This is a genomic window from Natronoarchaeum mannanilyticum, from assembly GCF_039522665.1.
GTDB classification, from domain to species: domain Archaea; phylum Halobacteriota; class Halobacteria; order Halobacteriales; family Natronoarchaeaceae; genus Natronoarchaeum; species Natronoarchaeum mannanilyticum.
On record NZ_BAAADV010000001.1, the window covers coordinates 272,502 to 381,967 of the forward strand.

At 68.9% G+C, this 109,466-nt stretch carries 115 protein-coding genes and 2 tRNA genes (1 of these 117 only partly in view); 59 read left to right on the forward strand and 58 right to left on the reverse strand.

Annotated features, from left to right (window positions below):
- The first annotated feature begins 351 nt into the window (after positions 1–351).
- From dapA to ABDZ81_RS01495, 9 genes are all read left to right on the forward strand, one after another.
- Positions 352–1,269, forward strand: a complete 918-nt coding sequence (gene dapA, locus ABDZ81_RS01455; protein ID WP_343772036.1) for a 4-hydroxy-tetrahydrodipicolinate synthase — start codon at positions 352–354, stop codon at positions 1,267–1,269.
- Positions 1,266–2,024 (forward strand): 4-hydroxy-tetrahydrodipicolinate reductase, encoded by a 759-nt coding sequence (gene dapB / locus ABDZ81_RS01460; protein WP_343772037.1) that lies wholly within the window; start codon positions 1,266–1,268, stop codon positions 2,022–2,024. Before dapA ends, dapB begins: the two co-directional genes overlap by 4 nt.
- Entirely contained in the window at positions 2,021–2,851 is an 831-nt protein-coding gene (locus ABDZ81_RS01465; RefSeq protein WP_343772039.1) for a 2,3,4,5-tetrahydropyridine-2,6-dicarboxylate N-succinyltransferase, read from the forward strand. The genes dapB and ABDZ81_RS01465 overlap by 4 nt, the downstream gene beginning before the upstream one ends.
- A gap of 10 nt (positions 2,852–2,861) precedes the next feature.
- Positions 2,862–4,148, forward strand: coding sequence for a diaminopimelate decarboxylase (gene lysA / locus ABDZ81_RS01470; protein WP_343772041.1), 1,287 nt, complete (start codon positions 2,862–2,864; stop codon positions 4,146–4,148).
- Between the two features lie 13 nt (positions 4,149–4,161).
- The gene (gene dapF / locus ABDZ81_RS01475) at positions 4,162–5,049 is read left to right on the forward strand and encodes a diaminopimelate epimerase (protein ID WP_343772042.1); all 888 of its coding nucleotides are present in this window, start codon (positions 4,162–4,164) and stop codon (positions 5,047–5,049) included.
- Positions 5,049–6,203, forward strand: coding sequence for a M20 family metallopeptidase (locus ABDZ81_RS01480; RefSeq protein ID WP_343772043.1), 1,155 nt, complete (start codon positions 5,049–5,051; stop codon positions 6,201–6,203). Before dapF ends, ABDZ81_RS01480 begins: the two co-directional genes overlap by 1 nt.
- Positions 6,204–6,292: 89 nt before the next feature.
- Positions 6,293–7,159, forward strand: coding sequence for a hypothetical protein (locus ABDZ81_RS01485; protein WP_343772044.1), 867 nt, complete (start codon positions 6,293–6,295; stop codon positions 7,157–7,159).
- A gap of 74 nt (positions 7,160–7,233) precedes the next feature.
- The gene (locus tag ABDZ81_RS01490) at positions 7,234–8,175 is read left to right on the forward strand and encodes an ABC transporter ATP-binding protein (protein ID WP_343772045.1); all 942 of its coding nucleotides are present in this window, start codon (positions 7,234–7,236) and stop codon (positions 8,173–8,175) included.
- Entirely contained in the window at positions 8,175–8,963 is a 789-nt protein-coding gene (locus tag ABDZ81_RS01495) for an ABC transporter permease subunit (protein ID WP_343772046.1), read from the forward strand. The genes ABDZ81_RS01490 and ABDZ81_RS01495 overlap by 1 nt, the downstream gene beginning before the upstream one ends.
- A gap of 33 nt (positions 8,964–8,996) precedes the next feature.
- On the opposite strand, the gene ABDZ81_RS01500 is transcribed toward ABDZ81_RS01495, so the two are convergent.
- The 3 genes from ABDZ81_RS01500 to purB all read right to left on the reverse strand — a co-directional run bounded on the left by ABDZ81_RS01500 (position 8,997) and on the right by purB (position 12,666).
- Positions 8,997–10,403 (reverse strand): DUF4397 domain-containing protein, encoded by a 1,407-nt coding sequence (locus ABDZ81_RS01500; protein ID WP_343772048.1) that lies wholly within the window; start codon positions 10,401–10,403, stop codon positions 8,997–8,999.
- A 220-nt stretch (positions 10,404–10,623) separates the two neighbouring features.
- Positions 10,624–11,178 carry a maltose acetyltransferase domain-containing protein gene (locus tag ABDZ81_RS01505; protein ID WP_343772049.1) on the reverse strand — a complete coding sequence of 185 codons (555 nt, stop codon included), beginning with the start codon at positions 11,176–11,178 and terminating at the stop codon, positions 10,624–10,626.
- Positions 11,179–11,283: 105 nt separating this feature from the next.
- The gene (gene purB, locus ABDZ81_RS01510) at positions 11,284–12,666 is read right to left on the reverse strand and encodes an adenylosuccinate lyase (RefSeq protein WP_343772051.1); all 1,383 of its coding nucleotides are present in this window, start codon (positions 12,664–12,666) and stop codon (positions 11,284–11,286) included.
- Positions 12,667–12,835: 169 nt separating this feature from the next.
- On the opposite strand from purB, the gene purH reads away from it, so the two are divergent.
- Positions 12,836–14,452, forward strand: a complete 1,617-nt coding sequence (gene purH / locus ABDZ81_RS01515; RefSeq protein WP_343772052.1) for a bifunctional phosphoribosylaminoimidazolecarboxamide formyltransferase/IMP cyclohydrolase — start codon at positions 12,836–12,838, stop codon at positions 14,450–14,452.
- A gap of 173 nt (positions 14,453–14,625) precedes the next feature.
- Here the strand turns inward: purH and ABDZ81_RS01520 are convergent, their stop codons facing one another.
- Entirely contained in the window at positions 14,626–15,111 is a 486-nt protein-coding gene (locus tag ABDZ81_RS01520; RefSeq protein WP_343772053.1) for a peroxiredoxin family protein, read from the reverse strand.
- Positions 15,112–15,234: 123 nt separating this feature from the next.
- On the opposite strand from ABDZ81_RS01520, the gene ABDZ81_RS01525 reads away from it, so the two are divergent.
- A complete protein-coding gene (locus ABDZ81_RS01525) occupies positions 15,235–16,107 on the forward strand; it encodes a hypothetical protein (protein WP_343772054.1) in 873 nt (290 codons plus the stop codon).
- A gap of 28 nt (positions 16,108–16,135) precedes the next feature.
- Here the strand turns inward: ABDZ81_RS01525 and ABDZ81_RS01530 are convergent, their stop codons facing one another.
- From ABDZ81_RS01530 to ABDZ81_RS01555, 6 genes are all read right to left on the reverse strand, one after another.
- Entirely contained in the window at positions 16,136–16,921 is a 786-nt protein-coding gene (locus ABDZ81_RS01530; protein ID WP_343772055.1) for a DUF7388 family protein, read from the reverse strand.
- A gap of 123 nt (positions 16,922–17,044) precedes the next feature.
- A complete protein-coding gene (locus ABDZ81_RS01535) occupies positions 17,045–17,629 on the reverse strand; it encodes an NUDIX hydrolase (protein ID WP_343772056.1) in 585 nt (194 codons plus the stop codon).
- 67 nt (positions 17,630–17,696) lie between these two features.
- Positions 17,697–18,170, reverse strand: coding sequence for a DUF7109 family protein (locus ABDZ81_RS01540; protein WP_343772057.1), 474 nt, complete (start codon positions 18,168–18,170; stop codon positions 17,697–17,699).
- Positions 18,171–18,245: 75 nt separating this feature from the next.
- Positions 18,246–18,497 carry a type II toxin-antitoxin system HicA family toxin gene (locus ABDZ81_RS01545; RefSeq protein WP_343772058.1) on the reverse strand — a complete coding sequence of 84 codons (252 nt, stop codon included), beginning with the start codon at positions 18,495–18,497 and terminating at the stop codon, positions 18,246–18,248.
- Between the two features lie 2 nt (positions 18,498–18,499).
- Positions 18,500–18,769 (reverse strand): type II toxin-antitoxin system HicB family antitoxin, encoded by a 270-nt coding sequence (locus tag ABDZ81_RS01550; protein WP_343772059.1) that lies wholly within the window; start codon positions 18,767–18,769, stop codon positions 18,500–18,502.
- Between the two features lie 75 nt (positions 18,770–18,844).
- Positions 18,845–19,969, reverse strand: coding sequence for a glycosyltransferase family protein (locus ABDZ81_RS01555; protein WP_343772060.1), 1,125 nt, complete (start codon positions 19,967–19,969; stop codon positions 18,845–18,847).
- Positions 19,970–20,085: 116 nt separating this feature from the next.
- Here ABDZ81_RS01555 and ABDZ81_RS01560 point away from each other — a divergent pair, with 116 nt between their 5' ends.
- Complete coding sequence (locus ABDZ81_RS01560) at positions 20,086–20,256, forward strand: HVO_0758 family zinc finger protein (protein ID WP_256392579.1); 171 nt, start codon at positions 20,086–20,088, stop codon at positions 20,254–20,256.
- Between the two features lie 24 nt (positions 20,257–20,280).
- Here the strand turns inward: ABDZ81_RS01560 and ABDZ81_RS01565 are convergent, their stop codons facing one another.
- The 12 genes from ABDZ81_RS01565 to ABDZ81_RS01620 form a co-directional block, all read right to left on the reverse strand.
- A complete protein-coding gene (locus ABDZ81_RS01565) occupies positions 20,281–21,369 on the reverse strand; it encodes an aldo/keto reductase (RefSeq protein WP_343772061.1) in 1,089 nt (362 codons plus the stop codon).
- 99 nt (positions 21,370–21,468) lie between these two features.
- Entirely contained in the window at positions 21,469–22,632 is a 1,164-nt protein-coding gene (locus ABDZ81_RS01570; protein ID WP_343772062.1) for a DHH family phosphoesterase, read from the reverse strand.
- 156 nt (positions 22,633–22,788) lie between these two features.
- Entirely contained in the window at positions 22,789–23,685 is an 897-nt protein-coding gene (locus tag ABDZ81_RS01575; protein WP_343772063.1) for an SDR family oxidoreductase, read from the reverse strand.
- A 44-nt stretch (positions 23,686–23,729) separates the two neighbouring features.
- Positions 23,730–24,206 (reverse strand): DUF5791 family protein, encoded by a 477-nt coding sequence (locus ABDZ81_RS01580; RefSeq protein WP_343772064.1) that lies wholly within the window; start codon positions 24,204–24,206, stop codon positions 23,730–23,732.
- 35 nt (positions 24,207–24,241) lie between these two features.
- Complete coding sequence (locus ABDZ81_RS01585; protein WP_343772065.1) at positions 24,242–27,376, reverse strand: DUF7286 family protein; 3,135 nt, start codon at positions 27,374–27,376, stop codon at positions 24,242–24,244.
- 2 nt (positions 27,377–27,378) lie between these two features.
- The gene (locus tag ABDZ81_RS01590; RefSeq protein ID WP_343772066.1) at positions 27,379–28,263 is read right to left on the reverse strand and encodes a DUF7284 family protein; all 885 of its coding nucleotides are present in this window, start codon (positions 28,261–28,263) and stop codon (positions 27,379–27,381) included.
- The gene (locus ABDZ81_RS01595) at positions 28,260–28,655 is read right to left on the reverse strand and encodes a DUF7285 family protein (protein WP_343772067.1); all 396 of its coding nucleotides are present in this window, start codon (positions 28,653–28,655) and stop codon (positions 28,260–28,262) included. The genes ABDZ81_RS01590 and ABDZ81_RS01595 overlap by 4 nt, the downstream gene beginning before the upstream one ends.
- Positions 28,656–29,126 (reverse strand): DUF7283 family protein, encoded by a 471-nt coding sequence (locus ABDZ81_RS01600; RefSeq protein ID WP_343772068.1) that lies wholly within the window; start codon positions 29,124–29,126, stop codon positions 28,656–28,658.
- A 151-nt stretch (positions 29,127–29,277) separates the two neighbouring features.
- Complete coding sequence (locus ABDZ81_RS01605) at positions 29,278–29,838, reverse strand: DUF7122 family protein (protein ID WP_343772069.1); 561 nt, start codon at positions 29,836–29,838, stop codon at positions 29,278–29,280.
- Positions 29,835–30,782: an RsmB/NOP family class I SAM-dependent RNA methyltransferase gene (locus tag ABDZ81_RS01610; protein WP_343772070.1), complete on the reverse strand. Its 948-nt coding sequence runs from the start codon at positions 30,780–30,782 to the stop codon at positions 29,835–29,837. The genes ABDZ81_RS01605 and ABDZ81_RS01610 overlap by 4 nt, the downstream gene beginning before the upstream one ends.
- A gap of 90 nt (positions 30,783–30,872) precedes the next feature.
- Complete coding sequence (locus ABDZ81_RS01615) at positions 30,873–31,691, reverse strand: ABC transporter permease (RefSeq protein WP_343772071.1); 819 nt, start codon at positions 31,689–31,691, stop codon at positions 30,873–30,875.
- Positions 31,688–32,428, reverse strand: coding sequence for an ABC transporter ATP-binding protein (locus ABDZ81_RS01620; RefSeq protein ID WP_343772072.1), 741 nt, complete (start codon positions 32,426–32,428; stop codon positions 31,688–31,690). The genes ABDZ81_RS01615 and ABDZ81_RS01620 overlap by 4 nt, the downstream gene beginning before the upstream one ends.
- 165 nt (positions 32,429–32,593) lie before the next feature.
- Between ABDZ81_RS01620 and ABDZ81_RS01625 the strand changes: the two genes are divergently transcribed.
- Together ABDZ81_RS01625 and ABDZ81_RS01630 are read left to right on the forward strand one after the other, a co-directional pair.
- A complete protein-coding gene (locus tag ABDZ81_RS01625; RefSeq protein ID WP_343772073.1) occupies positions 32,594–34,558 on the forward strand; it encodes a right-handed parallel beta-helix repeat-containing protein in 1,965 nt (654 codons plus the stop codon).
- Positions 34,559–34,635: 77 nt separating this feature from the next.
- Positions 34,636–35,379, forward strand: a complete 744-nt coding sequence (locus ABDZ81_RS01630) for a proteasome assembly chaperone family protein (protein ID WP_343772074.1) — start codon at positions 34,636–34,638, stop codon at positions 35,377–35,379.
- Positions 35,380–35,429: 50 nt separating this feature from the next.
- Here the strand turns inward: ABDZ81_RS01630 and ABDZ81_RS01635 are convergent, their stop codons facing one another.
- Together ABDZ81_RS01635 and ABDZ81_RS01640 are read right to left on the reverse strand one after the other, a co-directional pair.
- The gene (locus tag ABDZ81_RS01635; protein WP_343772075.1) at positions 35,430–35,882 is read right to left on the reverse strand and encodes a universal stress protein; all 453 of its coding nucleotides are present in this window, start codon (positions 35,880–35,882) and stop codon (positions 35,430–35,432) included.
- Positions 35,883–36,000: 118 nt separating this feature from the next.
- The gene (locus tag ABDZ81_RS01640) at positions 36,001–36,324 is read right to left on the reverse strand and encodes a hypothetical protein (RefSeq protein WP_343773379.1); all 324 of its coding nucleotides are present in this window, start codon (positions 36,322–36,324) and stop codon (positions 36,001–36,003) included.
- 94 nt (positions 36,325–36,418) lie between these two features.
- On the opposite strand from ABDZ81_RS01640, the gene ABDZ81_RS01645 reads away from it, so the two are divergent.
- The gene (locus ABDZ81_RS01645) at positions 36,419–37,540 is read left to right on the forward strand and encodes a pyridoxal phosphate-dependent aminotransferase (protein ID WP_343772076.1); all 1,122 of its coding nucleotides are present in this window, start codon (positions 36,419–36,421) and stop codon (positions 37,538–37,540) included.
- Positions 37,541–37,547: 7 nt separating this feature from the next.
- On the opposite strand, the gene ABDZ81_RS01650 is transcribed toward ABDZ81_RS01645, so the two are convergent.
- Positions 37,548–38,006 (reverse strand): response regulator, encoded by a 459-nt coding sequence (locus ABDZ81_RS01650; protein ID WP_343772077.1) that lies wholly within the window; start codon positions 38,004–38,006, stop codon positions 37,548–37,550.
- A 123-nt stretch (positions 38,007–38,129) separates the two neighbouring features.
- Between ABDZ81_RS01650 and ABDZ81_RS01655 the strand changes: the two genes are divergently transcribed.
- The 4 genes from ABDZ81_RS01655 (at position 38,130) to ABDZ81_RS01670 (ending at position 41,795) form a co-directional block, all read left to right on the forward strand.
- Entirely contained in the window at positions 38,130–38,981 is an 852-nt protein-coding gene (locus ABDZ81_RS01655) for a UbiA family prenyltransferase (RefSeq protein ID WP_343772078.1), read from the forward strand.
- Between the two features lie 211 nt (positions 38,982–39,192).
- Positions 39,193–40,047 carry a phosphatase PAP2 family protein gene (locus ABDZ81_RS01660; protein WP_343772079.1) on the forward strand — a complete coding sequence of 285 codons (855 nt, stop codon included), beginning with the start codon at positions 39,193–39,195 and terminating at the stop codon, positions 40,045–40,047.
- Between the two features lie 189 nt (positions 40,048–40,236).
- A complete protein-coding gene (locus ABDZ81_RS01665) occupies positions 40,237–41,223 on the forward strand; it encodes a hypothetical protein (RefSeq protein ID WP_343772080.1) in 987 nt (328 codons plus the stop codon).
- 125 nt (positions 41,224–41,348) lie between these two features.
- On the forward strand, positions 41,349–41,795 hold the full coding sequence (locus tag ABDZ81_RS01670) for a DUF7979 domain-containing protein (protein WP_343772081.1): 447 nt from the start codon (positions 41,349–41,351) through the stop codon (positions 41,793–41,795).
- An 84-nt stretch (positions 41,796–41,879) separates the two neighbouring features.
- On the opposite strand, the gene ABDZ81_RS01675 is transcribed toward ABDZ81_RS01670, so the two are convergent.
- On the reverse strand, positions 41,880–43,058 hold the full coding sequence (locus tag ABDZ81_RS01675; protein WP_343772082.1) for a redox-regulated ATPase YchF: 1,179 nt from the start codon (positions 43,056–43,058) through the stop codon (positions 41,880–41,882).
- Between the two features lie 115 nt (positions 43,059–43,173).
- On the opposite strand from ABDZ81_RS01675, the gene ABDZ81_RS01680 reads away from it, so the two are divergent.
- Both ABDZ81_RS01680 and ABDZ81_RS01685 read left to right on the forward strand, forming a co-directional pair.
- Entirely contained in the window at positions 43,174–43,452 is a 279-nt protein-coding gene (locus ABDZ81_RS01680; protein ID WP_343772084.1) for a hypothetical protein, read from the forward strand.
- A gap of 4 nt (positions 43,453–43,456) precedes the next feature.
- On the forward strand, positions 43,457–45,160 hold the full coding sequence (locus ABDZ81_RS01685; RefSeq protein ID WP_343772085.1) for a CocE/NonD family hydrolase: 1,704 nt from the start codon (positions 43,457–43,459) through the stop codon (positions 45,158–45,160).
- Positions 45,161–45,200: 40 nt separating this feature from the next.
- On the opposite strand, the gene ABDZ81_RS01690 is transcribed toward ABDZ81_RS01685, so the two are convergent.
- The gene (locus ABDZ81_RS01690; RefSeq protein ID WP_343772087.1) at positions 45,201–45,938 is read right to left on the reverse strand and encodes a GNAT family N-acetyltransferase; all 738 of its coding nucleotides are present in this window, start codon (positions 45,936–45,938) and stop codon (positions 45,201–45,203) included.
- A gap of 180 nt (positions 45,939–46,118) precedes the next feature.
- Here ABDZ81_RS01690 and ABDZ81_RS01695 point away from each other — a divergent pair, with 180 nt between their 5' ends.
- Positions 46,119–46,526, forward strand: a complete 408-nt coding sequence (locus tag ABDZ81_RS01695; protein ID WP_343772088.1) for a DUF5788 family protein — start codon at positions 46,119–46,121, stop codon at positions 46,524–46,526.
- A 103-nt stretch (positions 46,527–46,629) separates the two neighbouring features.
- Here ABDZ81_RS01695 and ABDZ81_RS01700 read toward each other — a convergent pair whose 3' ends face one another.
- From ABDZ81_RS01700 to ABDZ81_RS01725, 6 genes are all read right to left on the reverse strand, one after another.
- Positions 46,630–47,367 (reverse strand): GNAT family N-acetyltransferase, encoded by a 738-nt coding sequence (locus ABDZ81_RS01700; protein WP_343772089.1) that lies wholly within the window; start codon positions 47,365–47,367, stop codon positions 46,630–46,632.
- A 101-nt stretch (positions 47,368–47,468) separates the two neighbouring features.
- On the reverse strand, positions 47,469–47,897 hold the full coding sequence (locus ABDZ81_RS01705; RefSeq protein WP_343772091.1) for a DUF8055 family protein: 429 nt from the start codon (positions 47,895–47,897) through the stop codon (positions 47,469–47,471).
- Between the two features lie 4 nt (positions 47,898–47,901).
- Entirely contained in the window at positions 47,902–49,620 is a 1,719-nt protein-coding gene (locus ABDZ81_RS01710; protein ID WP_343772092.1) for an FAD-dependent monooxygenase, read from the reverse strand.
- Entirely contained in the window at positions 49,613–51,322 is a 1,710-nt protein-coding gene (locus ABDZ81_RS01715; protein WP_343772093.1) for an electron transfer flavoprotein subunit alpha/FixB family protein, read from the reverse strand. The genes ABDZ81_RS01710 and ABDZ81_RS01715 overlap by 8 nt, the downstream gene beginning before the upstream one ends.
- Before the next feature lie 2 nt (positions 51,323–51,324).
- Positions 51,325–52,191 carry an electron transfer flavoprotein subunit beta/FixA family protein gene (locus ABDZ81_RS01720; protein ID WP_343772094.1) on the reverse strand — a complete coding sequence of 289 codons (867 nt, stop codon included), beginning with the start codon at positions 52,189–52,191 and terminating at the stop codon, positions 51,325–51,327.
- A gap of 124 nt (positions 52,192–52,315) precedes the next feature.
- Positions 52,316–52,645, reverse strand: a complete 330-nt coding sequence (locus ABDZ81_RS01725) for a 4Fe-4S dicluster domain-containing protein (RefSeq protein WP_343772096.1) — start codon at positions 52,643–52,645, stop codon at positions 52,316–52,318.
- Between the two features lie 148 nt (positions 52,646–52,793).
- Between ABDZ81_RS01725 and ABDZ81_RS01730 the strand changes: the two genes are divergently transcribed.
- Complete coding sequence (locus tag ABDZ81_RS01730; RefSeq protein WP_343772097.1) at positions 52,794–52,961, forward strand: DUF8014 family protein; 168 nt, start codon at positions 52,794–52,796, stop codon at positions 52,959–52,961.
- 134 nt (positions 52,962–53,095) lie between these two features.
- Here ABDZ81_RS01730 and ABDZ81_RS01735 read toward each other — a convergent pair whose 3' ends face one another.
- The gene (locus ABDZ81_RS01735; protein ID WP_343772099.1) at positions 53,096–53,335 is read right to left on the reverse strand and encodes a HalOD1 output domain-containing protein; all 240 of its coding nucleotides are present in this window, start codon (positions 53,333–53,335) and stop codon (positions 53,096–53,098) included.
- Between the two features lie 190 nt (positions 53,336–53,525).
- On the opposite strand from ABDZ81_RS01735, the gene ABDZ81_RS01740 reads away from it, so the two are divergent.
- Positions 53,526–54,017, forward strand: a complete 492-nt coding sequence (locus tag ABDZ81_RS01740; RefSeq protein ID WP_343772100.1) for a GNAT family N-acetyltransferase — start codon at positions 53,526–53,528, stop codon at positions 54,015–54,017.
- Between the two features lie 117 nt (positions 54,018–54,134).
- Positions 54,135–54,527, forward strand: a complete 393-nt coding sequence (locus tag ABDZ81_RS01745) for a DoxX family protein (RefSeq protein WP_343772101.1) — start codon at positions 54,135–54,137, stop codon at positions 54,525–54,527.
- Between the two features lie 410 nt (positions 54,528–54,937).
- On the opposite strand, the gene ABDZ81_RS01750 is transcribed toward ABDZ81_RS01745, so the two are convergent.
- Positions 54,938–55,795, reverse strand: coding sequence for a polymer-forming cytoskeletal protein (locus ABDZ81_RS01750; RefSeq protein ID WP_343772102.1), 858 nt, complete (start codon positions 55,793–55,795; stop codon positions 54,938–54,940).
- A 204-nt stretch (positions 55,796–55,999) separates the two neighbouring features.
- Here ABDZ81_RS01750 and ABDZ81_RS01755 point away from each other — a divergent pair, with 204 nt between their 5' ends.
- The 7 genes from ABDZ81_RS01755 (at position 56,000) to ABDZ81_RS01785 (ending at position 63,259) form a co-directional block, all read left to right on the forward strand.
- Complete coding sequence (locus ABDZ81_RS01755; RefSeq protein ID WP_343772104.1) at positions 56,000–56,200, forward strand: DUF5800 family protein; 201 nt, start codon at positions 56,000–56,002, stop codon at positions 56,198–56,200.
- Between the two features lie 294 nt (positions 56,201–56,494).
- On the forward strand, positions 56,495–61,408 hold the full coding sequence (locus tag ABDZ81_RS01760; RefSeq protein ID WP_343772105.1) for a PAS domain S-box protein: 4,914 nt from the start codon (positions 56,495–56,497) through the stop codon (positions 61,406–61,408).
- A gap of 193 nt (positions 61,409–61,601) precedes the next feature.
- A complete protein-coding gene (locus ABDZ81_RS01765) occupies positions 61,602–61,892 on the forward strand; it encodes a HalOD1 output domain-containing protein (protein WP_343772106.1) in 291 nt (96 codons plus the stop codon).
- A gap of 15 nt (positions 61,893–61,907) precedes the next feature.
- The gene (locus ABDZ81_RS01770; protein ID WP_343772107.1) at positions 61,908–62,093 is read left to right on the forward strand and encodes a DUF7576 family protein; all 186 of its coding nucleotides are present in this window, start codon (positions 61,908–61,910) and stop codon (positions 62,091–62,093) included.
- A 123-nt stretch (positions 62,094–62,216) separates the two neighbouring features.
- Positions 62,217–62,507: a DdfA family disk-determining factor gene (gene ddfA / locus ABDZ81_RS01775; RefSeq protein ID WP_343772108.1), complete on the forward strand. Its 291-nt coding sequence runs from the start codon at positions 62,217–62,219 to the stop codon at positions 62,505–62,507.
- Between the two features lie 16 nt (positions 62,508–62,523).
- Entirely contained in the window at positions 62,524–62,715 is a 192-nt protein-coding gene (locus ABDZ81_RS01780) for a DUF7576 family protein (protein WP_343772109.1), read from the forward strand.
- Positions 62,716–62,800: 85 nt separating this feature from the next.
- The gene (locus tag ABDZ81_RS01785) at positions 62,801–63,259 is read left to right on the forward strand and encodes a HalOD1 output domain-containing protein (RefSeq protein WP_343772110.1); all 459 of its coding nucleotides are present in this window, start codon (positions 62,801–62,803) and stop codon (positions 63,257–63,259) included.
- Positions 63,260–63,281: 22 nt separating this feature from the next.
- Here the strand turns inward: ABDZ81_RS01785 and ABDZ81_RS01790 are convergent, their stop codons facing one another.
- Positions 63,282–63,812 carry a DUF7097 family protein gene (locus tag ABDZ81_RS01790; RefSeq protein ID WP_343772111.1) on the reverse strand — a complete coding sequence of 177 codons (531 nt, stop codon included), beginning with the start codon at positions 63,810–63,812 and terminating at the stop codon, positions 63,282–63,284.
- Between the two features lie 103 nt (positions 63,813–63,915).
- Between ABDZ81_RS01790 and ABDZ81_RS01795 the strand changes: the two genes are divergently transcribed.
- Entirely contained in the window at positions 63,916–64,587 is a 672-nt protein-coding gene (locus ABDZ81_RS01795) for a DNA methyltransferase (protein WP_343772112.1), read from the forward strand.
- 37 nt (positions 64,588–64,624) lie between these two features.
- On the opposite strand, the gene ABDZ81_RS01800 is transcribed toward ABDZ81_RS01795, so the two are convergent.
- Positions 64,625–66,676: an alpha-amylase family glycosyl hydrolase gene (locus tag ABDZ81_RS01800; protein ID WP_343772113.1), complete on the reverse strand. Its 2,052-nt coding sequence runs from the start codon at positions 66,674–66,676 to the stop codon at positions 64,625–64,627.
- Between the two features lie 322 nt (positions 66,677–66,998).
- On the opposite strand from ABDZ81_RS01800, the gene ABDZ81_RS01805 reads away from it, so the two are divergent.
- Positions 66,999–68,270, forward strand: a complete 1,272-nt coding sequence (locus ABDZ81_RS01805; RefSeq protein WP_343772114.1) for a DUF6498-containing protein — start codon at positions 66,999–67,001, stop codon at positions 68,268–68,270.
- Positions 68,271–68,318: 48 nt separating this feature from the next.
- The gene (locus ABDZ81_RS01810) at positions 68,319–69,203 is read left to right on the forward strand and encodes a DUF7351 domain-containing protein (RefSeq protein ID WP_343772115.1); all 885 of its coding nucleotides are present in this window, start codon (positions 68,319–68,321) and stop codon (positions 69,201–69,203) included.
- Between the two features lie 166 nt (positions 69,204–69,369).
- Here ABDZ81_RS01810 and ABDZ81_RS01815 read toward each other — a convergent pair whose 3' ends face one another.
- Together ABDZ81_RS01815 and ABDZ81_RS01820 are read right to left on the reverse strand one after the other, a co-directional pair.
- Complete coding sequence (locus tag ABDZ81_RS01815; RefSeq protein WP_343772116.1) at positions 69,370–69,687, reverse strand: RPA12/RPB9/RPC11 RNA polymerase family protein; 318 nt, start codon at positions 69,685–69,687, stop codon at positions 69,370–69,372.
- A gap of 166 nt (positions 69,688–69,853) precedes the next feature.
- Positions 69,854–70,831, reverse strand: a complete 978-nt coding sequence (locus ABDZ81_RS01820) for a phosphoadenosine phosphosulfate reductase family protein (protein WP_343772117.1) — start codon at positions 70,829–70,831, stop codon at positions 69,854–69,856.
- Positions 70,832–70,974: 143 nt separating this feature from the next.
- Here ABDZ81_RS01820 and ABDZ81_RS01825 point away from each other — a divergent pair, with 143 nt between their 5' ends.
- The 3 genes from ABDZ81_RS01825 to ABDZ81_RS01835 all read left to right on the forward strand — a co-directional run bounded on the left by ABDZ81_RS01825 (position 70,975) and on the right by ABDZ81_RS01835 (position 76,410).
- Positions 70,975–73,332, forward strand: a complete 2,358-nt coding sequence (locus tag ABDZ81_RS01825; RefSeq protein WP_343772118.1) for a fused MFS/spermidine synthase — start codon at positions 70,975–70,977, stop codon at positions 73,330–73,332.
- Positions 73,333–73,427: 95 nt separating this feature from the next.
- Complete coding sequence (locus tag ABDZ81_RS01830; protein ID WP_343772119.1) at positions 73,428–73,997, forward strand: hypothetical protein; 570 nt, start codon at positions 73,428–73,430, stop codon at positions 73,995–73,997.
- Positions 73,998–74,082: 85 nt separating this feature from the next.
- Complete coding sequence (locus ABDZ81_RS01835) at positions 74,083–76,410, forward strand: alpha-amylase family glycosyl hydrolase (protein WP_343772120.1); 2,328 nt, start codon at positions 74,083–74,085, stop codon at positions 76,408–76,410.
- Between the two features lie 61 nt (positions 76,411–76,471).
- Here ABDZ81_RS01835 and ABDZ81_RS01840 read toward each other — a convergent pair whose 3' ends face one another.
- Both ABDZ81_RS01840 and ABDZ81_RS01845 read right to left on the reverse strand, forming a co-directional pair.
- Positions 76,472–76,735, reverse strand: coding sequence for a HalOD1 output domain-containing protein (locus ABDZ81_RS01840; RefSeq protein WP_343772121.1), 264 nt, complete (start codon positions 76,733–76,735; stop codon positions 76,472–76,474).
- 112 nt (positions 76,736–76,847) lie between these two features.
- Entirely contained in the window at positions 76,848–77,435 is a 588-nt protein-coding gene (locus tag ABDZ81_RS01845) for a DUF7110 family protein (protein ID WP_343772122.1), read from the reverse strand.
- Positions 77,436–77,654: 219 nt separating this feature from the next.
- On the opposite strand from ABDZ81_RS01845, the gene ABDZ81_RS01850 reads away from it, so the two are divergent.
- The gene (locus tag ABDZ81_RS01850; protein WP_343772123.1) at positions 77,655–78,314 is read left to right on the forward strand and encodes a bifunctional 4-hydroxy-2-oxoglutarate aldolase/2-dehydro-3-deoxy-phosphogluconate aldolase; all 660 of its coding nucleotides are present in this window, start codon (positions 77,655–77,657) and stop codon (positions 78,312–78,314) included.
- Positions 78,315–78,422: 108 nt separating this feature from the next.
- On the opposite strand, the gene gfcR is transcribed toward ABDZ81_RS01850, so the two are convergent.
- On the reverse strand, positions 78,423–79,067 hold the full coding sequence (gene gfcR, locus ABDZ81_RS01855; RefSeq protein WP_343772124.1) for a transcriptional regulator GfcR: 645 nt from the start codon (positions 79,065–79,067) through the stop codon (positions 78,423–78,425).
- A 221-nt stretch (positions 79,068–79,288) separates the two neighbouring features.
- On the reverse strand, positions 79,289–80,356 hold the full coding sequence (locus ABDZ81_RS01860; RefSeq protein WP_343772125.1) for a glucose 1-dehydrogenase: 1,068 nt from the start codon (positions 80,354–80,356) through the stop codon (positions 79,289–79,291).
- A gap of 315 nt (positions 80,357–80,671) precedes the next feature.
- On the opposite strand from ABDZ81_RS01860, the gene ABDZ81_RS01865 reads away from it, so the two are divergent.
- A complete protein-coding gene (locus ABDZ81_RS01865) occupies positions 80,672–82,042 on the forward strand; it encodes an HAD family hydrolase (RefSeq protein WP_343772126.1) in 1,371 nt (456 codons plus the stop codon).
- Between the two features lie 42 nt (positions 82,043–82,084).
- On the opposite strand, the gene ABDZ81_RS01870 is transcribed toward ABDZ81_RS01865, so the two are convergent.
- Entirely contained in the window at positions 82,085–82,651 is a 567-nt protein-coding gene (locus ABDZ81_RS01870) for a DUF5518 domain-containing protein (protein ID WP_343772128.1), read from the reverse strand.
- 133 nt (positions 82,652–82,784) lie between these two features.
- Here ABDZ81_RS01870 and ABDZ81_RS01875 point away from each other — a divergent pair, with 133 nt between their 5' ends.
- Positions 82,785–83,564, forward strand: coding sequence for a class I SAM-dependent methyltransferase (locus ABDZ81_RS01875; protein ID WP_343772129.1), 780 nt, complete (start codon positions 82,785–82,787; stop codon positions 83,562–83,564).
- Here the strand turns inward: ABDZ81_RS01875 and ABDZ81_RS01880 are convergent.
- Both ABDZ81_RS01880 and ABDZ81_RS01885 read right to left on the reverse strand, forming a co-directional pair.
- Positions 83,528–83,791: a hypothetical protein gene (locus ABDZ81_RS01880; RefSeq protein ID WP_343772130.1), complete on the reverse strand. Its 264-nt coding sequence runs from the start codon at positions 83,789–83,791 to the stop codon at positions 83,528–83,530. The genes ABDZ81_RS01875 and ABDZ81_RS01880 overlap by 37 nt on opposite strands.
- Before the next feature lie 144 nt (positions 83,792–83,935).
- Positions 83,936–84,009 (reverse strand) — tRNA-Tyr (locus ABDZ81_RS01885).
- Between the two features lie 150 nt (positions 84,010–84,159).
- Between ABDZ81_RS01885 and ABDZ81_RS01890 the strand changes: the two genes are divergently transcribed.
- The 5 genes from ABDZ81_RS01890 (at position 84,160) to ABDZ81_RS01910 (ending at position 87,894) form a co-directional block, all read left to right on the forward strand.
- Positions 84,160–84,798 carry a double zinc ribbon domain-containing protein gene (locus tag ABDZ81_RS01890; RefSeq protein ID WP_343772131.1) on the forward strand — a complete coding sequence of 213 codons (639 nt, stop codon included), beginning with the start codon at positions 84,160–84,162 and terminating at the stop codon, positions 84,796–84,798.
- Positions 84,799–85,017: 219 nt separating this feature from the next.
- Positions 85,018–85,194, forward strand: a complete 177-nt coding sequence (locus ABDZ81_RS01895) for a ribbon-helix-helix domain-containing protein (RefSeq protein ID WP_343772132.1) — start codon at positions 85,018–85,020, stop codon at positions 85,192–85,194.
- A 2-nt stretch (positions 85,195–85,196) separates the two neighbouring features.
- Positions 85,197–86,411 (forward strand): cell division protein FtsZ, encoded by a 1,215-nt coding sequence (ftsZ, locus tag ABDZ81_RS01900; RefSeq protein ID WP_343772133.1) that lies wholly within the window; start codon positions 85,197–85,199, stop codon positions 86,409–86,411.
- Positions 86,412–86,557: 146 nt separating this feature from the next.
- Positions 86,558–87,586 (forward strand): hypothetical protein, encoded by a 1,029-nt coding sequence (locus tag ABDZ81_RS01905; protein WP_343772134.1) that lies wholly within the window; start codon positions 86,558–86,560, stop codon positions 87,584–87,586.
- Entirely contained in the window at positions 87,583–87,894 is a 312-nt protein-coding gene (locus ABDZ81_RS01910) for a hypothetical protein (RefSeq protein WP_343772135.1), read from the forward strand. The genes ABDZ81_RS01905 and ABDZ81_RS01910 overlap by 4 nt, the downstream gene beginning before the upstream one ends.
- Positions 87,895–87,914: 20 nt before the next feature.
- On the opposite strand, the gene ABDZ81_RS01915 is transcribed toward ABDZ81_RS01910, so the two are convergent.
- The 4 genes from ABDZ81_RS01915 to ABDZ81_RS01930 all read right to left on the reverse strand — a co-directional run bounded on the left by ABDZ81_RS01915 (position 87,915) and on the right by ABDZ81_RS01930 (position 91,133).
- Positions 87,915–88,415 carry a hypothetical protein gene (locus ABDZ81_RS01915; RefSeq protein ID WP_343772136.1) on the reverse strand — a complete coding sequence of 167 codons (501 nt, stop codon included), beginning with the start codon at positions 88,413–88,415 and terminating at the stop codon, positions 87,915–87,917.
- A 122-nt stretch (positions 88,416–88,537) separates the two neighbouring features.
- Positions 88,538–89,506, reverse strand: coding sequence for a tRNA 2-thiolation protein NcsA (gene ncsA, locus ABDZ81_RS01920; protein WP_343772137.1), 969 nt, complete (start codon positions 89,504–89,506; stop codon positions 88,538–88,540).
- A gap of 163 nt (positions 89,507–89,669) precedes the next feature.
- Positions 89,670–90,374, reverse strand: a complete 705-nt coding sequence (locus ABDZ81_RS01925; protein WP_343772138.1) for an alpha/beta hydrolase — start codon at positions 90,372–90,374, stop codon at positions 89,670–89,672.
- A gap of 99 nt (positions 90,375–90,473) precedes the next feature.
- Positions 90,474–91,133, reverse strand: coding sequence for a DUF6517 family protein (locus ABDZ81_RS01930; RefSeq protein ID WP_343772139.1), 660 nt, complete (start codon positions 91,131–91,133; stop codon positions 90,474–90,476).
- A gap of 175 nt (positions 91,134–91,308) precedes the next feature.
- Between ABDZ81_RS01930 and ABDZ81_RS01935 the strand changes: the two genes are divergently transcribed.
- The 5 genes from ABDZ81_RS01935 (at position 91,309) to ABDZ81_RS01955 (ending at position 95,013) form a co-directional block, all read left to right on the forward strand.
- A complete protein-coding gene (locus ABDZ81_RS01935) occupies positions 91,309–92,685 on the forward strand; it encodes a geranylgeranyl reductase family protein (RefSeq protein WP_343772141.1) in 1,377 nt (458 codons plus the stop codon).
- Positions 92,686–92,787: 102 nt separating this feature from the next.
- Positions 92,788–93,621: an aldo/keto reductase gene (locus tag ABDZ81_RS01940; RefSeq protein WP_343772142.1), complete on the forward strand. Its 834-nt coding sequence runs from the start codon at positions 92,788–92,790 to the stop codon at positions 93,619–93,621.
- 84 nt (positions 93,622–93,705) lie between these two features.
- Entirely contained in the window at positions 93,706–93,933 is a 228-nt protein-coding gene (locus tag ABDZ81_RS01945; protein ID WP_343772143.1) for a hypothetical protein, read from the forward strand.
- An 81-nt stretch (positions 93,934–94,014) separates the two neighbouring features.
- Positions 94,015–94,755 (forward strand): hypothetical protein, encoded by a 741-nt coding sequence (locus ABDZ81_RS01950; protein WP_343772144.1) that lies wholly within the window; start codon positions 94,015–94,017, stop codon positions 94,753–94,755.
- Between the two features lie 63 nt (positions 94,756–94,818).
- A complete protein-coding gene (locus ABDZ81_RS01955; RefSeq protein ID WP_343772145.1) occupies positions 94,819–95,013 on the forward strand; it encodes a DUF7333 family protein in 195 nt (64 codons plus the stop codon).
- A 52-nt stretch (positions 95,014–95,065) separates the two neighbouring features.
- On the opposite strand, the gene ABDZ81_RS01960 is transcribed toward ABDZ81_RS01955, so the two are convergent.
- The 5 genes from ABDZ81_RS01960 to ABDZ81_RS01980 form a co-directional block, all read right to left on the reverse strand.
- Complete coding sequence (locus tag ABDZ81_RS01960) at positions 95,066–96,163, reverse strand: Mrp/NBP35 family ATP-binding protein (protein WP_343772147.1); 1,098 nt, start codon at positions 96,161–96,163, stop codon at positions 95,066–95,068.
- 125 nt (positions 96,164–96,288) lie between these two features.
- The gene (locus tag ABDZ81_RS01965) at positions 96,289–96,501 is read right to left on the reverse strand and encodes a hypothetical protein (protein ID WP_343772149.1); all 213 of its coding nucleotides are present in this window, start codon (positions 96,499–96,501) and stop codon (positions 96,289–96,291) included.
- Complete coding sequence (nrfD, locus tag ABDZ81_RS01970; RefSeq protein WP_343772151.1) at positions 96,498–97,823, reverse strand: NrfD/PsrC family molybdoenzyme membrane anchor subunit; 1,326 nt, start codon at positions 97,821–97,823, stop codon at positions 96,498–96,500. Before nrfD ends, ABDZ81_RS01965 begins: the two co-directional genes overlap by 4 nt.
- Complete coding sequence (locus tag ABDZ81_RS01975; protein ID WP_343772152.1) at positions 97,820–99,127, reverse strand: 4Fe-4S ferredoxin N-terminal domain-containing protein; 1,308 nt, start codon at positions 99,125–99,127, stop codon at positions 97,820–97,822. Before ABDZ81_RS01975 ends, nrfD begins: the two co-directional genes overlap by 4 nt.
- Positions 99,128–99,335: 208 nt before the next feature.
- Positions 99,336–100,202: a UbiA family prenyltransferase gene (locus ABDZ81_RS01980; protein ID WP_343772153.1), complete on the reverse strand. Its 867-nt coding sequence runs from the start codon at positions 100,200–100,202 to the stop codon at positions 99,336–99,338.
- A 144-nt stretch (positions 100,203–100,346) separates the two neighbouring features.
- Between ABDZ81_RS01980 and ABDZ81_RS01985 the strand changes: the two genes are divergently transcribed.
- The 6 genes from ABDZ81_RS01985 (at position 100,347) to ABDZ81_RS02010 (ending at position 105,274) form a co-directional block, all read left to right on the forward strand.
- Complete coding sequence (locus ABDZ81_RS01985; RefSeq protein WP_343772154.1) at positions 100,347–101,189, forward strand: ABC transporter permease; 843 nt, start codon at positions 100,347–100,349, stop codon at positions 101,187–101,189.
- 5 nt (positions 101,190–101,194) lie between these two features.
- Entirely contained in the window at positions 101,195–102,118 is a 924-nt protein-coding gene (locus ABDZ81_RS01990; protein ID WP_343772155.1) for an ABC transporter ATP-binding protein, read from the forward strand.
- A gap of 1 nt (position 102,119) precedes the next feature.
- On the forward strand, positions 102,120–102,809 hold the full coding sequence (locus tag ABDZ81_RS01995) for a hypothetical protein (RefSeq protein ID WP_343772156.1): 690 nt from the start codon (positions 102,120–102,122) through the stop codon (positions 102,807–102,809).
- A 3-nt stretch (positions 102,810–102,812) separates the two neighbouring features.
- Entirely contained in the window at positions 102,813–103,100 is a 288-nt protein-coding gene (locus tag ABDZ81_RS02000; RefSeq protein WP_343772157.1) for a winged helix-turn-helix domain-containing protein, read from the forward strand.
- 110 nt (positions 103,101–103,210) lie between these two features.
- The gene (locus ABDZ81_RS02005) at positions 103,211–103,561 is read left to right on the forward strand and encodes a DUF192 domain-containing protein (protein ID WP_343772158.1); all 351 of its coding nucleotides are present in this window, start codon (positions 103,211–103,213) and stop codon (positions 103,559–103,561) included.
- Positions 103,562–103,726: 165 nt separating this feature from the next.
- Positions 103,727–105,274 (forward strand): (R)-citramalate synthase, encoded by a 1,548-nt coding sequence (locus tag ABDZ81_RS02010; RefSeq protein WP_343772159.1) that lies wholly within the window; start codon positions 103,727–103,729, stop codon positions 105,272–105,274.
- A gap of 39 nt (positions 105,275–105,313) precedes the next feature.
- Here the strand turns inward: ABDZ81_RS02010 and ABDZ81_RS02015 are convergent, their stop codons facing one another.
- Both ABDZ81_RS02015 and ABDZ81_RS02020 read right to left on the reverse strand, forming a co-directional pair.
- Positions 105,314–106,399, reverse strand: coding sequence for a GNAT family N-acetyltransferase (locus tag ABDZ81_RS02015; RefSeq protein WP_343772160.1), 1,086 nt, complete (start codon positions 106,397–106,399; stop codon positions 105,314–105,316).
- A 68-nt stretch (positions 106,400–106,467) separates the two neighbouring features.
- Positions 106,468–107,565: a GNAT family N-acetyltransferase gene (locus tag ABDZ81_RS02020; protein ID WP_343772161.1), complete on the reverse strand. Its 1,098-nt coding sequence runs from the start codon at positions 107,563–107,565 to the stop codon at positions 106,468–106,470.
- Between the two features lie 225 nt (positions 107,566–107,790).
- Between ABDZ81_RS02020 and ABDZ81_RS02025 the strand changes: the two genes are divergently transcribed.
- The gene (locus ABDZ81_RS02025; RefSeq protein WP_343772162.1) at positions 107,791–108,768 is read left to right on the forward strand and encodes a polysaccharide deacetylase family protein; all 978 of its coding nucleotides are present in this window, start codon (positions 107,791–107,793) and stop codon (positions 108,766–108,768) included.
- A gap of 200 nt (positions 108,769–108,968) precedes the next feature.
- On the opposite strand, the gene ABDZ81_RS02030 is transcribed toward ABDZ81_RS02025, so the two are convergent.
- Positions 108,969–109,054, reverse strand: a tRNA-Ser gene (locus ABDZ81_RS02030).
- Positions 109,055–109,150: 96 nt separating this feature from the next.
- On the opposite strand from ABDZ81_RS02030, the gene ABDZ81_RS02035 reads away from it, so the two are divergent.
- A protein-coding gene (locus ABDZ81_RS02035; RefSeq protein ID WP_343772163.1) for an AAA family ATPase crosses the window boundary here: on the forward strand, positions 109,151–109,466 show its start. 635 nt of this gene lie beyond the right edge of the window; the window shows 316 of its 951 coding nt (coding positions 1–316); the start codon lies at positions 109,151–109,153; its stop codon lies beyond the right edge, outside the window.

Sequence of the window (109,466 nt, forward strand, 5' to 3'; positions counted from 1 at the left end):
CGCGACCGAGAGAGGGTCGTGCTGGCGGCCGACCGCCGCGGCGTCGGCGCCGAGCACCGTACTCGCGCTCGCAGTCAGTGGAGCGGCCGGGACGGTCACATCGTCGACCGGCACCAGAAACGATAAGTTGCAGCGACAAGACGGTACGATCGTGAGCAGTCCCGTTCGTCGCTCGGCCGGATGCCGCCGCGCCGCGAGCGGGAGCGCCGTCGCTATTCTGAAAAAACCGGCCCGGTAGAGCGCTCGCGGCGAGGCTGGCGACCTCGTCCCGGGCGCGCGCCGGCCGGTCGATCAATCGATTGAAACACCCACAGCGCGAGACACGATCCAAGAGCGAACCCCACACCACACATGACACAGAACCTGTTCAGCGGCGTGTACCCGGCGATGGCCACGCCCTTCGAGGACGACGAGAGCATCGATCACGAGCAACTGCGAGCCGACGCCCGGCGACTGGAGGCCGCGGGCGTCGACGGGCTGGTCCCCGTCGGCTCCACGGGCGAGAGCGCGACGCTGACCCACGACGAGCACGTCGAGGTCGTCGAGACGGTCGTCGACGCCGTCGAGGACGTCCCCGTGATCGCGGGCACCGGCTCGAACAACACCCGCGAGGCGCTGGAGCTGTCCGAGCGCGCCGCGGACGCCGGCGCCGACGCCCTGCTGTTGATTTCACCCTACTACAACAAGCCCGAGCAGCGCGGGCTGATCGAGCACTACCGCACGATCGCGGACGCCGTCGACCTGCCCCAGATCGTCTACAACGTCCCCTCGCGGACGGGGCGGAACATCGAACCGGACACCGCGGTCGAGCTCGCGCGCCACGAGAACATCGCGGGGTTCAAGGCCGCCAGCGGCGACCTGAACCAGATCTCCGAGATCGTCGAGCGCACGCGCGATCGGGACTTCGCCGTGCTCTCGGGCGACGACGGGCTGACGCTGCCGATGCTGTCGGTCGGCGCGACCGGCGGCATCAGCGTCGTCGCAAACGTCGAGCCAGAACGCGCCTGCGCGATGGTCGGCGCCGGGCTGTCGGGCGACTTCGAGCGCGCCCGCGCGATCCACCACGAACTCGCCCCGCTGACGCGGGCCCTCTTTACCGAGACCAACCCGATCCCCGTCAAGGAGGCGATGCACATCCGCGGGCACTGCCGGCCGACGCTGCGCTCGCCGCTCTCGCGGCTCGCCGAGGAGTACCGCGTCGAGCTCGCGAACCTGCTCGACGAGCTCGAGGAGAACCGCGGGGCCAGCCCCGCGGAGGTGGAGGGATGACCCGCGTCGCGGTCGTCGGCGCCACCGGGCGCACCGGCGGCGAGGTCGTCGACGCCGGCGTCGAGCGCGACGATGTCGAGGTGGCTGTCGGGGTCGCCAGCGAGGCCGGCGAGCGATCCGGCGTCCCCGTCCGCCCGGTTTCGGAGATCGCGGACGTCCTCGCCGACCGCGACGTCGACGTCGCGGTCGACTTCTCGACGCCGGAGGCGACGCTGTCGGTCGCCGACGCCTGCGCGGAAGCCGGCGTCGCGCTCGTCGTCGGCACCACAGGGTTCGACGAGGACGCCGAGGCGTCCCTGCGCGCAGTGAGCGAGGACGTTCCCGTACTCAAGGCGACGAACTTCTCGCGGGGGATCAACGTCCTCCAGCGCGTGGTCGGGGACGCCGTCGCGGCGCTCGACGACTACGACCTCGAACTGATGGAATCGCACCACAACGGGAAGGTCGACGCGCCCTCGGGGACCGCCAACTCCATCCTGGAGACCGTTCAGGAGGAGCGCGACGTCGAACCCGTCTACGGCCGCGAGGGCCACGCCCCGCGCGACGAGGACGAGATCGGCGTGTTCGCCCGGCGCGCGGGCGACATCCGCGGCGAGCACGAGCTGATCCTGGCGGGCAACGACGAGGTTCTGAGCCTCTCGCACCGAGCGGAGGACCGCGGCGTGTTCGCCGCCGGCGCGCTGGACGCCGCGGTCTGGCTCGCGGGACGAAACCCGGACTGGTATAACTTCGGCGCGGTAATCGACGACTCATGAGCCTCGAATCCGACATCGACGACCTGTGGCAGCGCAAGCAGAGCGGGCTGACGGCCGCCGACGCGACCGACGAGCAACTCGGCGTGCTCGACGAGTTCCTCGCGGCGCTCGAAGCCGGCGACGTGCGGGCCGCCGAGAAGAGTAGTGGAGAATGGGAGGCAAACGAGTGGGTCAAGCAGGGCATCCTGCTCAACTTCGGCCTGCGCGAGACGGTCGCCCGCGAGTACGGCGGCGTCGACTACCACGACGTCCTGCCGCTGCGCGAGACCGCCGACCTGAACGAGCGCGGCACGCGCAACACGCCCGACGGGACCGCGATCAGACGCGGCGCCTACCTCGGCGAGGACTGTATCATGATGTCCCCATCGTTCGTCAACATCGGCGCCCACGTCGGCGACGGCGCGCTGATCGATTCGTGCGACACGGTCGGCTCGTGCGCCCAGATCGGCGAGAACGTCAAGCTCGGCGCCAACACGCTGATCGGCGGCGTGCTCGAACCGGTCGAGGACGCCCCCGTGATCGTCGAGGACGGCGTCTCGCTGGGTGCGGGCTGCCGCGTCACGAGCGGCTTCGTCGTCGGCGAGAACAGCGTCGTCGGCGAGAACACGCTCCTGACGCCCCGGATCCCCGTCTACGACCTCGTCGAGGAGGAGGTCATATACGGCGAACTGCCGTCCGAGCGCCGGGCGTTCCAGCGCTTCGTCGAGTCCTCGGTCAGCGACCACGATATGATCGAGGGCGGCGCGTTCAAGCCCGCCGTGGTCGCGACCCACATCGAGGACGAGACGCTGGAGGCCACCGAGCGCGAGGACGCGCTCCGGGAGTGATCCTGACGGTATGAGTAACGACGACGGAATCGAAACCGACTGCACGATGCCCGAGAATCCCGAGATCCGACGCTTGGCCGACTGGGACGACGAGCGGCTGCGCCGGCTCGTCTCCGAGTACGCCAGCCCGCTGTACGTGCTCGATCTCCACCGCGTTCGGGAGAATTACCGCCGGCTCGCCGCCGCGTTCCCGGACGCCGACGTCCACTACGCCGCGAAGGCAAACACCGCCCGGCCCGTCCTCCGAACGGTCCACTCCGAGGGCGCGGGCATCGAGTGCGCGTCGGCCGGCGAAACCGTCCGCGCGCTCGACGCCGGAGTCCCGTCCGAGCGGGTTCAGTACACGGCGGTCAACCCGCCGACCGAGGACCTCGACATCGTGGTCGGGCGCTGGGCCGAGGGAGATTCCGATCTCACGATCACCATCGGCGCCATGGACACGCTCGACCGGCTGGAGGATCGGGGGTACGACGGACGCCTCTGCGTCCGCGTCAACCCCGGCGTCGGCGCCGGCCACCACGAGAAGGTCGCGACGGGCGCCGACGCCAAGTTCGGCGTCCCCTACGCCCGCGCCGGCGAAGCACTGGCCGAGGCCGACGACCGCGGGTTCGACGTGGTCGGCATCCACGCCCACGCCGGCAGCGGCATCTCCGGCGAGGACCTCGACTCCCACCGCGAGCTCGTCTCTCGGATGGGCGACCTCGCGCGGTCGGCGCCGGTCGACCTGGAGTTCGTCGACGTCGGCGGCGGCTTCGGCGTTCCCTACCGCGAGGACGAGGACCCGCTCGATCTCGACGCCGTCGCCGAGGCGACGCGCGAGGCGCTGGGCGAGGTCGACGCCACGCTCGTCGTCGAGCCCGGGCGCTATCTGGTCGCGGACGCCGGCGTGCTGCTGACCGACGTCAACACGGTCAAGGAGACGCCCGACGGCCGCGTGATCGGCGTCGACGCCGGCATGACGACGCTGCTGCGCCCGGCGATGTACGACGCGTACCACCCGATCCGGAACGTCGCGCCGGACGCCGGCGACCGGCCGGCCCTCGCACAGACCGTCACGGGGCCGATCTGCGAGAGCGCCGACGTGTTCTGCACCGACCGCTCGATCGCGGAGTGCCGCCGCGGCGACGCGCTCGCGATCGGCAACGCCGGCGCGTACGGCTACGAGATGGCCAGCCAGTACAACTCCCGGCCCCGTCCCGCGACGGTCGTGCTGTCGGGCGAGGAGGAAGCGGTCGCACGTCGCCGCGAGACGATCGCGGACGTGACGCGGCTCGAGCGGGAGGTCGAGTGGCTATGAGCGAGGTGAGTACATGATACCCTTCGAGAAGTACCACGGCACCGGCAACGACTTCGTCGTGATCGAAGCCGCCGAGGCCGCGGCGATCCCAAGTCTCTCGGAGTTCGCCGTCGAGCACTGCGACCGCTCGGACGGGCTCGGCGCCGACCGCGAGGACGCCCACACGGGCGCCGACGGCGTGCTCGTGCTCGATCTCGACGCCGACGCCGGTCCCACACGCGTCGAGATGACGCTGTACCAGCCCGACGGCGGCACCGCGGCGATGTGCGGCAACGGCGCCCGCGTCGTCGCCGCCTGGGCCCACGAGCGCACGGGCGAAACGGAGTTTGTCATCGAGACGGGCGCCGGCGACCGGCGCGCGACCGTCGAGGAAGCGGAGAACGGCCAATTCGAGGTCAGCGTCGAGATGGGCGAACCGGCGTTCGCGCCGGCGGACGTCCCGCTCGCCGAGTCGTACGACGAGCCGATGATCGAGGAAGCGGTCGGCGAACTGACCGTGACGGCGGTCAACACCGGCGTCCCGCACGCCGTCGCGTTCGTCGAGGACGTGGATGCGGTGGATCTGGAGGAGGTCGCGCCGACCGTCCGCCACGCCGACGCGTTCCCCGACGGAACGAACGTCAACGTCGCCGCCGCCGACGGAGCGGGGTTCCGCCAGCGCACGTTCGAGCGCGGCGTCGAGGGCGAGACCGACGCCTGCGGCACCGGCGCGGTCGCCATCGCCGCGGTCGCTCGACGCCTCGGCCACACCGACGAGGAGGCGGTCCCCGTCAGCCCGCCCGGCGGCGATCTGGACATTCGCGTCCCCGACGACGGGCCGGCCGTGCTGCGCGGCCCGGTCGCGTTCGAGTACGCCGATCGGGTCGATCCGCTGGGCGACGCGCTCGGAGGCGGGTTCTGATGGACGGCGAAAGCGATCTCGGCGTCGAATCCGGCTCGTTCGACCCCGTCGCCTTCCTCGACGAGGCCGTTCCGATCGACTCGACCGAGTCGATCGAGGAAATGCGATCCCTTCTCGTCGACACCCTCGCGGAGCACGGCGTCGACGCGACGGTCGACGACGCGGGGAACACGATCGCGACGCGGACGGGGGAGTCGGCGGACGGCGCTTCCGACACTCACGTCGTGCTCAACACGCACGTCGACACCGTCCCGCCCCACGTCCCCTACGACCGGGACGACGAGCGAATCTACGGTCGGGGTTCCTGCGACGCCAAGGGACCGCTCGCCGCGCTGCTCGCGGGCTTTCTGTCCGTGGACCCGGGCGCAGGCCGGTTCACGCTGGCAGTCTCGCCCGACGAGGAGACGCTGTCGACCGGCGCGGCGGCGCTCGACGTCGAGGAACTCGTCCCGGGCGCCGCGCCGCCGGACGCCGTGATCGTCGGCGAGCCGACAGGATTAGACGTCTGCAACGCCGCGAAGGGGCGGTTCCAGGGGACGATCTCGCTGGGCGGCGAGAGCGCCCACGCCGCCGAACCCGACGACGGCGTCAACGCCGTCGCGGCGGTGCGCGAGGTGATCGACGCCGTCGAGACGTTCGCCGAGCGCGACGACACGCCCGCCCCGCACGAGTCGCTCGGCGCGCCGACGCTGACGCCGACGACGATCGAGGGCGGCGCGGCGACCAATCAGGTCCCCGCCGGCTGCGAGGTCGTCGTCGACCGTCGCTCGGTGCCGCCCGAAACCAGCGAGGGGTTCCGGAGCGCGCTGGAGGCCCACGTCCTCGACCGGGTTCCGGACGACGTGAGCGTCGCGTTCGATCTCACCGACCGCGAGAGCCCCTTCCTGGAAGCGTTCGCGACCGACGCCGACGACCCGCTGGTCCGGACGCTCGCGGACGCCGCCGGCGGGGCGGTGCGGCCCTTCACCGCGGCGACCGAGGCGTCGTACTTCGCGGCCCACGCGCCGACGGTCGTGTTCGGCCCCGGCTACCTCGCCGACGACGAGAGCGCCGTGGCACACTCCGAGCGCGAGTACGTCCCGATCGAGGAGGTCGAGCGGGCGGCCGACGCCGTAACGCGGACGCTCGACGACCTCGTCGGGCGCGACGACTAAGTTCACCTCCCTCTTTCGACGTAGATTCACCGTTTCTCGACCTGCGACCGAGCACAAAGCATACACCGGTGGTGTCAAACCATCTAGTGATGAAGCGCAGACAGATCCTCGCCGGCGCGGCCGGCGCCCTCTCCGTCGCGCTGGCCGGCTGCGCCGACCCGCGGGCGGTGCTGACCATGACGGCGGTGTCCGACGAGGAGATCGCCGAGCGCGCGTCGGTGTCGCCGCCGGATCGCGAGTCGCGGCGGATCATCCGATCGGCCGCCGAAAACGGCTCCGCGACGGCATCCGGCACGCGGCCGCCGCTGGACGTCGACCGCCCGATCGCGTTCGACGGCGCGTACTACGACCTCTCGCGCTCGGAGTCGCGGATCGGCGACAGGCTGCGCGTCACGATCAGGGTCGACCCCGGCGAGAGCGCGCCCGACGCCGCGACGATCGCGTTCGACGAGCTGCCCGAAGTCGACCGGGAGCTGCTCGGCCGGATCGTCCCGCCGCCGGAGGGGCGCGAGGGCGCCGTCGGCGCATCGGCGATCTACGACGACGCCGACCGCGAGGCGTCGGTGCTGGTCCCCGAAGCGGCGTACGGCGCGGTCGAACGCGACGGCGAGCGGTTTCCCTTCGAAGTGCTGGGCAGCGACGAGGTCGCGGCCTACGAGTACCGCTACGAGGCGACGAAAGCTGCGGATGACGCCGCCACATTCGCCGAGCGAGTTCGTCAGGAACACCTGTTCGAACTCTCCGGACTGAGCGACGCCGAACGGGAGATCGTCGACGAGGCGATCGACGGCGGCTACTACGACGGATCGGTCAGCGACGCCTTCTCGTCGCTCGCAGAGCGGTTCCGCGCCCACGACGCCGTCGAGCCCTCCGACTGGGGCGGGGAGTTCCTCGTCCGATACGAGGGGACCGACTACTGGGCGGACCTCCACCACCCGCCGAGCGACGCCGACTGAGCCGCGGCGTCGACGCGACGGGTACGGCCGAGCGCGTCGCAACGACTTTCTTCCCGCCGCGTGACCTTAATCCGATGAGCGCTATCGAGGTCTCCGGGCTCACGAAGGATTACGGCGACGTGCTCGCCAACGACGACGTCGAGTTCGACGTCGAGGCGGGGGAGGTGTTCGGCTACCTCGGCCCCAACGGCGCCGGCAAGACGACGACGATCCGCACGCTGATGGGGTTTCAGTCACCGACGGACGGCACCGCGACCGTGCTGGGGGCGGACGTGCGCGAGGAGTCCGAACTCGTGGCTGCCAAGCGCCGGATCGGCTACCTGCCCGCGAATCCCGCGTTCGACGAAACTGCAACGGGCCGCGAGGTGCTCGACCTCCACGCGTCGATCAAGGGCGACGAGCGTCGCGAGGAACTGCTGGAGCTGTTCGAGCCGCCGCTCGACCGGCCGATCCGGGACTACTCGACGGGCAACGTCCAGAAGCTCGGGCTCGTCCAGGCGTTCATGCACGACCCCGATCTGGTCGTGATGGACGAGCCGACTTCGGGGCTCGACCCGCTGCTCCAGCGCCGGTTCAACGAGTTCGTCCGCGAGGAGCGCGATCGCGGGACGACGGTCTTTCTCTCCTCGCACGTGCTCAGCGAGGTGCGCCAGATCTGCGACCGCGTCGGGATCATCCGCGAGGGGCGCATGGTCGCCGTCGAAACGGTCGCGGACCTGCTCGGACGGTCGGGCAAGTCGGTCCACTTCCGAGTCGCCGGCGACATCGACCCCGAGGAGATCGACCTGGCGGGCGCGCACGACCCCGTGATCGAGCGGGTCGAGGCGCCCGACGACGAGGCTCGACGGGTGACGGAAGTGAGCTTCACGTACACCGGCGACGTGAACGAGCTCGCGGACTTTCTCGCGGGCTTCGATCTGCTTGAGTTCGACGTCGAGGAGGCGCCGCTCGAAGACGTGTTCATGCGATTTTACGGGGACGACGAGAGTGAGCAGTCGGACGGGGGCGATCGGTGATGCTCGAGATCGCCCGGTACGCCGGTCGCAAGCGCCTGAAAGGATCGCTCGCGATGACCGTCGGCATCGCCGCGCTGACGACGATGTACGTGCTGCTCTTCCCCTCGATCACCGGCGCGGCCGACCTCGACGAGATCATCCAGGCGTACCCGCCGTCGCTCGTCGAGGCCTTCGGCATCCGGACGCTCAACACGATCGAGGGGTTCCTCGCGACCGAGCTGTACGCGTTCGCGTGGGTGATCCTGCTCGGGCTGTACTTCGCGTACGCCGGCGCGGGGCTGATCGCCGCCGACGTCGAGCGCGGCCGGATGGACGTGACTCTCTCCCTGCCGATCACGCGGAGCCGCCTGCTCCTCGAAAAGTTCGCCTCGCTGTTCGTGCCGCTCGTCGTCACCAACGCGGTGATGCCGGTCGTCGTGTTCGTCGGCGTCCTCGCGATCGCCGAGGACGTGAACATGGCCCGCATCCTGATGGCCCACGTCCTCTCGATGCCGTACCTGCTGGCCTGCGGCGCGATCGGGCTGGTCGCGTCGGTCGCGGTCGACCGCGCGTCGCTCGCCCAGCGAGCGGCGGCGGGCGCCGTCTTCGCGCTGTTCCTGTTCGAGTCCGTCGTGGCCGGAACCGCGGTCGAACCGCTCGGCGCGCTCTCGCCGACGCGGTACTACGCGCCCAGCGACATCCTCGTCGACGGGACGTACGATTTCGCGGGCGCCGCGATTCTGCTCGCGGGCACGGCGGCGCTGGTGCTGGCGAGTCGGGAGTGGTTCCGGCAAAAAGACGTGGAGTGAGTGGCGTCGAACGCTCGGAGGGCCGACCGGGACTCAGTCGCCGCCGGCTTCGGCGTCGACCGCAATCTCCAGGTCGAACGGCTCGTCGGCCGGCGCGTCGCCGGGCATGAGGTAGCCCGTCGCGAACGCCGTGTAGACGCCGCCGCTCATCACTTCGACGTCGAACGTGGCGGCGACCTCGCCGTCGTTGTTCTCGGTCGCCGGCCGGACCTCCAGCGTGTAGCTCCCTGCCGGAACTTCGGCCGTCGCCGCCTCGGCGAACGCGACGTCCTCGTACAGCGCGTCGCCGCTTCCGTGGAGCGTGACGTCGACCGCCGGCGCGTCCGGCGACGTGTGGACGAGCCGGACGCGGGCCATCTCGCCCGGATCGCTCAGGTCGTCCTCGTAGAGCTCGACCGCGAACGACTGGTTCTCCTCGGCGAGTTCGCCCAGCGCGACCGCGGAGTAGGCGCCGTCCGAGAGCTCGATCGTCTCGTCGAAGACGACCGTATCCTGGTCGCCGGCGGCGGTGATCATCACGTCGTGACTCCCGGTCGCCAGTTCGAGGTAGTCGCTGACCGCGCGGTAGGGAACGTCCTCGAGAACGGCGTCGCCGTCGACGTACACGTCGACGTTCGGCGCGTCGGGCGACATGTGGGCGGCTCGAAGCTGGCCCATCTCCGGCCCGGCGTCGACGACCACTTCGAGGTCGAACGGCGCGTCGGCCGGCGCCTCGTCGGGCGTGAGGTAGCCGACCGCGAACGCCGAGTAGACGGTTCCGGCCATCAGCTCGACGTCGAACGTCGCGACGACGTCGCCGTCGTTGTTCTCGGTCGCGGGTCGAACCTCGAGCGTGTAGCTGCCTGCCGGGACCTCGACCGCGGCGGCGTCGCCGAACGCCGCGCCTTCGACGAGTGCGTCGCCGCTCTCGGCGACGGTGACGTCGACCGCGGGCGCGTCGGGCGAGGCGTGAACGAGCCTGACGCGGGCCATCTCGCCCGGGTCGCTCAGATCGTCTTCGAGCACCGCCGGGGCGAACGGCTGGTTCTCCTCGGCGAGTTCGCCCAGCGCGGCGACGGTGAAATCGCCTTCCGGAACCTCCAGCTCGTCGTCGAAGACGACCGTATCCTGATCGCCGGCGGCAGTGATCTGGACGTCGTACGTGCCCGTCTCGAGTTCCATGTACTCGCTGACCGCGCGGTAGGGCACGTCCTCGAGAACGGCGTCGCCGTCGACGTACACGTCGACGTTCGGCGCGTCGGGCGCCAGGTGTGCGACGCGCAGGTTCGCCATCGTCGCTTCTTCCTCCTCCTCGTCCATCGAGTCGTCCGACTCGTTGCCGGTCGACTCGTTGTCGTTCCCCTCGTCGTCGGAATCGCCCCCGGTACAGCCCGCGAGCGTCCCCAGCACTACGGCTCCCCCCGTCGTCTTCAGAATCGTTCGGCGCGTTTGCTGTTGCATAGCGACGGTTCGAAGGTCGAAACGGTGAGATAAAACGTAATGCCGAAAAGAATTACCAAAACGACCTCATTTAGACCCAATTTCGAGTTAGTATGTGAGAGTATTTCGTTCGTAACTGCAAGTACCTGTGAGGAGTACGTCGCGGTCTGGCGTGCCGGGTCGAAGACCGTCTTCGAGGTCCGACTAGACGCCGACAGCGTGACTGGACCCGACGCGGTCCTCACACTTCCCGAATGATCTCCGCGGGATTCCCGCCGACCACGACGCCGTCGGGGACGTCCCGGGTCACGACCGCGCCGGACGCGACGACGGCGTCGTCGCCGACCGTGACGCCGGGATTCAGGACCGCGCGGCCGCCGATCCATGCCCGATCGCCGACGGTGACCGGTTTGCCGTGCTCCGTTCCGGACGTGCGCTCGACCGGATCGACGGAGTGGCTCGCGGCGTAGACGTGGACGCCGGGGCCGAGCATGCACTCGTCGCCGAACTCGATCGGGCAGACGTCGAGAAACACGCAATCGAAGTTGGCGAAGAAATCGTCGCCGACGCGGACGTTGTAGCCGTAGTCGCAGCGGAACGGGGGCTCGACGGTGACGTTCTCCCCCACCGAGCCGAACAGTTCACCCAGCAGCTCGCCCCGCGTTTCGGTGTCGTTCGCGTCGGCGTCGTTGAACCTGCGTGTGAGGCGTCGCGCTCGCTCGCGCTCGGCGACGAGGTCGGGATCCGACGGATCGTAGGGCTCGCCGGCGAGCATCTTCTCCTTCTCGGATGGCACGTCGGTTCTCTTTCCGGGCGGGCGAGAAAAGATTGCCCGTTCGCACGGTGCGGCGGACGGCTTCCGCCGTGTCACTGCAACGAATCTCGGCGTTCGAGAGCGGAGCTACTCCAGATCGCCGACGAGCTCGTCGGCCAGCCCGACGTACGTCTCGGGCGTCAGCGCGCGCAGTTCGGCGCGGGTCTCGTCGTCGACGTCGAGGTCGTCGAACAGCTCGCGGAAGTCCTCGATCGTGACGCGCTCGCCGCGCGTGAGCTCTTTGACCTGCTCGTAGGCGTCCTCGTGGCCCTCGCGGCGGAGGATCGTCTGGACGGCCTCGCCGATGACCTCGGGCGTACCCTGGAGGTCCTCGCGCATCACCTGCTCGTTGGGGACGACCTTGTCGAGGCCGTTCTGGAGCTTCGTGTAGCCGATCAGGCAGTGAGATAGCGCGGCGCCGATGTTACGCTTGACCGTCGAGTCCGAGAGGTCGCGCTGGAGGCGCGAGGTGGTGACGTAGTCGGCGAGGAAGTCGAGATCGGAGTTGGCCTTCGAGAGGTTGCCCTCGCTGTTCTCGAAGTCGATCGGGTTGACCTTGTGAGGCATCGTCGACGAGCCCGTCTCGCCCTCGGCGGCCTCCTGGCCCAGGTAGCGCTGGCTGACGTACAGCCAGACGTCGAGATCCAGGTCGAGGAGGACGTTGTTGATCCGGCCGAGCGCGTCGAACAGGTTCGCCAGATCGTCGCAGGGGTTGACCTGCGTCGTGAGCGGAGCGTACTCCAGGTCGAGCCCCTCGACGAACTCGCGGGCAAAGGTTCGCCACTCGACGTCGGGGTAGGCGGCGACGTGGGCCGCGAACGTGCCGCTGGCGCCGCCGAGTTTGCCGGCGAGGTCGCTCTTTGCCTGCTTGACCTGCCCGAGCGCCCGCCCGACGCGGGCCGCGTAGACGGCCATCTCCTTGCCGAACGTGGTTGGCGTGGCGGGCTGACCGTGGGTGCGAGCGAGCATCGGAACGTCCCTGTACTCGCGGGCGAGCTTCGTCAGCGCGCTCTGGACGCTCGTGAGTTCGGGAACGATCACGTCCTCCATGGCGTCGCGCACGAGCAGGCGGTGGGCGAGGTTGTTCACGTCCTCGCTGGTGAGCCCGAAGTGGATCCACGAGGAGACGTGCTCCATGTCGTCGGGGAGCCGGTGCCGGATGAAGTACTCGACGGCCTTCACGTCGTGGTTGGTCGCCGAGTAGCCCGCGTACCCCTCGGTTTCGAGCTGCTTGACGACGTTCGCGTCCTCCTCGGTGAAGTTCTTGTACAGCGCCCGCAGCGTCGCCCGGGCCTGGGTGTCCAGTCCGAGTTCGGTCTCGTCCAGATCGGCCAGCGCGATCAGGTACTCGACCTCGACGCGGATCCGGGCGCGCATCAGCCCGGCCTCGCTGGCGTACGGCGAGAGCGGCGCGGTCCGACCGGCGTAGCGCCCGTCGAGCGGCGAGACGGCGTACAGCGATTCTGTCATGGGCTAGGCTGCCCCGCCGGCGACAAAAAGCGTGTCGGAACGCTGGAACCACAGACGTGGATACATCACCGCCCCCTCTGCCCGACGCGGCGTGAATATAATCACGTGCGTGCATATTTCGGTGGTCGGTATCGCAACTACTTTTGCCTCCGCGCGCCCCTCTCCGCACATGACACGGATCGCTGGCCTGGCGAGCAATCGCGGACGAAACCTGATGCACGTCGCGGATCTCGCCCCCGGCGGGGCCGAGCTCGCGGTCGTGCTGACCAACGACGCCGACGCGCCGGTTCTCGAGAAGGCCGAGAAGCGAGGCATCCCCACCGAGGTCGTCGAACAGCCAGAGGGGCTCGGTCGGAAGGCCCACGAGGAACGGGTCAACGAGGCGCTCGACGGGTACGACTACGATCTCGTCTGCCTCGACGGCTACATGCGCATCCTCTCGGAGACGTTCCTCGACGCCCAGCCCGAGACGCTGAACGTCCACCCCTCGCTGCTGCCCGCGTTCCCCGGCATGGACGCCTGGGGCGACGCCCTCGATGCCGGCGTCGACGTCACCGGCTGTACCGTCCACGTCGTCACGGACGCCACCGACGACGACGGCCAGGTCGTCGAGTCCCGCGTCGACGCCGGGCCGATCGTCACCCAGGAGCCGATCCCGGTGTACGACGGCGACGACGAGGAGGATCTGGCCGATCGGGTGCTCTACGAGGGCGAGTTCAAGGCGTACCCCCGCGCCGTGAAGTGGTTCGCCGAGGACAGCGTCGAAGTCGACTACGCGAACGAGGTCGTCCGGACGCCCGAGAACTCGGACGAGCAGCTCCCCGCGCGCTTCCTCGCGTCGGGCGACCGCGTCGCCGACCTCCGGTACGGCGAGAACCCCCACCAGGACGCCGCGGCGTACGCCGACTACTCCTGCGAGGAGGCCTCCGTTCTGAACGCCGAGCAGCTCAACGAGGGCGCCAAGAGCCTCTCCTATAACAACTACAACGACGCCGACGCCGCGCTGAATCTCGTCAAGGAGTACGACGACCCCGCCGCCGCCGTCATCAAGCACACCAACCCCGCCGGCGCCGCAGTCGCGGACACCCTCGCCGACGCCTACCGCGACGCGCTCTCGACCGACGCCAAGAGCGCCTTCGGCGGCATCGTCGCGCTGAACCGCGAGTGCGACGCCGAGACCGCCGCCGAGATCACCGACTCGTTCAAGGAGGTCGTCGTCGCGCCGGGCTACACCGACGACGCCCTCGACGCGCTGTTCGAGAAGGACAACCTGCGCGTGCTCGACGTCGGGAGTCTGGACACGCCGGTCGAACACCACACCGAGAAGCGCCTCGCCGGCGGTCGCCTCGTCCAGGAGCGTGACCGCCAGTCGCTCACCGTCGACGACCTCGAAGTCGTCACCGAGCGCGAGCCAACCGACGAGCAGCTCGAATCGCTGCTCTTCGCCTGGCAGACGATCAAGCACGTCAAGTCCAACGCGATCCTGTTCGCCGACGGCACCGAGACGGTCGGCGTCGGCGCCGGACAGGTCTCCCGCGTCGACGCGGTCGAGATCGCCAAGATGAAAGCCGACTCCGACGCCGAGGGTAAGGACGCCGAGGGCGCCGTGATGGCCTCGGACGCCTTCTTCCCGTTCCCGGACGCGCTGGAGCTCGCCGCCGACGCCGGCATCGAGGCCGTCATCCAGCCCGGCGGCTCGGTCAACGACGAGGACGTCATCGAAGCGGCCGACGAGCACGACGTCGCGATGGTGTTTACCGGCCAGCGCTGTTTCCGGCACGATTAGTGACGGAAACTCGTCAGGGCTTGCTCTGACGGTGCTTTAGACACGACTGATCGTAGGGAAAGAGTGTGTCTAACGCTCGAAAGACGACCGAAGGGGGTCTTTCGGTGCTTCCGGCATGACTGAGCGGTAGCGAAGGAGTGCCGGAAGTCCGCTATCGAGCGCGGCGAATCCCCTCAGTCGCCGCCGAACGGCGGCTCGTAGTCGTTCCGGATGTAGTACCGGACGTAGTTCCCGTAGACGCGATCGGCGGGGTTGTCCGCGACCTGCTCGTACCGAATAGTCCCCTTCTCGTCGATCACGTACACGCCGGAGATGCCGGTGAGTCCGTGGCTCGTCTGCTCGGTCCCGCTGTACTGCTCGGCGACCTCGCCGTCCGGATCGGCCTGCAGTTGGATTTCCAGGTCGTACCGGTCGCGCATCTCGGTCACGCGGGGGAGCGGGTCCACCACGATCGGCAGTACGTCGACTTTCTCGTGGAACCAGAGGTCGTAGGACACTTCGCTGAACGTCTGGAGCTGTTCCGCGCAAAAGGAACACCAGTGCCCGCGGTTGACGATGACGACGGCCGGTCCGGTTTCGAGCCGATCCGAGAGCGACACGTCCCCGCCGGCGGTGCTGGGGAGCGTGAAGTCGGGCGCCCGCTCGCCTTCCATTCCCATAGGTGGACGACCACGCTCCGGCTGTTATACGTCGGGGGCGCTCGTCGCGCGCGGCCGGACGGGGCGGCGACGCGGCCGCCCCGCGACCGAGGACTTTTGCCGGTTGCCGCTCACCTCGCGGATATGCCAGACCTGTCTGCGTGTTACTTCTGCGGCGCCGCCGCGGACGCCCAGGTGCGCGAGTACGACGTCGTCCCCGACGCCGCCGACGAGTCCCTCCGGTCGACCGCGACGCTGTGTCCCGGCTGCCGCGAGAAGCTCGAAACCGTGCTCTCGCCGGTCGTCCGCGGCGCCCGGCCGTCCGACGAGCCCGTCGACGTGCGACTCGAAGCGATCGAGGCGGGCGGCGCGGACGCCGCGGCGTCGACGCCGACGCTCGAAGTCGAGTCCGAGGACATCCTCGCGGCCGCCGACCGCAGCCGCGACGCGGCGGACGACGAGGCCGCGGCTGCCGACGCCGAGGATTCCGATGCGGCGAACGCGGACGCGGCATCCGGCGGTACGGGCCCGGCGTCCGGCGTCGAGAACGGGTCCGCGACCGACGCCGGAGCGGCGTCGAGCGGCGCCGACGAGGGAACAGCGTCAGACGACGAAACTGACGCCGACGACGCCGACCCGCTCGCCGGTCCCGACGCCGATTCGCCGACCGACGGCATCGCGTTCGGCGACGACGCGGACGCGTCGGCGTCGAGCAGTGCCGACGCCGAAACCGAATCGGAGTCGACAGGCGACGACGGCCCGACCGCCGGCGGCTCGGACGCCGCTACGGCGTCGAGCGGCGGCTCCGCCGACGACGTCGACCGCCCGGACGCCGACACGTACAACCGGGTGGTGCGCCTGCTCCAGAACCGCGAGTTCCCGGTCAATCGCTCGGAGTTCTCGGAGCTGGCGTCCTCGGCGTACGACATCCCCGCCGACGAGTGCGCCAACGTGATCGACTACGCGATCAAGCGCGGCGAGCTCGTCGAGGACAGCGGAATGCTGAAAAAGCCCTGAGAGCGCGCGGCGGATAGCCCGCGACCGCTCAGTCCCGCAGGAACGCGTCGACGCCGCGGGCGGGGTAGCCGACGACCGTCGTGGCGCCCGCCTCGCGCAGCGCGGCGACGCGCTCGCGCACCTGCTCGACGCCGCCGACGAGCGCGTAGTCGCTCGCCGCGGCGAGCAACACCTCGCGCGCTCGCCCCTCGGCGTCGGCGTCGGTCGGCGCGCCTTCGGGGAGCGCGCGTGCGACCGGCCCGCGCCGGGCGACGTAGTCGCCGACGGCGTCGAGAATCGCGTCCTCGTCGTCGGCGAGCACGGTCGGCGCGTAGACTGCGATATCGCCGCCGAACCCGGCGGCCCGGAGGCTCCGGAGGTCGCGGTCGGTCGTCCGCGAGAGCAGCTCGAACTGGGTCTGGCCGGTCGCCAGCGCGATCCGCTCGACGCTCTCGGTGCCGACCCACGGATCGACCGAGCGGTCGACGGCCTCGCCCAGCCGCGGCGCGACGGCGCGCCGGCGCTCCTCGTCGGTGAGGTAGGCGGGATGACCGGCGACGAGCACGTTTCCGACGGATTCGGGAAGGTCCGCCAGTAGCGCGTCGTCGCCCAGCGGGTCGAACCCGTCGGCGCGCACGGGGGTGGTGACGCGCACGTCGAGGTGCTCGGCGAGCCCCGCCAGCGACTCCGGGGTCGGCAGGTGCTCGCGGCCCTCGTAGTCGATCGTCACCGTCCCGACCGGCAGGTCGGCGGCGCGGGCGACGTCGCACTCAGTCGGTTTGAGCGCGGCGGCGTCGATACCGGTCTCTCCGACGGACTCGGCGTTACGTAGCATCTATTCCTCCTGAGAACTGCAGTTCAGAATCGCGCCGGAACGCGATCCATCGTCTGTGCGACCATGTGGAACGGACTCCGGGAAGCGGCGCAAAAAGCGTATCGTTCGGTCGACGGCACGTCGCTACGCCAGATCGCGGTCGATCCGCTCGGGGGCGCGCCAGTCGGTCGTCAGCTCCAGCAGATCGACGACGATTCTTCCTGTAGCGCCCCAGACGGTGTAGCCGTCGACGCGGAAGTAGTGGATCACGACGTCGCCGTAGTAGGGGTGGTCGCGGCGCTCGTACTCGTAGTTGTCCGGATCGAGGATGCCCGAGAGCGGCAGGACGGCGATCTCGGCGACCTCGCGCTCGTCGGGGACGTAGGTGCGGTCGGGCACCCGCGCGACGAACGGCGTCACGGCGTACTCGGTGATCGTCCGGATGTCGTCTAACTGGCCGATCACGTCCGCTTCGTGAGATTCGAGCGCGATCTCCTCGTTGGCCTCCCGGAGCGCGGTCTCGCGGATCGACGCGTCTTCGGGCTCGCGCCCGCCGCCGGGGAAGCTCATCTGGCCGGGGTGCTCGCCGAGGTGATCCGCCCGCTTCGTAAAGAGCAGGTAGTGCTCGCCCTCGCGCTCGATCACCGGGATGAGCACGGCCGCGTCGTAGGGCTCGTCGGGGATCTCGCGGGGCTCGTACTCGGCGGCCCGGTCCAGGTCCATTCGCATCGACTGCTGCCCGCTACGTGCTCCGGGGTGAAAGCGTTTCAGAATCCGTTCCGGTTTGCGGTCGCGATCAGGCGTCCGCGAGCGCGTCGTCCAGCCGTCCTCGGACGCCGTCGAGCTCGACCGGCGCCCACATCTCGGCGTCGTACGTGACGTCGATGAGCCGCTCGACTCGCTCGGCGTCGCCGGCGTCGATCGCCGCGTCGGCGTCCGCCGCGATCCGCTCGGCGACCTGCTCGCCGAGCCGTTCTCGATCGAGTGTGCGGTCGGGCACGTCCATGATGTGGGGCAGGTCCTCGCCGTGCTCGGGGACCGCGGGGAACGCCGCGGGGCCGGGGACCAGCAGATCGGCGGCGCCCTCGCGCTCGTAGCGCGCCAGGAAGTACCGATCCACGGCCGTCTCGATCGACTCGGCGACGGCGTCCTCGTCGGGGTCGTCGCCCCGACGGGCGCCGAGCTCGATCAGCGCCCGGGAGAGTTCCTCGCGGGTCAGTCCGTCGAAGAGGTCGACCACGCCGGCCAGCTCGTCCAGCGTCGCGCTCATGGCGGTGGGTCGTAGCGGAGGGGCAAAGCGTTTTCTCGTGATCGCTCGCGACCGGGACGGACATCGTCCGAACCACTACGCGTTTCGGTCGATCCAGTCGCAAAACGCCTCGAAGTCTCGCGCTCCGGCTCTGTCGGCAATCTCACGGAGCGTTTCCGTCCGGAGTTCGTCGTGAAGCGGCACCGTAACCTGCCGGCGGTCGTCCTCGTTGGTCGGGTGTTCGTAGTACAGTTGCGCGTGATCGCCGGTCGTCCTGCGCCACTCGAACCCGCCGGCGTTCACCAGCACTGTGACGACCTCTTTACCCGAAAACGTTCGTCGTCCCATCCCTACTCGAGCACGTCCGGCGGCTCATCGTCGCCAGTCGCGTTGTCCGACGGCTCGATTCCGAGTTCCCGGAGTTCCTCGTCGGTCGGTTCGCGCCCGGTTTCGCCGTCGTGGAGCGCGACGGCCTCGTCGAGGTTATCCAGTGCGGCCTTACGAGTGGACCCCTGCGTCGTGACGCCAGTCTCGACGTCCTTCGCGATCCACCCGTCGCCCTCGCGCCACAGACGGATCTCGTCCTCGTGAGGCTCCCCGTTCCGGGTCGAACTGGCCATTACGACTGTACTTGCGCCACGACCGGAATAAGCGTTCGGCTCACCGGAGTACGGAAAGTTCCGACTACTACCTCTTCAGTCGTCGAGCGCGACGCCGTCCGCCGCGTCGGGCGCCGATTCGAGCGCCCGCTCGGCCGCCGCGACCACCTCGTCCGCCGCGAGCGGAGCGTCCGTCCAGGCGGGAAGCCGCCGATCCGGGCCGGGCGTCGAGATCGCGTCGGCGTACGTTCGGACCTGCTCGCGCTCTGCGGCGCGGTCGAACGCGAGGTCGTTGAACCCGGCGTCGGCGGCGTACTGGTCGACCATCGCGGCGCCGACCTCGCGGTAGCGCTCGCGGACGGCGTCGTAGTCGACGGCGACGCCCTGATCCTCCAGCACTCGGAACAGCGCGGCGCCGACGTGCTCGGCCATCCCGGAGAGCCCGTCGGACCCCGAGACCGCGCGGTGGTCGTGCTCGTGGACGTCGAGGTCGACCTGCGCGGAGCCCTCGAAGCCGACCCGGTCGAACGTCTCGCCGAGCGTGCCGATCTCCAGGCCCCAGCTCGGCTGCGCCCGGACCGAGCGTGCGAGGTCGGCCGTCATCGCGAACTCGCCGGCCAGCGGGTAGCGGAACGCGTCGAGGTAGTCGAGGACGGGGTCGTCGTGGGCGTCGTCGAGCGAGCGGAGCAGCGGCGCGACGAACAGCCGGTAGAGCCGGCCGTACAGCCGGTCGTTCTCGACGCGGGCGTAGTACCCCTTCGAGAACGAGTAGTCCGCGGCCAGGGGAGCGAGCAGGCGCGGGACGTGGGTCGGCGCGTAGCTCTTCGCGTCGGCGTCGTGAACGGCGACGAACTCGCTGCCGGCGGCGGCGACGCCGAGCGCGAGCCAGACGTCACGGCCCTTCCCGTGGTCGCCCTCGAGGCCGCGGTCGGCCAGCAGCGACTCGACGGCGGGGCCGTTGCACCACAGCAGGTCGGCGTCGAAGTCGAACCCGTCGAGCCACTCCCGGAACGGGCGGACGCGCTCGGGCGGCGCGCGCAGCGCGACGACGACCCGCTCGGGATCGACGTCCGCGAGCGTCGAGAGCACCCGCTCGGCGGCGCGACCGGCGTACTCCCGGTCGGTCATCGGGACGACCACGGCGCTGCGACCCGTCGGCGCGTCCGGCGCCGCCCCCGTCAGGTCGTGCAGCGTCGCGATCCGCTCCTGGACGTACTCCATCGTAGTTGGCTTGGTCCGGACGCTCAAAACGTCGGCGCTTCCGGCCGCGTTCGCGATTCGGACCGGCGGGCGAACGACCCGTGCCTTTTTGCCGGTTGGTTGCATCTAACACGATCATGAAATCCGTCAGGAAGGCGCTGCGCGACGGCGACCTGTTCAAGGACACCTACGAGCGCGTCAACTGCGCGGACTGCGAGAAGACGCTCAAGACGAAAAACGACCCGGGCGAGATCGGCACCGTCCGGGCGTGTCCGGAGTGTGGCGGCGAGTGGAAGGAGCTCCGGTAACCCGGCGAGCGATCCATCGGGACGCTACTCGAAGACGGCGTCGAACGCGTCGGCGCCGAGCGGGTCGAACGTTCCCGCGGCGACGTTCTCCTCGACGTGTGTAACCGACTTCGCGCCGACGAGCGAACAGGTCACGCCGGGCGCGCTCCGGGCGAAGTTGATCGCGCGCTGGGCCGTCGTGTCGCCCTGCAGGCGCGCCGCGACCTCCTCGGGCAGGCTCTCGGCGAGTTCGCCCTGCGCGATGCTCGCGCTCGTGAACACGTCGAGTTCGGCGTCGTTGGCGAACTGGAGCGCGCTCTTGTCTCCCTCGGGCGTCTCGTGGGCTTCGACGGTGAACGCGTCGGCCATGACCACGTTGAACGGTAGCTGGATCGCCCGGAAGTGCGTCGCCGCGTTCCCCGCGGCGTCGGCGGCGTCCCGCGCCCGGGAGACGACCTCGGGCAGCGAGAGGTAGCTGTCCGCGCCCCTCGGAACTCGGAAGCAGTTCCACGTCGCGACGCCGTAGCGCTCGATGTCGCCCTCTGCGGCCCGCTCCTCCAGACGCTCGAAGGCGGCTTCGAGCTGGTCGTAGACGGCCTCGCGCGAGCGCTCCGCGAGCTGGGCTTCCGGGTTGTGGACGTAGTAGAGGTCGATCGTATCGAGCCCGAGATTCTCCAGCGAGCGGTCGAGCTGGTCGTCGAGGAAGCCGGGATGGATGCAGTGGTTTCCCCGAACCAGCGCGTCGCGGGGCGCAATGTCGGACTCGACGAACTCCTCGCGGACGTACCGGCCGGGGTCGTCGGGGCGCTCGCCGTCGAAGGGAATGAAGCCGCCTTTGGTCGCGACCACGACTTCCTCGCGGTCGACGTCGGCGTCGTCGAGCGCGCGCCCGACGACGCGCTCGCTGCGCTGGCACCGGTAGTTGATCGCGGTGTCGACAACGTTGATGCCGTGTTCGAGCCCTCGGACGATCGACTCGTGGTACTGCTCGTCGACGTCGTCGGTCGGATCGCCCAGATACGTCCCGATACCGATGCTCGACGCCAGCCCGTCGCCGAACCGCCGGAAGTAGGTGCGCCCGAACGACTCGTGGAACCGGTCGCGGTACGCCCAGGTGCCCGCGTTCGTCGCCATGAACCGAAGTACGGGTCGGTCGCGGAAAAGTGCGGCTGGTTCGGCTCGCGGACGCCGCGGGGGTTGCGGCGTCGCACGGCGAACGGCCTCGCTCGACGGTCAGATGTCGCCCGAAAGCGCGCCGAACAGCCGCTCGGTGAACTCGTGTTCGGTCATCCCATCGGAGGGGCCGATCCCCTGCATGTGCGCGATCGAGATCTGGCCGCCGCCCATGCGGGCGTGGCCGCCGGCCGACGCCATCGGGATGTCGTCGACGACCGCCGAGAGGATGTCGCCCATGTGAACCCGATCGTCGCGAGAGCGCCCCGAGAGGTGGAGGCTGTCGTCGTACTTCCCGTAGACGACGACCGCGGTGATCCCTTCCAGGTAGAGCAGCTCGTCGGCCGCCTGCGGGATGGCGTCGACGTTCGAGACCTCGCCGACCGCCGCGACCGCGAACGAGCCGCGGGTCTCGCGCTGGCGGATCGCGCGGGCCTTGATCTCCAGGGTCTCGGCGCTGACCTGCGGGTTCGCGATCCGGTCGAGCGCCCCCTCGTCGATGCCGGGGAACAGGTACGCCGCGGCGGAGAACTCGGCGCCGGTACAGCCCTTCGTCAGGTGGTTGGTGTCGGACTGGATGCCGTACAGCAGCCCGGTCGCGACCTCCCACGGCAGCGGCTGGGCGGCGTCGTCGGCGTCCTCGTCGTCGACCGGCCGGACGCCGACCGCTTCGAGGTACTCCGCGAGGATGGTCGCGCAGGCGCCGTAGTTCGTTCGCACGTCGGTGAAGCTGCTGCCCTCGCCGTCGCCGGGATGATGGTCGACGACGGCGATCGGATCGACCCCAGCCGCACCGGGGAACCCCCTCGCCGTGTTGTGGTCGACCAGGACGACCGGGTCGTCTTCCAGCTCATCCGCGGTGTCGATCTGCTCGGCTTCCAGTTCCAGAACGGTTCTGAATGCCCGGTTCTCCTGATGACGGATCTGGCCGGGATAACACAGCCGCGCCTCGGTGTCGACGGTGTCGGCGATGGCGGCGACCGCCAGGGCGCACGACATCGCGTCCGGGTCCGGGTTCGGATGCATGAGCACCGCGACGCGATCGTGATCGCGGAGCAGCCGCTGAAAGCGGACGCCGGCCGGCCGCCGCAGCCACTGGACGGCGAGCCACAGCACCGCCAGCAGCACGACGGCGGCGACGCCGCCGGCCAGCAGCGTGAGATCGGGCCCGACCGCCCGCAGCGCGTCGTCGACGACGCCCCGCTGGGCGACTGGAGACCGCATATGCGTTGTGAGACACCCATCGGCTAAGAATGTTCGCCCGAGCGAGGGGTGGAAGTTAAGATCTTTGCGGCTGCGGCCGGCGTTCGCCGAAAAATCTCCCGTTCGGTCGACCGATCGGGTCGGCCCGGGAGGCCCGCGGCACAGTTCGCGTGCGGGTCAGGCGGACTCGCCGCGGTAGGCCTCGATCGCCGCCCGGTAGCCCTCCCGATACGTCGGATACGCGAACTCGTATCCCAGCTCCCGGAGTCGATCGTTCGAGCAGCGCTTGCTGGTGCGGATGCGGCGTCGCCCCGCCTCCGAGAGGTCCGGATCGTCCAGCCGCTCTTCCTTCGTCCGCTTTGGCGGCGCGGGCTCGCCGCACTGTTCGGCCAGCCAGTCAGCGAACTCCCACTTCGGCGCCGGCTCGTCGTCGGTCACCAGCACGACGTCGTCGCGAGCCAGATCCTCTTCGAGCAGGTATCGGACGGCGCCGGCGGCGTCCACGCGGTGGATCATGTTCAGGTATCCCTCTGTCACCGGTCCCTCTAGATACCGGTCTAGCCGATATCGTTCGGGCCCGTACAGCCCGGAAAACCTCGCGACGGTGCCGTCGATTCCTCGCTCGGCCGCTCGCTCGCGAGCCAATCGTTCGGCTTCGGCCAGCACCTCGGTCTTCTCGGTCGTCGGTTCGATCGGCGTCGACTCGTCGACGAACGCGCCGTCGTGATCGCCGTAGACGCCGGTGCTCGACGTGTAGACGAGCCGGCCTGGGGGATCCTCGCGATCGCCGAAGTGATCGATCGCCGTCCGGAGCCCGTCGACGTACACCTCGCGGGCCGCCGCGGCGCCGCGCCCGCCCGAACTCGCCGCGAACACGACCGCGTCGGCGTCGGGAACCGTTGCCAGCGACTCGTCGTCGGTGACGTCGGCCCGCACCGCCTCGAACCCCGCGGCCTCGATCGTCGCGACGCCGTCGTCCGATCGCCTGACGCCGATCGCCTCGTGGCCGGCCGCCGTCAGCTGCCGTCCGAGTTCGACGCCGACGTAGCCACAGCCCAGAATTGCGACGCGCATGCTATCGGATCGCGCCTCGTCCTAACTCCCTCTTTCGGTCGGCGCTAGTACTGCCTGTCGACGATCGGGTGCTCGATCGCGACGAACTCGTCGAGCGTCGCCGAGGCGCGGCGCTCTAACTTCTGCTGGATCTCCTTCGCCGAAAGCTCGGCGTCGACCTCGCTCGCCAGCGTCTCGACGTCGAGCACGGCCGAGGACATCCCCAGCAGCAGGTGCTCCCAGGCCATCTCGACGATCGTGTCCGCGTCGGGCGCGTCGTCGTCGAGCGCCTGGATCGCCGCGGCGTCGGCCATCGAAATCTCGGGTGACTCGCCGTCGGCCAGCGCGGCGACGACCTCGCGGTCGACGCCCGACTCCTCGGCGACGGCGTCGACGTCCTGCCGAGCCTGCGAGGCAGGGCTCGAAGCGTTTTGCGCTTCGGCGCCGCGATCGTCGATCACCGCTCGCAGATCGGCGTCGTACTCCTCGCGCAGCCCGGCGGGCGATAGTCCGTCGAGATCGGTTCGCTGCTCGTGGATCATGTCGAAGGGGAGTGCGTGCCGGCCAATATGGGTTATCAATCGCCGCTCGCGGCGCCGGGATCGGGCCAGCCGTCCGACTGTTCGGTTCGCTCGCCGTCGACGTCGCCGACGCCGTTCTTTCCGGGCGGGACGACGACCAGCACGGTCGTCTCGGCGCTGAACGACACGCGCGTCGCCCGACCGAGCCGTTCCGGGGCGCTGTCGCCGTCGAGATCCATCGAGACGTTCCCGCCGTCGCGGACGTACGACGTCGTCCCGTCGACGGCGCCCCGTCCCACGGGCGTCCCCCGCCGGGCGTCGATCCGGAAGCTCGCGTACTCGCCGGCGACGTCGACCTGCCAGACGTTCGCGGTGGCGTACCAGTACCCCGGTACCGGCGTGACCGGAACTCCGGCCGGGGCGTCCGTGGCGTTCACCGCGATCCGCTCCCGGATCCATTTTTCGGCCCGCTCCGTGACATTTCGTTGCGCTCGCAGGATCGCGTCCTCGGTCATCGACTTGGCCGTGCGCTGGGTTTCTTCGACCGTGGAGCCGACGACGCCGCCGGGGAGCCGAACCGACTCGGATTCGGCGGTATCGGAGAGTTCGACCAGCAGCCGCGACCGGAGCTGGTCCCGGAATTTGTCGGTGTCCGGGGTGTCGTCGCGCTCCGCGGCTTCCCGCGCGATCGCTTCGGCCGCGGGACCCTCGACCAGCGCGAGGGCGCGATCGCCCGTCGATCCCCAGCGCCCGAGCGCCCGATCGACCACCACGACGCGCTCCCTGTGATCGAGCGCGGTCGCCTGCCGAAGCTCTTCGAGGGCCGTCCCGCGGAGCACCCGGTTCGAGCTGGCGACCGCCTCGCGAAGCGCTCGCCGCTCTTCGGCGAGCTCACCGCCCTCGATCGCCTCGGCCGCCATCCCGTCGACGTCCTCGGCCGCCGCGAGCGCTCGGGCCCCCTGTCGCAGTCCGACCGTCCCCGTCTCGCCGAACACGCGGTCGGTGACGCCGCCAGGGTTCGAGTCGTATGGCATCGCGAACACGTTGGTGTTCTCCGCGACGAGCGGGTGGTACGTCGTCCCCTCGGGGAGCTCGGCCACCTGCGACCGGTCGACCGACGCCAGCGTCAGGTACGGCGGCGCTCCGTCGACGCTCAGGCGAAGCGAGCCGGCCGGTGCCGCGGCGTCGGTCGAACGTGGCTCGGCCGGCTCGACCTCGTTCCGTAGATCGACCAGCTCCCCAAGCTGGTCGGCCGTCGCGGCGCCCGCGTCGTCGACCGTCTGCTCGAAGCCGTTGCTCGTCTCCTCGACGTGCGTCGCGGTCTCGTTCAGCGTCGCGGCGAGCCGTTCGAGATACGCGATCCGCGCGGCGACGCGAGCCTTGTCGGCGACGCTGTCGTAGCTTCGGCGCCGCTCGGCCTCGGCGTCGATCCGATCCCGGATCTTCGATTCCAGCTCTGCGGCCGGGTTCGCGTCGGTCGCGATGCGACCCCGGTCGACGCTGACGGTCACGTCGCGCGTCGACTCTCGAAGTTCGACGAGATCGCGGTAGAGCCACGCCGAGACGTCCTCCGGCGGCGACCGGTCGACGGTGATCGTCTCGTCGCCGAGGCCGTCCTCGACGGCCGCTTTCGCGACGGCGTCCGGCCCGCCCGCTTCCGTCACCAGTCGCCTGACGGCTTCCTCCGGAACGCCGTCGAGGTTCGGCCCGCCGGCCGGGCCGCCGGGCCGGTAGAGCCGATGAACGTTCCCGCTCGGCGCGAATGCGCTGTCGGCGGGGTCGCCGCCGACCGAGACGCCGACGCGGTAGCGCTCGGTCCAAGTCTCGGTCGTGGTCCGGAGCGACCCGTTCAGGTGGAGCCACGTGGCACTGGCCGTCACCGTTCGGTCGATCTCGCGAGCGTGCGCGGCGTACTCGTCCCAGCCCGAGGGAAGGTCCGGCGTCGGCCCGCCCGACTGTGAGACGGTCACCGACGCGACCTCCGCCGAGCTGTCGAGCTTCGTCCAGTACGGCCCCGTGCCGGGCGGGTCGACCCGTCCGCCGTCGTCGATCAGTTCCGTCTCGACGATCCGCTTCGCGTCGGTCTCGTACACCTCGTCGACGACGGCGTCGAGCGAGTCGCCGTTCCGGCCGGACGACAGCCGGTACAGCGCGGTGTCGGCCGACCGGTTGACGCCGACGGTCGTTTCCTCGCCGCGGTCGGCCGCCCGGTGCTCGGCGGCTGCCTCGGCGATCGGCCCCCCGCCGTCGACCGGCGCGGGGTGTTCGCCGAGCAGCCCGTCGACCCACCGCTCGCCGTCGTACCCCGCGCCGTCGAGCAGTTCCCGCGCGCCGAGTCGCGCCGTGGCCCGGCCCGCGGCCTCCCGGCCGGCAGGGTCGCTGACGCCGATCGTCGCGCGCTGGGTCTGGAGCAGCGCCGAGTTGGCGCTCAGCTCGACGTAGCGGTTCGCGACGACGTTCTCGATCGGCGCGCCGGCGTACTGGGCGTATCCCCGCGTCCAGGCGACGGCGTACAGGCGCGCGGCGATGCGCCGACCGAAGCCCGGCCCGTCCAGCGCGCCCTCGTCGAGTTGCCCCTGGAATCGCTCGGCGCGCTCGTGGAGCGACAGCGCCGGCGTCGCGACGGTGACGGTCACCGTCCGTTCCGATCGATCGATCCGTCGCCCGTTCGCGCTCGCGGTCAGCGTGACGTTCTCGAACGCGACGCGGACGACGCCGTCGCCCGGTTCGGAGACGCGAACGCGCTCGATCGCGTCCCGCATCGAGGCGGCGTCCTCGATCGGCGGCAGTTCGGCGGCGACGCTGACGTCGCCGACCGAGGCGTCGACGCCCCAGAGAGCGACGGCGGCCTGCCGGTACGCTCGTACCCTGAAGGCGTCGCGGTACGGCGCGTCCGCGGACAGCGCCCGCCCGAACGGCGTCCCGGATCGCTCGACGACCGGTTCGCGGGCGGCGTTCGCGCCGGCACGCGCGACGGCCTGCCGGAGCTCGGTGTGGACGACACTCTCGCCGCGGTCCAGCGCGGCATCGGCGTCCGTGTCGATCTGGGGCGGACCGCGCTGGGCCAGCGCGACGGTCCAGGTGACGCTGCCGACGAGCAGCAAGACGCCCAGCAGTGCGAAGGGAACGCGGCCGCGGTCGTCGTCGGCCAGCCGGATCTTCGGGCCGGCAGCGGTATCTCGCAGCCGCATCGTCACCACGTCCGGACGGTGATTTCGACCCGTCCGACCGAACTCGCCTCGGCGGCCCGCTCGGGATTGTCGTATCGGTCCCTGACGTCGGCGTCCAGCCGGTTCGTCAGGCGGTCGACCAGCTGCTCGTTGGCTCGATCGACGTCGCCGCGGGCGACCGCGCCGTCGAACGAGACGTCGAGCGCGCCGCCGGCGCGCCGGTAGCGGTGCTCGGCGATCGCGGGCGCCGGCGGTCGGCCGCTCAGCGCGGCCTGCGTCTCGGACGGCGGAAACCAGGTTTCGGCGACGCACTCGGCGAGCAGCCGCGCGAGTCCCCCGAACCCGTGCTGGCGAGCCCGGGTCTCGACGCGATCCTCGGGACACCGTTCTGCCACCGAGATCGAGGTCGTCGCGGCCTCGACGTCGACGTCTGGCGGCGGACGGCGGCCGACCGCCACGGTGCCGTCGATCGACGAGTCCGGGTACGGCGCCCAGCGCGCCACGACGCGAATCTGGTCGTCGATCGCGTCCAATCGCTCGGCCGTCGCGGCAGCGACCCGTTCCCGGAACTCGACGTGCGGAAACACCCGCTGACCGTCGACGCGCGTATCTGCGACCGCCGCGGCCGCCAGCAACTCGCCGAGCGTCCCGTGGGCGGATCGCCGGTAGGCCGCCGCCGAGGCGTCCGGGTACGCCGGCGCGCGCTCGCCCGTCGATTCTGGGCGAACGGAGTACTCGACCTGCGCCGTACTGGTCGTCAGGACGTCCGCGACCGCGGCGGCCTCGTTCTCCTCGGCGAGTGCCTGCTGGCTCGGCTGACCGGCGACGTGGACGCCGACGGCCGCGGTCACGAGCAGCAGGCAGGTCACGACGTCGAGCACCGTGCTGACGCCGCGATCGGAGGTCACGACCACAGGACCACCTCGAACTCGCCGGGCCGAAACTGCCCTTGCCCGACCCGCACGGTGACGACGCGAATAGCGGTCTGCGGGTCGTCGGCCGACGCTTCGCTCGGGGGCGCGGGACCGGCGCTCCAACGTTCCCCCTCGGCCCGCACAGTCAAATTCGCCTCGTATCCCCCGGGGATCGTCGCGAGCGCGTCGTCGAGTCGGGCGGGCTCGACGATTCCCGACCCGCTGGCGGCTTCGAGCGCGTCGGCGGTCGCCGGCCGGATCACGCTGCGTTCCTGTCCCGGTGTCCGTTCGTGCAGCGTCGTCGCGTACAGCGAGAGGCCGAGACAGACGACGGCGGCGGCGAGTAGCGCTGGGATCGGCAGGACGGCGCCGCGAGTTCCCCGCATCTACGCACCCACCAGCGTCGCGTCGGCGTCCTCCCAGCTCACCGTCCGAACGTCGAGCGCGCCGGGAGCCGACCGCCAGGCGCGCTCGCGCTCCGCGGCGCGCCCGATGGCGCGTGCGAACCCCTCGGTCGACTCGAACACGTGGTCCGGGCGCGCACCCTGTAGTACCTCCCAGAGCAGCGTTCCCTCCCTGACGGGCGTCACCGGGCCGTACGCGAGCGTCTCGAACGCCGTCTCGTCGTCGGTCCGGACGCCGATTCGATGCGGCTCGATCCAGACGGCGTCCGCCGAGATCGGGTACGTTCCGGTTCCCGCGTGGCGGCCGCCCGCGACGGCGTCGACCGCGTTCGCGGGCCCGGCGGCGTCCGGCGGCGGCGCGTCGGGGAGTTGCGTCACGATGCCCAGCAGCGCCGCTCCGAGCAGGGAGAGTCCGATCCAGACGTACCACGCGTCGGCCGGCGAGTCGAACATGGCCCGGTCTCGTCGCTCCTTTTCGTATAAATGTGGGCTACCACTCACAAATCGCGCCGTCTCGCCCTTCGTCCGTATTCAAGCGCAGGGCGCCGCGTCCGAACCGCTCGTCGTCGGTGGCTCGACGAAAAGAGCTGAGAACGGCGGGCGTTTAGAGATCCCGCTGGCGTCCCTTCGGCACCATCGAGCGCAGCGTGCCGTGGGTGAACAGGCCGACGCCGATCGGCTCGACGCCGCCGGCGATCTCGTGGGCGCCGATCAGGTAGCCCCAGTCGCCGTCCCAGTCCGGTTCGAGATCCTCGCCGGCGGCGAAGGCCCGCGCGTCCTCGGCGTCGAGCTCGATCACGTTTTTCGTCGCGTCGCGCCCGAACCGCTGGACGGCGTCGGTCGTCGGCTTCCAGTGCTCCTGGCGCGTGCGCAGCACCTTCATGCCGATCGCCTCGACCTCGATCGGCGAGACGACGTCGCCCGCGAGCGCCCAGATCTTTCCGGCGCCCTTCTCCCAGAACGTGTACTCGTCGAATACCGTGGGCTCGACGCCGAAGCGCGTCTCCCACCAGTCGAGTACCTCTTCGCGGGTGGCCCGCCCCTCGACCTCGCGCTCGGCCGCCGTGTCGGGCAGGCGAGCGAAGCGCCGGCCGACGTTCTGGCGCAGGTCGCCGCCGGACGCCGCCGCGTCGTCGGCGTCGCTCGCGGTCTCCTCGCCGCTCATGTGCCCACCTCCAGCGTCGCGCAGAAGAACCCGCCCGTGTCGTTGTGGTGCGGGTAGATCCGGGCGGCCTTCTCGACGCTCGGGTCGTAGGACTCGTCGTCCCACTCGGTAACGCCGGGCGCGTGGTCCATCGGCACGTCCTGCTCGACGACGCGACAGTCCTCGGTTTCGAGGACGTGATCGAGCACCGCCTCGTTCTCCTCGGGCGCGAACGTGCAGGTGGAGTAGACGATGGTGCCGCCCGGCTTCGTCGCCTGAATCGCTCGCGTCAGGATGCCCTTCTGGACGCCCGCGACGCTGGAGACGTGGTCCAGCGACCACTCGTCGAGCACGTCGGGATTCTTTCTGATGGTGCCCTCGCAGGTGCAGGGCGCGTCGACGAGCGCGCGGTCGAACGCCTCGACGCGCCGGTCGTCGGCGTCGTCGGCGGCGTCCGATGCGGAGCCAAAAGGTTTCAGCGAGAAATTCCGCGCGTCCTGATTGGTGACGGCGACGTTGGTGACGCCGAGGCGCTCGGCGTTGAACCGCAGCGCCGAGAGCCGCCCGAGGTTGTTGTCGTTGGCGACCAGCAGCCCGCGGTCGTCCATCAGCGCGGCGAGCTGGGTCGTCTTGCTGCCCGGCGCCGCGGCGGCGTCCCAGACGCGCTCGCCCGGCTGGGGATCCAGAACGACCGGCGGGAGCGCCGACACTTCCTCCTGGCCGTGGATCCAGCCGTGCATCGACGGCCAGGTCGTCCCGGGGCTGTCGGTGTCCAGCGTGAGCACGCGCTCGTTCCAGTCGGCGGGCTCGTAGCCCACATCGGCGTCGTCGAACGCGGTCCGCACCCGGTCGACGTCGGCCTTGATCGTGTTGACCCGCACCGCCGACGACAGCGGCCGCTCGCAGGCGTCGAGAAACGCCTCGAAATCGTCGATCAGCGGTCGGTACCGCTCCAGTGGTTCCATTGCGCCCGGCTTCGCGCGGCGGCCGCTTGGGGGTTTCGGAGCGCGGCGGTCAGTCTCTCCACAGGCTGCTCCGTCGGGTTCGACCGCCGCTCACTCCGGCGCGGGCCACACCCGGAGCGCGGCGACCAGCAGCGGGATCGTCGTCCAGCAGAACAGCGACAGTGCGCTCAGAAACGCCGGCGCGGGCCGCGCCGGCGGCGTCGAGACCGGCGCCACCGCGAGCGCGAGGACGAGCCCGCGGTAGGCACCGTTGGGGCTCAGCGCGGGGAGCGCCGCCCAGCCGAGCGGGACGCCGGTCGCGAGGCCGAACACGGCGACGGCGTCGACGCCGACGGTGGCCGCGACGACGACAGCGACGGCAAGCACCAGCCCCCGTCGAGCGTCGGCGACGAGAGCAGACAGCAGCGTCATCACGGCGAGGAGGGCCGCCGCGAACAGGCCGGTGAGGACGACGAACCGAAGGTACAGCACCGGCGAGTCGAGCCCCGAGGGCTGGGGCAGGAACGTCGGCGCCCGGCCGACGACGGGCACGGCCACCCCGACCGCCAGCAGCGGGGCGACCACGGTCGCGGTGATCGCGACCAGCCTGCCGAGGAACACGCCGACGACGTACTCCTCGCGGGTCGCGGGGTAGGTCCTGAGGACGTCGAGCTCGCCGCGCTCGCGGTCGCCGAGGATCGACCGGTAGCCCATCGCCGCCACGAGCACCGGCACGAGCAGCTCGATCGGCGTCAGGAGCGTGGCGACGAGCGGAACGTAGCCGCTGACGTCGCTCCCGAGGGCGATCGCGACGATGAGGGCCGCGAACCCGACCGCCAGCAGCGGATAGAGTCGGTTGCGCGCCAGCGTCCCGAGTTCGCGCTCGAACACCGCAGTCGTCCGGTCGGCGCGGGCGCCCACGTCGATCACCCCGCCCCCGTCTGGACGGCCGGATCCTCGCCGAGCGTCGAGACGAACGCCGCCAGCAGCGAGTCGGCGTTCGCGTTCGCGACGAATACGTCGGGCGGCTGCTCGATCAGCACCGAGCCGCTGTCGAGCAGCGCGACGCGGTCAGACTCCCCGGCGTGCAACAGATCGTGCGTCGTCAGGAACACGCCCGTTCCGTCGGCCGCGACGTCCTCTACGACCTCGAAGACGTGGCGAGTCATCCGCGGATCCAGCCCGCTGGTCGGTTCGTCGAGCACGATCATCGCGGGGTCGCCCAGCAGCGCCTGCGCGACGCCGAGCAGTTGTCGCATCCCGCCCGAGAGCGCCGCGACGCTCCTGTCGCTCGCCCCGGCGAGGCCGACCCGTTCCATAGCCGCTTCGACGTTCACCGGCGTCGACAGCAGCTCGGCGTAGAACTCCAGGGTCTCGGAGACGGTGAACTCCGGGCGAAACCGCGGCGACTGGGGGAGGTAGCCGACCGGGCGCTCGCCGTCGACGGCGAGGTCGCGCTCGCCGCTCTCGGGCGCCGCAAGCCCCGCGACGACGAGCGCCAGCGTCGTCTTGCCGGAACCGTTCGGTCCGATGACTGCGGTGACGGCCCCGGCCGGCACCGACAGCGAGACTTCGTCGAGCACCTGCAGGTCGCCGTACGAGAACTCGACGTCCCGAACGCGCGCGACGGCGTGCTCGACGGACTGCGAGCGGACGTTCCGGTCCATAGAACTGTCAGTTAGAACTGCAACCTCGGGAGAAATGAGGCTATCGCAGCACCCGGCGGTGTCGCGTTCGAGGGCAACCGCAGCATCCGCGACGGCGTCGCGCGGCAACCAGTCGGCGAGTCGACCGACAGACCGCTTTAGGCCCTCTCGACCGTACTCCAGCACATGGAGGCTCGGCACGTCGTCGCCGTCGCGCTGCTGGTCGCGCTGGCCGCCGCGGGGCCGTTCGTCTACGACGTCTCGCCGGACGACGGCGGACAGGTCGAGCCGGTGGCGTTCGACCGAACAGAGTCCGTCGGCGTACCGGACAGCGCCGTCAAGCGGGCCCAGCGAAGCGCGCTGGAGATCCCGAAGGCGGAGGTGTTCTACTCGGAGTACCGCTACCCGGTGGGGTACTACGGCGTCGAGTCGCTGGTGGCGAGCCTGCAAAGCGACAACCGGCGGAGCCTCGGCGAGCCGCTCGCGGTGTACGTCTCGGACTTCTCGGGGACGAACGCCACCCTCACCGCCGAGAGGAACCTGCGGATCGGCGAGGATCGGTCCGTCGGGTGGGTCTCGGCCGCAGACGCGTACTTCGTGGTCGACAGCGACGCCGCGATCCCGACGCGCGAGGATGCCGTCGTCCCCTTCTCGGAGCGGCGCGACGCCGCGGCGTTCGCCGGGCGCTACGGCGGCGAAGTCCGGCGCTGGACCGACGTTCGGACGAGGAAGACGGGAAGCCTCGGCCGCTCGCGCGCCGAGTGGCAGCGGACGGTCGCCGACCGACGCGAGCGAGTGAACGGAACCGTCGGCGAGCGACTGGCGCTGCTCGACCGCCCCGAGTCGGTCACCGTGGGGCGCGATGCCCCCACGCTCACGGCGGCCGTCGAGCGGGCGCCGCCGAACACGACCGTCGTCATACCGCCGGGGACGTACGAGGCGCCGTCGCTCACCGTCGAGAAGCCGCTGACGATCCGGGGTGCCGGGCGGAACGCCACGCGCGTCGTCGGTGACGGAACGGGGAGCGTGATCAACGTCACGGCGCCCGAGACCGCGATCGCGAACCTGTCGCTCGCCGGCGTCGGCGACCGGAGGAGCGGCCGAAACCTGACCGAGGACGTCGTTCGCGCGAACGCGAGCGACTGGAACGTCCACATGCGGAAGGTCCACGGCTACGGCGACGCCGCGGTCGTGTTCGACACGGCCGCCCGTTCGCTGGTCGCGGACGTGAAGATCAACACGACCTCGAGCGGGATCCTCAGCCGCGATAGTCCGAACGTCACCGTCACCGACCTGACGCTGTACGGCACCGAGCGCTGGGACGACGGGTTCCTGGGCGTCGCAGCGATCGGCGACCGGGTGATCGTCCAGGACTCGGAGTTCTACGGCGGGAAGGTCGGCGTGTTCGCGCTTGACGTCTCGGACCTGGTCGTTCGCGACGTCCGCGCCGAGGGGATGATGCTCGGCGTGTTCAATCTCTACGGGCGGGACCTGCTGATCGCCGACAACGAGATCGAGGACGTCGGGTTCGGCGTCTACGTCGAAGAGCGCTCGGAAGGGACCGCCGTTGTGAACAACACGCTGACGCGTAGCGACCGGGGTGCGATCGTCGCCGGGACCGGCAACTACCTCGGCGACAACGTGGTGGCGGGCAACGATCGCGGGATCGTCGTCCAGGGCCACTACACGCTGTACAGCCACAACGTCGTGGCGGCCAACCGTATCGGCTTGCGGACGATCGGCCTGCTGCCGACCAACCGTCTCACCGAGAACGACGTGGTCGACAACGCCCGGCCGGCGACCGTCTCGGAGTTCAACGTGCTCCAGACGTGGCGCGGGAACTACTGGTCGAGCGCGCCCGGCGTCCGGACGACCGACGAGGGCCACCTCCGGCGCGAGTACCGCCCCGCGGGACCGGTCGACGGGCGCGTCCACCGACAGCGGTACGTCGGGACGCTCGCGGCCTCGCCGGCGCTGCAGGCGAGTCGCGCGCTGGAGCGGCGGGTCGCCGGCCTGCAGTCCGCCGGGATCGCCGATCCGGCCCCGCTGGCCCGCCCGGTCCGCCCCGAGATCGTCGAGCGCGTTCGCGCCGAGTTCGACGAGGCGGGTCGACAGCCGGACGACGATCCGTGGACTTACGACTGGTCGTGAGCGCGGCCGGCGTCGTTCCCGGCGCCGCGCCCCGCCGCGGCGGGGCGCTTAAGCGGGCTGCAGTGCAACGTGATGGCATGGCACGAATCGAGCGCCGCGCGGACGTGGACCTGGAGGAGCCGACGCTGGTCGAGGGGCTGCCGGGACTCGGCCTGGTCGGGAAGCTCGCGACCGACCACCTCGTCGAGACGTTCGACATGACATACTACGCGAGCGTCCACTGCGACGGGCTGCCCGGCGTCGGCGTCTACCGGGAGGGCGACCGCATCGTCCGACCGGCGGTCCGGCTGTACGCCGACGCCGAGCGCGATTTCGTCGCGCTCCAGAGCGACGTTCCGGTGTCGGCATCTGCAGCGCCCGGCTTTGCGGACTGCGTCACCGACTGGATCGAGACCGAGGACGCGCTGCCGCTGTACCTCAGCGGCTATCCCGGCCAGACGGAGGACGACGAGACGCCCGTCTTCGGCGTCGCGACGACCGACGCTGCAGGCGGTCGACTGGACGACCTCGACGTCGCTCCTCCGAGCGAGAACGGCGCCGTCGCCGGGCCGACCGGCGCACTGCTCGAACGGGCCGCCGAGGCGGGCGTCGACGGCATCGGGCTGGTCGTCGAGAGCGACCCGCAGTTTCCGGACCCCGAAGCCGCCGCGGCGCTGATCGAGCAGGGGATCGGGCCGCTCGCGGACGTCAACGCTGACGTCTCGGAGCTGATCGATCGCGCCGAGGAGATCCGCGCGCAGAAAGAGGAACTCGCCCGCCGGATGCAGCAGGCCGCCACCGACGAGAGCTCGCAGGCCCAGCCGATCCGGATGTTCCAGTAGAACGACGGACCGATCGCTACGTCGATCGCCCCCGAGGGCGGTCGGCCGGACTACTCCTCGGACTCCCCGAGTTCTGTCATGGGGATCGTGACGACCGGAACCTCGGCGGTTCTGACGACTTTCTTGGTCGTGCTCCCGATGAGATAGCGGTCGATTCCCGAGCGCCCGTGGGTCCCCATGACGACGACGTCGTCGGGGTCGGCCGCCTCGGTGATGGTCTCGGCCGGCTTCCCCTGAACCATCTCGTCGGTCACCTCGACGCCCTCGCGCTCGGCGCGTTCGCGGACCGCCTCGATCCGCTCGGTTCCCTCGGTCTCCAGCGCCTCGACGGTGGCCTCGAAGTTCGAGGTGGCGAACGCGTCGGTCGACTGGACCGCCGACACGTCGACGACGTACAGCGCGTGCAGGGGTGCGTCGAACCGGCGTGCGATCTCGATCGCGTGCTTCGTGGCGACCTCCGCGTTCTCGCTTCCGTCGGTCGGATGCAATACGCGTTCGTACACGTTCGATCGTTCGTCGGGCGAACGGAAAGGTGTGGTCGCTCCGCGGCGGCGGCACCGGCGTCGGGCGTCCTGGTCGACCACCGCGTCGGGGGCCAAATCGAATACTGCGTCGGGCGTCCTACCCGGACACGGCGTCGACGGCCCAGCCGAGAACGCCGATCACGATGAGGAGGATCCCCAGCGCGGACGTGCTCGGTTCCGGAACGAGGAAGAGGACGACGCCGACCACGAGGAGCGTGCCGATGATCCCTTCGTCCAACCACCCGTCGTCGTCCGCGTCGTGGGCCTCCTCGGGGCGGTCCGCCTCCCCCTCGCTACCGGACCGATAGGGCCAGCCCAGCCCCCCGCCGCCGGTCCACGGGATCCACGTTTCCGAATCGGTATCGCCCTCCTCGGACGTCTCGGTCGTGTCGCCGCGGTAGGGATCGTCGTTCGCGCTCATACCGGAGATACGTTCGGTCGCCAGTTAGGGATTTGCACGGATCGGTCGACCGACAACCACCAAAATTATCCGCGCCCGCCGCGCCCCTTGGGGTATGACGGAGTTCGCAGCGCGCGTCGAAGGCGTGTCGATCAGCGGCATCCGCGAGGTGTTCGAGGCCGCGGGCGAGGACGCGATCAACCTCGGGCTGGGCCAGCCCGACTTCCCGACCCCGGCACACGCCCGGGAGGCCGCCACCGAGGCGATCAACGAGGGGCTGGCCGACGGCTACACCGGAAACAAGGGGATCGAGAGCCTGCGCGAGGCGATCGCCGAGAAGTACGCCCGCGACCAGGGCGTCGCGGTCGACCCGAACGACGTGATCGCCACCGCGGGCGGCAGCGAAGCCCTGCACCTCGCGATCGAGGCCCACGTCGACCCCGGCGAGGAAGTGATTTTCCCCGATCCGGGGTTCGTCTCCTACGACGCGCTCACCCGGCTGGCCGACGGCGTCCCGAAGCCGGTCGAGCTGCGCGAGGACCTGACGCTCGATCCCGCGACCGTCGAGGCGGCGATCACCGACGACACCGCCGCGTTCGTCGTCAACAGCCCCTCGAATCCGACCGGCGCGGTCGCCAGCGAGGACGATATCCGGGAGTTCGCCCGCATCGCCGACGAGCACGACGTCGTCTGCATCTCCGACGAGGTGTACGAGCGCATCGTGTTCGACGGCGAGCACCACTCGCCGATGGAGTACGCCGAAACGGATTCGGTGGTCACCGTCGGCGCCTGCTCGAAGACGTACTCGATGACCGGCTGGCGGCTGGGCTGGGTGCAGGCCTCGAACCGCCGGATCGAGCGGATGCTCCGGGTCCACCAGTACATGCAGGCCTGTGCGAGCGCGCCGGCGCAGTTCGCCGCCGAAGCGGCCCTGACCGGCCCGCAGGACCGCGTCGACGAGATGGCCGCGGCCTTCGAGGAGCGCCGGGACGTGCTGCTCGACGGGCTGGAAGACGCCGGACTCGACGTGCCGACGCCGAAGGGCGCGTTCTACGCGATGCCGAAGGTGCCCGAGGGGTGGGTCGACGAGGTGATCGACAGCGGCGTCGTCGTCGTGCCGGGCGACGCCTTCGGCGTCCGCGGCGAGGGGTACGCCCGGATCTCCTACGCGACGGGGATGGAGGAACTGAAAGAGGCGATCGAGATCATGCAGGACGCGACCCGCCGAGTCGATTGACGGCCGATCAGTTGCCGTCCTCGGGCGGCAGCCGGACGACCGAGAGCCAGAACTCCTGGAACGTCCGGACGACCTCGATGAACTCCTCGGGGTCGACGGGTTTCGTGAGGAACGCGTTCGCCTTCAGTTCGTACGACTGGACGATGTCTTCCTGTGCTTCCGAACTCGTCAGCACGACGACAGGGATCGCTTCGAGGTCGGAGTCCTCGCGGATCTCGTCGAGCACCTCGTCGCCGTCCTTCCGAGGGAGGTTGAGATCGAGCAGCACGATGTCGGGCCGCGGCGCCTCGGCGTACTCGCCGCGCTGGCGGAGAAACGCCAACGCTTCGACGCCGTCGTTGACGACGTGGAGCGTGTTCTTGATCTGCCCCTCTCTGAACGCCTCCTCGGTGAGGCGGACGTCGCCGGGGTTGTCCTCGACGAGGAGGATGTCCGCCGTGTCGGCCGGGCTGTCCGGGTAACTCACTACGTCGTACTGACGGCCGGCCGGCCCTTAAACGTCGAGCGCTGCAACGGGGCGCCCCACTTCGTCGGGTGCGACGCCGCCGGCGCCCCGGACCATTATGCGCTGACAGGTCTATGCGTACCTATGAGCATCGCACGGCACGGCGCCGGGCCGCGGGCGGCGCTGGCGGCGCTGGGGTCGCAGGTCCATCCCGTCTTCATGCTGCCGCCGATCGCCGCGTCGCTGTTCGGGGCGATCCTCGCCGGCGGGTTCGACTCGCTACCGGGGACGCTGCACGCCGTCGCCATCTTCGCCGCCGTGTACACCGCCCACGTCAAGGACGGCTACGTCGACTTCTACGGCCGCGGCGAGGACGACGACCACCCCCTGACCGCGGCGGGCTGTCGCTACGCGCTCGCGGGATCGACGACGCTGTTTGCCGTCTGTACCGCCGCGCTGTGGCTCGTCGTCGACGCCGGCGCCGCCCTGGTGACCGTCCCCTGCTGGCTCATCGCGTACCACCACGCGCCCCAGCTCGACACGAACCCGGTCACCGCGACGTCGGGCTACCCCGCCGGCGTCGCGCTGTCGATCATCGGCGGTTACTACGCGCAGACCGGCGCGCTCGCGGCGCGTCCGGTCGCGTTCGCGGTCGTCTTTCTCGCCCTGCTCTCGGGCGTGAAGGTGATCGACGACGCCCAGGACTACGACTACGACCGGTCGATCCGAAAGCGGACCGTCGCGGTCGCCGTCGGGCCCGACCGGGCGTGGGCGGTCGCCTACGGGCTGATGCTGTCGGCGCTGGCGCTGGTCGTCGGGCTCGCGGTTCTGGGTCCGTTTCCGACCGGGAGCGCGCTCGCCGCGATCGCCTTCGCCGCCGTCGCCGCGATCGCGCGCCGGGCCGACCCCGAGATCGCGACGATGCTGCTCATCCGCGGCAGCTACGTGTTTCTGGCGGTGCTCGTCGCCGCGGTGTGGTGGCAGCCGCTGGGATGATCGGGTTTGACGACTCGCAACGGAGAAATGCTGATCGCGGCGGGGTTCGTTCGGTTACCGGAGTCCGATGATATTTTACGTCAGCCAGAGAACATACGGACGTGATCCGGCGAGTTCCGGCCGCCATCGCCGTCCGACGCGCCGCCGTCTGGTCCGCGGCTCGACTGCGGCCGGACGAACTCGCCGATAGAATCCAGAGAGGCACCCAACGATGGCACTACTGAACGCCCTGATCGTCACCGTGCTGGTCGTCGCCGCCGCTCTCGCGGTGACCGCCGCGCTCTGTATCGACGTCGAACAGCTCCGCCGAACCCGCGCCGAGATAGACGACCGTGTCGGAGATCTCGCACCGTACGTAGCGGCGACCGCCGCGTTCTTCCTCGCGAAGCGCGCGACGCACGGCCACAGCATTCGCATCTCCAAGGCGCTGGACTGGGACATCACCGACGGACTGTACGCGATCGAGGGGCTGTTCGTCGCGCATCTCCAGGACCTGACCCCGAACGCGACCTACGACTTCTTCTCGGTGATGTACATGTTCGGGTTCCCGTTCCTGCTGGTCTTCCCGCTGGTGGCGTACTTCCTGCTACCCTCCGGCCGACACCTCAAGGAGCTGCTGATGTCGTACCTGCTCAACTACTTCATCGGTACGCTCTGTTATACGCTGTTTATCGCGCGGGGACCCAGGGTCCGGGTGTCCGACGCGGTCGCCGAGCCGATGTACGAACTGTACCCCTCGACGCAAGACCTCACGGCCGCGGTGTCGTCGAACACGAACGTGTTCCCGTCGCTCCACACCTCGCTGGCGGTCGCCGTCGCGATCATGGCCTGGCGCTCCCGTGAGGAGTACCCGCAGTGGTTCAAAATCGCGACGTTCGTCGCGACCTGCGTGGTCCTTTCGACGATGATCCTGGGCATCCACTGGCTGCTCGACGTCGTCGCCGGGCTACTGCTGGCGATCGTCAGCGTCCGCGGCGCGAGCCGCATCGTCGACTGGGGCGAGCGCAAGCGAACCGGGACGAACGAGCGGATCGAAGGCGGCGCGCCGACCGGTACCGACGACTGAGCGACTCGTTCGGACCCGGTTCGATCGCCGCCGCCCGCACCGAGGAGAAAGCATTTATCGGACGGGCGACCCATCTCCGTACGACAGCGCGATCACGACGCTCGCTTCGAGATTCATGACGAAACGATCCGAGGAGAGACGCCGGGAATCGACCGAACCGGAGAGCGGCGTCGCCGCGAGGTGGCGGCCGTGAACCGACGCAAACTCCTCAAGCTGCTCGGCGGCGGCGCGGTCACCGTCGGCAGCGGGAAGGCGCTGTACAACACGCAGGTCGGCTACGGCGTCGTCACCGGCACGAACGTCACCGAGCAGGACCTCCGGCCGCTGATCGCCCAGTACATGCGCGTCGACGACTACCGGGCCGAACTAGACGAGTACGCCGTCGAGCTGTCGGGCGACACCGTCGCAGTGCTAGACGGGGACGACGTCCTCGCCGAGCGCTCGGTGACCGACACCACGCCGGAGGAGGGCGCCGCGGTCGACGCCGAGTTCGATCTCGCGGGCGGGCCGGTCGAGGAGCTCGTTCGGGACGTCCCGGCGCTCAGGGCGGGCGAGTTCGTCGTCGAGGGCGCCAAGTTCGACGAGTTCTTCGATCGGATCGCCGACGCCGACGCGAGCCCGTTCTCGACCGGCGCGACCCGCGACGGGTACGACTACGCCGACGCCGAGACCGTCGGCGCGTTCATCGGCGCCGATCCGGCCGATCCCGAGCGCGTCGTCACGGCGCTGCGGGCGGCGTTCCGCGAGCACAGCAGCTACGACAAGCCCCGGTACGTCGCCGGGTCGATCGAAGATAACATTCTGTTCGGGACGGTCGATCTCAGAAAGCACTTCGAGTCGCCGGTCGGCTTCGAGGCCCTGGAGTCCGGCGAGGCGACCGGCCTGTTCTGCACGGAGCTGACGCGACGCGCGAACGAATCGCTCCACGCCGTCCCCGCCCACGAGGCGACCGCGCCGGTCGTCTCGATGTTCGTCAGCGACACCCGCCACAAGCACGCCTACACGGGCGTCGCGACCATCCTGCGCGAGGACGGCAAACTCGTGATGGCGATCACGTTCCTCGATTACATGCACTCGACGCTGTACGACGATCTCAAGTTGACCGGCGTGCTCGGCGACGGGCTTGACGCCTACAACTCGCGGCACCGGGCGACCGACATCTACTGGCACCGGTAGCGTCGGTCGACTGCGGGCGATCGCGCGACGACGCCGAACGTCGGTTCGCGGCTCGGCGCGTCCGCGCGACACGCCTCTCCCGGCCGATCATAGAATTTAAATTACATCTTCGCCATCGTTCGTGCGTGAAACGCTCTCCGGCGCTACTGTTGTCCCTCCTCCTCGGTATCGGACTGTTTGCGTACCCGCTGGCCAGCCCGGTTCCGGAGCCCAGCGAGGAACTTGAACTGACGGTCGAACCGGCGCCGGAGAATCGAAACTTCACGGCCGACCGCGAGTACCGACAGCTCTCGGCCGACGCGCGGGCGTTCTTCGACGCCGCCGCGCCGAACGGAACGGCGACTCGATCGCTCGGTGAGGCGCCCGAGCCCTGGGCGACGCAGGCGAACGAGAGCCAGCGCGGCGCCGCGACCTCCGATGTCGTCGAAAAAGACGGGCAGCTGTATCTCGTATTCCCGGTGCGGTGGATGCCCGGAATCGACCCGGTCAAACTCCTCTCGCGGTTCGGGTCGCTCGCCGCCGGTATCTGTCTCGTGACCTACGTCGGGTACAGGCAGTTCGTGGGGGAGTAGCGACCGGCGGTGCCGAACGACCACCATAGCGGCTATCGCAGTATCCGAACGCGGACGAAGCGGGCGGTGGTTCCCTCTCGGCCGTCAGTTCGTACTGACGATCTTGATCACGTCGCCCTCCTCCAGTTCGTACCCCTCGCCGACCTCGCGATTCGTGCGGGCGTCGACGGCGTGGAGGTAGCCGTCGCCGATGTCGGAGTGGACGGCGTAGGCCAGATCGACGGGCGTCGAACCGTCGGGCAGCAGGAAGGCGTCGGGCAGCACGTTGCCCTTCGCGTCGGTCCACTTGCTCTGGTCCTGGACGGGGTAGGCCGTGAGCCGGTCGAGCAGGTCGTACACCGCGAAGTCCAGCGCGCCCTGGATTCCCGTGCCGTCCCAGTGTGCGATGGTGTCGCGCAGGTCGGTCAGCGCGTCGCGCTGCTGGTCGTTGACGTCGCCGACGATCTCGAAGTCGCCGTCGCCCGGGTCGTAGTCGACCAGGCCACCGTCGGCGGCGTTGCGCAGCGCGAGCTCGCCCTCCGCCGTGGTGGGAATCACCGGCTTGTCCAGTTCGAGCAGGCGCTCGACGTTCTCCTCGGGCGCGACGTCGATCTTGTTCGCGGCGACGATGATCGGCTTCGTCCGGGCGCGGACGTCCCGCGCGAGTTCCTCGCGGTGCTCGTCGGTCCACTGGATCGGGTCGTCGGGGTAGTCGAGGCTGCGCAGGCTCGCCGCCACGTCGGCCTCGGTGGCGCCGAAGCCCGTCAGCATGTCGGCCAGCGCGTCGTCGATGTCGAAGTCGGGCGATCGGGACTTGCGCTCGACGGTCTCCCAGTTGTCGTCGATGATGCCCGCGAGCCAGAGGTCCATCTCCTCCTCGACGAAGTCGATGTCATCGATCGGATCGTGCTCGCCGATCTCGACCGGCTCGCCCTCCTCGTTCGTCGCGCCGGAGGCGTCGATCACGTTGACGATCGCGTCGGCGTTGGTCAGCTCGTCGAGGAACTGATTACCTAACCCTTTGCCCTCGTGGGCGCCGGGGACCAGCCCCGCGACGTCGAGCAGCTCGATCGGGACGTAGCGCTTCCCGTCCCGGCAGTTCTCGTTGCCACAGCGCTCCTCGCGGTCGAGGCAAGGACAGTCGGTTCGGGCGTGGGTCACGCCGCGGTTCGCGTCGATCGTCGTGAACGGGTAGTTCGCGACGTCGACGTCGGCCCGCGTCGCCGCGGTGTAAAACGTGGACTTGCCGGCGTTCGGCTTCCCGGCAAGCGCGATGGAGATCATTGGAACGACCTACTCGCGTCGCCGAAAATTGCCTTTCGGTTCCGCGAGGATCGCCGCCCCCCGTTCGAGCGGAGCGCGGGCAAGATTTATTCTAGAGGGTGCCGTACAGTTCAGTATGTCGACAGCTAGGCCGTTTTTCCTCCAGTCGTCGGGAGAACTCGACACCGATCGGATACTGTACGAGGCGATCCCGCTCGCGAAGCTCGTCGCCGCCGTCGGGCTGGTCGCGCTCGTCCCGGTGTTTCTGCAGGTCGTGCTGGGCACTATCCTCGGCGTTCCCTCTCCGCTCGGGCTCCTGTTGACGGTCGCGACGCAGTTCGTGCTCGCGGTCGGGACCGGCATCGTGCTCATGTACGTCGTCGTCCGCGCGAACCAGATCTCCGAGGAACCGTAGCACGATGCGGGGAGCGGAACCGGTCGCCCGATTGCTGACGCGGTGGGTCGAACGCAGGAGCGACCTGCCGCCCGCCGAGACGCGCGACGTCGGCGCCGAGACGGTCGCGGTGCCGATGCCCGACGGGACGGATCTGGAGGCGACCCACTACTACCCTCGCGACCTCGACGGCCGCCCGACCGTCCTGGTCCGAACGCCGTACCCGCGCACCGGGATGGGACTGATCGGTCGCCTGATCGCCGAGCGAGGGTTTCACGTGCTGTTCCAGAGCTGCCGCGGGACGTTCGGCTCCGGGGGCGAGTTCGTCCCCTTCGAGAACGAGCGCGCCGACGGGCTGGCGACGATCGAGTGGCTCGACGACCAGCCGTGGTTCACGGGCGAACTCGGCACGACGGGGATGAGCTACCTCGGGTATACTCAGTGGGCCGTCGCCGACCACCCCGCGATCGACGCGATGTCGACCCAAGCGACGGCGTCGAACTTCGAGCGCGTGACCCGGCCCGGCGGCGCGTTCGCGCTCGGCACGTCTCTGCGCTGGGCGGCGTCGATGGCCGACTCCCAATCTACCTGGCGCTTTTTCGCCCGGAGCGCCGGCATCGGCGCCGATGTCGAGGCGGGTTTCGAGACGCTCCCGCTCGTCGAAGCCGATCGGACAGTTGTCGGCGAACCGATCGACGCCTGGCGCCGGAACTTCGGGGACCCCGACCGGTGGCGAGAGATCGACCACAGCGACCGCGTCGCCGACGCCGCGCCGACCCACCACGTCGGCGGCTGGTACGACATCGCGCTCCCGCCGCTGCTCGACGACTACCGCCGGCAGGTCGACGCCGGCGCGGAGCCGTACCTGACGATCGGCCCGTGGGGCCACATGGATCCGGGGCTCAACGGCGCCTGCGTCGACCAGTCGATCCGCTGGCTCCGCGCGCGCCTGCTGGGCGACGAGGCGGCGCTGCGCGAGGACCCGGTTCGGCTATTCGTGCAGAGATCGACGGCGTCCGGCGAGGACGCCGCGGCGTCGACCGGCGACGACGCCGGAGCGCAGTCGGGCGAGTGGCGAACGTTCGAGTCGTGGCCGCCCAGCGACGTCGACGCCGAGAGTCGGTTCCTACAGCCGGACGGCGAACTTGGCGACGAGTCGCCTGGGGAGCGCGGCGTCGAAGAGTACCGATACGACCCCGCGGATCCGACCCCCTCGGTCGGCGGCGCGACGTTCGACGAGGAAGCGGGGCAGGCCGACCAGACGGAACTCGAAGCGCGCGACGACGTGCTGACGTACACGACCGACCCGCTGAGCGAGCCCGTCACCGCGATCGGCCCCGTCTCGGCGGAGCTGTTCGTCGAATCCAGCCGCGAGCGCGCCGACATCTACGCGTGCCTGTGCGACGTCGATCCCACCGGTGCGTCGCTGAACGTCTGCGACGGGATCAGGAGAGTGGCGTTCGACGAGCGCGACGCCGGCGATCACTCCGAGGCGGTCGACGGGGACGGCGTCCGCCGCGTCGAGGTCGAGCTCTGGCCGACGGCGTACCGCTTCGGGCGCGGCCACCGCCTCCGGCTGCAGATAGCGAGCGGCGCGTTCCCGCGCTTCGATCGCAATCCGGGACGGCCGGACCCGCCCGGCGAGTCAGCGACGCTGCTGCCCGCCGACCAGCGGGTCCACCGGGGTCCCGATCGTCCGTCTCGCGTCGCGCTGTCGACGCTCGAGTGAGCGCTGGCGGAACGGTTCGCCGAAACGCAAAACGCCGACGCTACAGCTCGACGGCCAGCATCAACTCGTCGACGTACTCGTCGTCGATCCGGTAGTGGTCCTCGCGGACGGCCTCGATCTCCCAGCCGTGGCCTTCGAGGAACTCGACGGCGGCGTCGTTCGTCGCCGGGACGCTCTGGTACACTTTCTCGTAGTCGTTCTGCCCGGCCCACTCCAGGGCTCGGGAGAGCAGGTGGCTGCCGAGGCCGTCCCCGCGGTACTCCGGCAGGACGCCGACGGTCAACTCGGCGGTGTGGCGCAGCTTCGCCAGCTCCGGCGCGCGGACGTGTGCCCAGCCGACCACCTCGTCCTCGACGGTCGCGACGAAGAACATCCGCGACTCGATCTCGTTGTGCCGCAGCAGGGCGTCCTCGCGGTCGATCTCCTGGGCGACCGTCTCGGCGACGATGTGGTCGCCCGGCTCGGCGACCCGCCGGATGACGCCGACGATCCCCGTCAGGTCCTCCTGGCGCGCCGGGCGGACCGCGAACGCCCGCTCGCCCCGAGAGAACTCCTCGCGCCCCGCGTCGTCGAGGGCGACCGCCAGCTCGCCGCCGTCGGTCAGCGTCAGGTGGCCGTCGCGCCGGAGCATCGACACGTGGTGGCGAAACCCTCTGCTGTCGTCCGGCAGCAGCTCTTCCCGGACGGTCTCGGGGTCGACCGACCCGCGTCGCTCGACGTACTCGTAGATGCGCTGGCGATCCCTGTGGTCGAACTGCAGCGACTGTGCCGTCCCCATACGAGAACATGTAACGCGTCCTACCCTCTTTACCGTTTGCCCGAAATCGCAGTACGGCGCCCGGATACTTTGACTCGAAGCCGAGTTAAGGCGTCGCCGATGTCCTCGCAGTGGCGCCTCGATGCGGCGATGCCGAGTCCCGGCGGGCGTCTTTTGGAGCGGGCGGGACAAAGCGGCGCTATGGACGACGACGAACGGGAGAAGCTGCTCAGGCGCGTCAACCGCCAGGGGGCGACGGTCGGAGCGTCGATGCCCGAGACGATCGCGATCGGCGACGAGGAGCTGGCGCTCAGGGAGTTCGTGATCGAGACGCGGAAGATCGATCGACTCCCGCCGGACACCGAGGAGACGCTGACGGCCGCGAAGCGATCCCTCCGGAAGGAACGGGCCCGGCGGATCGAGCGACTGGAGTCGGCCCCGCTCGACCGGGACGCGGCGGAGGAACTCGCCGGCGAGATCACCGGTATCGACCGGGCGCTGAACGCCCTTGGAAACGTACGCAAACCGACGTACTCCGAGACGGAGCGAAGCGCCTCGATCGACGATCACAAGCGGTGGCTCGGCTTCCTGAAGACGATCCGGTCGTGAGCGCTGCGCGGCGTTCCGAGAAGCAGGGGGAGTAATAGAGACGTTCGTCGTGCGTGGCCGACGCACGCTCTCGGTCAGCGGGATGTCGACGCCGCGAGGCGACCTACAGCTCGACGGCCATCATCAGCTCGTCGACGTACTCGCCGTCGATCTTGTAGTGATCCTCGCGGACGGCCTCGGTCTCCCAGCCGTGCTCCTCGAGGAACTCGACGGCCGCGTCGTTGGTCGCCGGGATGCTCTGGTACACCTTCTCGTAGCCGTTCTTGCCGGCCCACTCCAGACCGCGCGAGAGCAGGTGGCTCCCCAGGCCCCGGCCGCGGTACTCGTCGACGACGCCGACGGTCAGCTCGGCGGTGTGGTGGAGCTTCTCCAGTTCGGGCGCGTTGAGATGAACCCAGCCGACCACCTCGTCGTCGACCGTCGCGACGAAGAACATCCGCGACTCGAGTTCGTTGTGGCGCAACAGCGCCTCCTGGTGATCCAGTTCCTGAGCGACCGTCTCGGCGACGATGTAGGTGCCCCGCTCGGCGACCTGCCGGATCGCTCCGACGATCCCGGTCAGGTCCTTCTGGCGAGCCGGCCGCACCGTGAACGTGAACTCCTCGCCGGCGAACTCCTCTTCGCCCTCCTCCTCGATGGCGACCTTGAGATCGCCGTCCGCGGTCGTCTCGAGGTAGCCGTTGCGCTTCAGGATCGCGAGGTGGTGGCGAAAGCCCCCGCGGTCGTTAGGCAGCACCTCGCGCTGGGCCTCGTCCGGGTCGACCGTCCCGTGGCGCTCCACGTGGTCGTAGATCCGCTGGCGATCCTCGTGGTCGAACTCCAGCTTCTCCGAGAGCTTCATGATTATTGATACCGTTTACCAGGGCAAATAGGTTGCGGTGACTTTGGCAAGTTCCGGATCGACCGCGCGGAAAAGCGTCGTCAGCGGCGTACCGAGGTTCGTTACTCCGGAACTCCAGTCAGAACGCAGGCGGTGTCGCGCAGATCGTACGTGTCGACGAACGCCTCGGCGGCGGTTCGGATCGGTACGTCGGGGTCGATCCGCTCGCCGTAGCAGCGAGCGTACAGCGCGAGCCAGGCGTGCAGCGACGCCTCGAGTCGATCCCACTCCTTGCGCTCGAACCGCCGGAACTCGCCGGTTCGGGCGTCGACGTACGTCTCGACGGTCGGCCACAGCCCCTCGCGGAGGTACTCCAGCGCCCGCTCGTCGGGATCGGCGGGGGGCTCGAAATCTTCGCGCTCAGCGCGGGCGCGAGCGAGCAAGCGGTCGATCCGCTCCGCGGGCGACTCGTCAGTCGCGTCGGCGGCCTCGGCGGCCTCGTCGCCCCCGATGTCGGTGGTGTCGTGGTCCCGACGGTCGGCGTCCGCCACGGGATCACCCCTCGCGGAACTCGACGCCCTTGCCGCCGCGGGGATGTTCCCAGTCGGTGTCGGCGACGACGGCGCAGGTGCCGCATTCCACGCAGGGCTGGGTGTCGAGGCTCACGAGGCGCTCGGTCGAGCCGTTCGTCTTGACTTCCTCGTCGCGGTAGCAGCCGCCGCCGAAGTCCGCGGCGCTGACCGGACAGGCCGTCACGGCGGTCCCGCTGGCCTCGTAGGAGTTGTCCAGCAGCTCGATGTGGGGGTTGCCGACGTCGGTGTCGTAGGTCAGCTCGCCGATCCGGTCGGCCAGGTCCGGCGGCTCGACGTCGTTGCGCGTCTCGACGGGCTCGCCCAGCTCCTCTGCGATGACGGTCGGCAGCGTGACGTACGGCGTCTTCGTGTCCGGAATCATCGACACGAGGTACGGCGAGCTGTAGAGGCGCTCCAGGTTCCCGCCGAGCGCACGGACGGCCGCCCGACCGACCGAGGACTCCAGCACCCGATCCGTGAGATCCGCGACGGCGTCCTGCTCGCCCAGCGCGCTGACCGCGCGGTACCGCGGCGGCCGGAGCTTCTTCATCACGCCTTCATCTTGGAGGCGCTTCTCGTAGCGCTCGCCGGCGCTGTGGGGATCGCCCCGGGACCGGGCCTCGACGAACGCCTCGGCGGCGAGCGCGCCCGCTGTGACGGCGTGGTTCATCCCCTTGATGATCGGGCCCTGTGCCTGCATCTGGCCGCCGGCGTCGCCCACCAGCACGAGCCGGTCGCGGTGGGGCGAGGTGCTGGCGACCTTCTTCGAGTCCGGGACGAGCTTCGCGGAGTACTCGCGCTCGTGATACTCGTCGCCGAGCCACTGGCCGAGCAGCGGGTGAGTCAGTAAGGAGTCGAGCAGCTCGTGGGGTTCGGCCTCCTCGGCGGCGAGGCTATCGAGGTGGAACACCGTCCCGATCGACAGCGACTCTTCGTTCGTGTACAGGAACCCGCCGCCGCGCACGTCCTCGAACAGATCGCCCGAGAACAGGTGGGCCGCGCCCTCGTCGGGGCCGATGTCGAACCGCTCGTCGATCGCGTCCGGTTCCATGTCGACGACCGCTTTGACGCCCTGGAACCACTCGTCGGGCTCCTCCCAGTCCATCAGCCCGGCGTCCCGGGCCAGCTCGGAGTTGACGCCGTCGGCGGCGACGATCAGGTCGGCGGTGATCGGGTCGAGCTCGTCGCAGGTGACGCCGACGATCCGGCCGTTCTCGCGGAGCAGGCCGTTGACGCGCACGCCAGTCAGGACGCCGCCGCCCGTCTCGCGGGTCATCTCGTGGACGCGGTCTTCGAGCCACGAGTCCATCGGCCGCCGGAGCACGGCGTCGCACCACTCGGTGTCGTGCTCGTGGAGGTCGGTGATGTCGAACGTCTTGACCGTGTCGCCGGCGACGTTGTGGATGTAGTAGTCCGTGACCGGGCGCTCGGTCGCGTGCTCGCGGAAGCCGGGGAACAGCTCGTCGATCGTGTACGGCGCCGACTCCTCGGCGTAGATCAGCCCGCCCGAGACGTTCTTCGAGCCGGCCTCCGTGCCGCGTTCCAGCACGAGCGTCTCGACGCCGTTGCGCGCCAGCGTCGCCGCCGCCGCGGCGCCGCCCGGTCCGGCGCCGACGACGACGGCCTCGTAGTGTTCGTGGTCGGTCGCGGTGCCGTACTGCTCGTGGTCGGTCGCGGCGTCGAGTGGTGCCTGATCAGTCATCGTCCTCACCTCCCGCGGGCGAAGCGGCTTCGTCCGCTTCCATCGATTCGCCGCCCTCCGCGTCGGCCGGCTCGGCGTCGCCAGCCAGCGCCGCGGCGTCCAGTTCGCCCGATTCGACGGCGTCGATCAGCGTCGGGAGCACCTCGAACAGGTCGCCCTCGACGAAGTAGTCCGAGAAGTCCCGGATGTCGGCGTCCGGATCGGTGTTGATCGAGACGATCGTGTCGGACTCGTCCATCCCGACCTTGTGCTGGATGGCGCCGGAGATCCCCGCCGCGATGTAGAGGTCCGGCTCGACGACCTGCCCCGTCTCGCCGATCTGGCGCTCCTCCTTGGCGTACTGCTCGACGTGGCCCTCGAACTGGTAGGAGGAGGTGACGATCCCTCGCGTGATGCCCATGTCGGCGTCCTCGAACGCGTCGGTCAGCTCCAGCCCGAGCTCCATCCCGCGAGTGGGATCGTCGCCGATGCCTCGTCCGAGCGCCACGACGACCTCGTTGCCGGTGAGATCGACGCCGCCCTCCAGCTGGTCGTAGTCGGTGACCTCGGCGCGCAGCCAGTCCTCGTCGAGGTCGCTCTCGTGAGTGACGACCTCGCCCTCGCGCTGGGGGTCCGGGTCGGGCAGCTCGAAGCTTCCCGGGATCACGGAGGCTCCTTGCGGGTGGAACTCCCGGCCGGGGTTGTCCAGACAGAGGATCGTCGAGTACTCGAACCCCGAGAAGTCCGGACGCTTCATGTGGAGCACGCGCTGGAACTCCTTCTTGTCGCCGCCCCGCCCCACTTTTGCGGGGTTCGAGATGATCGTATCGTCGATGTACAGCCCCGAGCAGTCGCTCGCGAGCCCTGAGTCGAGTTCGGCCTGGACGAGCGCCGAGAGGTCACGCCCGTTGTTCGTCGCCGGGAACAGGACGTACCGGGGCTCGTCGTACCCCTTCCAGTCGTACTCCGCGCGGGCCATCTCGGCGAACAGCTCGGTGTAGGGCTTGTGCCGGAACCGATCCAAGCGCTCGTCGTCGTAGTGGACCGCCACGTCGGCGCCGTACTCGATCGCGAGTTCGGCCTGTTCTTCCACGTCGTCGCCGATCACGACGGCGACGACTTTCTCCTCGTCGTCCTCCGCGTCCACGTACTCCTCGTTGTACCCGTCCATCAGCTCGCGGGCCTTCCCGAGCATCTCCTTCGAGACGTCGATGAGCCGGCCCTGCTGGGTCTCGCAGTACACCCACATATCCTCGTAGACGCCGTCTTCGAGCGCCCGGACGTGCTTCTTGTCGGCGGTCGGGTGGTCGAGCTCGGGATGTTTCTCCTCGGGCGGGAGCGCTTCCTCTTCGTCCTCGTCTTCGCCGCTGCCCTGCACCGAGTCGATGCGGTTCTCGATCAGGCTCTTGGCGCTCGACCGATCCTCGCCGGCCTCCTCGGCCTCGAGGACGGCTTCGAGCTCCGCGGCGTCCTCGATATCGCGGATCGCGTTGCCGAGTTCGGCGACCGAGAGTTCCGTCGGGTCGAGTTCCCCGGCCTCGGCGTCGTCGCCCTCGTCTTCGAGCTTCTCGATGCGGTCCTCGATCAGCGTGACGACGTTCGAGCGGTCCTCGCCCTCGCGCTCCGCGTCGAGGATCGCTTCGAGCTCCTCAACGTCCTCGATCTCCGTCAGCTTCGGGCCGAGTTGGGCGATGTCGTGATCGCTCGGATCGATTTCGGGCATTATCAGTCACCTCCGGCGTAGGGCTGCATCGTTTCGAGCACCTCCCCGAGCTGGTCGGGCTCGGCGGGATCGATCATCGTCGCCTCGCGCTCGGCCGGCGCCTTCGGGATCGGGTCGACCGACTCGACGATCGTCGGCGAGCCGTCCAGCCCGATGTAGTCCGGATCGAGATTCAGATCCTCGTGGTTCCACGTCGTGAGGTGCTCCTCGTAGTCCTCGGCGCGCTCGGCGGTCTCTTCCTGCAGGTCCTTCAGCGTCAGCCGGTGGTCGGCCCGGCGGTAGCTGGGCTCGAACTCCGGATCCGCGACGATCACGGCCGGCAGCGGCGCCTCGACGGTCTCGATCTCCTCGACGTCGCCCTCGACCAGACGCTTGGCGCGAACGCGCTCTTCGTCCTCGTCGACCTCCATCGCGATGACGTGGGTGATCATCGGGCGGTCGAGCCCCCAGGCGGTCTGGAGGCCGGTGTGGCCCGTCTCCCCGTCGGCGGTCTTGAACCCCGCGAACACGAGGTCGGGCGCGCCGCGGTCGGTCTCGGCGAGTTTCTCGATGCCCGTCGCGAGCGTGATCGCGGTCGCCCAGGTGTCGGCGGCGGCCATCTCGCGATCGGACAGCAAGAACAGCTCGTCGGCGTACACCGTCTCCATCGCCTCCCGGAGCACGTCCTCGTAGCCCGGCGGCCCCATGCTCATCACCCCCACCGTGCCGCCGTTGCGAACTTTCGTCTGGAGCGCCGCCTCCAGCGCGAACTCGTCGTTGGGGTTCATCACGGTCGGCGTCTCGCCGCGCTCGAGATGCCCCTCGTCGTCGAACGATACCTGTCCTTCCCGGAAGTCCGGGACGCCCTTGGTCAGAACCAGTGAGTACATACGTGTGTCCTCTCTCCGTTGTCGTAACGTCGGTGCCCGCGTGCGATCGTCCTGTCAATTCCCCGGCGATCCCCGTCGCCCCGCCACAACTCGTCGGTCGCTCTCGCTGCAATCTCCGTCCGCTCTACGTTCGCCCGGCGCGCCCGGCGTCGACGTCGATCGCGTCGACCGGGCAGACGTCGACACAGAGCATGCAGTCGATGCACTGGGCCTCGTTGGCGGGATCCGCCTTGATCTCGCTCTCGGGGTGACCCGGCGAGTCGACCCACTCGAACACGTCGACCGGGCAGTCCTCCAGGCACGCCCCGTCGGCGAGGCAGATGTCGAAGTCCACGGCGACGTGTGTCCCGTGGATCCCCAGCTGTTCGGGCTCGTCGACGGGACCCCACACGTCGTGGCCCTCGTGCTCGTCGACGATCTCTCGGTTCTCCTCGAAGTTCGAGTCAATGGCCATTGCTACCTAGTACCAATTCGGGAGCCTACTTAAATCTTGGAATAGCCGGGGCGTAACCGTCACACGAACGGGTAGCATCCCGAAACTGGAGGCGACCGGCGTCAGCGACGCCGGGAAGTTGTTGTGGGATCGCCTCGAAGCGCGAACGATGGCCGACACCTGCGAGGAGGACGGCTGTGCGGAGCCCGCCGCGGTGCGCCTCCACGTTCCCTGGAGCGAGAATCTGGAAGTGTGCACGTCACACGCGCGATCGCGCGCTCAGAAGGACGGCGTCGTCGCGGAACCACTCGAGGACGCCGACGCCGAGTGGCCGTGACGTCGGCCGCTGGTCCGCGTTTCGGCCCCAGCCAGCCCATCGGTAGGCGCGTCAGAAAAGCGTCGGCCTTCGACGACCGAGTTAGAACGCCGCGTAGACGCCGAGAGCGAACGTAGATTCCTCCCGAGGGGAGCTCACCTCGTCTTCCCCTGTAATCCCATTCCGCCGTCTACCTCGACCGTTCCGTCTCCCTCGACGACCACCTCGCGGCCGCAGTAGGTTATCCGAACGATCGGGGCGTCTGCCGCTTCCGTCGACTCGATAACTTCCTGTAGCGATTCAGGATCGACCTCCGAGTAGAGCGGCGGCAGATCGATCGGGTCGCACCCCTCTTGTCGTGCGACCTCGTCGATGATCTCGTAAAGGATCTCCATGGACGGGAGTAAGCCATTAAGATAGAAAAGTTATATTTTCACCCGGTCCGCCACACGTTCATCAGATTGGCATTGACGATCCCCTCGATTACCGACCGAGGCACGACGTCCCGCGATATCCGCCACTCCGCCGGACCAGTTCGGTCGGGGCACCGCACACGTTTTGTGATCTGCTCGGGTAACTACGGGCATGGAGATCCGTCCGGGGACCGCCGAGGACGCCGAGGCCGTCGCCGACGCCCACCACGCGGCGATCGAGAACCTCGGCGCGGCCGTCTACGACGACGAGCAGGTGGCGGCCTGGAGCGCGGGTCGAAGCCCCGACGACTACGAGTTCGGCGGCGACGACCGGGACGTCTTCGTCGCCGAGATCGACGGGGCGGTTCGCGGGTTCGGCTGGCTCTCCCACGACCCCGGTGAACACCTGACGGCCGACGTCGACGGCGAGGTGACGGGGATGTACGTCCATCCCGACGTGGCGCGGGAAGGCGTCGGGACGGCGCTGCTGGATCGCCTCGAAACCAGGGCCCGCGAGCGCGGACTCGGCGCCCTCGGGATGTGGGCGTCGATGAACGCCGTTCCCTTCTACGAATCGCAGGGCTACGAACGCGTGGCGGAGCGCGTCCACGAGTTCGGCGGCGGCGTCACCGGGCGGGTGCTGGAGCTGCGAAAAGATCTTTGAGAAACCACCGGCCAACCGACGCGAGTGAGACTCTCACCCGTGACAACGTCGCGTGCTAGCGGCAGGCTACTGGGAGAGAGTGGCCGGTTAACCGTCCCGGAGCCGTTCGACGAAGTGATGTTAGACACCGATTCGACCACCGAAATGCCGCCGTCGCGACTCGGGCGGCTTCTCTTTGCGAGCGGTCTCGCGGTGCTCGCGCTTCGCAACCTCACGAACCTCGACGGACGCATCGCCTACGCGGACGCGAAAGGCGTCCCGCTCGCCGACAAGCTGGTTCCCGCGTCGAGCGGCCTCCTGCTGGGCGGCAGCGTCGGCATCGGGCTCTGGAAACTCCCCCGGATCGCCGCGGGCAGCATCGCCGCGTTCTTCGTCGGCGTCACGCCGCTCATGCACGACTTCTGGGCCGTCGACGAAGAGTCCCGCGGCGAGGAGCTCACGTCGTTCCTCCAGAACCTGACGCTGCTCGGCGCTGCGATCGCGTTCTTCCGGCGAGCGGGTCGAAACTGACGGGCTGGTCGACAACCACCTCGTCAGGCGAATCTCCTTCAACTCTGGTTCATTCGACTACCTGTGAATGGAATCACCGCTTAGTGAGGATGCGTATTGAACGGAATACATTTGTTACAGGGAATCGATAGAGCTTCTATGCGTCTGCCTTCCTCCACTCTTGGAAGAGTAGTGCTGCTGCTTGTCATTCTGCTAATCATATTGCCAGTTGCGGGTTTTACTACCTACATCACGCTTCCAGTAGCAGTTGTCCTGTTACTAGGGTACATGATAAGACAGCGCTCTCAGTAGTCAGCTAACTGAATCAGTAGCTCGCCTGTACTTACCGCCTCACCTCAGGATCTAGTAGCTGTTGAAAGTGACATAGGGTCAACAAGGACCCTTCTCGTCCGAATCCTCCCGACCCGGCGTCACTCCGGATCCCGCGGTTGCCGATCGCGCTGCATCGTCACCTCGCCGCTGGCGCGCATCGTCCCGTCGACGGTGGCGCCGTCCTCGAGTTCGAGGTTCTGGCAGGAGACGTCGCCGAGCACGCGCGCGCCGTCGGCGATCGCGACCGTCCCGCCGCGGGTGGTCACGTCGCCGTGGATGCGCGTGCCCTGACCGATCACGATGTCCTCGCGCGCCCGGAGGCTGCCGAAGATGTTGTTATCCTCCCCGACGGTGATCTCCTCGGCGCGGACGTTGCCGTGGAGCCGGCAGCCGTCGCCGATCCGAGCGGGCGTCGAGACGCGCCAGGCGTCGTCGCTGACGGTCCCGTTGCGCGGGACCACCAGCGGGTCGCGCTCGGGCTCGTCCTCGTCGACGAACTCCTCTAGGATGCGCTCGGCGGCGTCCTCCTCGCCGATGCGTAGCAGCTGGGTCAGGTAGACGTACAGGAAGACGATCGTCGGCATCGGGTTGCGGATGACGATCCAGCCGTTTGCCTCGAACCCTTCCTCGATGTCGACGTCGTCGCCGATGTCCAGATCGCCGCTGACCATCAGTTGCCCGCCGACGTGGACGCGCTCGCCGAGGTAGGCGTCCCGACCCACCAGCACGTTCCCCTCGACGTCGCACCACATGTCCAGCCGGCAGTCGGCCTCGGCCTCGATGTCCCCCCCGAAACGGACGCCCTCGCCCGCGAGCACGTTCCGCCCGCGGACGCCGAACTCGACGGTGGCCCGCCCGCCCAGCAGCACGTCGCCATCCGTCACGAGGTCGTGCTCCTCGACGGTGGTGCCATCGGGGATCGACAGTTCGTCGAGAGGGTTCGATCGCAGCGACACACCCCCACTTTCCAGCGCCCCGTATTAAACCCGTTGCGGCGTCAGACGGGCGTCTGACGACACTCCGATATCCGAGAGGTCGCGGCGACGACGCCCGGGCGTTCGCTCGGCGAGGACGCCGACGCCGCGACGGCGTCCGTCCCGCAGTCTCGCCACCGCCGCCGTCATGCAAGACTTTTGACGCCGCGGCGCCCACGAACGCCCATGACGACGCTCGCGTTCGACGAGCAGGGGGTCGACGTCGTGTACGAGGGCACCGAGTTCCGACTCGAGCGCGCCCTCGTGGAGGACGCCGTACAGAAGGACTACTTCGACGTGACCGACCACGAGGTACTCCAGATGGTCGCGGAAGATCCGCAACTCGGTGGCGAACCGCGCCGGATCGGCGACATCGTCGACGGCTGATCGACCGCACCGCCGCCACCGGGTTTTAGCGGTAGAACCTATAGATTTTGGCGCCTCGCTTTTACCCGACGGTCGCGTTGTGGCTAGCGATGAACGACCCACAGCGACGGGTTCTTTCTGGAGCGTCTGTGCCGCCGAGAGGTCGATTCGAGGCGCCTACAGCCGATTTTGGGAATTCCGCGGTCGACGACAGGCTCGCCGCGGGAGGTCGCTGAGCCCGCGGATGGACGATCGGTTCGTCGGTCGGGGGAGTTGGGGACCCGCCGAGAGCACAACCTGCAGAGGGCCGAACGAATGACCGCCGAGGGCCGAGAGAGCCGCGCCGACGCCGCCGAAACGACGATCGTCTACGTCGACGACGATCCGGAGGCGGCCGACGAGGTCGTCTCGGCGCTGCGCGAGGAACTGCCCGACGCAGCGATACGGCACGTCGACGGCGCGGCGCAACTGCTGCAGAACGGGCTCGACGACGTCGACTGCCTGGTGAGCGCCGACCAGCTCACCGAGACGCCCGGCGTCAATCTCGTCCGGGCGGTGCGGGACGCCGGCGCCGCCGTCCCCGTTTTGCTGTACGGCGACCCCGACACGCCCGCCGAGATCACCGCCGCGTTCGACGCCGGCGCGACCGACTACCTCCAGCGGGTCGGCGAGGCGGCGCCGACTGCGCTCGCCCGCAAGGTCGCCGCGATCGTGAGCGCGACGGAACACTCCCGCGAGACGGACGCGGACGCCGCCGCGGAGGTCGCGAGCCCGCCGACCGAGTCACAGCCCGCGAAGGAGTACCGCGTGATCGCCGACGTCGCCAGCGACGCCATCGTGACGATCGACGAGCGCAGCCGGATCCACTACGCCAATCCGGCGGTCGAGGACGTGTTCGGCTACGCCCCCGAGGAGATCGTCGGCGAACCGCTGACGACGCTGATGCCCGACGAGATGGTCGAACCCCACTTGGAGGGAATCGACCGGTACCTCGAGACCGGCGAGCGGGCGCTCGACTGGAGCTACCTCGAACTTCCCGGCGAGCGCAAGGACGGAACCGAGATCCCGCTGTCCGTCTCGTTCGGCGAGTTCGAGCGCGACGGGCGGACGTTCTTTTCGGGGATCATGCGGGACGTCAGCGAACGCGAGGCCCTGGAGGAGGACCTCCGCGAGGAGCGCAACCTCAACAGGCGGATCCTCGAGACCAGTCCCACGGGGATCATGATCGCCGACCGCGACGGCGACATCACGTTCGCGAACGACCACGCCCGGCGGATCGTCGGTACGGATCCCGAATCGATCGAGAACGTCTCCGCGTCGGTCGCGGAGCTCGACGCCGTGGGCGCTGACGGCGAGGCGCTTCCGGAAGACGAGCTTCCGTTCACCCGCGTTCTCGAGACCGGTGAGCCGGTGTACGAAACCGAAATCGGGCTCCGAAAGCCGGACGGCGAGCGCGTCTGGGTGCTGATGAACGCCGCGCCGATGTTCGACGCCGACGGCGAGATCGTCGACGTCGTGTTCGCGTTCCAGGACATCACCGAGCGCCGGCAGCTGGCCGGGGAGCTACGGGAGGTGTACGGGCGCGTCACCGACGCGTTCTACGCGTTAGACGAGCAGTGGCGGATCACCCACGCGAACGATCGCGCGGAGGAGCTGATCGACTACCGGGACGAGGGGCTCGTGGGCGAGCGGATCTGGGACGTGCTCGAGTGGGCCGAAGACTCGCGGATCGGCGAGGAGTACCGCGAGGCGATGGCGACCCAGGAGCCGACCTCATTCGAGATCTACTACCCCGAGCCGCTGGACGCGTGGTACGAGATCAACGCCTACCCCTCCGAGACGGGGCTGTCGGTGTACTTCCGGGACGTCACCGAGCGCAAGGAGCGCGAGCGCGAACTCGAACTGTTCCGGACGCTGCTCGACAACGCAACCGACAGCATCCTGGTGATCGATCCGTCCACGGGAGAGTTCCTCGACGCGAACGAGACCGCGTGCAGGCAACTGGGCTACGATCGGGACGAACTGATCGGTCTGCCGGTGCACGAAATCGATCGACTGTTCGACGACTCCGACGACTGGCGATCCCACGTCGAGGACGTGAAAGCGGAGGGCGGCGTGACGATCGAGGGCGTTCACGAGCGAAAGGACGGCACCACCTACCTGGCGGAGGTCAACGTGACCCACGTCGAACTGGATCGGGAGTACATGGTGGCGGTCGCCCGCGACGTCACCGAGCGCAAGGAACGCGAGCGCGAACTCGAGGAGTCCAGACAGCGGTTCCGGACGCTGATCGAGCACTTCCCGAACGGCGCCGTCGCGCTCGTCAACCAGGATCTCCAGTACGTCACGTTCGGCGGGACGCCCGAGGGCGGCGTGGACGTGACGAGAGCCGATCTCGAAGGGGAACCGCTCCGCGACGCGCTGCCCCCGGAGATCGCCGAAGTCGTCGTCCCCCGCTACGAAGCTGCGCTCGAAGGAGAGCCCTCTCAGTTCGAGAGCGCGATCAACGACAGGCACTACCAGTTCCACTTCGTCCCGGTCCGCGACGACGACGGGGCGGTCTTCGCCGCGATGGGGATGTCACAGGAAGTCACGGAGCAGCGGCGGCGCGAGCGCGAACTTCAGGAGGAGCGCGACCTCAACCGCCACATCGTCGACACGTCGCCGGTCGGCATCGTCAGGCTCGATGCCGAGGGGATCGTCCGGAACGCGAACGAGCGCGCCGAAGAGATACTGGACCAGCCGACCGAAGCGGTCGACGAGATCGACGATCGGATCGATCGACTCGACCCCGTGCTCCCGAACGGCGAGCCGATCCCGACCGACGAGCTTCCGACACGCCGCGTCGCCGTCGAGGGCGAGGAGATCCGCGACGTCGAGATCGGCGTGCTGAACCCCGACGGCGACAGGATCTGGCTCTCGATGAGCGGGACGCCGCTGCGCGACGACGGGGAGGTCGCTGGCGCGGTCGTCACGTTTGCCGACGTCACCGACCGCAGGCTCCGCGAGGCGGCTCTCGAGGAGTACGCCCAGCAGCAGCGGACGCTGTCCCAGCTTCGGCGGCAGGCCCTCGAGGGCGAGGACCTCGACGAGCTGTTCGAGGCGACGGTCGAGCGGGTCGCGGCGGTGCTCGACCACGAGTACGCGAAGGTGCTCGAGATCGAGGAGGGCGGCGACGAGCTGTTCTTGCGCTCCGGCGTCGGGTGGCACGAGGGGATCGTCGGCTCGGCGACCGTCGACACCCGGGAGAACTCGCAGGCGGGCTACACCCTCCAGCAGTCCGAGCCGGTCGTCGTCGAGGATCTCGACGCGGAGACTCGCTTTACCGGGCCGGAGCTGTTGACCGACCACGACGTCGCCGGCGGGATCAGCGTGATCGTCGGCCCGCGGGACAACCCCTGGGGCGTTCTCGGCACCCACACGACCGAGGATCGAGAGTACGACGACTACGAGGTCGAGTTCGTCCAGCACGTCGCCGACCTGCTGGCGACGGCGATCGAGCGCGAGCGCCACGACAACCAGATCGCCGCGCTCAGCGACGTGACCCGGGTGCTGATGGAAGTCGAATCGCCCGAGGCGGTCTGTGACATCGTCGCCGACGCGGCCGACGGCGACCTCGAACTGCCGATCGCCAGTATCGCGCTGTACGACGAAGCAGCCGGGCGGCTTCGACTCGCCGCCGCGACGCCGCTGGGCGAGCGGCTCCACGAGGAGACCGAGCTGTTCGACGTTTCCTCGGGGCTGGCGTGGGACGCGTTCGTCAACGACGAGCGCCGGGTGGATGCGCCCGACCAGCGTATCGAACTGTCGACCGAACCGGTTCACCTCCGGGAGCGGATCGCGCTGCCGCTGGGCAAGCACGGCGTGTTGCTCGTCGGCGTCGCCGGCGAGGGGACGATGCCCGACCCGCAGCTGGATTTCGTCGAGACGGTCGCCGCCACCGTCCGGGCCGCCCTCGACCGCGCCGACCGCGAGGAGACCCTGCGGGACCGCGAGGCGGCGCTCCAGCGCCAGAACGAGGACCTCGAACGCCTCGCCCGGCTCAACGAGGTCGTCCGCGGCATCGAACAGGTGCTCGTGGGCGCGTCGACCCGCTCGGAGATCGAGTCGGCCGTCTGCGAGCAGCTCGCGACGGTCGAGCCCTACGAGCTCGCCTGGATCGGCCGACCGGACACCGCGAGCGGGGGTCTCAGCCGGGTCGCCGGAGCGGGCGAGACGGCGTACCTCGACGACGTGGACCTGACGGCCTCGGCCGACGACGATCCGGAGCCGAGCCTGGCGGCGGCCGACGCGGGCGAGGTCAGCGTCGCCGAGCGCGTCCACACCGAACCGCCGCTCTCGGCGTGGCGCCAGGCGGCGCTCCGACACGGCTTCAGCTCGGCCGTCGGCGTCCCGATCGAGTACGGCGGCTACCGCTACGGCGTCCTGACGGTGTACGGCGACCGGACGACCCTGTTCGACGAGCGCGAGCGCGAGACGCTCGTCGACCTGGGCGACACCATCGCGTACGCGATCAACGCCGTCGAGAGCAAGCGCGCGCTCGTCGGCGACGAGGTCGTCGAACTGGAACTTGAGCTGTACGACCCGGACGCGTTCGTGTTCCAGTTCCTCGCGGAGACCGGCGGGCGCTTCGAGTTCGAAAACGTGTTCCTCCAGGACGGACGGGGGTTGCGAACGCTGTTTTCGGCCACAGACGTCACGGACGAGGAGATCCGAGACTACGCCGAGCGCTCGCCGTTCGTCGAGGAGCTCCGCCGGATCACCGACGACGAGCCGCCGCTGTTCGAGTGCACGCTCACCGAGGACGGGTTCATCCCGCGGCTGTTCGACCACGGCGCGCGCCCCCAGCAGCTCAGCGCCACCGCCGAGGGGGCACAGCTCGTCGTCGAGCTCCCCGCGACCGTCGACGTCCGGGGGTTCGTCGAGATGCTCCAGACGCTGTTCGAGGACGTCGAACTGCTCGCCCGGCGCGAACGAACCCTGGAGACCCGGTCGCGCCGCGAGTTCCAGGCCGATCTCGACGCCGCGCTGACCGAGCGCCAGCGCGAGGTGCTGCGAACCGCCTACTTCGGCGGCTTCTTCGAGACGCCGCGCCGGCGAACGGGCAAGGAGATCGGCGCGTCGCTGGACATCTCCCAGCCGACGTTCAACCACCACCTCCGGGCGGCCCAGCGCAAGCTGTTCGAGCTGCTGTACGGTTCGGCCGACGCCGGCGCCGAAAGCGAGTGATCGGCGGCGCCGAAATCGGGCGAAAACGGCGTCGAGAGCGGTCGAACGCAGCTATCGACGTACGTTTCGGCGCGCCGCGTCGGGACGCCGTTCCGACCCCGACTCTAGGTAGATAGTATCGCCCTGCCCCGACCGGGTGGTATGCTAGGTAGAACTCGTATGCCCTCGGGAGCGTTACAGAGGAGTGTAACTCATGAACGCTCACGCCGACACCCTCACCGAAACGATCGTCCTCGAACTCTCCGACGTCACGGGCGTCGACCCGCTGGACCTCCCGCCGCTGTACGACGCCGTCGACGTCGACGCGCTCCAGCAACTGTTCGATCGGGGCGACGACATCGAGGTGGAGTTCGCCATCGCAGGCTGCGAGATCACCGTGCGCGGTCGCGACGACGTGACGGTCACGCCGACGAGCGGGCGGACGCCCGCCACTCTGGGCGCCGACGGCGAAGCCGACGCCGCCCGGACGGCCTTCCAGGACTGAATGTCCACCAGACCCGTGCCAGTGGCAAACGCCGACGACGTCGACGGGGCGGACCGCGCGATAGAGTGTGCGAACTGCGGCGCGCCGATCGACCGCAACGAGTGGCACCCCGTTCGGGCCAGCACCGTCGACGACGAGTTCCGGATCTACGCGTTCTGCAGCGAACGCTGTCGGGCGTCGTGGTCCGGGCCGGACCGCTGATTCCGCCGGTCGAACCGGCGCGCGTAGCGACCGAACCAACGTGTGTAGGCACGATCGAGCGCGGCACGTTCTGCTAGTAGGTACGACGACTTAGGCCGATTCGTCCGTACGTTCGAACGAACCATGACTGCGCGTACTACGGTCACCGACTCGGGGCCCGACGCCGGGGGTGCGGACAGGGCCAGCGAGGCGGTGATTCGGGCCGTCGCCGAGGCGAAAGGGGTCGATCCGCTCGATCTGGATCCGCTGTACGACCGGATCGACCTCGACGCCGTCGACCGGTTGTTTGCCTCGAGCGACGTTCCCGCCGGTCGGCTGACGTTCGACGTCGCCGGCTGTCGGGTGCGGGTCCGCGCCGACGGACAGGTGAGCGCCACGCCGCTCGAAGACGCCGACCGGGTGGACCCGGTGTGAACCGGAGCGATCGAGCGTGACGAACGGCCGCGAGAACGCGTCGCGATCGCCCGCCGACGGCGAGGGGTCGCCGGATCTCTGCGCGCACTGCGGCGACGCCATCGACACCAGCGAGTGGCATCCCGTGGTCGCCCGATCGGAGCCTGACGAGTTCCGCATCTACCCCTTTTGCGACGACCGGTGTCGCGACGAGTGGGAGGACGCGTGACGGCCCCGATCTCGTCGCGCGGGCGCGCGACCGGGCAAGCTTTAGGCCTCGGTCGTGGATGCACACGTAGCGAAGTTCTCACGCCATGAGCCCACCAGACGGGGGAGCAGACGATTCGGAGTACAGCTACGTCGAACACACCGGGGAGTCCGGCGACCGCGCCGCGACGGTGTTCGACGACGACAACGAGGACGCCTGGATCGAGACCGACACGATGGTCTCGCTGGGCGAGGGGGACGCCGATCCGGAGGCCGGGACCCGCTACGACGAGGCGACCGGCACCTACCACGTCGAGTACGACTGGCGCGACGCGATGCCGCTGTCGATGATCGTCGTGATGATCGTCGCCGACCTCGAAGGGGTCGGGGCGACCGAGTTAGATCCGCTGTACGACTACCTCGATCCCGAGCTGCTCGACCGCCTCTTTAGCCCCCAGGAGGACGGGCGACTCGCCACCGGGGAAGTGTCGTTCACGTATCACGAATACGAGATCACCGTGTTCCGCCACGGCCACATCGGCGTCACGCCGCCCGACGAGCGCTGAGGTGGAGCTGCGGTAGAATCAGCTATTTCGGATCGTCGCCGTACCGCTCGGCGGCGGACTCGAACCCGAACTCCTGCTGTTCTTTGCTGCGACGCTGTTCGGCTTCCGCCAGCGCCTCGGCCTCGGGCGCGGCGTCGTCGGTGATCCGCGCCCACGAGTCGTGGACCTTCGCGTGACACCACCGACAGAGGAAGACCGTGATCTCGTGGGAGAGCGTCTCGCCTGAATCCGCGTAGGACAGGTGGTGTTCCTCCAGCAGCGGCCGCTCGTCGTCGTGTGCGAGCCGGCGCTCCTCGAGGCCGCAGCGGACGCACTCCCGGTCGGGTTTGCGCGACCGGAAGTGCGGGCAGTCGGCCCAGTTCCAGTCCTCGTCGTCGGCCGCGACCGGGCAGGCGAAGTCGTCGGTCCGGCGCTCGCGGGCGAACTCGGGGTCGTGCTCGGGGAACTCGAAAGCGTACCGGCAGCGGCCGTCGTCGGTGACGTGGTCGCAGACCCCGGCGTGCTCGTAGGGGTCGTCGACGCCGACCGACGTGCCCTCCGGCGTCTTCTCCATGCCCGATCGGTGGGCGCGCCGGCCATTGAATCCTCCGACTGGGACCGCGATCGATCTGCTGAAATCACAAAGCTAACGCCCCTCGAACGTCCGACACGACGCCATGCGGACGCACCTCTCGCTCACCTACGGGACGGAGTCACCACTGCCGCCGGCGTTCGACGACGACCACGACGTCCGGATGCCGGCGGTGCTCGTCGAGCGGCTGCTGGAGGAGTTCACCGAGCCGGGCGACCGAGTGCTCGACCCGTTCGCGGGGTTCGGGACGACGCTGACCGTCGCAGAGCGCCTCGACCGGGAGCCGTTCGGCGTCGAGTACGAGCACCGCCGGGCCGAATACGTCGCCGAGCGGATCGAGCGCCCCGAGAACGTGCTCCGGGGCGACGCGTTCGATCTCCCGCTGGATCGGTTCCCGACCGTCGAGTGCGTCTTGACGTCGCCGCCGTTCATGAACGAGTGGATCGAGTCGAACCCGTTCGAGAACTACTCGGGCGAGAGCAGCTACGAGCAGTATCTCGACGACGTCGAGGGGATCTTCGCGGGCGTCCGCGACCAGCTCGCGCCGGGCGGCGTCGCGCTCGTCCACGTCTCGAACATGAAATACGATGGCGACGTGTCGACGCCGGCCTGGGACGTCGCCGACGCCGTCGGAAACGTCCTCCACTTCGACGGCGAGATCGCCGTGACGTGGGAGGGCGGCGCCGACGAGCGGGAGGGGACCTTCGGCTACGGCTACGACCACAGCTACTGCCTGGTGTTCGAGAAAGCGGACTGATGCCGAACCGTCCGCGACGACGCCGTAACCCGGCCCGCTACTCCTCGCTACGCAAGAAGGCGAAGCTCTCGACGGCGACGGTCGTCTCGCCGTCCCCGCGTTCGACGTCGACCGCGTCGCCGGTCACGAGATCGGTGTCGTCGACGCGCTCACCGAGGGTCACGTCGACCGGTTCGTCGCCGAAGTTCAGCGCAATCACGACGCGCTCGCCCTCGTGTTCGCGGGCGAACGCGACCGTGCTGTCGCCGGGCGCCGACCACTCGATGTTCACCAGATCACCGCGTCGGAGCACCTCGCTGTCGTTCCGCGTCGCGATCAGTTCGCGGTGGAGCGCCGTCAGTTCCTCGTCGCCGCCCCACTCCATGTCCTCGCGGAAGTGGGTCATCCCGGTCTCCTGCCCGTAGTAGACCATCGGCATCCCCGGCAGCGCGAACGTGGTCGCGACGGCGGCCTCGTGGGCGGCGCGGCCGCACTCGTCGACGTAGCGGCTCTCGTCGTGGTTCTCGACGTAGCGCATCTGGACGGCGTGGTCCGGGAACCCCTGGCGGGCGTCCTCGCGCATCGCGTCGAGCAGGTGGCTCGCAGGTTCGTCGCCCGTGCCCACGTCGCGGAGCGCGTGGTACAGCGGGGTGTCGTAGTGGACGTCGAACTCCAGCTCGTGGGCGTCGGGGTCGCGCGGGATCGACTCGTCGAGCAGGAAGAACTCGTCGTCCTCGGCCTTCGTGCGGTCGCGGACCTCCTTCCAGAACCCGTGGGGGACGCCCCAGGCGACGTCGCAGCGGAACCCGTCGACCTTGTCGGCCCAGAAGTCGACGACGTCGAGCAGGTGCTCGCGCACCGCCAGCGAGTCGTAGTTGAGGTTCGGAATCGATCGCCAGTTGAAGTAGTGGGCCGGCTCGCCGTCCTCGAAGGCGTACCACTCGCGGTACCCCTCCATGCCGGCGTCGGCGAACTGGCTCGCCCAGTGGCGCCGCGAGGTGTGGTTGATCACCAGGTCGAATATCACCTTCACGCCGTGGTCGTGGCAGGTCTCGACCAGCGACTCGAACTCCGCGAGCGTGCCCAGATCGGGCGCGGTGTCGAAGTAGTCCAGCGTGTCGTAGCCGTGGGGCCCGCCCTGGTCCCAGCCGTCGGTGTGTTTCGTCGGGCTGTAGGCGTCGACGATCGGCGTCATCCAGAGCGCGTCGACGCCGAGCCACTCCAGGTAGGGAATCCGCTGCTCGATCGCCTCGAAGGAGGCGTCGACGTCGCCGGTGAACGATCTGGTGAAAATCGAGTATAGCGTCGCGTCGCCGATCCAATCGGGCGCCTCGTTCGGCTGCTCGACCGCGCCGTCGGCGTCGACCGCGGCGGTGTCGGCCACCGAGTGGCGCCGGCCGACCGCGACGGCGTGGACGCGCAGGCGCTCGCCGACGGCGTCGAGATCGCACGTCGCGACCGATCCGTCGATAGCGAGCTCGCCGTCGAACGACGACCGGTCGCGGTCGTCGACGTAGAACTCGACGTCCAGGTCGTCGACCGATTCGTCGTTCGTCAGGCCCGGCAGCGGCGTCGCCTCGAAGCGGACCTCGCCGTCCTCGACAGCGGCGTCGAGCGAGATCCGGGGTCGGTCTGGGCCATCGACGCGGCGGCGCTCGAACTCGGCGTCGCGATAGTTGTCGTCGGGGACGAAGATCGCCTTGTACTCGCCGGGCGGGAGTTCGGTCTCGAAGACGAAGGCGTCGCCGTCCCGGCTCGCGCGGGCGGTCCCGAGCACGTGCTCGTTGAACGACGAGGAGAGCCAGACGTCGTCGGCGTCCTCGTGGGGGATCGAATCGGCGGGCACCTCGAACCGCACCGGGTGGCGCTCGTCGGGGAACGCGCGAACCGTCAGACTGTGCCGGTCGGTCGGCGCGTCGAGTTCGACGACGTAGACGCCGGGCTCGTCGGGGACGAGGTGTTCGACCGAGGCGTCGCCGAGCGCGGCGTCGCTGCCGTCGGGCGCCTCGGCGAGCGTCCAGTCGTAGTTCGCGTTCGGATCCGGGTTGCGCGGTGCGAGTTCCACGTCGTCGCCGACGGCGACGAACCGCGGCGGGCCTGGGTGGTTCATACTCTCGGGAAACACTCCGGCGCCATAAGTGCACTCTGTAGAGAATTTACGTTCGGTCGGCGGCCACCGGATGAGGTCGGCAGAGCGCGGATCGGACGCGTGCTGGAAAGAACGCGCCGCACGCGCCCGCCGACGCTCGCCGCCGACGGCTCCGTCGGAACTGCGGGTGGGCGCCGAGGGCGTCGCCAGGTGAAGAAATCTTCACCGATCGGCGTGCGCGGTCCCGACGCGTCGAGCCCCGGCGACGGCGGCGTCGCTCCGACGCGCGGCGGATCGATGGATTCTCCGTGATTCGCGCTCCGGTGCCGGTACGGTGACGGGAATGATAGACGAGAACCGCCGCCTCGCGCTGGCGAGCGTGCTCGGTATCAACGCGCTGCCGGTCGTCGGCATCGTCTGGTTCGGGTGGCACGCCTCGACGCTGCTCGTCCTCTACTGGTTCGAGGCGGGCGTCGTGCTCCTTCGCGGGGCCTTCGAGGGGCTGTTCGCGGCGCTACCGGCAGGCCCGGCGGGGCGCGGGCACGTGTTTCCGTTCGACGAGCTGCAGTCGAAGCGGGGTTCGATCCAGTTTGTCGGCTGGCTTCCGCCGATCTATCCCAGAAACGTCCCGGTGGTGCTCAACACGCTCATCGTGCTGGCGCTGGTCTGGCCGCTCGCCGGGATCGGGGTGTACGCCGTCGTCGTCGACGGGCCGCTCTCGCCCGGCGCGCCGTCCAGCGTCGCGCTGGCCGCCGGCGGGATCGTCCTCGGACACGGCATCACCGCGATCGAATCGCTCCGGACGGGCCGATACGAGCGCGAATCTGCCCACTCGGTGCTCTCCCAGCGCCACGTCGTCGGGCTGTTACTCTCGCTCTTGCCCGGCGCGCTGTGGGTCGACGCCGCCGACGGCTCCGGGGCGGCGGGCGCGTGGATCGGACTGGCGGCGATCGTCTGCACGAAGTTCGCGTTCGATCTCTACGAGTGGTCGGCGAGCGGGAGCGGCGACCCCTCGCGGATCGAGCGGCTGGTGTCTCGCGTGCGCGCCGACAGCATCGGCGAGGAGCAGTCGGTCGAGACGCCGGACGGCGAGCCGATCGAGCGGTTTCGACCCGACGCCCACGCTGTCCGGCTCCGGGGCGCCGCGCTGGGGGCGGTCCACGGCGTCCTTCCGCTGAGCGGGCTCGCGCTCGCGGCCGCGACGGGCCTGACCTGGCTCTGGCTGGGGCCCGCCGAGGCCCTCCTCGTCGCGATCGCCTGCCTGCTCCCGTCGGTGCTCGCCCACCTGCTGGCGCAGGACGTGCAGTTCGGCCATCTCGAATACCGGCTCTACGAGTCGGAGCTCGTGGCGTACGATCGGCTGCTGGCGGCGCCCCAGTGGCGGCTGTCGCTCGACGCCGTTTCGGAGTGTCACACAGCGTCGGGGATCGTCGACCGGCGGACCTCGCTGGGCACCGGAACGATCCGCGTCGAGCGAGGCGACGGCGAGACCGAGCGACTGGTCTTCCTTCCTGACGTCGACGGCGCTGCGTCCCGCCTCGAAGATCGGGCCCGCAAGGAAGCGCACTCCCGGCGGTCCGACGCCGTCGCTCGGGGACGCGACGGGCAGTCCTGACAGTCGTCGGGAATAACGACTTCGGTGCTGCGGGCACAGGGTTCGAGCATGGCTGACCTGGCATCGAATCCGAACGCCGACGTCGACGCCGCGGAGGCCGCGGCGGCCTTCGGCTCGCTGGCCGACGAGAACCGGATCGCGATCCTGCTGGCGCTGTGGTCCGAGGAGGAACTGTCGTTCGCCGACCTCCAGTCGGCCGCCGAGTTCGAGGACTCCAGCCTGTTTAACTACCACCTCGGCAAGCTGGTCGGCCGATTCGTCGAGAAAGAGGACGACCGCTACCGGCTGCGGGCCGCCGGCGCGAAGGCGATCGACGTCGTCGTCGACGAGCGGTTCGGCAGCTCCTCCGAGCCGGTCGACCTCGAACTCGACGCCGCGTGTCCCGACTGCGGGACGCCGCTGCGCGCCCGCTACGAGAACGACACGATCACGATCGACTGCCCCGGCTGCGACTGCGTCGTCCACCTCGGATACTTCCCGCCGCGCGGCCGCGCCGCGCGCGATCCCGAGGCGTTCCTCGAAGCCTACGCCAAGCGCCTCTGGAGGGACTTCACGCTAGCCTACGAGGGCATCTGCCCGCGCTGTAGCGGCCGGACATCGACACGCGTCGAGGTCGACCCCGACTGGCACCTCGATCTGCCGGCGGTCAGCGATTGTGCGGATTGCGGCGTCTCGATCGGGACGACGATCGGGCTGCGGCTGCTGGCCGATCCCGCGGTCGTCGCGTTCCTGTGGGACCACGGCGACGCCGTCGACGGGCGGCCGTTCTGGGAGTTTCCGTTCTGCCTCGACGACGCCGACGCGGAGGTGGTTTCGCAGGAGCCGTTCCGGGTGGTCGTGCCGATCGAGCGTGGCGGGGAAGTGTTGCAGGTGACGGTCGACGAGGCGGCGCAGGTCGTCGAGACGGCGCGAGTGACGAACCGGCAGTCGTGAGAACGACACCACGAAGACAGTTCTCCGAAACTCTCAGCCCGTTTTTCCGCCGCTATCCGAATTTGGAGTCGATGTGTGGCTCCGCTCGAGATCGAGTCCCCCGGCAGTTGAGAGTCTGATGTCCCGGTCGTGCACATTTAAGCGGCGGAGTTCGCGAGATGCACTGTCAGGACTCGCGCCACTTGTGGCCGCACTCGACGCAGGTGAACAGCCGAACCTCGTAGGAGCCGCCCGGCTTCGGCAGCATCTCGTAGTAGGCCCGGTCGCTGTCGCAGTCGTCCGCCGGACAGGGCTCCTGCATCGTCTCGGTGGAGCCCTGGGTCGCGTCGGCCACGGCGGGTGCCCCGTCGTCTCGCTGTTCATCCTGGGTGGCCATCGACGCTTCTGCTCGCGAGTCCCGCGGTTCCTCGTTTTCACAGGATCGACACGCCCACGTGTCGCCCTCCGTGTGCATCATCGAACCACACTCGTCACAGAAGTTCATATAAAGGAAAGATACAGGGTTGCGAATATATGTGTTAACTTCCGATCCGTCGCGGATTTCAGGCTGCTGCTCGCGCTACTGTACTGAGTTATCGAAGAGGCCACAGGCGTGGTTTGATCTCGCCCGATCGATCCTCAGTACTCGTCGAGTTACGGTGCGGCCGAGCTTACATGTAGCCGAGGTCGCGCAGGCGCTCCATCAGGTCCTCCTTGTCCTGGGCGCGGCCGGCGCGCTCGGTCGTGTCCTCGAGGTCCTGCAGCCAGGCGGGGTCCTCGGTGGTCTTCTCGGTGCTGACCTCGCTGCCCAGCGAGCGGAAGCCCGCGAAGTACTTGGGCGAGACGGGGATGTCTTCCTGGTCGAGGCCGTTCGGCAGGTCGTCGTCGGCCTCAGGGACGTAGCCCTCCTCCGGGAACTCCTCGACGGTGTCCGGCACGACGAAGTGCCAGAAGGCGTCCCAGACCGCGGCCTCGTCGAACTGGAGGATGGGCTGGACGCGGTCGTGGGGCGGGTAGATGTCGGGATCGTGGCGCGGCGAGAAGAACGTCTCGTCGGCGCGGGCCTCCTGCTCGTCCCAGCGGACGCCGGAGATGACGCCGTCGATGTCGTACTCCTCGAGGGCGTCGTTGAGCGCGACCGTCTTGAGCAGGTGGTTGCCGACGTAGGTGTCGAGCAGGAACGGGAAGTCCTCCTCCTCGTACTCGAGGATCTCCCGGACGTGGTGCTGGTTGTGATCCGAGAGGGCGTCGACGGGGATGTCGTCGCCGGGTTCGAGGCCGTTCTCGTCGACGTACTCGCCGACGTCCTCGTTGCGGGCGTAGATCACGTCGAGGTCCCACTCGTCGGCCCAGTGCTCGACGAAGTCGTGGATCCCCTCGAAGTGCTGGTAGTGGTCGATGAACACCGCGGGCGGCACTTCGAGGTCGAACTTCTCGGCGACCTCCTTGATGAAGTACAGCGTGAGCGTCGAGTCCTTCCCGCCGGTCCACATGACCGCGGGGTTCTCGTAGGATTCGAGGCCCTCGCGGGTGACCTCGATGGCCTTCTCGATCTTGTCGTTGACCGAGGGGTAGTCCTCGGGGTCCTCGCCTTCGCCTGCGCTGTAGTCGACGTCGACGTACTCGGGGAAGCTGTCTGTCTGCGCCATCGTATAATTAGATGTCATTACGCGGGTTGAAGTTCTTTTTGGGTGCTCGACGGTTAGCGCCCCGTTACCGTGTCACAACCGGCGGTTCGTCGAGAGCTGCCACACGCCAGCGCTTAATGCGCGACGGCCCAACGTGGACACGGATGCCCACACAGAAGGGGAGTGTTCTGCGCCGACCGACGAAACCGGAGATCGCCGTGTTCGTCTCCGGCGTCGTCAGCATGGGCCTGGAGATCCTGGCCGGGCGGATCGTCGCGCCGGAGTTCGGGAGCAGCATCTACACCTGGGGGACCGTGATCGCCGTCTCGCTGGCGGCGCTGAGTCTCGGCTACCACGTCGGCGGGAAGCGCGCCGCCGAGCGCGCGAGCGTCGGGCGACTCTCCTGGCTACTGCTTGCGACGGCGGCGTACGCCGGTGCGCTGGCGTTCGCACACGAGCCGATGCTGGCCGCGACGGCTGACGTGCCGCTTCCGACTCGCTTCGAGTCCTTACCGGCGGTGACGCTGCTGTTCGGCGTGCCGACGTACTTGCTCGGCTTCGTCAGCCCCTACGCCGCCGAGCTGACGCGCACAAGCGGGGTCGGCGCGGCGTCGGGCCACGTGTACGCGGTCGGGACGATCGGCAGCATCGCCGGCGCGTTCGGGACGACGTTCCTGCTCGTGCCCGCGCTGAGCGTCGAGCGGATCGCCCTGGCGTTCGTCGGCGTCCTCGTCCTCGGCGCGCTCGGCCTCGCGCGCCCGACGCCGTCGTGGAAACTCCGGGGTGCTCAGTCGCTCCGGGATGCTGACCGGAACCCGTCGACGCGCGCGTCCGGCATCGTGCCGAACTGGGCGGTGCCGAGCCGGATCGTGCCGAGGCGGCCGACCGGCGCGGAACTGGCGGTGTTCGTCTCCGGGCTCGTGGCGATGGGCCTGGAGATCGTGGCGGGCCGCGTCGTCGGGACGCAGTTCGGGAGCAGCATCTACACGTGGGGGAGCATCATCGGCGTCTCGATGGCGGCGCTGAGCCTGGGCTACCACGTCGGGGGGAAGCGCGCCGCCGAGCGCGCGACCGACGCGCGCCTGGCGCGGTTGCTGCTGGGGGCGACGGCGTACGTCGCCGTCCTGATCTTCGCCCGCGAGCCGCTGCTGGGCGCGACGACGGCGTTCCCGCTCCCGGCCCGCTTCGCGTCGATCCCGGCGGTCGCGCTGCTGTTCGGGCCGCCGACGTACCTGCTGGGCGCGGTCAACCCCTACGGCGCGGAGCTGTCGAAGGTCGACGGGACCGGCGCGGCGTCGGGCCACGTGTACGCCCTGAGCACGGTCGGCAGCATCGCCGGCGCGTTCGCGGCGACGTACGTCCTGATCCCGACGCTGTCGGTCGAGGCGATCGGCCTGCTGTTCGGGGTCGCGCTGCTCGCCACCGTGGTCGCGATCCTCGCGGCCGAGTCCGCGCCCGCGCCCGAGCGGCGTCCGACCGTCAGGTCGGTCCTCGTCGCGCTGTTGCTCGTGAGTTCGTTCGCGGCGCCGTCGCTGGGCTACTCGATCCACGGCGACGTCGTCCACCAGACCCAGACGCCGTACCAGGAACTGGAGGTCGTCGATCGGGGCGACACCCGGACGCTGTACCTCGACGGGAAGCGCCACAGCGCGATGGACCTCGACGACCCCGATCGACACGTCTTCGAGTACACCCGGTACTTCCACATGCCGTACCTCTACGCGGACGATCCCGACGATATCGACAGGGTGCTGTTCGTCGGCGGCGGCGGGTTCACCGGCCCCAAGCGCTTCGCCGAAGAGTACGACGCGACCGTCGACGTCGCGGAGATCGACCCCGAAGTGATCGACGCCGCCGACCGGTACTTCCGGCTCGAACAGTACCGCGAGTCCGGCGAAGTGAACGTCTACAACGAGGGCGGGCGCCAGTTCCTGCAGGAGACCGACCGCACCTACGACCTGATCGTCATGGACGCGTTCAAGCAGGACAAGGTGCCGTTCCAGCTCACGACGGTCGAGTTCATGCAACTGGCGTCCGACCGGCTCTCCGAGGACGGCATGCTGTACGCGAACATGATCTCTGCGCGCTCGGGGCCGGCGTCGCAGTTCTACCGCTCGGAGTACCGAACCATGGGGGAGGTGTACCCCGAGGTGTACAGCTTCCCGACCGACGACGCGAACGTCGTCCAGAACGTCGAGGTCGTCGCGACCAAGAGCGACGAGCGCGTCACCGAGGCCGAACTGCGCGAGCGCAACCGCCGGCGCGACATCGGTGTCGATCTCTCCGACGAGATCGGGTCGTACCAGCGGTCGGTTCCGACCGACGACGTGCCGATCCTGCGGGACGACCGCGCGCCGGTCGACAGCCTGCTGGAACCGATGGCGGGACAGCGGTACGTCGTCGCGGAAACCGACGAGTCCGACGGCGCGACAGCCGCCGGGGCGATCACGCGGACCCCAACCGCTTCGACCGCTTCGATCGCTTCGCCCGCACCGGCCGCATCGGCCGCGGCGGCCGGTTGACGCCGACGATCGGCCGCCGAGTATACGGGAACTGAGGCCTCCGAACGCCTTTCCACGTGACGACCGAACGTGGAGACGCGGCCAGGGGGAGATTCATGGATACGTCACGACGAGCACTGCTACGGAGCATCGGCACGGCCGGCGCCGTCGCGGCGGGTGCCGGGACGATGGGGGTACAGACGGCGAGCGCTCAGGACCGCCGGCGGGGCGCCGTGATCCCGACGGTCGAGGAGTTCGAAGACAACTACACCGGCCAGTGGATCGAACTCAACGAACAGACCTCGGCGTCCGGTGAACCGGTCGGCGGCTGCGACCAGGCGGAGTGGTCGGCCGACGAGACGCAGGCGTACAACGGCTTCTTGATGGATCGCCGCACCGGCTCGGCGCCGATCATCGAGCTGGACGTGCTGACAGAGGGGGCCGGCACGGGACCGGAAGAGGACACCACGTACGTCGTCAACGAGACGACGGAGTGCGGGAACGACTTCGTCTTTCTCGACCTGCGGGCCGTTCCGATCCGGTCGGTCGCCGGAGCGGAGCCGGGTCCGGAAGCCGATCAAGACGGCGGAGACGGCGATGGCACGCCCGGATTCGGCATCGCCGCCGCCGCCGCGGCGCTCGGCGCGAGCGCGGTCGCCCGGGTGCTCCGCCGCGACGACGGATGAACGCGGGGGAAGAACAGTCGTGAAGAATAATTTCCTCTCCCTTTTAGATAGAGTTAAATAATGTAATCAACAAGACGGCATCCGGATGGAACTTAATCGCAGGAACGTGCTCGAGGCCCTCGGACTCGCTTCGATCGGCGCCGCGAGCTCCGGCATCGCATCGGGCGACGGTCTCTCCTTCGCGTCGCAGAAGTCCCGCAGTTCGATCGGCAGCGCGGTGAACTACGCGGACGACGTCATCTACCAGATCGTCACCGACCGCTTCCGCGACGGGAACCCCCGGAACAACCCCGACGGCGAGCTGTACAGCGAGGACGGCTCGGACCTCCGGAAGTACCACGGCGGCGACTGGCAGGGGATCGTCGAGAAGATCGAGGACGGCTATCTCACCGAACTGGGCGTCTCCGCGCTGTGGATCTCCGCGCCCGTCGAGAACGTCACAGAGGTCGGCCCCGACACCGGCTCGTCGTACCACGGCTACTGGACGCGCGACTACAAGGACCCCAACGAGTTCTTCGGCGACATGGACGCCTTCGAGGAACTCGTCGAGGTGGCCCACGAGAACGGCATCAAGATCGTCATCGACTTCGTGCCGAACCACACCTCGCCCTCGGCGGCAAACAACGAGTTCGAGGACGGCGCGTTCGACGACAACGGCCACGACGTCGCATCCTACAACGACGACCCCGAGACGTACTTCCATCACAACGGCGGCACGGACTACTCGAGCTACGAGGGCCAGATCTACCGGAATCTCTACAACCTCGCGGACTTCGACCACCAGGAGCGGTTCGTCGACGCCTACCTCAAGGAGTCGATCAAGCTCTGGCTCGACAAGGGGATCGACGGCATCCGCGTCGACGCCGTCGCGCACATGTCCCCCGGCTGGCAGAAGACGCTGATGGACGCCATCTACGACTACGAGCCCGTGTTCACGTTCGGCGAGTGGTTCCTCGGCGCGGGTCAGTCCAGCCAGAACTACTACGAGTTCTCGAACGACAGCGGGATGAGCGTCCTCGACTTCCGCTTCGGGCAGAAGCTCCGCCAGGTGCTCCGGAACTGGGACGACGACTTCTACGGGCTGTGGGACGTCATCCAGGAGACCCGATCCGAGCACGATCAGGTGATCGATCAGGTGCCCTTCATCGACAACCACGACATGGCGCGGTTCGCCGGCGAGGACGAGCTGTGGTCGGCCGCGAACACCGACATGGCGCTGGCCGTACTGTTGACCTCGCGGGGCGTCCCGCTGATCTACTACGGCACCGAGCAGTACATGACCGGCGGCGGCGATCCGACGAACCGCAAGCCGATGGAGACGTTCGACCGGTCGACGAACGCCTACGGGATCATCCAGAAGCTCTCGGACCTGCGCCAGTCCAGTCTCGCGCTGCAGTACGGCGACACCCGGCAGCGTTGGGTCGACGAGAACGTGTTCGTCTACGAGCGCTCGTTCGGCGGCGACGTCGTCCTCGTGGCGATCAACCGCGACGGCTTCAACGAGTACGAGTTCAACGGGCTACAGACCGCCCTGCCCGAGGGCGCCTACGCCGACGAGCTGGGCGGACTGCTCGACGGTGTCGAACTGACCGTCGACGAGAACGGCTCGGCCGAGACGTTCTCGCTCGGCCCCCAGACCGTCTCGGTGTGGTCCTACGGCGCCGACGCGACCGAGCCCGAACTGGGCCACGTCGGCCCGACGATGGGCCAGCCCGGCCACACCGTCGAACTCGCCGGCGCCGGCTTCGGCGACGAGGCCGGCTCGGTCGAGATCGGCGGCGAGAGCGCCGAAATCGAGTCCTGGTCCGACGAGAAAGTCGAGGCCGAGGTGCCCGCCGGCGTCGGCGGCGAGGTCTCGATCGCCGTGACGGACGCCGACGGCCGGACGAGCGATTCCTTCGACCACTACGAGGTGCTCACCGGCGATCAGGTGTCGGTCCGGTTCGTCTGTCAGGACGCCGAAACGGAGCTGGGCGAGAACGTCTACGTCGTCGGGAACGTCCCCGAACTCGGGAACTGGGACGCTGACAAGGCGGTTGGTCCGTTCTTCAACAAGGTCATCTACGAGTACCCCGACTGGTACCAGGACATCAGCGTCCCGGCCGACACCGAACTGGAGTTCAAGTTCATCAAGAAGGACGGCGACGGCAACGTCACCTGGGAGTCCGGCGACAACCACACGTTCACGACGCCGAAGGCTCTCACGCGGACGCAGGGCGGCTCCCCGCCGGCTCACTCGAACGCCGGCGGCAGAGGAAAGGGCCGTGGCAAAGGACGCGGCAACGGCCGCGGTAACGGAGAACGCGGCCCGCCCGCACACGCCAATCCCGGCGGCAAGGGCAAGCGCGGGAAGCCGACGACGAGCCACAAGAAGGCCGACCGGCCCAACGAGTACGTGGGGGCCTGGGAGTAAGGCTCGCTCGCGGAACTGCTGCGCCGGGTACGTGATCGGCGTCCGAAAACTGTCGACGCGCCTACGACGGCCGGTCGACGTCGATCCGCCCGTCGCCCGTGACCGTCACGCTAACTCCTTCGTACTCGAACGCGACCGATCCCTCGGGGCCCATCGATCGAACGGCGGCGTCGAGCGCGTCGGGGTCGATCACGCCGTACATCGGGTCGAGGTCGAGCGCGTCGACGCCCTTCGCTTCGGCGACCGCCTCGGCGATTCTGGCGTCGATCGGCAGGTCGTCGTCCGTCCCGGTGCGATCGTCGGCTGCGTTCACGAGTAGTTGCACAGTACGTGCTGCAGGGTTGTCACTTATAAAGTGATACTACCGTTCAAACGGCCTAAACTGCGAGACTGCGTCGGGGTGGGCCGTCGGCGTCAGACGCGCGTCGGACGCGGCGCTAGCTGATGAACTCGTTGTTCCGCCAGTCGACGCCGCCGCCCTGCGAGTCGGAGTCGCCCGCGCCCTCGACGACCTCGATCGAGCTGGGTCGCTCCTCGCCGTCGACGATCCGGGTGGCCTGCAGGTCGCCGTCCTTCTCGGTGATGGCGGTGAGCGTTCCCTTCTCGGCCTCGCGAGCGATGTCGCAGAGCACGAGGAACATCTCGTACTGCAGCGTGGTGTTTTGAAGCACCGTCTCGCGGTCGCCCTTGAACGCGGCGAACTCGACGAGCTCGGATTCGGGCTCTTCCTCTTCCTCGTCGTCGCCCCACTGGGGGCCGCTCGCGCGCCGGCGGACCTCCTCGGGCTCCTCGTAGACGCGGTTCTCGGTGACGCTCGCTTTCAGCTGTGCCGTCGGCGTGTACTTGCTGATCGATTTGTCCTGGGCGACCGCCTTGAGAATGAGGGTGTTGTTTCGGCGCGTGATGTCGACGTCTTCGACGCCGTCCGGAAGGGCCGCATCGTCGAAGAACTCGTGGACGTCTTCGAGCGGCAGTTCCAGTGTGGAGTGAAGTCGATACACGTGGCTGGAATTATCTGTTGACATGGTGGGGAGTCGAGGGGTGTGCGACGGCCAAGCTCTCACTCGACAATAGGCACCGAACGTTTAAATGACCTTTCGTTTGATCCTTTCGCAGCGGATCGGAAGGAACGAACCCGCGGCGTCCCGTTGCCGTCACGTGCTTCCGGCGTTCGACGCCGCGGCGCTGCGACGCGCTGCGCGGAAAGAAAAGCAGTTATCCGAACGGCCGCCGACGTGTCGCTCATGAGCACGCACGAGGACCTGCAACAGCTCGTGGACAGCGGCGTGATCGCGGTACTGCGCGGCGTCGAGCGCGAGGACGTCGTCGACGTGGCCGACGCGCTGATCGAGGGCGGCGTCACGACGCTGGAAGTGACCGCCGACACGCCGGGCGCCATCGACTCCATCGGCGACCTCGCGGACCGCTACGAGGACCGCGACGACGTGCTGGTCGGCGCCGGCACCGTGCTGGACGCCGAAACCGCGCGGGCGGCGCTGCTGGCCGGCGCCGAGTTCGTCGTCAGCCCGAGCACCCACGAGGACGTCATCGAGACCTGCAATCGCTACGGGGCGGTCGTCGCGCCGGGCGTCGCGACGCCGACGGAAGCCGTCGAGGCCTACCAGGCCGGCGCCGACGTGCTGAAGCTGTTCCCCGCCTCCGATCTGGGCCCGAGCTACCTCTCCAGCGTGAAGGGGCCGCTCGGCCAGGTGCCGATCGTTCCGACCGGCGGCGTCGGGCCGGACAACGCCGGCGAGTTCATCGAGGCCGGCGCCGTCGCGGTCGGCGCGGGCGGCTCGCTGATCGACGACGAGGCGATCGCGGCCGGCGAGTTCGAGGCGCTCACCGAGAACGCCGAGGAGCTCGTCGCCGCCGTCGAGGACGCCAAGCAGAGCGCCGAGTAAGCGCACCGAGCGCTCGATCGACGAAGAACCGGCGCGAAAACTGACTGCGATTTTCTGCGGTTGACACCCGGTCGGCGAGCGACGCCGATCAGCTCTCGACGGCGCCGATCACTCTTCGGCGACGCTGATGACGTTCAGCAGCGAGTACACCGGGACGCCCTCGATGTCGTCGATCCCCTGCTTGTCCGCGAGCACGATGCAGGCGACGGGGTCGCCGCCCTCCTCGCGGATCGCCTCGACGGTCTCGCGCATCGTCGTGCCGCTGGTGATCGTGTCGTCGACGACGTAGCACTCCCGATCGCGGATCTGCGCGAAGTTCCGGGAGAACGTGCCGCCCAGATCCTCCATGTCGCCTTCCTCCCACTGGTGCTTGCGCGGGGCGTAGGTCCCGAGGTCGGTGTCGAGTTCGCGGGCGACCACGGTGGCCAGCGGCGCGCCGGCCTTCTCGATGCCGATCGTCAGGTCGACCTCCTCGCCGTGCTTGGCGAGCATGTCGGCCATCGCCGTCCCGACGTGGGAGAGGCGCTTGCTGTCGCGGCCGATCGCGCTCCAGTCGACGTGGATGTCGTCCGGACCGCTGGCCGTCGGGCTGGGCGCCGAGACGGCTTCGGCGGCGCCGCCGGCGCCGCTGCGTTCCACGAGCCAGCTCGCCGTCTCGCGCGAGACGTTGAGCTCGTCCGCGATCTCCCCCTTCGAGAGCCCGCGGTCGGCGAGCTCTGCAGCGCTCTCGATGAGATCGTCGACGTTCTTCATGTGTCGAGGTTCGCGGTCGTCTTTTATAAAGCCAGCGAGGGGACGACGGCACCGCGGCTGGTGGGGACGGCACGGTGAGCCGGAAGATGAGAAGTCGTCTGCGCCGCGGCGTCGTGACGCCGCCCCCGAGCCTATCGTCCGTACGGCGGTTCAGCGTGCCGTCGTCCGTCGCGAGGTCCGTGCGCCGTCGCTCGCACCGCGAGCAATCACACCGACGCCGTCTACAGCGAGTCGAACTCGACGGCGGTCTTGATCACGTCGTCGCCGTCGTCGAACGCGGGCGAGAGGTTGTCGACGTCGTAGACGCCGGTGATCAGGTCCTCGAACAGCCACTCGGGAAGCTGCTGGATCGTCTCGACGGCGGCCTCGAAGTGCTTGACGTGGGAGTTGACGCTGCCGATCAGCGCCTTGTTGTGCAGGACGAACTCCTCGTGGAGCCGGCCGCCGTCGATCTCGAACTCCCAGGAATCGGGGACGCCCAGCAGCGCGCCGACGCCGTTGGGCGCCAGCGCCTCGATCGTCTGGAACGCGTGGGGCGGGTAGCCCGTGGCCTCGTACACGTAGTCCATCCCCTCGTGGGCCGCGGGCACCTCGTCGACGGGCGTCTCGCGGGAGTCGACGTACGTCGCGCCGAGCTCCTCGATGATGTCGATCGTCGGGTCCGGCCGGTCGCGACGGCCCAGGCAGTACGTGCGCTCGAACTCCTCGGTGTGCTCGAACATCGCGAGCGTCAGCAGGCCGAGGCTGCCGTTGCCCAGCACGAGGGCGGACTCAGGATTCCACTGGAACGCCGAGCGGGAGGCGTAGGCGTGCTCGTTCGCCTTCTCGGTGATGCTGATCGGTTCGACGAGGAAGCCGAGTTCCGCGAGGTCGCGGGGGATCTCGATCAGGAACTCCTCGGGGCTGGTGAAAAAGTCGGACATGTAGCCGTGGGCGCCGACGATGCCGCGCTCGAAGTACTGGCCGTCGGGCGCCATGTCGGGCTCGCCGCGCTCGAAGTACTCGTTGGTGCCGTCGGGGGCGCGCCGGACCGTCGGGACGACGACGTCGCCCTCCGAGAACTCGGTCCCGTTCGGATCCTCGACGACGCCGACGGCCTCGTGGCCGAGCACGAGGTGGTCCTCGCCGTCGGGAAACCCGCCGTGGGCGCCGCTCATCACTTCGTGGTCGGTGCCGTCGACGCCGACCCGGAGCGTCCGCACCAGCGCCTCGCCGTCCTCGGGGTCGGGCCTGGGCTTTTCGATCACGGTCGGCTGTTCCTCGCCGCGGCGCACTGCGACAGCTTTCATACTACCACCCTCTGTGCGAGAGAGCAAAAGATTTATTCTTTGTCGAGTAAAGGTCAAGCTGACGGCGGATGCCAACCCCCGTGGTCTAACCGGCCGCTCCCCCCGCGGCCGTCTTCCCCACGGCGTCCGGTTTCCCCCACCGGACGCCGAGCCACCATCCCCCTCCCCCGTCTCCGGCATCCGCCGTACCGTGCCATATCCTCTCTCCCCCTCGCCTCCGAGCGTTCGCCGAGCGGCGGCGCGATGTCGCGGACGCCGCACCTCGAAAATCTCCGAACGCCACATCATTAAGACGGTGCCCGCGAGCATGGGCGTATGGAGCGACACGACCTGCTGTATCGGCTCTACGACGAGTTCGACACCGAGCGGCTCAGGGAGTACCAGCAGTTCGTCGACCTGTTTCCGCCCGTGGACTCCCGGGTGGCGCTCGAACACTGGCAGAACGCCAACGAGGAACTCGAGGACCGAAAGGACGAGATCCGCGGCGGCTTCGCCGTCGGCGAGACGTTCGCCGAGATCGCCGCGCGCGCCACGCGCGATCAGGCGTTCGCCGCGCTGGATCTCCACGCGAAGTACGACCGCGCCGTCAACGTGCTCGTGTTAGACGTCGACGAGACGCTGCGCTCGGCCGGCGGAACGGACAACGAGATCCCCAGAGACACCCTCCACGTGCTGACCGAGTTCCACGAGGCGGGCGTCCCGATCGTGATCTGCACCGGCCAGACGCTCGAAAACGTCAAGGGGTTCATGATTCAGGGGCTGGGCAGCGAGATCGTCCACTCGGGCGATCTCTCGATCGTCTACGAGGCCGGCACCGGCGTGTTCACGCCCGGCCACGGCGCCGACACCAAGCAGCTGCTGTTCGAGGACCTGGATCACGAGACGCGGTCGATTTTCGATAACGTCCGCGCGCGCGTGTTGCCCGACGCCCCTGACGAGCTGCGCCGGGGCTGTCACCTCCAGGGCAACGAGTTCAACGTGACGCTCAAGCCCAACTTCGAGACCGGCTCCGATCGCGCCCGCGAAGTGATCGACGACGCGCTCGTCTACCTGCTGGATCTACTGGGCGACGTCGTCGTCGACGAGCTGGACGTAGACGCCGCCGCGGCGACCGGCGACGACCCCGCGATCGGCGCCGCGAGCGACGACGAACCGACCGGCGACGGCGAACTGACCGACGACGACGCGGGGAGCGGCGCCACCTCCGCGACCGACAGGGACGCCGGCGTTCCGGCCAACGAGTGGGCGCGAGCCTTCTACGGCGACGCCGACCCGGAGATCCGGCGCGTGCTGGAGCGAGCCGGCCGGTTCCCCGACGCCTCTCCCGAGGACGTTCCGGACGCCGTCGCGGAGACGTTCGACCGGATCGACGTCGCGTACTACGAGGCCGACGCCGCCGAGATCGGCAGCCTCGAACTCAACAAGGTCGTCGGCGTCGAGGCCGCCTTCGACGTGCTCGGGATCGACGACCCGTTCGCGCTGGTGATGGGCGACAGCAAGAGCGACCGGCGCGTCATGGAGTGGGTCGCCGAGCACGACGCCGGCATCGCCGCGGCGCCCAAGCACGCCTCACAGGAGACGCTCGAACACGTTCTGGAGCGCGACGAGCTCGTGTTCGGGCAGGGCCAGAGCGCCGAGATGCTCCGGACCGCCTACGCGCTGAACCAGCTCGCCGGCATTCCCTGAGAACGAGTCTCGAGCGCCGAACGAGCGAGCGTCGAACGGCCGTCAGTACTCGTCGTCCCGCCGGGTTCGATCGTCGGATGCGGAGTCGTCGTGGCCCCAGCTCGCTTCGCGGTCGTCGTCCCACCCCGTGTCTTCGTCGACGGGGTCCGGTTCCTCGTCTCGATCCGGCTGCCCCCAGCGTTCGTCCTCGGAACGCGACCGGCCCGGGACCCCATCGGGACCGCGCGGCGAGCCGCCGCGGTCGGCGTCGCGCCCGATATCGGTCTCTTCGAGGACGTACACGCCGACGTATCCGCCGAGCGCGCTCAGTCCGATCGTGTACGCGACCGCAGCCGTCCCGACGACCAGCAGCATGAAGGCGAAGGCGATACCGCCCTCGGCCGGCGCGGCGCCGAAGAGAAAGAGCACGACGATGAAGCCGAAAAACAGCATCGGCAACAGCGATATCGCGCCCGAGATCCCGCCGACCTTCGCGCCTTCCGTTCTCGTGCCGCCCTGCAGGTAGCCCGCGACCGCCCCGCCCAGCACCGGCGAGAACGGCAGGAACGACGTCACGATCGTCACGACGGCGCCGATCCCGGCGTTCAGCAGCGTGTCTGATTCACCCATACTCGGTGGTAGCGAGCGGGAGATGCTTAATGTCACCGACCATACAGCCGCGGCGGCGGGTCACGAACCGACCACTTCCGCCTCGCCTGTCGGCGCCCGCATCTTATATTCGCCCGATCGCTACTGCAACTCGATGCCGCCCCGCGACGATCCCGACTGGGACGCGACGGCCTACGAGGACGACCACTCGTTCGTCTACGAGTACGGCGCCGACGCGCTGGAGCTGCTCGGTCCCGGAGCGGGCGAGCGCGTGCTCGATCTCGGTTGCGGGACGGGCGCGCTGACGAGCGAGATCGCCGACGCCGGCGCCGACGCCGTCGGGATCGACAGCTCGGCAGAGATGATCGAGCGCGCACGCGCGAGCCATCCTGCGATCGAGTCACGCCCCGAGATCGAGTTCCGCCACGCCGACGCGCGGACCGCGACGTTCGACGAGCCGTTCGACGCCGTCTTCTCGAACGCCGCGCTCCACTGGATCGACGAACAGGACGCAGCCGTTTCGACCGTGACCGACGCCCTGCGACCGGGCGGCCGGTTCGTCGCCGAACTGGGCGGTGACGGCAACGTCGCGGCCATCGTCGACGCTGTTCTCGCGGAGCTCGCCGAACGCGGGTACGACGTCGAGAATCCCTGGCACTTCCCGACGGTCGGCGAGTACGCCGCGCGCCTGGAGCGCCACGGTTTCGAGGTGCGCTACGCGACGCTGTTCGACCGGCCCACCGAACTCGACGGCGAGGACGGGCTGGCGAACTGGCTGGACGTGTTCGCCGACGGGCTGTTCGCGCCGCTCTCGGAGGGCGAACGCGAGGCGGTCGTCGCGGCCGTCGAGGATCGGCTTCGACCCGCGTATTACGACGACGGCGCCTGGACTGCGGACTACCGGCGGCTGCGATTTCGGGCGGTGCAGGAGTAGGGGAGATCAGTGTGTGGTACGGCGTCGACGAGCGTCGTGACGCTCTCGACCGACCGTCCGTGTGCGCCGAACCGGCTGGATGCCTTCCCGTCGATCGCGTAGACACCGTGCCCGAGCAGACCGCCCGGCGCGCTCTCGGTGACCTCCAGCGTCCAGCAGTCGGGATGCCAGATGTCGAGCACGATGCGGGAGCCGGTGGTCCGTTCGTCCGTCTGGGAGACCGTCACGATGTGTGTTGGCGTACGGCAGGAACAGGTAAAAGCGGGAGGGATAGAACGGAGACACAGTCCAGCCATCCGATCCTAACAGGATCTCGATCCGAACGAAGACGGACGAAAAGTCTAATCAGCTACGGATCGACTGGGAACCAGTCCGCCCTCCCCGATTTGAACGGGGGACAAGTCGATCTACAGTCGACTGCTCTACCAGTCTGAGCTAAGGGCGGGCACTCGAATTCAACTAAAACCGCAACCGGACTTAAGGGTTATTATCCAGTGGCTCCGTGCGAGCCCTCCACAGCCCGGTGACAGACACGCGTCAGACAGCGTACGAAGATTGAAATAGCAGGATGACGGACACATGAACGAACGGGGACATGAGCAAAATCACCTTCCGCGCCGACGACGACCTCGTCGAGGAGCTCGAGACGTTCGAGACCTCCAAGAGCGAGGTGATGCGCCGGGCGCTCCGCGAGTATCTGGAGGCGTCAGACGTCGCGGACGACGCGACGGAGGACGCTCCGGACGCCGAGACCGCGCTGGAGTCGCCCGACGACGCGGCCCGACCCGAGAGTCTCGACGACATGCTCGCCGCGCGGGTCGACGAGCTGGTCGAACGGCGCGTCGACGCCGCACTCGACGAGCGACTCGGCGCGGGTCACGCGGGCGCGGGCGGAAACGGTCCCCAAGACGTCAACGTCAACGTGACCGTCGAGGACTCGCGAGGCGTCCCGGAAGACGCCGACGACGAGCGTAAGACACGGTCGGCGGCGGACGCGCGCGCCGCGGGCGACGACGGGCAGCTGCCCGATCCCAACGCCGACGGCGCGCGCGATCGGACCTGCGGGCAGTGCGGCGAATCGGTCGATGGAGAGCACGTGTACTGCCCGAACTGCGGCGAGAAGGCGACGCGGCGCGTGTTCTGCGAGTGCGGCGACGAGCTCCGCTCGGACTGGGCGTTCTGCCCCGGCTGCGGGCGTCGGACGGCCGCCGCGGACGTGCTCGACTCCGCGTAAACGTTGCGGAGCGTTTGCGAGACGGTTGTTTACTGGCTCGTTTTACATGCGGCGTTACCTTTATTACGTATCACCAAGTGGCTACAATCGCGTAAGACGGTCGTCTTACACGCGGGAGGCGAGGGCGTGTGCCCGGAAAAACGGGTCGTGCGGGGCCAGAAACGCGGTGCGTGCGAGTCCCTCACGCTGTGACCGTCTTACTCAGGGGAAATACAAACCATGGAGCGTGTGACACTGCGAATTCCGAAACAGCAGATCGAAGCCGTCGAACAGATGGTCGACACCGGACAGTACCCGAATCGTAGCGAGGCGATTCGGGCCGCCGTCCGCGAGATGATCGACGAGCAGGAGAACGGTCGCGAGAGCTCCGGCAAGCGCGGCCTGGCGAAGGTGTAACAATGCAGGATATCGTTCAGGAAGCGCTCGAAAACGCGGAGGAAGAGCAGCGGGACATGGAGGCGATCGCGGACGACGACGACGAGTTCGGCGATCCGCGGATCGTGATCGTCGGCTGCGGCGGCGCGGGTAACAACACCGTCAACCGCCTGTACAACATCGGCGTCGACGGCGCCGAGACGATCGCGATCAACACCGACAAGCAGCACCTCAAGATGATCGAGGCCGACACGAAGATCCTCGTCGGCAAGTCCCTGACCAACGGTCTGGGCGCGGGCGGCGACCCCTCGATGGGCGAGCGCGCGACCGAGATGGCACAGGGCACGATCAAGGACGTGCTGGGCAACGCCGACCTCGTGTTCGTCACCGCAGGGATGGGCGGTGGCACCGGCACGGGCGCGGCACCCGTCGTCTCGAGCATCGCCAAGGAGCAGGGCGCGATCGTGGTCGGCATGGTCTCGACGCCGTTCAACGTCGAGCGCGCGCGGACCGTCAAGGCCGAGGAGGGCCTCGAGAAGCTGCGCGACGAGGCCGACTCGATCATCGTGCTCGACAACAACCGGCTGCTCGAGTACGTCCCGAACCTGCCGATCGGCAAGGCGTTCTCGGTGATGGACCAGATCATCGCCGAGACGGTCAAGGGGATCTCGGAGACGATCACCCAGCCGAGCCTGATCAACCTCGACTACGCCGACATGACCACCATCATGAACCAGGGCGGCGTCGCGGTGATGCTGGTCGGCGAGACCCAGGACAAGAACAAGACCGAGGAGGTCGTCAAGGACGCGATGAACCACCCGCTGCTGGACGTCGACTACCGCGGCGCCTCCGGCGGGCTGGTCCACATCACCGGCGGCCCCGACCTCACGCTGAAGGAGGCCGAGGGCATCGCCGACAACATCACCGAGCGCCTGGAGGCCAGCGCCAACGTCATCTGGGGCGCGCGCATCCAGGAGGAGTACAAGGGTAAGGTGCGGGTCATGGCGATCATGACCGGCGTTCAGAGCGCCCAGGTGCTGGGCCCGACGACCCAGAAGCAGGCCGACAAGTCCAAGCAGAGCATGCAGGGCGTCGACGAGGCGACGTTCGACGCCAGCAAGAACGTCGAGAACGCCTCCGGGAACCAGGGCGACTCTGGCGGCAACGCCTTCGGCGCCCAGAGCGACGGCGGCAAGCGCGAGGTCGAGAAGAACAACGGCCTCGACGTGATCCGGTAACCCCGCGACGCGCTTTTCTATCGACGCAGCATCCGCGTAGCGACGCCGATCGTCGAACGCCGCCACCGTAGCGACGCCGACCGTCGAACGCCCACACCAGCGCGGGCGGGGAAAATTTCACGGTCGCGCGCGAGAACGTCTCCGGCATGAGTACGGACGATCTTCGTTCGACGGTGCGAGCACCCGTAGCCGAACTGCTGGAGGGACGGTCGCTCGACTACGCGGTGGCGGCGCTCTCGGCGCTGATGATCGCCGGCGTCGCGGCGGACTTCCGGGCCCACGCACAGGGAATCAGCTTCGCCGAGGAGGGCTTTTTCACGCCCGAACACACGTTTTTCTACTCGATGTTCCTCGGCATCGCCGCGGTGCTACTTGCGGCGACCTACCGGAACCGACGGGCGGGCGCGGACTGGGTCGACGCCGTGCCGGCGGGCTACGGCTGGGGGATCGTCGGCGTCGCGCTGTTCGGACTCGCGGGGGTGGGCGATCTGGGCTGGCACACCGCCTTCGGCTTCGAGGAGAGCGTCGAGGCGCTGACCAGCCCGACACACCTCGGGCTGGGCGCCGGCGCCGCGCTGTTTCTGGGTTCCCCTCTACGGTCCGCGCTCCGTCGCGCCGACGACCTCCGGGGGATCGAACTGGCGCCCGCGATCGTCTCGGCGTCGCTCGTGCTGACCGTGCTGGCGCTGTTTTCGGCGTACGTGAACCCCCTGACGAACGCCGGGCTGATGCCGACCTACGAGCGCGCGAGCGCCGCCGCGCTGGGGGCGATGATCGTCTACCCGGCGCTGCTGACCGGCGTCGCGCTCACGATGGTCCGTCGGTTCAAGCTCCCCTTCGGCGCGATCGCCGCGGTGCTCGTGCCTTCGGCGGTCGCGAGCACGCTGATGAGCGGCCGGTTCGAGCTCGTGCTCGCCGCGCTCGCGGCGGGGCTGGTCGGCGACGCCGTCGCCGCCGCGTCGCGCCCCTCGATCGAGAACCCCCGTGCGTTGCGGACCTTCTGCGCGCTGGTGCCCGCGACGTTCGCCGCGACGTACTTCCTCGTGTACGAACTCGCCGAGGGGGTCGCGTGGACGGTCCACGTCTGGACCGGCGCGATCGTGCTCGCGGGCGCGTCCGGGCTGCTTTTGTCGTACGCGGTCCTACCGACGGCTACGGAGTCGATGAAGCCGTGACGACAACTCGAACACCGTCGTTCGCCCGCGCTCGTCGCATCGCCCTGACCGCCTGGTGTGCCGTCCTCGCCTACACGGGTACGGCGCTCGCCCACACGGGCCACGCCGGCGAATCCGCCGAGAGCGGCGGCGCGGCGTCCCCGCTACCGATGGCCGCGTTCGTCGTCGGCGTCATCGTCGTCGCCACGAGCGTCTACCTGGACTCTGTCGGCGACGTTCCGCGAAAGGCCGCCGACGCCGGCGTGTTCGTCGGCATCGCGGTCGCCGCGGTCGGCGCGACGGCGTTTTTCTGGGGCCACGGGATCTGAGGGGCCGACGGGACGGGCCACTACTCCCCCCGTCTCTCTTCGTGCAGCTTGCCCAGGTAGGCTCCGACGGCGGCCGACAGCAGAACCGGGATGCCGGCCGTGAACACCAGACTGTAGAATCCGATGAACAGCGAGACGAACGCCCAGCCGACCGCGTCGCCGACCGTCGGAATCCCGTCGGCCAGTGCCCCGTCGTCTCTCAGTGCGGACACCGCACCGAGGAGCAGACCGAGTGTGAGATGCGAAACGAGTCCGATCACCGCCCCGACGGCGCCGAGGCGTCGCTGGCTGATCGAGGGGGCGTCGCTCACCGCGAGCGACCAAACGACGTACGTGACGAGGTACGCGTTGACGACTATGATCGCGTTCAGTACGACCGCGGAGCGTACCGGCGGGTCGGGCTTCCCGATCGTGAACCGAAGCAGGTACAGCGACGTGAACGCGAACGCGACGGCGGCGACGATGCCGGCGGCGATCGACGGTTCCCGAACCCGAGTCGAAACTCGCCGGCGGACGCTCATTTTATCAAATCTTCCCGCAATAATATAAATACCTTCCGTCGAATACCGGGCGTCGCCGAGCAGCGCCGGGAACGCCGCCCGATCGTGGCCCGCCGGGGACGCCGTCCGGGCGTCGAGTCACCCTACACCGCCGCCAGCGAGTCCAGCAGCGCGCACTTCCGGCACTTGTCGCGGGTCGTCGTCGCGCCGCACTCCTCGCATTCACCGAGGTCGGCTTCCTGGTCCGTGCCCTCGTACTCGTCTGCGACGATGCCGGCCAGCTCCTCGTAGCCCGCCATGATCGAGTGGCGAGTCCCGGGATGGTTCTCCTCGAGTTTCAACAGTAGCTCCTGAATCTCGCCGCGGTAGGCCTCGCTGGAATGGGGACACTCCGTGATGTGGGCCGGTAGGTCGGCGAGGTGGGCGTACAGCGCGACCTCCTTCTCGGGGACGTCCCGCAGGGGTTTGGCGCGGGGGACGAACTCCTCGGTTTCGGATCGCTCGTCGAAGCTACCGAGCGACGCGTCGAAGTGTTTCGCGATCTGGGAGACGTCACCCTCCAGAAAGTTCATCAGCGCGGTCTGGGCCTCGTCGTCCAGGTTGTGGCCCGTCAGCAGCTTGTCGGCGCCCAGCTCCTCGGCGTACTTCGAGAGCAGATCCCGGCGGAACACGCCGCAGTACGCGCAGGCGGCCATGTTCTCGGGGTCGTCCTCGACGACGTCGTCCATCCGGACGCCGAACTCCTCCTCGTAGCTGACGAGTTCGTGTTGCATCTCCAGGTCCGCCGCGAGCTCCTCGCAGGCCGACACGCTCTCGTCGCGGTACCCCTCGATCCCCTCGTGGATCGTCAGCGCGATCATCTCGATCCGGGGGTCCTCGGCGAACGTCTCGTCGAGGATGTGGGTGAGCACGACGCTGTCCTTGCCGCCCGACAGCCCGATCACCCACGTCTGGGGGTCTTCGGGCGTCGCCGACCGCGGGACGAGATCGTCCTCGCGGACCCGCCGGCGGACGCGGCGCTCGACCGACTCGCAAAGGTGGTCCTCGCAGAGGTGCGAGCCGGAGTAGGCCGCGTGCATCACCGCCTCGCGGCCGCACTTGGTACACTCCATCGCCGGGACGTAGCCGCGGGACGTCCATCACGGTTTCGTCTCGGGCGCGAGCGAGCTGTCGGACGGCGCGGGATCGGGGGAGCCGCGGCGGCAGCGGCGTGCGGATGCCACAGCAGCCCAGGCGTCGGCGTCCCGGCGCCGTTGCGGAGTCGGCGCCGAGCCCTTAGTCGAGTCCCGCAGGCCCCTCCCGCACCGCGGCGAGCACGTCGTCGATCCGCTCGGCGCGCGACGACGAGGAGAACAGCTCGTGGCCGCCGTCGTACAGCCGGACGCGCTCCGCGGGCATTCGCTCGCCGATCGCGCGCGTGCCGACAACGCGATCCCGCAGCGAGCAGAACACGACCGCCTCGTCGTCGATCGCCGGAAGCTGTTCGTGCGCGCGGCGCGTCTCCCGGAGGAACGTCGGCGCGGCGTCGGGCGAGTCCGCGAGCTGTCGGTCGGTCGTCAGATCGCCCAGCAGCGCCGGGTCGTCGAGACCGGCCGGCAGGATCGGCCGACTGATCGGCAGCCGCGTCAGGACGTCCAGCAGTAGCCCGTCCCGCCCCGGCGGTTCGCCCCACCACGGGCTGAGGAACGTGTGCGTGATCGGATCCGCGGTCGACGTTGCGGCGGCGACGTACGGGCCGATCAAGCCGCCGGTGCTGTGACCGAGCAGGCGCCACTCGCCGAGGTCGGCGACGTAGCGTTCGACCGGTCGGACGTACTCGCGCTCGAAGTCGGTGATCGCGTCGGGGATCCGGAACGCGTGGACTCGGTACGTCTCGGCGAGCCGGTCGAGCAGCCAGCGGACGTTCTCGTGGTCTAAGCGATTCCCCCAGCCGAGCACGACGACCAGATCGTCGCCGCTCCCGAACGTCTCGCGGTGCATGGCGCCGGATTCGGAGGCGAGAGACAAAAAAGTGAGAGGACGGTCGACGGGGAGCGGAGAGCGTCGGTGACGACGGAGAAGACGATCGAAGACGACGGGTCAGTCGCCGCCGTCGTGCTCGATCGACCGCATCAGCTCGTAGGCGTTCGCGCGCTCCTGGGCGAGCGCGGCCGGGTGGGCGCCGACGGCGACGATCAGGTCGCCCTCGTGGGTGAGCGTCGTGACGTGAACGTACAGCTCGACGGTCTGGCCCTCCATCGACGCCTCCGTTTGGAACGTCGACACTTCGACTTCGTTGCCGAGGATCACTTCGTCGCGGCTCTCGACGTACTCCAGTTGGTCGAGCCCCTCGTACTGGCCGCTGAGTTGGCTCCGGAACCGATCGAGCAGCTCCTCGTGGGACATCTCGTTCACGGGGTTGAACGTCCGCCCGAGAATCTTGATCGCGGGCGTCGAGACGACCGCGAAGCGGGCGGCTTCCTGCTGTTGGCCTTGAACCTGCAGGTCCTTCTTGTACGTCGAGATCCAGTTCGAGGCGACGACCGTCCGGCTGACGCCGCCGACCTCGAACGACTCCTCGATCGTCTGCTCCTGGGTATCGGAGTGCTGGTACTCGGTCTCCTCGAGGCCGGCGTCGCTCACGCTGGCCTCCGAGGCGTTGTACTCCGCGCGGTCGTTGGTGACCAGTTTCAGACAGCCGGCCGAAGCGGCCAGCAGGCCGACCGGGACCGCGGCCAGGAACTCGCGTCTGCGTTGCATGTCCGTAGCAAGCCGGTCAGCAACTAAAGACCTTCTGGCACGCAAACGTCGCTATCCGGTATGCGACGGGGAGACGCCCGCGCTCGGGAGCGAGCGGTCGATTCGACCGCGTCGCCACCCGTTTCGATGCGTTTGCGCCTGTTTTTTATGAGATGCCCGTCAAGGGAGCACAACAATGACGCGAGCATCCTACGACATCGTCGTCGTGGGCGGCGGCACGGCGGGCGCGTTCGCGGCGGCCACGGCGGCCCAGGAAGGGGTCGACGTCGTCCTCGTCGAACGCAAGTCCGAGGAGGAGGCCGGCCACATCGCCTGCGGCGACGCGATCAAGGGCAAGAGCACGTTCCCGGACGTGATCGACCGGGAGTACCTCAAAGAGGAGTCGTTCAGCAACCGGAACATCCGGAAGGCGCGCTTCGAGAACCCCCGGAGCGGCGAAGTGCTCGACATTCCGTTCGGCGAGAAGGGCGCCGTCCTCGACCGCAAACGCTACGGCGAGGTGCTCCTGGAGGAGACCGACCGCGTGGGCGCCGACATCCACTACGACACCGTCGTCAAGGACGTCATCCAGGACGACGATGACGGACGGGTCACCGGCGTCGAGGCGATCCGCAAGGGCGACCCCCTGACCTACGAGGCCGACGTCGTGATCGACGCGGCGGGCGCGCTCTCGCTCCTGCAGGACAAGACCGACCTCGCGGACGCCACGTTCGACGAGAACGTCGACTACTCGCAGTTCTGCTCGGCGTACCGCGAGGTCGTCGACGTGCAGGAGCCCGTCGAGTGGGACGACTCCATCGTGTTCAAGCCGACCGAGGAGCTGGGCTACCTCTGGTACTTCCCGCGAACGGACACCGAGATCAACGCCGGGCTGGGCTTCCAGATGAACAAGGAGCCGATGGAACTGGTCGACGTCCTCAAAGACGATCTGGAAAGTCGCGCGGAGTTCCAGGGCGCCGAGGTCAAGGACAAGCTCGGCGCCGCGTTACCGACCCGGCGCCCCTACGACTCGGCGACGGCGCCCGGCTTCGTCGCCGTCGGGGACGCCGCCGCGCACGTCAACCCCACGACCGGCGGCGGCATCCCCGGCGCCGCGAAAGCGGGCCACTGGGCCGCCCTCGAAGCGGTCGACGCCGTCGGCGACGGCGACGTCGGCGAGGACGCGCTGTGGGAGTACAACCACAAGGTGATGACCGACTTCGGCAAGCGCTTCGCCGCGATGGACCTGTACAACATCTTCGGCGGCGCCCACGACGTCGACGAGCTCGTCGACGTCATCTCCGCGCTGCCGGGCCAGCAGCTCGTCGACGCGCTGGGCAAGGAAGGCACGGCCTCGATGGGGCTCGGGCTCAAAGCCAAGACGATCGTCAAGACCTACGGCCACTGGGACGTGCTCTACGAGCTCTACAAGGTCAGCAAGAAGGCCACGGAGCTCAAGGAAGTGTACGACGACTACCCGACCTCGCCCGACGGGTTCGACGCCTGGCGGTCGCGTCGGGACTCGATCATGGACGACGTCTACGAGATCACCGGCGCCGAGCCGAAGTACTGAGCGGCCGCCGGTCGGCGTTTCGGAGCGTGTGAGTTCTTCTGACGCCGCGAACGGATGGCGGGTTCCCAAACGCCTATCAGCGTCTGAACCCCATCTTTTGGTATGTCACAGCAACTGCCCGGCAGCGACGAGTGTCCGCGCGCCAACGGGATGCCGATGCTCGGTCTCGGGACGTGGGAGAACACCGACCCCGACGAGTGCATCGAGAGCGTGCAGGACGCCCTGGAGGCGGGCTATCGGCACGTCGACACCGCGCAGGCGTACGGCAACGAAACGGAGGTCGGCGAGGGGATCGCCCGGTCGGACGTCGATCGTGACGACGTCTTTCTCGCGACGAAGGTCTGGCTCGACAACCTCGCGTACGACGACGTGATCGACACGACGTCGGCGAGCCTCGATCGGCTCGGCACCGACTACGTGGACCTGCTGTACGTCCACTGGCCGTCCCGGACGTACGACGCCGAGGAGACGCTGGAGGCGTTCGACGAACTCGAGGAGCGGGGCTGGATCGAGCGGGTCGGCGTCAGCAACTTCGAGCCTGAACACATGGAGGAGGCCGTCGACATTCTGGACGCGCCGCTGTTTGCCAACCAGATCGAGTGCCACCCGCTGCTCCCCCAAGAGGAGGTCCGCGCGAAGGCCCAGGAGCTCGACGTCGAGGTCGTCGGCTACTCGCCGCTGGCCCGCGGCGACGTGTTCGACAACGACACGCTCACCGACATCGCCGAGGACAACGGCGTCAGCGCCGCACAGGTCAGCCTGGCGTGGCTGCGCGACAAGGGCGTCACCGCGATCCCGAAGGCGACCGGTCGCGACCACATCGAGGACAACTGGCGGTCGCTCGATCTGACCCTCGACGACGAGGAGATCGAGCGCATCGACGCCATCGACGAGCGCGGGCGGCGCGTCGATCCCGGCTTCGGCCCGTGGAACTGAGCGACTGAGCCGTCGTTCCCGGTAGATTTCTCTCGGATACTATCGGTAGAAAGTCACTTATCGCCGACTCCCTAACGGGCTGACATGCTCGACGCCGCGCCCGCACTGGCCGTCCCTGGTGGTCCCGAGTTCACCGTCCTGCTGTTCGTGTTCGCCGTCCCGCTCGGACTGGCCTGCTGGGTGTACGCGGACGCGAAGAGTCGGGACAACGAGTACGCCGCCAACTGGGGGATCACCGTCTTCCTGACCTCGCTGTTCTACCTGTTTCCAGGCATCATTGTAATCGGCCTGTACCGCGAAGTCCGGGAGTAGCGGAGGGTGCGAGGTCGTTCCCGGATGCTATCAGATCGGTAGCCGGAAGCTTGAAAATGGATCACCGACTCTACTTGCAGTATGTCCGTCGGGTCGAGCAACCGGAGTGGGGTCACGGGGGCGGTGCGGGTCGACCTGCGGCGCCTCCACGAGAGCTGGATGGAACTGCTCTTCCCGCGCCAGCGCGGGACCGGCCACTCGGTGCTCGGCAAGTGGACGCCCAACACCACCAGCGGCTGGATCGCCTACCGGCTCTGGAGCGCGCTGGGCGTGCCGATCGTCGCCGTCCTCTATCCGCTCGCACTTGTTGGCTTCATGGCCCGCTTCTACTCCCGCCGGGTCGACCGCGTCGCGGCGGGGTTGGGCGCCGCCGGCGTCGTCGTGATCGCGACGGTCGTCTGGGGCGCGCTCACGGTACTGGCACACCTCAGGTTCACCAGAGCGGGCTTTCTCGCCGTCCTCGCCGCCGGCGTACTCGCGACGCTGGCGGCGGGCGCCGCGACGGTGTTCTCGCGAGTGGGCGGCCGCGGTACCTCGGTGCTCCTGGCCTACCCCGCCGCGATGACGGCGATCTTCCTGCCGCCGGTCGCCGCGGCGCTGTACTCGCCGGCGCTGGGCGACCTGATACTTCCGGGCAGCGAGTCGGTGGCGATCTGGGTGCTCGACAACCTGCTGACCGTCGGCGGGCTCGACGAGTATCTCCGCGACCAGTACCAGCTCGCCGGCGCGGCGTACCTGGGGATGTGGTTCGGCATCGCCGTCCCGCTGGGCTGGCTGGTCGGCGCGCTGGTGACGCTGGCGGATCTCGTTCGACCGTCCTGATCCCGGCAGAACAACCCCCGTTTCACGTACTGTTACTGTCCTCGGGTCCGTAGTCCGACGCGCATGGAGTTCGACCTGCCAACGACAGCGGCGCTGTTCATCGCACTGATCGCCGTCGGCGTCGGCGGCCTCATCGCCGCGCCGATGATGGGGACCGGCACGATCCTCACGATGGTCCTGCCCTCGATGGCGGTGTTCGGGCTGCTGTGCCTGTTCCTCGGGATGAAGTACGGCCAGCACCGGCGGGCGGGCGTCTGAAAAAGGCTGCCGGCGAATCGGACCCGGCGAACGGTGTCGACGCCGCGACCGATCAGTCGTCGGCGTCGGCTCCCGTCGGAATCGACTCGCCCGGCTCGTCCGGGCCGTCCTCGCCGACCCGCTTTCGGTTCACCGCGCCGACGCGGTCGGCGACCGTCTCGCTGAGTTCCTGTAATTCCGATTGTACCGCGTTGTCATCGTCCCGCACCGCCGGGCCGTCGATGCGCTCGCTGTCGAAGTCCGGGTGGACCGGCAGCTCGGCCAGGAGCGGGACGTCGAAGTCCTCGCAGATCTCCTGGGCTCCGTCGCTGCCGAACACGTCGTGGTCGTCGTCGCAGTTCGGGCAGCGATACGTGCTCATGTTCTCGACGACGCCGAGGATCGGCGTGTCGTGCTCCTCGAACAGCCGGAGCCCCTTCCGGGCGTCGGCGACGGCCATCTCCTGGGGCGTCGTCACGATCACGACGCCCGCGACCGGCAGCGTCTGGAGCAGGTTGAGCGAGGCGTCGCCGGTGCCCGGCGGCAGGTCGACGATCAGGTAGTCCAGCCGGCCCCACTCGACGCCCTCGATGAACTGCATCATCACCTGGTTGACCATCGGCCCGCGCAGGATCGCGGGGTCGTCGGAGTGGTCGGTCAGGTAGTCCATGCTCATGACGCCGACGCCCTCCGAGCGCGGCGGGACGAGCTCCTCGTCGGGCGTCACGCCCGGTTCGCCCTCGACGGGGAGGATCCGGGGCACGTTCGGCCCGTGGACGTCGGCGTCGAGGATGCCGACGCGGGCGCCCAGCTCGTTGAGGCCCGCCGCGACGTTGGCCGCCACGGTGGTCTTGCCGACGCCGCCCTTCCCCGAGGCGACGGCGATGACGTTCCGGACCATCGGTAGCACCTCCTCGTCGAACCCCTGTTCCTCGCCCGCCCGGGCGCGGAGGTCCGGTTCGAGGCCGACCGACTCGACCACGTCGCGGATCTCGTCGCCGATCGCCATCTCGGCGGGCGCGTACGGCGCGTTGAACACCAGCGAGATCGTCGCCCGCCCGTCCTCGATGGTGACGTCCTCCACGAGGCCGAGCGAGACGACGTCCTCGTCGTTCATCGGGTCCTCGACGGTCGCGAGCTCGGATTCGAGTTCGGATTCGGTTACGGTCATAGTAGGCAGTCTCGCGGGCCCGTCCGCGAGCGCCGGCGGCCGGGCCCGCCTGGGCCGGCGGCGCGTTCCTGGTCACTACGTTGGTCTTCAAACGGTCCGCCGGATGGTCGGCGACGGGGGGCGGCCTAGAAGAATATCACCCCGATCAACACGGTGAACACGTACATCCCGCCCCACAGCGCCGTGGTGATCCCGACGAGCGCGCCGACGCCGAGGCGCCAGCGCGTCTTGTCGATGGGATCCCCGAAGTACCACGCCAGCAGCATCCCGTACACCGGCGCGAGGATGATGCCGAAGATCAGGTACGTCCCCGGACCGAAAAGCGGGATCTGGCTCATGCGCTCACCTCCTCGTCGGCGTCGTGATCGTCCTCCACGGCGTGCAGTTCGACGACCGGGATCGTCTTCGCGAAGATCATGAAGTACAGCACGACGATCGCGGTCGTCCCCAGCAGCGACGACAGCTCGATCAGCGAGGGCACGTACGTCCCGGCGACGCCGTCGTACAGCGAGAAGTGGGCGTGCTGGAGCCCCTCGACGACGAACAGCACCTTCTCGGTGAGCGTCGCCGCCAGCACCAGCAGCGACGCGCCGACGAGCCGGGGGATCGTGAACAGCTTCGGCTTCAGCGCCGACGCGAAAATGTAGGCTTCGGCGGCGACGACCATCGCGATCAGCGCCTGATACAGCGGCTTGGCGAGCTTGGCCTCCGTCGCGTGGGTCAGGCTCACCGGCGCCGCGAAGATGCCGGTGATCACCTGCTGGAGCTGGAGCCACAGGAAGAGGAGCCCGAAGAAGCCGAGCCACTTGGCCAGCCCGCGGAACACCTCGTCGCCGATGAGCTCCTGCCAGCCGTACACCCGGCGGAAGATCGCCGCCGCGATGATGACGCCGCTGATCGCCGAGGTGAGCGCGATCATCAGGAACGAGGGTCCCTGGACGCCGCCCGCCCAGCCCGCCATCGAGGGCAGCAGGGCGAACAGCCACGGGATGACGCCGCCGTGGAGCAGCAGGGGCGCGAGGATGATGATCGCGAGCGCCACCCACCAGACCATCCGCTCAACGATCTCGTCTTCCTTTTCGGTGTAGCCGATCAGCATGAGATCGTACAGCGGGTCGAAGACGTCGGGCATCCGGTCGCGCAGCCGGTGGACGTCGTAGCGGATCGTCAGCGAGAGGTACGTCGCGGTCAGCACGAAGTACAGCGTGATGACGGTGACGTCCCACACCAGCGGCGACCAGTGGACCCGCGTGGGCCAGGCCGGAATGATGCTCGTGACGATCCGGTCCGGCCGGCCGACGTGGACGATGATGTACAGCCCGGCGACCGACAGCGCGGCGATCGTCAGCAGCTCGGCGATGCGGGCGACCGGCTGGTAGGTGTCGAGCCCGATCAGCCGGACCGCCGCCGAGAGGATGATCCCGCCGTGGGCGATGCCGACCCACCAGATGAACGCGCCGATATACAGCCCCCACGGGACGCCGCCGCCCGACCCCCAGTCGCCGAGGCCGGTGACGATCAGCCCGTGCCGGAGCTGCTGGGTGTACCCCGCCGCGAAGACGCCGATGGCCAGCAGCACGAGCGCCAGCAGCCCGTAGTACCGCTTCGTCGTCCGCTGGAACGGCCGGACGAGCGCCTCGCGGCCGGCGTCGGTGCTCACGCCGTCTCACCCCCGCCGTCGTTCGCGGCTTTCCCCTTGTCGAGCACCTCCTCCTTGCGGTTGTCGACGAGGCCGACGTCCTCGTAGGTGACCGGCCCCTCGACCTGGTGGGAGTGCTCGCCGGGCTCGTTGCCGACGTAGACGACGTTCGGGTCGGTCCCCTTGTCTTCGAGGAGGCGGAACGTCGAGACGGTGTGTTCCTTGCGGTTCTCCCAGTCCTCGCGGTCGTTGCTCTGCTCGTCGCGGTACTCCTCCAGGTGCTGGTTGGGCGCGCTCTCGGGGTCGTTCATGTCCCCGAAGTGGATCGCGTCCATCGCGCAGGCGTCCTCACAGGCCGTGGTGCCGACCTTGTCCTCGCCCTGCTTGCCGTCCTGGCGCGTCGGGCAGAACGTGCACTTGCCCATCGTCCCTTTCACCGGGCGGCTGTCGACGCGCTTGCCCCGCTCGTCGTACACGTGCTCGGGATCGAGTTCCGATTCGGGCGTGTCGGGTTCGCCCCACTGGAAGTAGTTGACGCCGTAGGGACAGGCCACCTGACAGTACCGACAGCCGATGCAGATCTCGTAGTCCGTCAGCACGATGCCGTCGTCCTCGCGGGTGTGGCGCGCGCCGACGGGACAGACCTTCTCGCAGGCCGCCTCGTCGCAGTGCTGACAGGGCCGAACGAGGAAGCTCTCGTCGTCCTGGGCGTCCTCCTCGAACGCCATGACGTACATCCAGTTCGACCCGCGGGAGGTGTTGTTCTCCTGCTTGCAGGCCACCATGCAGGCCAGGCAGCCGTCGCAGTTGTTGAGATTGATCACCATCCCGTACTGAGTGTCCTCCTCGCCCTCGCCGCCGCCGGCCTGCGCGGCCGACCCGTCGGACGATCCCAGCGCCGATCCGCCGAGGCTGCCCGACAGCGCCATCGCGGCGACGCCGCCGGCTTTCATCACTTCCCGGCGGTCGACGTCCTCGCCGTCGGCCAGCCGCTGGACCGTCTCCCGGAACCCGCCGTCGTCGTCCTCGAACTCGTCGGGGATCGACAGCTCCCGGTCGTCCTGGCCGAACTCCTCGACCACGGCGTCGTGGTACCGCTCCTCGAACTCGGCCTCCGAGAGCTCGCCGGCGACGACGCGCTGGGCGTCCTCGGCCAGCTCCATCCCGAGTTCGGTGTCGTACTCGGTCTCGTCGAGCAGCCGTTCCATCCGCTCGCGGTCCTGCCACTCGTCGTACATCGCGAGGTCGTCCGTCGAGCGATCGTCGCCCGTCGAGCGGTCGTCACCCGTCGGGTGATCGCCACCCGTCGAACGGTCGTCGCTCACGGGCACCCCTCCGTTCGCGATCGGTCGCCGTCACCAGTCGTTGTCATGCTCGGATCTCAATCGACTCCACGGACGCCGTAACGTCAACCCCTGAGAGCGTTCCCGGCGCGCTGGACCGCCGCCGATCATGTTCGATGCGGGAACGACTTTCCGGACCGGTTTGACGGCGGCTCGGCTGCGAACCGGCGGACGCGGTGACCCCCGAAGGCTATCCGAGCAGTTCCAGCGCGAAAAGCAGGAGCGCGAGCGCAGTGTGCTCGCCGTCGACGACGAAGCCGTAGAACAGCGGGCCGCGCTCGGGCGTCGCGACCAGCGAGTAGCAGACCACGTACGCGCAGTAGGGAAGCAGTGCGAGAAATCCCGGTGGGAGAGCGCTCGCGGCGACGGCGGCAGCGACGCTCGCGGCGACCCCGACCGTCGCGCAAGCGGCGAGACGCCGCGTCGTCCGCGGCCCGTACTCTGCGGGGAGCGTCCGGACGCCGCGCGCTCGATCGCCCTCTATGTCCTTGACGTCGAAGATGGCCGCCGCGATCGTCAGCATCGCCGCGAAAAAGCCCGCGAGCGCGACCACCCCGGTCGACCGGATCGCGCCGAAGTACGCGCCGACGCCGAGCGGCAGGAGGCCCCAGGCGGCGCCGACGAGCAGGTTCTTCACGAGGAAGAGTCGCTTGACGCCGACGCCGGAGTACAGTGCGACGACGGCCGGCGGGAGCGTCATCGCCGCGAGTCCGGGCGGCCCCCACGCCAGCGCGATGCGAGCGGCGACGAGATAGAGCGCCACGCCCGCGATCAGGAGCGCTCGCCCGTGCTCGCGTGCGAACGACGCCCGTCCGGGGAGATTCTGTGCGTCCGCCTCGCGATCGAGAACGCGGTCGAGGCCGTACACGAGCGTCGTCGCGGCGAACGCGACGAACGCCGGAACCGGGTCGAGCGGAAATCCGGCGAGCAGCATCGTCGCGACGGCGACGCTCGCGGCGCCCAGCGAGATCCAGACGCCGCTGTGGACCAGCGCGAGGACGGCCGTGCGCACCGCCGTCGCGCCGAAGCGGCGACCGGCGGCTCGAACGCGCTGCATCACGTCGGACCGTGCGAGCGGTCCGACAAAATCTGCGGGCCGAACGCGTTCGGCAGATTCTCACTAATAAATCTTGCTTCTACTTTGCGATACAAACTGCAATTTTCAGCAAACCTTTTTGCGGTGCACATCGAACGCCGATCCGTGGCGGCGCCGCGCCGTCGCTGTCCGACCATGCACGACACCGCTCGCGTCCCGTGGACGCGACAGACCCGCACGTTCGCCCGCAGACACGTCCGGAAGGTGCTGCGAAGCAAGGTTCTGCTCGGCATCACGGTCGCCTGGCCCGTGCTCTGGTACTTCCTGTCGGTACTGGTGTTCGTCGACGTGCCCGAGGGCGGGAGCGCCGGCGGCCTGAAAGCCGGGCTCGCGATGACCTACGGGCTGTTCGGCGCCTTCACGATCACCGTCGCGGTGTTCGCCGGCGACTTCGCTCGGGACCTCGACGGCGACCGCTACCGGAAGTTCCGCGCGATGCCGATCGCGCCCACCGCGGATCTGGCGGGGCGACTGCTCGCCGGAGCGGCGTTCGGCGTCGCCTCCTACGTCGTGACGATCGCCGTCTCGATCGCCCACGGCGCGACGTTCGGCCGCCCGGATCCCGCCGCGCTCGGCGTGCTGGCGCTGACGCTCGCGCTCTTTTGCCTGATCGCGATGGCCGCGGCGATGCTCGTCGCGCTGGTGATCACCAAGCCCGAGCACATGACGACGATCGCGGTGATCGGCGCGCTGATCGCGTTCTACGCGACCGGGTTCAACGGCGTCACGCCGGGGATGCTCGCGGAGGGCGCCGACATGGTCAACTACGTGCCGAACTCGCTGGCGACGCGGATCCAGATCGCGTACCTCTCGGAGGACGCGTCGTTCATGACGCCGCCGGCGGCGCCCGACTCGGCGAAATACCTCGGCCTGCTCGGCGCCTACGCCGCCGGACTGCTGGCGATCTCGGTGCTGATCGTCCGCAGGTTCGCCTACGCACCGGAGTGATTCAGATGTCCGATGCCATCGTCACCGCGACCGGAGTGGAGAAGCGCTTCGACGACCAGCCCGTCCTGACGGGGATCGACCTGGACGTGCGGCCCGGGGAGATCGTCCTGCTGATGGGCCCGAACGGCGTCGGCAAGTCGGTGTTCATGTCCTGCCTCGCCGGCTCGACCGCGCCCGACGCCGGCGAGATCGAGCTGTTCGACGGGCTGACGCCAGACCGGTCCAGTGCGCAGAGCAGCGTGATGCTCCAGGGGACGATGACCGACCCCGACCTCACGGGCCGGGAGAACCTGCAGTTCTACGAGGACCTCCACCCGCGAGGCACGGACGAGTGGGAAGCGCTCGCCGAACGCCTGGAGCTCGGCGCCGACCTCGATCGGCTCGTCCGCGAGTACTCCGGCGGCATGGAGCGCAAGGTCGAGATCGCGAGCGCCCTGTCGGCGGACGTGCCGCTGTACCTGCTCGACGAGCCGACCGCCGAGCTCGATCTGGCGATGATCCAGACGCTCCACGACCTGCTGCTCGCGCGTCGCGACGAGGGCAAGGCGTTTCTCGTGACCAGCCACACGCCGCTGGACGCCCGGATCGCCGACCGGATCGCGTTCGTCCAGAACGGGCGCGTCGTCGCCGACGGCGAGCCCGAGACGCTGCTCGACGACCTGCCGCCGGTCGTGCGGGTCCGGGGCGGCGTCCCCGACGAGGATCGGCTGCTCGGCGAGCGCGCGTTCCGCCGGGGCGACGAGATTCGGGGGTTCCTCCCGGCCGAGGCGGACGTCGACGCGATCGCGGCGTCGGTCGACGGCGACGCCCGCGTCGAGCTCGACCCGCCGTCGTACACCGACCTGTTCAACTACCACACCTACGTCGGTCCCGAGGTTGCGGAAGGGAAAGGAACAGGTGGCCGGGCGCGAAAGCCGGTCACGAACTGAGATGTCCGGCGACACCGCGGACGACGAGGGGCCGGTCGACGCAGAGACGCCCGGCGACGGGAGCCCGGCGGGCGACCCGGATCTGGACGCGCTCCGCCGGGACCTCGACCAGATCAAGACCGCGATGGGGATCGAGGACCGGTACCCGGGCCAGCGCCGTCTCTGGGCCGTCCACGGCGTGCTCGTCGGCGGCGCGGCCGTCCTGACGAACGTGCTGTTCGCGTTCCCGATCCCGAACTTCCTCTACATCGCCGTCTGGTTCGTGCTGATCGCGCTCGCGGGCGTGCTCCAGTGGCGCTCGGCGGTCGCCACCGACGTCGACGACCCCGGCCCGACGCCGAGCTGGCGAGTCGTGTTCGGTACGCTCGTCGCGGGCTGGTTCGTGCTCACGGCGATCGCGTCGGCGATCTTCGGCGACGTGCCGGGGGTCGTGCAGGGGGCGTACTTCTTCAGCCTCTCGGTCGCCGTCCTCGGGATGGGCTACCTGCTCGCCGGCACCGTCCTGAGCGCGTATTCGATCCGTGCCCGTGACCGCTACCCCTACTACGTCGCCGGCGTCTGGATGCTCGTCTTCGCCTTCTTCATGCCGTACGTGGAGTTCCTGCAGTACTTCGGCTACGCGCTGTTCGGAGCGCTCTTCTTCCTCCACGGCGTCGGGACGTACTACCTGCTGACCTACCGCTGGGACTGACCCATGGAGTTCGACAAGCTCGTCCACCAGCCGACCCGATTGCAGCTGTTCGCCTATCTCTACCGGCACGAGGAGTCGACGTTTTCGGAGCTCAAGGAGGCGCTGGACGTCACCGAGGGGAACCTGTCGAGCCACCTCCAGACGATGGAGGAGGCGGGCGCGATCGCCGTCGAGAAGCAGTTCGTCGATCGGCGTCCCCAGACCACTTACGAGCTGACCGAGGAGGGACGATCGAAGTTCGAGGAGCACGTCGAGACGCTCGAAGCGCTGCTCGGCCAGATCGAAGACTGACCGGGATCGTCGCCGGGGACGCGACGCAGCGGTACCGCGTCCGGAACACTGCGCCGGACGCCGAAACGCCGGTCGCAAACGTTTTGTCGAGCCGAGCGAATGAACGGGGCGTGCAACTGCGTCACCGCGGCGCCGACGGCGTCGAGACGCTCGCGACGCGCGTCGACGTCGCCGACGGCCTGCTCTCCCGCGGGCGCGGGCTGATGTTCCGCCGGTCGATCCCCGACGACTACGCGCTCGTCTTCGAGTTCGACGAGCCGACGGCTCGCGGCGTCCACATGCTGTTCGTCCCGTTCCCGATCGACGTGGTCTGGTTGATCGACGGCGAGGTCCAGCGGGTCGAGACGCTCTCGGCCTGGACCGGGTCGGCGAAGACTCGGGCCGACGCCTTCGTCGAACTGCCCGCCGGCGCCGCCGCGGACGTCTCGGTCGGCGATACGGTCGAGTTCGTCGAGGCGTGACGCCGCGTCTCCGACCGTCCGACGCCGCGGTCAACGAGGCACCGAGGCGTCTCGACGCCGATGCGCAGTTCCCAAGATTCCCGCGTGGCGCCCGTGTCACCACCTGTCGAAGCGGGTAGTTTATATGTCTCGGATGGCCTACGGGAGAGTGGACTATCATGACCGGTGACCGATTTATTCGGGGGCTCCCCCGAAACAAATCCCCTCTACGACGACGCGACTGACGTACAGCTGCTCGACACCACGCTGCGGGACGGCGAACAGGCACCGGGAATCTCGCTGACGCCCGACGAGAAAGCCGAGATAGCGGAGGCGCTCGACCGCGCCGAGGTCGACGTGATCGAGGCCGGCAGCGCCTGCACCGGCGAGGGCGAGCGCCAGACGATCCGTCGGGTCACGGATCTGGGACTCGACGCGACGATCACCAGCTTCGCCCGCGGGGTCAAAAACGACATCGACCTCGCGCTCGACTGCGACGTCGACGGCGTCACGATCGTCGTGCCCGGCAGCGACCGCCACATCGAGACGAAGGTGAACACGACCCGCGACGAGGTCGTCGCGAACACCGAGGAGCTCGTCGCGTACGCCCGCGACCACGGGCTCTGGGTCGAAGTGATCGGCGAGGACGGCTCGCGGGCCGACCTGGAGTTCCTCGAACGGCTCGCCGAGGCCGCCATGGACGCCGGCGCGACGCGGGTCTGCTACGCCGACACGGTCGGCCACGCCGGGCCCGAACGGGCCTACGAGGTCGTCTCCGCGCTCTCGGAGTACGGCCCCGTGAGCACCCACACCCACGACGACCTCGGGCTGGGCGTCACGAACGCCCTCGCGAGCGTCGCCGCGGGCGCGGACCTGATCCACGGGACGGTCAACGGGCTCGGCGAGCGCGCCGGCAACGTCGCGCTCGAGGAGGTCGCCATCGCGCTGGATCACAGCTACGACCTCGAGACGGTCGACACGACCCAGCTGTACGAGCTGGGCCAGACGGTCGCCCGCTCGACGGGCGTCCAGCTCCCGCCGAACAAGGCGGTGACGGGCGAGAACGCGTTCACCCACGAGAGCGGCATCCACACGGACGGCACCCTGAAAGACGACCAGATGTACGAGCCGTACCCGCCCGAGAAGGTGGGCCGCGAGCGCCGGATCGTGCTGGGCAAGCACACCGGCCGCGCGGGCGCCAAGGCCGCGCTCGAAGAACACGGGTTCGAGGTCTCCGACGAGGAGCTCACCGAAGTCGTCGAGCGCGTCAAGGCGATCGGCGACCGTGGCAAGCGCGTCACCGACGCCGACCTGCTGGCGATCGCCGAGGAGGTCAAGGGCACCGACCGCGAACGGCGCGTCGAACTGCTCAACCTGACCGCGGCCAGCGGCGGCGGCATCCCGACCGCGAGCGTCCGCCTGCGCGTCGACGACGACGAGCGGACCGCCTCGGGCACCGGCAGCGGGCCGGTCGACGCCGCCGTCTCCGCGGTGCGCGAGGCGCTCGGCGAGGCCGCCAACGTCACGCTGGAATCCTACGAGGTCGACGCGATCACGGGCGGCACCGACGCCGTCGTCACCGTCGAGGTCGAGATGAGCCGCGGCGACACGTCGGTCACCGTCGCCAACAGCGACACCGACATCACCACCGCCTCGGTCAAGGCGATGGTCGACGCCATCGATCGGCTGCTGTCGGTCCCCGGCGAGGAGCCGGTGCCGCTCGCCGACGACTGAGCGGCAGCGTCCTTTCTTTCCGAATCCCGCGTCCGTCGACTAGCTCGTGTCCTGCTCGCCGAACGTCAGCGCCCAGTTGTCGGCGTCGGTCACCGAACGGCCGAACAGCGTCCAGTCGTCGGCGTCGACGGTCGCCGGGCGTGCGACGTGGTTCATCGTCGTGCTCGCCAGTGATAGCGTCGGCGCCGTATCGGGGTGGAACCCGACCTGCGAGAGCACGTCCCGCGGGAGGCAGGCCGGCGCGGCGATCGTGTCAGCGCCGTCGTGGTCCGACAGCGCGGCCGAGAGCAGCGCCGCGAGTTCCCTCCTTCCGGCGGTCGGCGGGACGACGTCTGTGAGCTTGGCGATCGTCCGCCCGCCGTCGATCTGCGTGCCGACGACCGCCGCGCCGATCGGTCGTTCGCACGCGTCGCGGGCGACGTACGTACGGTAGGTCCACTCGGGGTTCCGGAACCGCCAGCGGAGGTAGCGCACGCTCCGGTTGGCGTGGAATCCGTCGGGGATCCGGGACCGGTACTGCGAGGCGACGAGTTCCGCCGGAATCTCCTCGTAGCGCTCTACCGCGACGTCGTCGGGGGCCGTCGCCAGCGCGTCGCGGACGCGGTTGTAGCCGTCGGCGATCAGGTCGGCGGCCGCGTCCGGTATCGAACCGGCGTCGAGCCACGCGCCGGGCGACTGGATCCGGTAGTAGGTCGTCACTTCGCCGACGTCGCGCCACCCGAGTTTCCTGTATCCGGGCCCGGACTTCTCGTTCGGGAAGTTGAAAAACAGCGCCGCCTCGTGGTCGTGGTAGCGTTCGATCGTCCGCTCGGTCATCCGGGTGAACAGCCCCTGCCGGCGGTGGTCCGGGTGGACCATGGTGTCTCCGGGCTGGAGTGCCAGAAACTTGCGGCTCCCGGCCGCCATCGGCAACGCCAGCAGCGGGCGCGCGCCGACGAGTGTGCCGTCGCCGTCGACTGCGACCGTGATCGGAACGTGGTCGACGAACGGGTTATCGCGGTACTTCCAGTCGAACCACTCGTCGGGCGGCGTCGCTTCGAAGACGGCTTCGTACAGCGTCGCGAACCGGTCCGCGTCCCCCTGCCGGAACTGCCTGATTTCGTACGTCTCCCGAACTTTACTCATCCGTGTGGTACAGTGGGAGCGACCGGGCACGAATACTTTCGTGTCGTGCGGTTCAGGGAGCGCTGCCCCTAACTGGTGTCCTGCTCGCCGAACGTCAGCGCCCAGTTGTCGGCGTCGGTCACCGAACGGCCGAACAGCGTCCAGTCGTCGGCGTCGACGGTCGCCGGGCGTGCGACGTGGATCGTGGCCGAACCGGCCAGCGACAGCGGGAGCTCGGTGTCGGGATGGAAGCCGAAGCGGGCGAGCAGCTCCCCGGGGAGGCACGGCGGCGCCGCCACTGCGTCGGCGTCGCGATTGTCGGACAGCACGGCCGCGAGCAGCGCCGCCAGCGACCCCTCGTCCGGCGGCGTCGGGACGACGTCGGTGAGCCGGACTGCGGTGGTCCCGCCCGCCGATTTCCGCCCGACGACCGCGGCGGCCAGCGGCCGGTCGGCGTCGTCGCGGGCGACGTAGGTCCGATAGCTCCACCGCGGGTTTCGGTAGCGCCAGCGCACGTACGCCTCGTTTCGGACGGAGTGAAATCCGGTCGGAACCGCGGACCGGTACAGCGAGGCGAGCAACTCGGCGGGCGGTTCGGGACGCCGCGCAATTGTCACGCCCTCGACCGACGGCGCAAGCGCGTCTCGCGCGCGGAGGTAGCCGGTCGCGACGACGTCGACCGCCGTCGCCGCGACCGTCTCGACGCCGCCGTCGGGGTCGACCCACGCCCGCGGCGACTGGACGCGGTAGTACGTCGTCAGGGCGCCGACGTCGCGCCAGCCGAGCTTGCGATTCCCGGCCGCGGACTGCTCGTTGGGGAAGTTGAAGAACAGCGCCGCCTCGTGGTCGTCGTAGCGATCGATCGCGCGCTCGGTCATCCGGGTGAACAGCCCCTGCCGGCGATGATCGGGGTGGACCATCGCGTCGCAGGGTTGAAGCGCCAGGAACTCGGTTCGGCCGACCGCCATCGGCAGGGCGAACATCGGCCGAGCGCCGACGACGCCGTCGTCGGGGTCGACCGCGAGGGTGATCGGGACGTGATCGACGAAGGGGTTCTCGCGAAACTTCCAGTCGAACCACCGCTCGGTCCTTTCGTCGCCGAAGACGGTCTCGTACAGCGACGCGACCGCCGCCCCGTCGCCCGGCTCGAACTGTCTGACGTCGTACCCCTCGCGAGCGAGACTCATCCGTGTGACGTGATGTCAGTCGAGGGCGGGGAATAGGTTCTTGCGCGATAGCTACGATAGCGAACGAACAGCTGAGTCTGTACCACAGTCTGCTGCCGGGCTATTGCGCGACGCCGCAACGAATCCGCCGTGATCCGACGGCCAAGCCGTCGCTACGCCGAGCGATGCGACGCTAACCCGCTATCGTCGTGGGATCGAGTGGTGACAACTCCCTTTCGACGGATCGTGGACACTGTCGAGTGGATGACCGGACTCGTCACGATGAGCGTCGAGCTGGAACTGGGCTGGGGCGTGCACGATCTCGACGGACACGACGGGCACCTGAGCGAGAACGGCCGCGAGGAACGGCGCTTTCTCCGACGAGTGCTCGACGTCTGCGACGAGACCGGCGTGCCGATGACGTTCGACGTCGTCGACCACCTGCTGTTGACCGCCTGCGACGGCGAGCACGACGGGCCGTACCCTGAGGGGTGGTTCGACGCCGACCCTGGGACCGACGTCGCCGTCGATCCGCTGTTCTACGCGCCGGACGCGGTCGACGCGATCCGCTCGCGGTCGACCGACCACGAGCTTTGTACACACTCCTTTTCGCACACGCCCCACGAGACCGTCGACGCGACGGCGGTGAGCGCCGACCTCGAACGAGGCCTGGAACGCGAAGCGGAGCTGCTTGGCGAGCGGTCGCGCTCCTACGTCCCGCCGCGCCACCGCGCGCCGCCGACCGACGTGCTGCGCGAGCGCGGCCTCGACGTCGTCCGGACATCGATCGAGGACCAGGCGGACAACCCCGCGAGACGGATCAAACAGCTGTTGTTCGGCCCGCCGCCAACGGGCGACCCCGAGTGGATCGACGGCGTCCTCTGGACGTACTGCGCGACCCATCCGAACCTCGCGGCGCCGTCGCTTCCCTCCGGGCAACGGCCCGCCGGCCGGCCGTTCCGCTGGCTCCCGACCCGACTGGCCCAGCGGCTCCACCTCCAGTACCTCGAACGCGCGACGGTGCGAGCGATCGAGAACGACGAGCACCTCCACCTGTGGTGTCACCTCTACGACCTGGCCAACGAGAAACAGCTGGCGCCGCTGGCGGCGTACCTGCGGACGCTGGAGCGGCTCCGAGAGCAAGGGCGCGTCGAGGTCTGTACGATGGACGAGCTTCCGGATCGGTATCCGGCGATGGTCGAGTCGCCGGCGTCCGTCGAGTGACGGCGTCGCTCGACGCCGCTGTGGCATCGCCGCTCGACGCCGCTGTGGCATCGGCGAGGAGGAGATTTGAACCACGCCCGGACGGTCGCTCCCTTCGGTCGCGCTGCGTCCGGTCTACTTCAAATCTCCACGTAAACGCACACTCCGACGCGCTGTGCGAGAACCATAGAAGGTTCTCGCGAATTTGCGTCGGAGAGAAGCGCCGAGGAGGAGATTTGAACTCCTGTGTCCTGAACGGACAGTTGCTCTCGAAGCAACCGCCTTGGCCGGGCTAGGCTACCTCGGCTCACTACTCGCTACCCGGTCCGTGATTTTGTACGTTTCGGTTCGGGCGTCGGATGGCATCGGTACACATATGTGACAGGCGGGCACCCACTCGGGCATGAACGTACGCGAGGCGAGCGAGCAGTCCGACGCGATCCTCGACTCGATCGCCGAGGCGGTCATCGCCGACCGCGAGTTCCTCGAAACAGTACTGCTGGGCGTCGTCGGCCGGGGCCACGTTCTGCTGGAAGACGTGCCCGGTACCGGGAAGACCCTGACCGCGAACAGCTTCGCGACCGCGCTCGGGCTATCCTTCTCCCGGATCCAGTTCACGCCGGACCTGCTGCCCGCCGACGTGACGGGGACCCACGTGTTCAACGAGCAGGACGGCAGCTTCGAGTTCAACGAGGGCCCGATCTTCGCGAACGTCGTGC

Excerpts from the sequence above, each read along its gene's own strand:
- ABDZ81_RS01550 (WP_343772059.1), bottom strand. The coding sequence starts at position 18,769 with ATGGCCAGTTCGACCCGGAACGGGGAGCCTCACGAGGACGAGATCCGT.
- gfcR (WP_343772124.1), bottom strand. The coding sequence starts at position 79,067 with ATGAAGAACGTCGACGATCTCATCGAGAGCGCTGCAGAGCTCGCCGAC.
- ABDZ81_RS01960 (WP_343772147.1), bottom strand. The coding sequence starts at position 96,163 with ATGACCGTAACCGAATCCGAACTCGAATCCGAGCTCGCGACCGTCGAG.
- ABDZ81_RS01525 (WP_343772054.1), top strand. The coding sequence starts at position 15,235 with ATGCCAGACCTGTCTGCGTGTTACTTCTGCGGCGCCGCCGCGGACGCC.
- ABDZ81_RS01860 (WP_343772125.1), bottom strand. The coding sequence starts at position 80,356 with ATGAAAGCTGTCGCAGTGCGCCGCGGCGAGGAACAGCCGACCGTGATC.
- ABDZ81_RS01530 (WP_343772055.1), bottom strand. The coding sequence starts at position 16,921 with ATGCTACGTAACGCCGAGTCCGTCGGAGAGACCGGTATCGACGCCGCC.
- ABDZ81_RS01870 (WP_343772128.1), bottom strand. The coding sequence starts at position 82,651 with ATGGGTGAATCAGACACGCTGCTGAACGCCGGGATCGGCGCCGTCGTG.
- ABDZ81_RS01710 (WP_343772092.1), bottom strand. The coding sequence starts at position 49,620 with ATGACTGATCAGGCACCACTCGACGCCGCGACCGACCACGAGCAGTAC.
- ABDZ81_RS01600 (WP_343772068.1), bottom strand. The coding sequence starts at position 29,126 with ATGTTCGACTCGCCGGCCGACGCGTGGTACGTCTGGATCGGACTCTCC.
- ABDZ81_RS01955 (WP_343772145.1), top strand. The coding sequence starts at position 94,819 with ATGGAGTTCGACCTGCCAACGACAGCGGCGCTGTTCATCGCACTGATC.
- ABDZ81_RS01990 (WP_343772155.1), top strand. The coding sequence starts at position 101,195 with ATGTCCGATGCCATCGTCACCGCGACCGGAGTGGAGAAGCGCTTCGAC.
- ABDZ81_RS02000 (WP_343772157.1), top strand. The coding sequence starts at position 102,813 with ATGGAGTTCGACAAGCTCGTCCACCAGCCGACCCGATTGCAGCTGTTC.
- dapA (WP_343772036.1), top strand. The coding sequence starts at position 352 with ATGACACAGAACCTGTTCAGCGGCGTGTACCCGGCGATGGCCACGCCC.
- ABDZ81_RS01585 (WP_343772065.1), bottom strand. The coding sequence starts at position 27,376 with ATGCGGCTGCGAGATACCGCTGCCGGCCCGAAGATCCGGCTGGCCGAC.
- ABDZ81_RS01830 (WP_343772119.1), top strand. The coding sequence starts at position 73,428 with ATGGATACGTCACGACGAGCACTGCTACGGAGCATCGGCACGGCCGGC.
- ABDZ81_RS01845 (WP_343772122.1), bottom strand. The coding sequence starts at position 77,435 with ATGTCAACAGATAATTCCAGCCACGTGTATCGACTTCACTCCACACTG.
- ABDZ81_RS01995 (WP_343772156.1), top strand. The coding sequence starts at position 102,120 with ATGTCCGGCGACACCGCGGACGACGAGGGGCCGGTCGACGCAGAGACG.
- ABDZ81_RS01745 (WP_343772101.1), top strand. The coding sequence starts at position 54,135 with ATGTTAGACACCGATTCGACCACCGAAATGCCGCCGTCGCGACTCGGG.
- ABDZ81_RS01595 (WP_343772067.1), bottom strand. The coding sequence starts at position 28,655 with ATGCGGGGAACTCGCGGCGCCGTCCTGCCGATCCCAGCGCTACTCGCC.
- ABDZ81_RS01865 (WP_343772126.1), top strand. The coding sequence starts at position 80,672 with ATGGAGCGACACGACCTGCTGTATCGGCTCTACGACGAGTTCGACACC.
- ABDZ81_RS01730 (WP_343772097.1), top strand. The coding sequence starts at position 52,794 with ATGGCCGACACCTGCGAGGAGGACGGCTGTGCGGAGCCCGCCGCGGTG.
- ABDZ81_RS01980 (WP_343772153.1), bottom strand. The coding sequence starts at position 100,202 with ATGCAGCGCGTTCGAGCCGCCGGTCGCCGCTTCGGCGCGACGGCGGTG.
- ABDZ81_RS01945 (WP_343772143.1), top strand. The coding sequence starts at position 93,706 with ATGCTCGACGCCGCGCCCGCACTGGCCGTCCCTGGTGGTCCCGAGTTC.
- ABDZ81_RS01690 (WP_343772087.1), bottom strand. The coding sequence starts at position 45,938 with ATGGGGACGGCACAGTCGCTGCAGTTCGACCACAGGGATCGCCAGCGC.
- ABDZ81_RS01895 (WP_343772132.1), top strand. The coding sequence starts at position 85,018 with ATGGAGCGTGTGACACTGCGAATTCCGAAACAGCAGATCGAAGCCGTC.
- purH (WP_343772052.1), top strand. The coding sequence starts at position 12,836 with ATGACACGGATCGCTGGCCTGGCGAGCAATCGCGGACGAAACCTGATG.
- ABDZ81_RS02015 (WP_343772160.1), bottom strand. The coding sequence starts at position 106,399 with ATGAGTAAAGTTCGGGAGACGTACGAAATCAGGCAGTTCCGGCAGGGG.
- ABDZ81_RS01655 (WP_343772078.1), top strand. The coding sequence starts at position 38,130 with ATGAGCATCGCACGGCACGGCGCCGGGCCGCGGGCGGCGCTGGCGGCG.
- ABDZ81_RS01930 (WP_343772139.1), bottom strand. The coding sequence starts at position 91,133 with ATGCAACGCAGACGCGAGTTCCTGGCCGCGGTCCCGGTCGGCCTGCTG.
- ABDZ81_RS01755 (WP_343772104.1), top strand. The coding sequence starts at position 56,000 with ATGACGACGCTCGCGTTCGACGAGCAGGGGGTCGACGTCGTGTACGAG.
- ABDZ81_RS01480 (WP_343772043.1), top strand. The coding sequence starts at position 5,049 with ATGGACGGCGAAAGCGATCTCGGCGTCGAATCCGGCTCGTTCGACCCC.
- ABDZ81_RS01645 (WP_343772076.1), top strand. The coding sequence starts at position 36,419 with ATGACGGAGTTCGCAGCGCGCGTCGAAGGCGTGTCGATCAGCGGCATC.
- ddfA (WP_343772108.1), top strand. The coding sequence starts at position 62,217 with ATGACTGCGCGTACTACGGTCACCGACTCGGGGCCCGACGCCGGGGGT.
- ABDZ81_RS01940 (WP_343772142.1), top strand. The coding sequence starts at position 92,788 with ATGTCACAGCAACTGCCCGGCAGCGACGAGTGTCCGCGCGCCAACGGG.
- ABDZ81_RS01715 (WP_343772093.1), bottom strand. The coding sequence starts at position 51,322 with ATGCCCGAAATCGATCCGAGCGATCACGACATCGCCCAACTCGGCCCG.
- ABDZ81_RS01485 (WP_343772044.1), top strand. The coding sequence starts at position 6,293 with ATGAAGCGCAGACAGATCCTCGCCGGCGCGGCCGGCGCCCTCTCCGTC.
- ABDZ81_RS01535 (WP_343772056.1), bottom strand. The coding sequence starts at position 17,629 with ATGCGAATGGACCTGGACCGGGCCGCCGAGTACGAGCCCCGCGAGATC.
- ABDZ81_RS01950 (WP_343772144.1), top strand. The coding sequence starts at position 94,015 with ATGTCCGTCGGGTCGAGCAACCGGAGTGGGGTCACGGGGGCGGTGCGG.
- ABDZ81_RS01490 (WP_343772045.1), top strand. The coding sequence starts at position 7,234 with ATGAGCGCTATCGAGGTCTCCGGGCTCACGAAGGATTACGGCGACGTG.
- ABDZ81_RS01800 (WP_343772113.1), bottom strand. The coding sequence starts at position 66,676 with ATGAACCACCCAGGCCCGCCGCGGTTCGTCGCCGTCGGCGACGACGTG.
- ABDZ81_RS01465 (WP_343772039.1), top strand. The coding sequence starts at position 2,021 with ATGAGCCTCGAATCCGACATCGACGACCTGTGGCAGCGCAAGCAGAGC.
- ABDZ81_RS01735 (WP_343772099.1), bottom strand. The coding sequence starts at position 53,335 with ATGGAGATCCTTTACGAGATCATCGACGAGGTCGCACGACAAGAGGGG.
- ABDZ81_RS01850 (WP_343772123.1), top strand. The coding sequence starts at position 77,655 with ATGAGCACGCACGAGGACCTGCAACAGCTCGTGGACAGCGGCGTGATC.
- ABDZ81_RS01500 (WP_343772048.1), bottom strand. The coding sequence starts at position 10,403 with ATGCAACAGCAAACGCGCCGAACGATTCTGAAGACGACGGGGGGAGCC.
- ABDZ81_RS01565 (WP_343772061.1), bottom strand. The coding sequence starts at position 21,369 with ATGGCGACGAACGCGGGCACCTGGGCGTACCGCGACCGGTTCCACGAG.
- ABDZ81_RS01520 (WP_343772053.1), bottom strand. The coding sequence starts at position 15,111 with ATGGGAATGGAAGGCGAGCGGGCGCCCGACTTCACGCTCCCCAGCACC.
- ABDZ81_RS01815 (WP_343772116.1), bottom strand. The coding sequence starts at position 69,687 with ATGAACTTCTGTGACGAGTGTGGTTCGATGATGCACACGGAGGGCGAC.
- ABDZ81_RS01790 (WP_343772111.1), bottom strand. The coding sequence starts at position 63,812 with ATGGAGAAGACGCCGGAGGGCACGTCGGTCGGCGTCGACGACCCCTAC.
- ncsA (WP_343772137.1), bottom strand. The coding sequence starts at position 89,506 with ATGGAGTGTACCAAGTGCGGCCGCGAGGCGGTGATGCACGCGGCCTAC.
- ABDZ81_RS01555 (WP_343772060.1), bottom strand. The coding sequence starts at position 19,969 with ATGGAGTACGTCCAGGAGCGGATCGCGACGCTGCACGACCTGACGGGG.
- ABDZ81_RS01795 (WP_343772112.1), top strand. The coding sequence starts at position 63,916 with ATGCGGACGCACCTCTCGCTCACCTACGGGACGGAGTCACCACTGCCG.
- ABDZ81_RS01545 (WP_343772058.1), bottom strand. The coding sequence starts at position 18,497 with ATGGGACGACGAACGTTTTCGGGTAAAGAGGTCGTCACAGTGCTGGTG.
- ABDZ81_RS01785 (WP_343772110.1), top strand. The coding sequence starts at position 62,801 with ATGAGCCCACCAGACGGGGGAGCAGACGATTCGGAGTACAGCTACGTC.
- ABDZ81_RS01495 (WP_343772046.1), top strand. The coding sequence starts at position 8,175 with ATGCTCGAGATCGCCCGGTACGCCGGTCGCAAGCGCCTGAAAGGATCG.
- ABDZ81_RS01640 (WP_343773379.1), bottom strand. The coding sequence starts at position 36,324 with ATGAGCGCGAACGACGATCCCTACCGCGGCGACACGACCGAGACGTCC.
- lysA (WP_343772041.1), top strand. The coding sequence starts at position 2,862 with ATGAGTAACGACGACGGAATCGAAACCGACTGCACGATGCCCGAGAAT.
- dapB (WP_343772037.1), top strand. The coding sequence starts at position 1,266 with ATGACCCGCGTCGCGGTCGTCGGCGCCACCGGGCGCACCGGCGGCGAG.
- ABDZ81_RS01700 (WP_343772089.1), bottom strand. The coding sequence starts at position 47,367 with ATGAAGCTCTCGGAGAAGCTGGAGTTCGACCACGAGGATCGCCAGCGG.
- ABDZ81_RS01605 (WP_343772069.1), bottom strand. The coding sequence starts at position 29,838 with ATGAGCGGCGAGGAGACCGCGAGCGACGCCGACGACGCGGCGGCGTCC.
- ABDZ81_RS01630 (WP_343772074.1), top strand. The coding sequence starts at position 34,636 with ATGGCACGAATCGAGCGCCGCGCGGACGTGGACCTGGAGGAGCCGACG.
- ABDZ81_RS01575 (WP_343772063.1), bottom strand. The coding sequence starts at position 23,685 with ATGCGCGTCGCAATTCTGGGCTGTGGCTACGTCGGCGTCGAACTCGGA.
- ABDZ81_RS01685 (WP_343772085.1), top strand. The coding sequence starts at position 43,457 with ATGCGGGGAGCGGAACCGGTCGCCCGATTGCTGACGCGGTGGGTCGAA.
- ABDZ81_RS01965 (WP_343772149.1), bottom strand. The coding sequence starts at position 96,501 with ATGAGCCAGATCCCGCTTTTCGGTCCGGGGACGTACCTGATCTTCGGC.
- ABDZ81_RS01765 (WP_343772106.1), top strand. The coding sequence starts at position 61,602 with ATGAACGCTCACGCCGACACCCTCACCGAAACGATCGTCCTCGAACTC.
- ABDZ81_RS01680 (WP_343772084.1), top strand. The coding sequence starts at position 43,174 with ATGTCGACAGCTAGGCCGTTTTTCCTCCAGTCGTCGGGAGAACTCGAC.
- ABDZ81_RS01725 (WP_343772096.1), bottom strand. The coding sequence starts at position 52,645 with ATGGCCATTGACTCGAACTTCGAGGAGAACCGAGAGATCGTCGACGAG.
- ABDZ81_RS01915 (WP_343772136.1), bottom strand. The coding sequence starts at position 88,415 with ATGAGCGTCCGCCGGCGAGTTTCGACTCGGGTTCGGGAACCGTCGATC.
- ABDZ81_RS01580 (WP_343772064.1), bottom strand. The coding sequence starts at position 24,206 with ATGATCCACGAGCAGCGAACCGATCTCGACGGACTATCGCCCGCCGGG.
- ABDZ81_RS01760 (WP_343772105.1), top strand. The coding sequence starts at position 56,495 with ATGACCGCCGAGGGCCGAGAGAGCCGCGCCGACGCCGCCGAAACGACG.
- ftsZ (WP_343772133.1), top strand. The coding sequence starts at position 85,197 with ATGCAGGATATCGTTCAGGAAGCGCTCGAAAACGCGGAGGAAGAGCAG.
- ABDZ81_RS01805 (WP_343772114.1), top strand. The coding sequence starts at position 66,999 with ATGATAGACGAGAACCGCCGCCTCGCGCTGGCGAGCGTGCTCGGTATC.
- ABDZ81_RS01620 (WP_343772072.1), bottom strand. The coding sequence starts at position 32,428 with ATGGACCGGAACGTCCGCTCGCAGTCCGTCGAGCACGCCGTCGCGCGC.
- ABDZ81_RS01875 (WP_343772129.1), top strand. The coding sequence starts at position 82,785 with ATGCCGCCCCGCGACGATCCCGACTGGGACGCGACGGCCTACGAGGAC.
- ABDZ81_RS01560 (WP_256392579.1), top strand. The coding sequence starts at position 20,086 with ATGAAATCCGTCAGGAAGGCGCTGCGCGACGGCGACCTGTTCAAGGAC.
- ABDZ81_RS01810 (WP_343772115.1), top strand. The coding sequence starts at position 68,319 with ATGGCTGACCTGGCATCGAATCCGAACGCCGACGTCGACGCCGCGGAG.
- ABDZ81_RS01675 (WP_343772082.1), bottom strand. The coding sequence starts at position 43,058 with ATGATCTCCATCGCGCTTGCCGGGAAGCCGAACGCCGGCAAGTCCACG.
- ABDZ81_RS01540 (WP_343772057.1), bottom strand. The coding sequence starts at position 18,170 with ATGAGCGCGACGCTGGACGAGCTGGCCGGCGTGGTCGACCTCTTCGAC.
- dapF (WP_343772042.1), top strand. The coding sequence starts at position 4,162 with ATGATACCCTTCGAGAAGTACCACGGCACCGGCAACGACTTCGTCGTG.
- ABDZ81_RS01695 (WP_343772088.1), top strand. The coding sequence starts at position 46,119 with ATGGACGACGACGAACGGGAGAAGCTGCTCAGGCGCGTCAACCGCCAG.
- ABDZ81_RS01740 (WP_343772100.1), top strand. The coding sequence starts at position 53,526 with ATGGAGATCCGTCCGGGGACCGCCGAGGACGCCGAGGCCGTCGCCGAC.
- ABDZ81_RS01925 (WP_343772138.1), bottom strand. The coding sequence starts at position 90,374 with ATGCACCGCGAGACGTTCGGGAGCGGCGACGATCTGGTCGTCGTGCTC.
- ABDZ81_RS01660 (WP_343772079.1), top strand. The coding sequence starts at position 39,193 with ATGGCACTACTGAACGCCCTGATCGTCACCGTGCTGGTCGTCGCCGCC.
- ABDZ81_RS01720 (WP_343772094.1), bottom strand. The coding sequence starts at position 52,191 with ATGTACTCACTGGTTCTGACCAAGGGCGTCCCGGACTTCCGGGAAGGA.
- ABDZ81_RS01935 (WP_343772141.1), top strand. The coding sequence starts at position 91,309 with ATGACGCGAGCATCCTACGACATCGTCGTCGTGGGCGGCGGCACGGCG.
- ABDZ81_RS01610 (WP_343772070.1), bottom strand. The coding sequence starts at position 30,782 with ATGGAACCACTGGAGCGGTACCGACCGCTGATCGACGATTTCGAGGCG.
- ABDZ81_RS01570 (WP_343772062.1), bottom strand. The coding sequence starts at position 22,632 with ATGCGGTCTCCAGTCGCCCAGCGGGGCGTCGTCGACGACGCGCTGCGG.
- ABDZ81_RS01625 (WP_343772073.1), top strand. The coding sequence starts at position 32,594 with ATGGAGGCTCGGCACGTCGTCGCCGTCGCGCTGCTGGTCGCGCTGGCC.
- purB (WP_343772051.1), bottom strand. The coding sequence starts at position 12,666 with ATGACAGAATCGCTGTACGCCGTCTCGCCGCTCGACGGGCGCTACGCC.
- ABDZ81_RS02020 (WP_343772161.1), bottom strand. The coding sequence starts at position 107,565 with ATGAGTCTCGCTCGCGAGGGGTACGACGTCAGACAGTTCGAGCCGGGC.
- ABDZ81_RS01890 (WP_343772131.1), top strand. The coding sequence starts at position 84,160 with ATGAGCAAAATCACCTTCCGCGCCGACGACGACCTCGTCGAGGAGCTC.
- ABDZ81_RS01835 (WP_343772120.1), top strand. The coding sequence starts at position 74,083 with ATGGAACTTAATCGCAGGAACGTGCTCGAGGCCCTCGGACTCGCTTCG.
- ABDZ81_RS01820 (WP_343772117.1), bottom strand. The coding sequence starts at position 70,831 with ATGGCGCAGACAGACAGCTTCCCCGAGTACGTCGACGTCGACTACAGC.
- ABDZ81_RS01905 (WP_343772134.1), top strand. The coding sequence starts at position 86,558 with ATGAGTACGGACGATCTTCGTTCGACGGTGCGAGCACCCGTAGCCGAA.
- ABDZ81_RS01825 (WP_343772118.1), top strand. The coding sequence starts at position 70,975 with ATGCCCACACAGAAGGGGAGTGTTCTGCGCCGACCGACGAAACCGGAG.